This is a genomic window from Variovorax sp. DAIF25 (assembly GCF_050711835.1).
GTDB lineage: Bacteria > Pseudomonadota > Gammaproteobacteria > Burkholderiales > Burkholderiaceae_C > Variovorax.
Window position 1 is genome coordinate 1522040 of the sequence record NZ_CP136637.1, and the last position, 112068, is coordinate 1634107.

Sequence of the window (112068 nt, forward strand, 5' to 3'; positions counted from 1 at the left end):
GTTGGACCAAAGCGCCGGCAGGCTGCTGGTGTGAAGCAGTACATGCTGCTTCAGGTCACTGGGCTGCTGGATCGGTGAACGCAGCAACAACTCCGGCGCCGCGACGGCGATCCGTTGCTCATCGAGGAATCGCCCCGAACGAAAGCCATGATGGCTTTCCGGGCCTCCGGTCAGGAACACTTCGAAGTCGTTGACGCGCGGCGGCATGGCGTCGGCCGCAATCGACAGCCGGATCTCGACATCGGGATACCTTCTCTGGAAATCCGGCAACCTGGGTATGAGCCAACGCATGGTGAACGTCGGCAGAGACTGCACGCGGATGATGCGGGTCGTCTGCGGCCGTCGGATCTGGTCAGCCACGGAGGCCAGGCTGTTCAGCATGGCATTGACCTCGGTGTGAAAGCGCATGCCATCTGCCGTGAGCTGCAGCCCACGCGGTAGCCGCAGGAACAAAGCAGTGCCCAGCCATTGTTCGAGCACCTGAATCTGCCGGCTGATCGCGCCATGCGTTACGCACAGCTCATCCCCGGCCTTCGTGAAGCTGAGGTGACGCGCGGCCGCGTCGAAGGCCTTGATGGAATTCAGCGGAGGAAGGGCTCGCATGGCATGCATCGGAACTGAGGAAGACGATCAAAAAGCATACATCCGTTGATCTGCATAAAAACTCACCTGGCGTGTGAGCAATGGTCGATTGATCCTGAGGCCCACCGAAACCCACAATCGCGGCCTCCTTCACTGCGCCTCTCGCCGGCCCGACGCCCTGCGTCGTGTCACCTCGATGATCCACTTGCTCAACCTTCTCGCTGCGATCGCTCTGCTCGTGTGGGGCACGGGGATCGTGCGCACCGGCGTCATTCAACTCTTTGGCGCCAACCTACGCGATGTTCTCTCGCGCAGCCTGAAAAATCGCTTCCTGGCGATGTTCGCGGGCGTGACGGTGACAGGCATCGTCCAGTCGAGCACGGCCACCGCGGTACTCATTTCATCGTTCGTCGGCAGCGGCCTGGTCGGCCTGCCCGCCGGATTGGCCGTGATGCTCGGCGCGGAGGTGGGCACCAGCCTGATGGCGGTGGTCTTCTCCTTCGACCTGTCCTGGCTTTCACCGCTGCTCGTGCTCGCGGGGGTCGTGCTCGTCACCGGCTCAGACAAGCGACCGCGCGCCCGCGTGGGCCATGTGCTGATTGGCTTCGGGCTGATCACGCTCGGGCTGCAACTGATCGTCAGCGCGACCCAGCCCCTGCTCGCCTCTGCAACGTTCCGCAGCTTGGTGCTCGCGCTGCCCGACGATGTGCTTCTGGAGATCGTCGTCGGCGCCTTGTTGACGATGGCGACCTACTCAAGTCTCGCTTTTGTGCTCCTGACCGCAACATTGACGGCTTCGGGCGTTCTGCCGATGCCGATGGCAATGTGCCTCGTGTTGGGCGCAAACATCGGCAGCGGAATTCTGGCGCTACTCACCAGTTCGGGACCACGTGCGATCCGCATGCGGCTTCCGCTCGGCAGCCTGCTGTTCAAGCTGCTCGGATGCGCCCTGGCCGTGGTCATGCTCCCCCAGATCGAACATCTGCTGCAACAGAACTTCTCGAGCTTGCATACCCAGGTGATTGCCTTTCACCTGGGGTTCAACCTCACGCGGGCCGTGCTTCTGATCGGACTGACGGGACCGATGGCGAAGGTTGTCGAAACGCTGCTGCCCACCCCTGCCGCGCCGCTCGGCGAGATCCGCCCGCGACATCTCGATCCTGGCGCCCTGGCGACCCCTTCCCTCGCGATCAGCTGTGCGGCTCGCGAGGCCCTGCACCAAGCGGATCTGGTTGAAGCCATGCTCACCGGCATTCTCCCGGTGCTTCGCAACGCCGACCTCACGCTGGCCGAGCAGTTGCGCAAGATGGACGACCGCGTCGACGAAATCTGCTCGTCGATCAAGTTTTACCTCACGCAGATCCCTCGCGATGCGTTGCCGGAGAAAGAAGGACGCCGCTGGTCGAACATTGTCTCGTTCACCATCCACATGGAACAGGTTGGTGACCTCATCGAGCATGTGATCCAAGACCTCGAGGACAAGCAGATCCGCAAGGCCAGCCGCTTCTCGGATGCCGGGATGGGAGAAATCGCGGATCTGCACTCGCGATTGATTGCCAACCTGAGGCTGGCGATGAGCGTTTTCCTGGACGGCCAGGTGCACGATGCGAGAGCACTGCTTGAGGAGAAGGCCCGGTTCCGCGAGCTGGAACACGCGTATGCCACCAACCATCTTGCACGTCTCCAGATGCAGACGAGCCAAAGCATCGAGACAAGCTCACTGCACCTCGATCTCATCAGCGATCTCAAGCGCATCAACTCCCTCATCTGCTCCATCGCGTACCCGATCCTGGAGACAGCCGGCGCCTTGACAAAGACACGGCTGCGTCATTCGAGCGCACTGCCGGCCACCTCCGCACAGGAACCCGTCGCCTGACCGGCACGCCCAGCCCTCTTCAACATCGCACTCTATGACCGCCCCCAACTCATCGCCTGCCTGCGTCGCCGGGCAAAGCAGCAGCACTTTTCTCGACGGCCTGCTCGCGACCGCCCGTCAATGCGGCCGGCGGAAGATCGCCATGGTGTTTCCCTGCGACGCAGCCGCGCTCAGGACAGGCGATCGGCTGACCGATGAAGACATCGCTGATGTGAGCTTGTTCGGCCCGCGCGATCGTCTGCTCGAGCTCGGGGCGCGCGAAGGCATCGATCTGGAGCGATTTGAGTTGATCGACACCGGCGCCGACGCTGCGTCGGCTGCTCAGAAAGCGTGCAAGCATGCCGCCGCCGGAACCCTCGACATGTTGATGAAGGGCTCACTCCACACCGATGAACTGATGCGCGCGGTGATCGCGCGTATCGACGGGCTGCGCACGCAGCGGCGCATTTCTCATGCCTTCGTGCTGCAAGTGCCGGGCCGCTCATCACCGCTGATCATCTCCGACTGCGTCGTGAACGTGGCACCGACCTTGGGCGAGAAGGTGGAAATTCTTGAACATGCCATTCATTTGGCAAGAGCGCTCGGCGTTGTCCGGCCAAAAGCGGCTGTTGTCTCCTTCACCGAATCGGTCTTACCGGGTGCTCCGAGCACGCTCGATGCCGCAGCCATCGCGAAGATGGCGCAGCGTGGTCAGATCATCAATGCGGCTGTGGATGGTCCGCTTGCCTTCGACAACGCGGTGTCCATGGCATCTGCGAGCGCCAAGGGCATCGACTCATCCGTCGCCGGCAGAGCAGACATTCTTCTGATGCCAAACCTCGAAGCTGGCAACGCCCTCTACAAGTCGCTCGTTTACATGGCTGGTGCGTCTTGTGCCGGTGTCGTGCTGGGAACGAAAAAGCCTGTGGTCCTCACCAGCCGCACGGACAGTCTCGAGTCCAAGGTGTACTCGGCGGCGTTGGCAAGCGTGCTGCTGCGCGACGAATGCACGTCCTGATGGACTGGGCGCCCATGCTCGTGAAGCAACATCCCCTTTGACAGAAACGGTCAGGCCATGAAGCAAATCCTTGTGTACGGGGACAGCATGAGTTGGGGCATGGTCCCCGGCACCCGCGAACGTTACGCCTTCGATCAACGGTGGCCGGGTGTTCTGGAAGCCGCACTTCACAGCGCCGGTTTGCGGGAGATCCGAGTCGTCGAGAACTGCCTTCCCGGCCGGAAAACGATCTGGGACGATCCATTTCGCCCGGGGCGAAATGGCGCGGCAGGTCTCGGCGAGGTGATCGAGATGTGCTCCCCGCTGGAGTTGGTGATCATTCAGTTGGGAACCAACGACTTCCAGGCCCCCTTCGGCATCAAGGCCTGGGCAGCCGCCTCCGGCGTCGGAAAGCTGGTTGAAATCGTACGCCATGCCCCGTTGGAACCCGGCATGCCGCAGCCTCGCATCCTGGTCGTGGCACCGCCGGAGATCGTTCAGCCGAAGGGCACCAACGAGAAAAAGTTCGAAGGTGCGGTCGAGCGAAGCAACGGCTTCGCCGCGGCGCTGGCAGAGATGGCGGTGGCGAAATCTGTTCACTTCTTTGACCTGAACCCCATCACGGGCCGCAGCGACATCGACGGAATTCATCTTGACGCCGACCAACACGACGTTATCGGCAAGGCGGCCGCGTTGGTTGTGCGCGAGCTGATCGTTCGAGCAAAAAACATATCTGATTCCATGTTGCGCGCGAAATGAGAAGCGGCCCTTGCCAGCCAGCCCGTCCAGCGCAGCAACCTCCCCGAAAGCATGAGTCCGCAGTCGGGGGCGAATCGAACCACAGCAACGGCAAGGCTCATCTCGAACCTGTAAGCCGATCCTTCAAACGTACTCGCGCATCGCCCGCGTGACGCGGTCAAAAGAGGGTGCGTGCAAGTCCAGAGCCCCGGAACGCGAGCATTCAAGAGCTGGCGAGACGAAGACAGCGTAGTGCGTTCGATCTCGCGCCCCTTGACATTGCCCCGCAGCTTCGGCGTTCCCGTGCGAAGGTCGCGGGTCGCCTGCGACATGGGATGTCGCACGGCATCCATGGCTTCCCTCGCCGCATCACAGATCACGACCAACAAGTGCATGCGCAGCATGAAATTCATGTCGACGCGCGCCGTGCAAGATCGGCTGCTCATCTCGCATGTGGCGGTCTCGCCTTCGGCATCACTGCGCGAGTGGGTACCACAGACCAGACTGTCTCCGTCAGCTCAGAAGCAAGAAGATGCGCCGGGCCCTGGGGTGTTCAGCACGTGGGCCCCCTCTTGCAGTAGAGTCGAAGTTCCTCAACACGGAACCCGCAAGGGAGGCACACAATGACCACACCGGAAGAGGCAACAGAAAACGCGTCAGCGGCCAACGTTCTTGGAACGGAGATTGCGCTGACCGCCGCTTTACGCGCTTTGATCAAGGCGCATCCGCATCCAACCCTTCTCGCTGACGAGCTCGTGCAGCAGCGACAGTTTTCGCAAGCACACCTTGAAGCGAGCTCGCTCCCCGAGAAAGCACTACGAGGGTTCGAGTTGACTTGGGCGCTGATACTTCATCAGGACCCAGCGCAGGACGTACGTCTCGTCTCGGAACTGTAGAGCAGGCGGGCACCTGGGGACCCGTCCTCAGGCTTTCCGCTCAGAGGATGGACGACTGACGCCTCTCACGGAAGAATCGCGTGCGGCCGCAGCGGGGGCGAAATCGCTCGGCCGCACCAAGAGCCCTGGACGAAGCCAAGTCTCGTCCAGCCGCTGCAGCCATTCCTCAGGCGTGGGTTGGCTCAGACGCTCTTCAGCGGACAACCGCTGCACCCTATCGATTTTTGCTTTTGGCGTAGGCATGGAGACGCTTTTAGTCGCTACAGAACACCCAATCTGTAGTCAAAGTTCGTCTTTTTGCACGAGCAGGCTCGTAATCAGCTCCTGCCTCCTCCATACCGCGCTGCTACAGGTCGACCATGCAGCGATCGTTCGCAACCTCAAAGTTCCGCGTCTTGCAGTGAAGAATGGCCGGCTTGACCGTGACTTATCCTTGTCACCACCATGGGCGTCCTGCGATGATCCGCATCGACGCGCTGTGACTGTGCGCAAAGCCGGTGCAGGTACGCTCCGGCGCAGAGCAACTGCGTGCGCACGTAGTCCGCGCGCTGAGAGGCGGGAACGCCCACCACGGCCATTTCTCGCCGATACGCGGGCCATGCGCATCAACATTTCTATGCACGACGGCTTCAGCGTGTGGTGCGCAGCGAAGGTCTCTCGGCCATCGATTTGGAGAATATTCAGCCGGGTAACTTTGCCGCCAGCACGTCTACATTCTGAATGGACGGCGGCTCGGAGAACAGCTCACCTGCCTGTGCCATCAAAGCCGCCGCAACCTTGCCGGAAAGATGGGCTTGGCGGCCTGCTTCATCCGGAAAGGCGTCGAAAATTCCGAAGGTTGTTGGCCCAAGGCGAATGCCAAACCAAGCGGTAGTGGCGGGCTCTTGCATGACGAGAGGACGGCCACCCACGAGAAAATCTTCGACGTCTTTCTCCTTCCCGGGCTTCGCTTCCAGGCGAACGAATAACGCGACTGTGACCATAAGAGGCTTTCTTTCGTTAAACGCAACTGGTATTGGTCGCGTTGGGCATAGCAGTCTGCGCCATTTGATTGGCCATGTCGCGAACTATCTTTCATCCATGTCAGCTTCGCGGCATCGAGGGCCACGGCTGACCCCTAACGGGGCGGCATACAGTGATGACTCACGCGGACAGCCGATGCCTCGTCACCAGTCGAGCTGAGGGGGCACGTGCGCAGGTCGAGCGCCTTATCGTCGGGCTAATCGATGGCCGTGCGCCAAGCCTCCTGCGCGAGCCGCCTTACCCGCTAGACAGCTTCTGGTACTGGCCTCATCTTCTGGAAGGCCGCCCCTCCCGACAACCTCGGCGGGGCAGAACACGGGATTCGCCCCAGGTTGATGGAACGTGCCAGGCCAATGCGCTGAGCGGGCTTGCAAAGCCGCGGGGCGCCGTCCGACGTATCCAGCGCGCACCGACCCGTACCTTGCACCAAACTTCCGGAGCCGCCCCTATGCAGCGCCTGTCTCCGCGGCTGGTCAAGCCGACCGTCCTGCTTGCCGCAGCCCTGCTCACGACGCTATTCGTTGCCAGCTGCGCTGTGTCACCGAATGTCAAGATCCGGCCGGTGCCGCAGGTCGACCTGCAGCGCTTCGTTGGCGATTGGTATGTCATCGGGAACATCCCCACGCGCCCCGAGCGCAACGCATTCAACGCGGTCGAGTCGTATACGCTGCAGGCCGACGGCAGGATCGCCACTCGGTTCCGCTATCGCGAAGGCGCCTTCGACGGCAAGCTCAAGACGATGTACCCGATTGCCACTGTAGTGCCCGGGACCAACAATGCGGTCTGGGGCATGCAGTTCGTCTGGCCGATCAAGGCCGAATACGTGATCGTCGACATCGACAGCGACTACCAACTGGCCATCATAGGTCGCAGCGACCGCGACTACGCTTGGATCATGGCGCGCACGCCGCAAATCTCCGAGACGTCCTACCAGAATGCGGTGGCACGTCTGAAGGAACTGGGCTATTCCGTGGCCAGCCTCCGCCGTGTGCCGCAGCGCTGGCCGGAGACGCCCGCAGCGATTGCAAGGCCGTAGCGCCTCAGGAGTTCCCTGCCGAGCACAAACTACGCGCATGGCACTCAGCCAAAATTGCACTCGCCGACCGGACTTGCCAGTTCGACGAGCGAGCAGCTGCGTCCAGCGCCCGATGTTTAACCCGTGGATTCCAGAGCCATCTAATCGTCAAGCTAATCAGACCAGCCGCATCCAGTCAAAGCGCCCGAACAAGGATCGATAGATCGCGTCTTCCGATCCTACCAACACAACGTGGGGCATCGTTGGACGCAACTCACTGGTCTTGGCTTCGCGCTTCAATCTCGTAGCTGACCCATCCCCAATAGTCGTCTACGGTTTCTCTGCGCCGCACGGCGTCTTGCCAATGGGGCCGAGTGAATACAGGATGCTGATTGACCGGCAAAGCATACTTCTCACGCAAGGCTTCCGGACTGAGAGGCTCATCATCGGCCAGGATATCCGTGATGACTTGGAGATCGTCGACTCCGTCACGGACATGAGGCCAGCTCAACTCAAACATGACACAGTCGCGACCGGCCGACTTTGCTTTCCATAGCGAATCATCTGCTTTTTTCAACGAAACGGACTGATTCCGAGATTCAGTCAATGGCGCGACCCCAACCGAGACGGTGACACGCAAACGCTGCGCTCCGATCCTAAAATGGCTTTGAGAGAACGCGCGACGCAGGTCCTCGCAAACCGCGAGCACATCGGCGACCTCCATGCCGCGAAACACCATTCCGAACTCCTCGCCACCAAGTCTGGCGACACAGATGTCGTCACCTTGATGAACCTGGAGCATTTTTGCGGCTTCGACCAATACGACATCTCCTGCATCATGCCCATAGCGATCGTTGACGGCCTTGAAAAAGTCAAGGTCGAATATTGCGACAGCTGCATGCGCACCTTCGACGACTGCTTGCTGAGCACGTTCGAGCTGTACTCCAAATCGTCTTCTATTGGCCAAACCTGTCAGCGAATCCGTTTCCGACAGTTCGACCAACTGGCGATTTAGCACTGAAAGCTCAGAGTGCGCCTGCTGCAGCGCTCTCTTCCGAGAAATCACGTCGGTCACATCAGTCCAGATGCTGACCAGTTCATCTTCCCACCATTGTTCTTGGATACGATAGAAGCGACCTGACCGAGCCTGAAGTGTCACCGGGTGATGCAGCGGACCTTCAACTTCGCTCAGGCACAGTATTTCGAACTCAGCGTCGCGCTCGAATATCTCGTGAAACTTCTTCCAGTAACTCCCTTGGGTAACTCTCCGTTCAATTGCCGGAAGACCTCGAATAAGACTAAGAAAGTGTTCCGAGAAAAATCTCGTGTTCACATAGCGCAGGCCTCCATGGGCATCATGGACCGTGATGCCCACGTTGACTGCCGCAATGAGTCGATGCAACAGCTCGCTATCCGTGCCTGGCGCGATTTGAGTACTGATGTCTCTCCAGATCTTGAAGCGTCCACCCTCTGGCAGCGAGAACATGCGAAGCTCGAGCCATCGGCCGTCAGCTCGCTGATATTGGATGGGCCCATGGTCGTTCAAGTGCCTAAACATGCCATTTTTCGTCGCCTGGACCATCTGCTCAGGCGTCGACGCTGGATGCTGTAGCCGCAGAAATGCCTCCAACGTTTCCTCGAACGTCGTTCCCACCTGAATCCAGGAGGCGACTTCCGGAAAAAACTCTGTATAGAGAGCATTCCAACCAGTGATGCGATTCTGGGCGTCGTAACAGCACACGGCGCATCCGCCATGGAGCAACAACGCCTGCAGCAGTGCGTCAGAAGGGGCTTGAAGAGACGACATTGAGGGATTCCAAGCAGAGAGCCGCCAGGGGCGCAACGCCAAATCTTCCCAGATTCCCAGCGACACTCAACCTCGGTTGCAACGGCGTTCTAGGCAGTCGCTGCCTCGCGATACCGGAGCCGGCATCCATGCCAGCGCGACCCGCGCTCGGCGCACCGCCGCAAAGACACGGCTGTCTTGCCGTTGATGCCGCACGCAGCAGCGCTGGCGCTGAACCGCGCTTACCCCGAGACGTTGAGAGCAGTCGGCGTCACGGGAAACGGGCCCGCCCAGTCGATTGTTACAATTTTCGCCTCCGATCTTGGCCCTCTTATGATCCAAACGAGCCCAAGGGGCGTACAGGGGGCATGAGCGCCGTTCAAGAAGTCGTAGTGCCCGAACCCGGCCCGGGGGTGTCCAAGCTTCCCTGGCTGTCTAGCGTACCCAAAACGCAGCGACGAAGTGCAGTGCCAACCAGTGAACAACTCAATGAGTGGGTGGCGGCAGTTGCGGCTACCAACAATCGACAGGCTTTCGCGGCGCTCTTCAAACATTTTGCACCGAGGGTCAAGTCTTACATGATGCTTTGTGGCTCTTCGGAAACGTCGGCCGAGGAACTGGCGCAGGAAACGATGGTGAGCCTTTGGCGAAAGGCCAAGCTCTTCGACCCGAAGCGAGCGGCATTGTCCACATGGATCTTCGCGATCGCAAGAAACCTTCGGGTGGATTCTTTGCGCCGAGACAGCGTCCCCTTGGTGCCGGACGAAGAGGATCTGGCGGCGCAGTTGGTTGACCCGGGTCCTGCTTTGGAAGACGGTGTGTGGACTGGCCAGAATGCGGCACGCATCCGACTGGCCATGTCTCAGCTTTCTCCCGAGCAAAAGCACCTGCTGAGCCTGTCCTTTTTCAAAGATCATCCCCATCCAGAGATCGCGCAAGAGCTTGGGCTTCCTTTGGGCACTGTGAAGTCGCGCATTCGAAGGGCGCTTGCGCGTCTGCGCGAGTTGCTTGAAGGAATGCAACAATGATTCGCCATCACCCTGCTGACGACCTATTGCTATCACTCGCCGCAGGAACGCTCTCTATCGGCGCGACCCTCGTAGTTCGCACTCACATCGAAACCTGCACGCGATGCCAGGAGCGCCTTGGACTCTTTGAAGCGGTCGGCGGGATCACGCTTGAGGACCTGCCGCCTGCATCTCTTTCGCCGCAAGCGCTGGCACGGACACTCGCGACGATCGATCGGCCGGTACAGGCTCGCCCAACAGCAGCATCACGCACCTTCGATCGGGGCGAGCGTCCTTCCTTGCCCGCCGGCATGGCGTGGCCTCGCGCGCTCGAGGCCTGCACCTCAACCCCCTGGAGGTTTCTCGCTCCTGGCATGCGGTGGAGCCGACTTCGCCTTCCTTCGGACCCGGATGCGAAGCTTTTCTTGTTACGCATCGGCTCAGGACGCAGCCTGCCTTTTCATACCCACAACGGCACCGAGCTCACCCAGGTGCTTCATGGCGCTTTTGCCGATGGGCGTGAGGTATTCGGCGCAGGTGACTTTGATGCCGCGGATCACAGCATCCATCATTGCCCGACCGTCACCAACGGGGCCGACTGCATCTGCTTTGCCGCAGTCGAAGGCAAGATGCGCTTTGATAGCCCAATTGCACGCGCGATGGCGAGCTTGATCGGGATGTAAGCTCTGGCATCTTGGAGTCTGGCGAGAGGCGAAGGCAAAAAGACCTCGACTTTCTGCCCTCCCCTTTTTGCATTGATTTTTCAAAGTCAAATGACTTCCCATGCTGGAGAAGGCCTCAACCCCTTGAGGTACGCTCGAGCAGTGGACCGCCAGCAGATCTCCGATGGGTCCTGATCTGTGACTGGTGCACGTCTGTCTCGCACCCATGCATTTCCATCGTCTCGAGTGAGAGGAATCCTCGGTCGGCACCCACCCACGTCGCATCAGCCCCTGGCGACCATCGGATCAGCGAAGGTTCTCCCTGGAAGGGCACAACTCTTGCTCCGGGAACACGTACCTTGAGAACCGCGCACGGTTTATAACCAACATGTGCAAACTTTCCGGGCGCAAACGTTGATAGCAACTCAATAACTCGGCCGCAACCGACAGAATCGGCGATGTGCAAGGGTTGCACCAGAAGCCAGATTTCGGGCGGTCGCTTCCTCATCCAATCTCTCTACCGAGAAAGAAATATGCGACTTCACGCCACATGCAAAATGAGAGTGCGAGTGAGTAGCGACTGCCCTGTCGTGGCAATGCTTCGTCCGCGCAGTGGCGACGCACAGTGGATGGTCAGCGAACGCTACGAACTTCACCCGTGGGTCACAACCACGGAGTACGTCGACGTGTTCGGCAACCTGTGTCAGCGCTTGACTGTACCGAAAGGTGACATGTGCATAGAGGTCGAGATGATCATGGAAGCCGAAGCCGCGATTGCCGTTGCGCCTGATGCCGAGGCGGTGGCGGTGCGCGACCTGCCCTCGGACACACTCCAATATTTGCTTCAAAGCCGCTACTGCCCCTCTGACAAGATGGAGGACCGTGCGCTCCAGATCGCCGGGGACACCAAATCCGGCTACGCCCAGGTCGAAGCCATTCGACGCTGGATCCATGAGCACCTGGAGTACCGGTATGGAGTGAGCGACGGATCTACCGATGCACTCGACACCCTCTCAGATGGCGCCGGCGTCTGTCGCGATTTCTCGCATGTGGCCATCGGGCTGTGCCGTGCCTTGCGCATTCCTGCCCGCTTGGTGGTCGGCTACCTGCATCAACTTGAGCCGATGGACATGCACGCCTGGTTCGAGGCTTTCGTTGGCGGGCGGTGGTACACATTTGACGCGACGCAGGCGGAACCTCGAGGCGGTCGAATCGTATTGGCCTATGGACGCGATGCGGCTGATGTCGCGTTCCTCTCCAACTACGGCCCCCTCGAGGTAACCGAGATGGCGATCACAGTCAACGAGCTGGCAGCTGGCGCATCCACGATGGCGCTGTCGAGCTAGCGCAGCGCAGCGGATCCCCGACCCATGGGACACATCATGCTGAAGCACCGCGCGCTACGCAGCGGTGCCAGTCTGTGAGGGACTTGCCTGTGCGGCTTACTCGTCGCGACCGGGGAGCTTCAAGCCCCGCATGAGCTGCCTCATTGACTCGCTGATCTCTTCACTGCTGGGTTGGGGAGGACGGCCATTGGTCACCAGACGTTGAACGAGTGACAAGAGGGGGTCGATTTCGAAAGGCTTGACCAAGAAGGCGTCGTAGCCGCGAAAGATTTTTCGAACGACGTCTTCGTCAGTAGCGCTCATCATGATGAACGGAATCCGGCAAAGCACCGGATCCCGGCGCACCGCTTCGCCGAACTCGCCGCCGTTCATGATCGGCATCATGAAGTCCGAGATGATCAAGGCGGGTGCTTCGCCCGAAAGCAGTTCAAGCGCTGCCTTGCCGTTCGAAGCGGAGGCCACGCGATAACCCTCCGTCTCCAGCAAGAGACGAAGAATTTGCGCGTTGCCATACTCGTCCTCGACAACCAAAATGAGCTTCATCGGGACGGACCTTCACTCAGTTGCTCGTATGCGTGCTTGCATCGAGCAAGGGTAGATGTACATCAACAGTCGTCCGCGAGGCATGACCTCCACGAATCTTCGTGATGGAGAGAATGCGCTTGCTTGAGTTCCCGTCACCATCGCATGGTGATTGAAAAACGAAAGCGTTGTCGAACCAACCGACGACGCCCTCCGCCAAGGGCGTATTGGCGGCAACCGCCAGCGCGGCGGGATCGACGGTGAAAATCGAGGTGACTCCTCTGGCCTTGAGCTCTGCCAGCAGGCGACCTAGGAAGCGATAGCCACGCTCGGAAAACGCCAGCGTGTCCGCCAGCCCGGCCAAGCCGTCGACAGCCAAACGGCGGATCTTGAGCTCATCGACCATTCGCAAGAGCTTGTGCCCCATCTCGTCCATGGACTCATCCTCGTGACCAAGCGGTTCAACCGTCAATGCCCCGCAGTCCGCAGCCTGCACCACCGCCAATCCCAACTCTGCGCCCATGCGCCGCAAATCACCTGCCAACTCGGTGCACGGCAGCAGCAATCCAGGATTCTGAGCAGTGGAGGCGGCCGCGAACGCTAACGCCAGGGTGGTTTTACCGGAGCCACTTTGCCCAATGACGACAGAGGCGCTGCCGGAAAGAAGCCCGCCCGCCCGTAGGACTTCATCCAGCGCTGGCACACCCGACGGCAACGCAGCAGGCCCCAACATTCCCGTCGGCGAAGGCGCTGGCAAGCTTTCAAGCCGTGGGAAGAACTGCAGTCCATTCGAGGAGATGCAGAAGGTGTGTTTGCCGCGGATGACCTGACTGCCTCGGAATTTGCGCACCTGCATGCGGCGCTCAGCGCGCCAGTGGAACGCGTGGTCCTCAAATGAGAAGATCCCGTCGACCATCGTCTGCTCAGCGCTCAGGGCATTGCCATTGCCGCTTGTCAGCACAAGGCAAGTACAAGACATCGCGGAAACTAGGCTTTGCAGCTCATGGACGAACTGTCTCACCGAGTCATCCGACATGGAGACCGGACCGCCGACAACCAGTCCGTCGATGACCAGCAAGCCCGCGCGATGGCGCGCCAGTTCTCCTTGCAACAGGGCGACCACCGATTTCAACCCACCCTGCTCCAGCTCCCGATAACCGCTCACGTAGAAAACTTTGGAATTGACTTCCTGGTGGTCAAAAAACAGCTGTCCTCCCATGTGCTGAAGCATGCGCGAATGAGATTCCGCCAACATCGTGACGTAGAGCGTTCGAGTCTCTCGTCTGGCCAGCGTGTAGGCAATCTGATTGGCCAGCGTGGTCTTCCCGACGCCAGGCGGCCCTTCGAGGATATAAACGCCGCCCTCGAACAAGCCGCCGTTGAGGATCCTGTCGAAGCCTTCGACACTGGTAGACAGTCTTTTCATTCTTGAGAAAATCGGGAATGGAGGGGTAAAGTGTTAGGAAGCTGCCCTGCTCAGCACGCATTTTGCATCCGCTTGGCTGGCAGAAGCCGCCACGTCAACACGCCAAGGAAGACGACCGCATCCAACCGGCGGCCCAACCGCCGGCTTGCGGACTGCAAAGCCGACCGCGCAAATGAGCACTCACCAACGCTCAACTTGCAGCCCATCACTGACCGCATCAACTCCTCAAGCGAGCCCCTTCGCTGACCCGGATCCGAATCCGAACCAGAGCTCGGGCCCGGGCCCGAGGAATCGGTCTCATGCGCGGGGCCCGGCAGATGCGCTGCGGGGCGGTGATTGAGTGGGCGAAGTCCGCCGCCCCCGCGTGGAGCACGGTTTCGCGCCCGGTCAGCACACACCTGCACATCACCCTCCGCAGGGATTTCTTCCTCGGTGTCCTGGACCGTCGACTCGTTGTGACAATGAGTGCGGCATCTGCGTGCGAAAGCAGGGCCTGGCGGCGAATTTCTCCGGCCGCTGCTCGTTCAACCGGACCTCTGGCGACGACGCAATGCAGCTGCCGGAGTACGCCATCGACAGCCATGCGGCGACTGTGCACCGCGAGCTCGCTGATTGCGCCCGGGCGGACTGCCCCCACTCAAGTCTATGGTTCTGGTTTCGCCCGGGAAGTGACCACTTGCGACAACCGGTGGTACCTCGAGAGGTAGCGCCACCCGACGAGGGCCGCGGCCAGCCCCGACAGCGCCGCCACACCCATCGCCCAGCGCGCCCCGAACGTGTCGGCCACCCAGCCGACCAGGGGCGCACCCATCGGCGTGCAACCGAGCACGATCGCCAACAGGATCGCCAGCACGCGCCCTCGCATGGCGGGCTCGGTCGACAGCTGCACCCAACTGTTGACCGTGGTGGTGAAGGTTTGCGCGGCCACACCCACCACGATCAGCGCCATGCCGAAGAGCCAGTAGCCGGGCATCAGCGCGGCCAGCGCGCAGCCCACGCCGAAAACGGACGCACCCACCACGAGCACGCCCATGCGCGGCTTGTCGCGCCGCGCGGCAAGCAGCGCACCCGCGACGGAGCCGATCGCCATGATCGAAGACAGCAGGCCGTACTGGTGAGCGCCCGCATGAAAGACGGTGACCGACATCGTGGAGATGAAGATCGGGAAGTTCAGGCCGAAGGTGCCGATCAGAAAGAGCATGAACAGCACGGCCTTCAGGTCGGGGCGGCGCCAAACGTAGCGGAAGCCCTCAAGAAAACTGCCGCGGGTGCGCACTGCACGCTGGCGCAGGTAAAGCTCGTGCACGCGCAGCATCTTCATCGCGCCGATCACGGCCACGTAGGAGGCCGCGTTGATCACGAAGACCCAGCCCGTACCGACCGCGGCGATGAGCGTGCCCGCAACCGCCGGGCCGATCATGCGCGCGGCATTGAATGACGTGGAGTTGAGCGCCACTGCATTCTGCAGGTCGATCTCGGTGACCAGTTCCGACACGAAGGTCTGGCGTGCCGGCGCATCGAAGGCAGCCACGCACCCCAGGAGCAGCGCGAACACATACACGTGCCACAGCTGCACGAGGCCGGTGAGTGTCAACAGACCCAACCCAAGTGCCAACGCGCCCATGGTGGCCTGCGTGACCATGAGCAGCTTGCGCCGGTCGAGATGGTCGGCCGCCCAGCCCGTGAGCGGCAGCAGCAACAACTGCGGGCCGAACTGCAGCGCCATCACGATACCGACCGCCGTGGCGTTGTGGCGCGTGAGCTGCGTGAGCACGATCCAGTCCTGCGCGGTGCGCTGCATCCAGGTGCCCACGTTGGACACCGCCGCGCCGCTGGCCCACACGCGGTAGTTGTAGCCCCTGAGCGAACGGAATGTGCTGCTGCTCACCGAGCGAGCAGGTCGATGATTTCCTGCGTGGTGCCGGTCTCGCCCAGGCGCGGAAAGATACGGGTGATGCTGTTGGCATGAGCGTCGGCGTTCATGTCGGTCATGGCGTCGATGCCAAGCGTGACGTTGAAACCAAGTTCGTAGGCTTGGCGTGCAGTCGACTCCACACCGATGCTGGTGGCGATGCCGACGATCACGACCTGCGTGACGCCCAGCGCCTTCAGGTGCGATTCGAGTCCCGTGTTCGTGAAGGCACCCCACGTGTGCTTGGTGACCAGGTGGTCCTGGGGCTGGCGGTCGAGTTCGGCGGCCAACTCGGTCCAGTCGGGGGGCAGTTCGCCGCCGGGGCGCTGCTGCTGGGTGCGGCCCTTGGCACCGCCTGCCACGTTGACGAGCACCACCGGCAGCGCACGTTGGCGAAAGGCAGACGCCAGGGCGCTGGCGCGCTGCACAATCTCGCCGGTGGCATGCGCGACGGGCAGCGCGAGGATGCCCTTTTGCAGGTCGATGACGATGAGGGCGGTTCGAGGATCGAGGGTGGTGACGGGCATGGTGGGTTCGCTTTCAATCTTCGGCGAGGCGTTTGAAGAGTTCGATGGATGCCGCGAGTGCTTCCTGCTCACGCGGGGCGAGCCTGGCTTGGATGACCTGAAACAGCCAGTCCTCGCGCGCGGCGCGGGCGTCCTTGAGCCATTTGCGAAAGACCGGTGTGACCGACCAGATGGTCTGGCGCCCATCGGCCGGGTCGGGCGCGCCGCTGACAAGTCCCGCCCCCTGAAGCGCGGCCACCGTCGCGCCCATGGACTGCGGACGCACGCCCACCGTGCGCGCAAGGGTCGTCACTGTGGCCGAACCTTCGCGCTCGAGATGCAGCAGCACGGTCTTCTGGGAGCCCGTGAGATCGCCGGCATGCGACTGCTCACGCAGTCGCCGGTTGAGCTTGGCCACCAGCATGCGCAGTTCCGCGGCGAGGGTGTGCGCGTACAGATCAGGTCCGCTCGCTGGCTCATTCATGACGACATCCTAGCGGATACAAAGCCAAACTACAAAGTTTTCCTTCATAGTTTTCTTAGCCTTGGATGAGAGACATCGACGCGTGGGACTGCTGCGTACCTCAACAAGCGCGCCAAGCCAGAGCCAGAGCCCGAGGCCGCCGTCAAGGTCTTGAGGACCATGGTCAGCGCTTAACGAAGGCGTAGTTGGACTGACGCGTCAGTGCGGCTGCGTTGCGCCGCAGTTCCTCAAAACCGATGCGCCGATACGCCGATACGCCGATACGCCGATACGCCGATGCTGCACCTCACGTCCCCGGCTTCGACCTCAGTGATCGTGAGCGGCCGACTTCGATCGAGTCGAAGTCAAAAACCGAGCACGATCGCGAGAGAGTGAAGCTATCGATGGGCCTTGGATCTACCCCATCGTCCCCGTCGGACCATCCAGCACGTCCCTTACTCTTCGCGCCAAGTCAGCGAGGCGGTACGGCTTCTTGAGCAATTCAAACTCGGCATTGGCGGCCGGTTCGTAAGCGCTCAGATCCCGGTCAAAGCCTGTAGTCAGCAGCACACGTACGCCGGGAGATATCCGCTGCACCTCCCTGGCCAGCATGTACCCGTTCATTCCTCCGGGCATCATCACGTCGCTGAAAAGAAGCTCGATCGCGTCGGGACCGAGGTCACGAAGCTTGTCCAGCGCCATCTTGGCGTTGGGCGCGACATACACCGAATAGCCAAGACCTTCCAGCATGCCTTGTGCCACCACGGCCACTTCCTCGCGGTCCTCAACGATCAGGATGGCTTCGCTGCCACCCCGAATGCTGGGCCTCACGATGGACTCCGAGTCGTCAGTCAGCGCGCTGCTCACCGTCGGGAAGTACATGCAGATGGTCGTTCCTTTTCCGACCTCTGACTCGATCGTTGTGGCGCCGCCTGATTGCTTCACGAAACCATAAACCATCGACAGGCCGAGGCCTGTACCCTTCCCCTCGTCTTTCGTCGTAAAGAAAGGATCCATCACGCGAGGCAGGATCGCCGGATCTATTCCCAAGCCGGAATCGGAGATGCAGACAGCAGCATACGGACCGGGCGTCAGTCCCTCGAATGCCGTGGGACTGCCAGGCGCCACCTCCATGAGGTGTGTACGCAGTTTGATCGTCCCTCCGCCGGGCATTGCATCGCGTGAGTTGACGAGCACATTCAAGATAGCGACCTCGAGCTGCGTCACGTCGATCTCCACATTTCCCGCGTTGGGCGCCAGGTCGAATTCGATGTGGATTGAATCACCCAGCGTGCGCGCGGCCAACTCGGACATTCCTTGTGCCACCGCGTTAATGCCTACCACTCTACCGCGCAGTCGTTGACGTCTGGAAAAAGCCAGCAGTTGCTGTGTCAGGGTCGATGCTTTGGAGATTGCAGAACGCAGGTTCTCCACTCCTCGACGGATGGTGCCCTCATCGAGCATGCCCTTTTCCAACTTCACCCCGAGTATGTCCAGATGACCTGACATGACTTGAAGCAGGTTGTTGAAGTCGTGCGAGATTCCGCCTGTGAGTTGCCCCAGAGCCTCCATCTTCTGCGCTTGTGCAAGTGCCTCTTCGGCGTCGCGGCGACGGCTGACATCGAGCTGGGACGCAAAGAAGTAGATCAGGTTACCGAGCGGGTCATAGACTGGCGAGATGAACAGCGCGTTCCAAAAGGTCGTGCCATCCTTGCGGTAATTGAGGATCTCGATCTGAACCTGCCGGCGGGACCTGATGGCCTCGCGGATCGTCGAAACAGACTCTCTGTCGGTCGCAGGGCCTTGAAGAAACCTGCAGTTCCGCTTCAGTACCTCGTCACTCGAGTAGCCTGACATCGCCAGGAAGGCCCGGTTTGCGAACACGATGGGATTGTCGTGCTGGCGCGGATCGGTCACCAGCATTGGCATACGGGTGGTCTCGATCGCCGCGAAGAAGATGTCGTCCTTATGGTCGCGAAGTTCGTGCGGCCCGCCTTCTGCGCGTACGGTTGATAGGGGAAGTGAGGGCTTTTCGGGAATTTCCATTGGCCACTGCGAACGCTAGTTCAAAAAGCTGCTTCAATTCTCGCCGCCCCATAATGCGATCCGACTGTAATCGGCGTAACGAGTGCTGCAGCCATCCAACCAAGCGTAACTGCGATGTACCAGAATCACTGTGTGAAAAGACAACTTCGACCGGATTAGCACTAAATGTCGCTGTGCGGTAGGGTCCTCAACGAGCCCACAAGCGCCTTGCGTGAGGCACATGCCGACGCCCGAGGCGTTTGGGACGGCACTTCATATTCACGGCGCGCCCCATGTGCTCAACGCCCGTGGCCCACGCACCACGATCAGATCCCGGGGCGTCGTCGCTCGCTCTCTCCGCCAACCTGGTGAAAACGGCGTCGTGATCGCTGCAGCCATTCCGCTTGGCTGTCGCGCGTCGAGGGCAGGCGGCGGCGCGCTCGACAATCGACCGCGCCGTCTGGGGCCGCGGCATTCAAATCGAAGGGCGGCCTTCTTCCTTGTGCCTGATGCAGTATTCCAAAGCGGCCTCAAGCATGGGCCAGCTGGCGAAGACGTACACACGTTCCACCGTGTCCCAACGCCCCCCAAATTCCTTGAGCGTCAGCGCGAGCCCTGAGAGGCTGCCCAGAAGGGCGGGCTTGGGTTGTCCGTAGAGTTCACAGTGATCGGCCACGGTGCACCCGAGGCGCGCCGCGAGGCCCTGCACACGGTCCGTACCGTTCGGAGGAGGAAGAAGCATGGATCCATTCTCGCAAATGCTTTGTCTGCTGGCTTTTCTCGCAGCGTCTCCCCATTGAGGGCTTGCCGAGCAACGTGAACGGGTGCTGCGAACGTCAGTCGGAACCTGCAGAAAAAGGATGACAGCGAGCTCTCTTCGGTGTCACCTCGAAATAGCGTCTGCACATGGGTGCATCCACGCTGCTGCCGGCCCAAGGCTGAGCAGCGCTAGCGCGCTCGCCAAGCACTCAGACTCGTGCATCGAACTACGCCCCTGCGCGTCGAGAAAGGCTTGTACCTTTCGCATCAGACCGGCGGAAGAACGCCCTTTCGCGCTGGCTGGGCACTCAGAGTCCCGAAACATGGAACGACCAACCGCGATGATGTCGAGTGGGGAGTAGATGGGGGCACTAGCACTCACCGACCGAGCTACATCGGCTTGCCCGTGGACAGGGCGGCCCTTCCTTGCGGCGTGATGCGCAAAATGATGGCGCTGGCGTCGGCGGGCGGGGCATCGACGCCCGGCAGTTGGGCTTCGATCAACTCGGCCGCTTCGAGAACAATCGAATTTCGAATATCTGCTTCGTCATGAAGCTCGAGCGGAAACCTGGCGTCCTCGATGCGACGCAAAAAATCCATTGGCATGCCAGCCCCCTCCAACGGGCACGAAAATCTACTAAAGCCCTGTGCGCTCAGCAATGTCATTTTACATATGCCGTCTCTCTATCTCTCAATGACCGAAAAGCTGTCGGCTCATTGGAAGGCCCACGCCAATGCTTACCCGCAAAAATTTCTGATGACGCGCGCACAGCACGCGGAATACGTGCGCGTGCTGAAACTCTGCGGCTCGACCAAGAGCGACTTTTTTACCCACATGGGAGTGCCGATCGAGATCGCTGAGGACACCCCTGGGTTGATGGTGACGGCCGATGGCGTCGAGGTCTCGTTGCTGTGATGGCGCGTTCCTTTTGATGGAAGCCTTCGCGCTTGCCCACGGGGTCATCACCTGCACAGCGTGAATGACCGATGGTGGACGTCGGCGACTGCGATGCAGTCGCCGCGCGCCTTGTCGCCGTCGATGGCCAGGGGCGAATCGGGAGGCACATCGCTGCGATTGATGTTTCCGAGCAGAGCGCACCCTAGGGCCCGCATCGCCGGCAGGCTCGCAGTGACCTGCGGTCCATGAAGGCGCCGAGGCCATCTTTGCGACACGGACAGGATCGCCACACGACGTCTGCATCGAGATCCAAGGACCCGACATACACGGCGAAGCTACAGGCTCGACCGTCGAAACGGCACGCGCTGCCGTGAATGATCAAAGCAGCGCGTGCTCGAGCGGACCCATCTTTTCTTCTGCTACTGCATTCGTGCAGAGGTGGGTGAGTCGGAAGACGGTGGTCTGCGACGCCGCGTGACGATGCGTGACATTCGTTGGCGCCACAGCGGCGGCCGCGACGGCGACTGCGGGTAGTCGAACCTTGCGAGCTCTTCACGCCCCTTTTGCGTGACGGCGAGCACCTGAGCAGCCAAGCCATCGCCCGCCAGCGTGAGCGGATTGGTTGGCGCCGGAACCAGCGCCACAACCAGCCCCGCCGCTCTGAGGATGCGGACTTGGTCGATGTCTTCGGGTCGATAGAACGAGACCGGCAGGCGGGACGTCGCGATCTGCCGCAACAAGTTCATGGTCATGGAAACCTCCTTTTCAGTTGACCAAAACTTCGACGGTGATCAATCTAGGTCTCACTCGGCAAGATTTCAAGAGCCGTTCGACTTGTCACAGCGATCCCCAAAAAAGAGCCCGGCACTGGGCCGGGCTGAGATTTACAGCAAGGTGCCACGACGCAGCCGTGGCGTCAGAAATGTAGGGTTCCCGCGCTTTACGCCATGTCAGACAACTTTGATTCTTTGCACGTCGAAGGCGCGGTGGTGCGAGGACGCGGAGACGCGGGAACGCGAAGAGAAGCCGGGGGGGACCGAGCGCCTACTGCAAGCTTGCTGCAACCTGGCGCTCCCAGCCGGAGGGGAGAGGAACGCCTCGACTGATCTTGTTTCCCAACCGGTGGTCCGGCCAAAGATCACGCTGTCGGAGGCAAGCTTGCCGCTGATCTCAACACGGGCAGCTAGGCAGCCCGCGAGGCATGCGCAAACTCAAACTGATCGCGGGACTCGCTAATGGCCTCGAAAAGATCTGGTTCGTCCCAGAGTTCGCGCAGCAGCTCATCGGCCCGCACACGCAAAGGCGTGACCTCCGCATGGCCGAGCGGACCGAGCCGAATCATCGCCTCATAGACCGCTGCCTCAGCTGCAGCCCACGCCTCATAGCGTTTATCAAATGCAACGGTGGTCATTCCGAACTCCTGGGTCATCTTTTCTACCCTGGGGCCTGCAAGAGCGATGTAGGACTTTTGACTATCCGCAAGACAAGCCGTTCGCCAAAGGGGACGCGGTGTCGCTCGGCGCCATGAGCCATGGTCGATGAAGCTGATCATGGAAGCCGTGGCGTCTGGCCGGGCGCACTGCATTCAACGGCACGCCTGCCGACCCTGCTCAAGCTCGAGCGTCACGGATGCCGGATACCGGCTTCGAGATAGTCCATGAACAGCGCTCGTTCCTGCACTTCGTTGCCGCGTCGCCCGATCGACAGCGGCCCGAAGGGTGAGCGCATGGCGTAGCTGCGGTACGAGATGCCGTAGTACAACGAGTTCATCGTCAGGAGGAGGCGGAACTTCAGAACTTCGAGGGGAACCGCCGGGATCAGCGCGGCAAGCCTGTCCAGTGCGAGCGTCAGTATGTCGCGGTGCATGTCGGCCGAAATTTTCTGGCCTTCCTCGCCGAAATCCCAGCCGAGCCGGCCGATGAAGCACACGGCGTCGCGGCCCAGCCCGGCCTCGGACAGCATGTCGATCATCGGACCGAAGGCCGCGTCCAGCACGTCGCGCACGGTGTGCGGTCCCCGGTCCAACGCCTCGAGCCGCGCGCGGCAGCGCGGCTCGAGGATACGCTGGAGCATCCGCGCCACCTCGGTCACCACACTCTCGCGATTTCCGAAGTGGTAGTGCAGCGCCGACAGGTTGGCCGCGCCCGCGGCCGCGACGATCCTGCGCAGCGACACGGCATTCATGCCCTCGCGCGCAAACAACCGCATGGCTTCCAGCAGCAGGCGCTCGCGCGTGGCGGCGGCCGACGCCGCCAGCGCGGGTGGGCGTTTTTCCTTCGGGCTCGTTGCTGGACTGGGCATGGGACGCAGATTGTGACCGCTGGCTCGGCTAGGGTTAGCTCTAATTCGATTGAATTAATTCAATGGAATTATTCACCTGTTCCGTCGGGGCCGGCTCGGCCTCGCGCGGTGTATCCCATACGTCAAACGAGCGAAGGAGACATGGATGATCAGAGGCATGGCATCGCCCAAGGGGCGCCGCTGCGGCAAGCGGTGGGTGGCCGCTTGCGCCGCGACCGCGTTCTTGCTGGGCTGTGGCGGCGGAGGAGGGAGCAGCGCCAGTTTTGTGGGGTGGCCCACGGTGCCGGCACCCGGCGGCGGCCATGAGCCCGCACCGGACAACCAAGCCCGGCTCACCGGCGTGTTCGCAGGCGGACCGGTTGTTGGCCTCGACTACCGTGGCTCCGTTACGGGGGCGCGTAAGACAGACGCGCAGGGGCGCTACCACTATGCGGCGGGCGAAACGCTGAGCTTTTCGATCGGTGAATTGCCGCTAGGCGCCGCGCCCGCCGCGGACGCGCTGTCGCCGCTGAGCATCGGCGGCGCCATCTCTTCGGCCGACCCCCGCGCCACCAATCGCCTCGTGCTGCTGCAGACGCTCGATGCCGACGGCGACCTCAACAACGGCATCCAGGTCACCGGCGCGATCCGCGACATCGTCTCCCGGCATGCCGCGGCCATCGATTTCACCCAAGCGGCCACGGCCTTCCGCGCGAGTCTTGCGCCATTGCTCGCAGCGCTCGATGCGGCCGGCGCTTTCACGGATCTCGATCCGCGGCCGCGCAGCGCGCGCAGCGCCGTCGCCGCGCAGGAGCACTACACACGCGCCACCGCCGCGCGCAACCTCGTGATCACCACCGGCGGTAGGCTGCGCGGCTTCGAGTCCAGTGCCACGACCTGGCAATACCTCGGCATTCCCTACGCACAGCCGCCGGTCGGCGCGCTGCGCTGGCGCGCGCCGCAAGCGCCCCAGCCATGGAGCGGGGTGCGCGAGGCGGTAGCTTGGGCGGACCAGGCCGCACAGGTCCAAGCGCTCGAGCGCTTCGGCGAGGGCGGCATGAGCGAAGACTCGCTGTATCTCAACGTGACGGCACCCAAGTTGGCCTCCAAGCTGCCGGTGATGGTGTGGTTCCACGGTGGCGGGTTCACCTCGCTCACAAGCAACACCAAGCCTTTCAACAACCCGAATGCCCTCGTCAGCAAGGGCGTGGTGCAAGTCTCGGTGAACCATCGCCTCGGCGCCCTCGGCTACATCGCGCATCCCGCGCTTAGCGCCGAGAGCGGTCACGGCGGCTCGGGCAACTACGGGCAGATGGACCTGGTGATGGCACTGCAGTGGGTCAAGGCGAACATCGCGGCATTCGGCGGCGACCCCGACAACGTGACCGTCTTCGGCGAGTCGGGTGGCGGGCGCAAGGTGCTTTCACTGATGGCATCGCCGAGCGCGGCTGGCCTTTTCCATAAGGCGATCAGCCAGAGCGGCACGCTCATCCCCGACACCCGCACGCTGGCCTCGGCCGAGGCGGTCGGCCTCGCGCTCCAGAAGCGGCTGGGCGCGGCCTCGCTCGAGGAGATGCGCAGCCGCCCCTGGACCGAGGTGGTCGCAGCGGCCTCCGTGCTCGTGCCCTACACGAACATCGACAACGGCTATCTGCCGTACAGCGAGCGCGTGAGTTTCGAGTCGCGCCGGCACAACGACGTGCCCTTCATGATCGTGGTCAACACCAACGACACCCCCGACCCGATCGAGACGGTGAAGAACGTGTTTCCCTGGATGACGGCGCACAGCGCCAGCCGGCACTATGCGGCCCTCTTCAGCCAGGTGCCGGGCGGCTGGCGCGCCAGGGGCGTGAAAACGTACCACGCGGGCGAGCTCGCCTACGTCTTCAACGCGCCCGAGAGCGTCGTCACCCACTACCTGCTCGACCTGGTGATCGACCCGGCCACCGGCGGCAAGCTCGCCATCGGGGACCTCAACGGCAACGGCGTCAGCGGCTCCGCGGGCGACACGCAGGACATCCTTGCCTCGGCCGGCTTCGACAGCGCTGATGCGAAGGCCATCGAGAACAGCATGGCGATCTGGACCCAGTTCGCCAAAACCGGCAATCCAAGCGTCGCGGGCTTGGTTGACTGGCCTGCCTACACGCCCGCGAACGACCGCTTCGTCGAACTCGGCGCCGCGCCCGTGGTCCGCACCGGCCTGTCGAGCGTCTTTCCCTGAGCGCGCTGCCTGAGCGCCGCGTCGCCAGTTCGCGCGGCGGCGCGGCCACGCCTTTCGTTCCCGCACACCACACCACAAGGAGACCTCCATGCACTCACACACGGCCCGCGCCGAGCGGCGCCGCTCGCGCGTCCTTTGCCTCGCTGCCTGGGCAAGCACCGTCGCCCTGCTCGGCTGCGGAGGCGGCGGCAATGGCGCCAGCTTCGCGTTCGTCGCGCCGCCTGCGGGCGATACCGCGCCCGACAGTCAGCCCAAGCTCACGGGCACGTTCATGGGTGACCCTGTGTCGGGCCTCGATTACCGCGGCTCACTGAGCGGCGCGCGCACCACCGATGCCGAAGGCCGGTACCGCTATGCGGCGGGCGAGACCTTGAGCTTCTCGATCGGTACATTGCCGCTGGGCTCGACACCGGCATCGGCAGCCGTCTCGCCGCTCGCCTGGGTCGGGGCCGACAGCACGACCAGTGACGTGCGCGTGAGCAACCGCCTGGTGCTGCTGCAATCCCTCGATGCCGACGGTGACCTCAACAACGGCATACAGATCACCGAAGCGATCCGCCAGGCGGTCTCGCGTCATGCCGCCGCGATCGATTTCGCACAGCCCGCGGCCGCGTTCCGCGCCAGCCTTGCGCCCCTGCTCGCAGCGATCGAGACGGCAGGCGCCTTCTCCGACCTTGACCCGCGACCGCGCACGGCCAGGACCACCGCGGCGGCACAGGAACACTACGCGCGCGGCACGCGCACCCGCCACCTCGTGACCACCACGGGCGGTTCGCTGCGGGGCTTCGAGGCGAATGCCGGCACGTGGCAGTACCTCGGTATTCCGTACGCGCAACCGCCGGTCGGTCCGTTGCGCTGGCGCGCGCCGCAATCGCCCGCACCCTGGAGCGGCGTGCGCGAGGCCATCGCCTGGCCCGACCAGTCGGCGCAGAACCCGACGATGGAAGCCCTGGGCGAAGGCGGCATGAGCGAGGATTCGCTGTACCTGCACGTGACGGCGCCCAAAAGCGCGTCGAAGCTGCCGGTGATGGTGTGGTTCCACGGTGGCTCGTTCGCAATCCTCACAGCCAACTCCAAGCAGTACAACAATCCCGATGGCCTGACCACCAAGGGCGTGGTGCTGGTCACCGTCAACCACCGACTGGGGCCGTTCGGCTATCTCGCGCATCCGCTGCTCAGCGCGGAAAGCGGCCACGGCGGCTCGGGGAATTACGGCCAGATGGACCTGGTGAAGGCGCTCCAGTGGGTGAAGTCGAACATCGCTGCTTTCGGCGGCGATCCCGACAACGTGACCATCTTCGGCCAATCGGGTGGCGGCGGTAAGGTCTATGGCCTCATGAACGCGCCCGAGGCTGCCGGCTTGTTCCACAAAGCCATTGTGCAGAGCGGCGCCAATGCCATCGCGACAAGCGGAACACCCGCGAGCTCGCTGGCCGGCGGCGAAGCAATCGGCAAGGCCGTGTTCGAGCGCGTCGGCGCGACCACGCTGGCACAGGCGCGCGCCCTGCCGTGGACCGCCTACACCCAAGCCGACCTCGACGCGGGCATTCCGCGCGAGACCTACCGACCCAATGTGGATCATCGCCACATGGTGAAGACCTACGGCCAGAACATGGCGGAGGGCATGCCCAGCGACGTGCCGCTGATGGTGGGTGCGACCTCGGGCGACTATCCCTCGCTGCGCGCGTCGCTGCCGGTGTTCATGGCGCAGCGCGCGCCAACCTATCGCTCGCCCCAGTACGTGTACCGGTTCAGCCGCGTGCCGGACGGCTGGTCGGCGATGGGCCTGCTCAGCGGCCATAGCGGCGAGTTGCCCTACCTGTTCGGCTACCCGCAGGGCATGGTGACGAACTACGTGATGGGTCTCGTGCTCACGCCGGCCGGCGCGAAGGCGCCCATCGGTGACCTCAATGGCAATGGCATCACCGGCACCGCTGGGGACGCGGCCGATGTCCAAGCGTCGATGGGCTGGGGACCGAACGACGAAGCCATCACTGAAACCACCATGACGCTATGGACCCGTTTCGCGAAGGATGGCAATCCCAGCATGGGCGCGCCTGAGTGGAAAGCCTACACGCCTGCCAGCGACGCGTACTTGGAAATCGGGCCGGGCGGGGGTGCCACGCCGCGCACCGGCTTGGCCAGCGCCTTTCCCTGAACCCCACGCCACGCGGGCCTGCCCAAGGGTCGCGCCTCACGCGCGGCCGCCGGTGTGGGGGCGCTTGCCGAAGGCGATCACCGAGCCGCTGAAGGTGATGGCGCCGATGGCCGCGCCCAGGAACAGCTCCAGGCGGTTGCCCGCGGGGATCGGGTCGCCCTTGAGCGCGATGTTGAAGGCATGCGGCTCGGCCACGGCGGCCACCGCGATGAACACGGCCGCCAGGCCGATCATGCTGTGCATGAACGCCACGAGCTCGGGCATCTTGGTCATCTCGACCTTGTTAGCCATGTAGGCCCCGAGGCCACCGCCCACGACCAGCGCGACCAGCACGTAGGCCAGGCCCTCGAGGTTGCCGCTGGCGAGCTTGTAGATCAGCGCGTCGGTGGTCAGCACGGCGATCGCCATGCCGGTCATGCCGAAGACGTTGCCGCGGATCGAGGTGGTGGGGTCGCGCAGGCCCTCGATTCGCCGACCGTTCGCAAATGCGTGGCACACGGCGGCGCAATGCTTTGCGCGTTCATTACCAGTCGACCGAAAGCTCAGCCTGGATGACTGGGTCGATCCAGCGCGGAATCCCAGATGCCCATGGCTTCGACCACGGACTCCTCGATGACCGCAAGCCGAACACGGTCGCGGGCCAGGACGGAGAGACCCAGGAAGAAACTGTCGAACGCAGCGGCCATCGAAGCCGGATTCGTGGATTTGCGCAGTTCCCCGCTTTTGATGGCCCGCTCGACGCAGGCACGGAACCCGGCGCGGGTGCGACTGCGCACATCTCGAAGCATTGCAGTGATGGTTTCGCTGCCCGACGAGCAGGCACCCATCACGCCCAACGCGACCATGCAACCCTTCGGGTGCCCTGCCTCCCACTGCATCTTTGCCGAGCGTTGCAGTGCGAGGAACACCGCTTCTCGCGGCTCCAGCGAAGGATCGTGGAGGCTTCTGGTCAAGTGGCCATAGATCTCCATGTATCGATCCAGCGCCTCCTTGTACAAGGCTTCCTTGGACTCGAAGGCCGCGTAGAAGCTGGGTGCGGAGATTCCACTGCCCATCGCCGCCTTCAGCTGCGACAGCGAGGTCGATTCGAAGCCATGCTCCCAGAACAGGTGCATGGCAGAAGTGAGTGCCGCATCGCGATCAAACGCGCGTGGTCGACCTCGCTGAGCCATGGGAATCTCCGCCAGTCCAAAATTACATACTAGTCGATACACAATAGGGCAACAAGCAAAGACCTCTGGTCCCGGCCGGCAAATCGACGTGTCGAACCGTGTCGTTGACAGCCTTCGGGAGCCGCCATATATTTATACCGATCGATACTTAAATCAAAGCGATCGAAGAGTGCACTTGGACACCAGGCGCCCGCGCATGGAGCGGGCTCCACGCCCTTGGTAGCTCAAGTCGCGCTATTTTTTTACCCATTTTTGTACCACTTGGTACATTTTTTGGTGCGCTCGCAGAGCGTCCGCACCGCTCACTCACGGAAAACCCAACATGTCAAAAGAACTTGAAGCTCGCCTCGACGCCATCGAAAGCCGCTTCGCCATCGACGCCCTGATCGCCAACTACGCAGAAGCATTCGACACGATGAATGAAGCGCTGCTGGCAACCCTCTGGCATCCCGATTCGCGGCTGCTCCTCGGCGCCAATGGAAACGCGGAAGGACTCGATGCGATCCTGGCGCAAGCACGCGTCAACATGAAACGCATGCCGCACATGCATCACTGGATGGCGAATTCGATCATCACGCTCGACGGCGACAACGGTCATGGCCTGGTTGCGGCGGATTGCCTCTTCTACGACGTCGAAAAGGGCCCGCTGCAAGTGAGTGGCCAGTACAAGGACATCTACCAGCGAAGGGACGGGCGCTGGGCCTTCCAGCAGCGCATCTTCGAGATGCATTTCGCCACGCCCTTGCAGAACTGGGCTCCCATCATGGGCACGGAACGCTTCGGTCGTCCTATCTGAACAGAACCGCCGCAGCCGAAATCATGCAAGAAACAACTTCCGATTCGCGTCGGTGGCTCGCATTCGCGGTGTTGCTGGTGGGAGCGTTTCTGCCTCCGCTCGACTTCTTCATCGTCAATGTCGCGCTGCCGTCCATTCAGGGCAACCTCGGTACGAGCGCTGCTGAACTGCAACTGGTGATCTCCGGATACGCGGCGGCCTACGCAGTCTTCCTCATCACCGGTGGACGGCTCGGCGACCTCTTCGGCCGACGGCGAATGTTCCTGCTGGGCATCAGCGGCTTCGGACTCACGTCCTTGCTGTGCGGCCTCGCAACCTCGCCTTCCATGCTCATCGTCGGACGCATACTCCAGGGTCTCAGCGCAGCCGCCATGGCCCCCCAGGGGCTGGCCTCCGTTCATGCCCTGTTTCCCGTGCGGGAGCGCTCGCGCGCCCTGGGTCTCTACGGCGCCACCGTAGGGCTGGCAGCAGTGATCGCGCAAGCACTGGGCGGCGCCTTGATCTCCGCAGACATCCTTCACCTTCAGTGGCGAATCATCTTCCTGATCAATCTGCCCGTGGTGGCTGCGGTCCTGATCGGAGGATTGCCTTTGCTTCCGGACGTCCGCGGCGATAGCCCCGCGCCCATCGACTGGGGCGGTGTTCTGCTTTGCGCGCTCACGCTGAGCCTGCTGATCGTGCCCTTGGTAGAGGGGCGCGAAAGGGGATGGCCATGGTGGGCATGCGCCATGCTCATCGCAACACCCGTCGCTGCATTCAGCTTCTGGCGGTATGAAAAGGCATTCTCTCGACGAGGCGGCGTCCCACTCGTCAGCATCGACCTGGTCCGCATGCCTGGATTGATGAGCGGCCTCGCCGGGGTCCTCTTCTTCTACGTCGTCTCTGCCTTCTTCCTGGTGTTCTCCGTCTACCTCCAGTCGGCACTGGGTCTGGATCCCCTGGCAACGGGACTGGTGTTCCTGCCGTTCGGCGTCGGCTTCTTCATCGGTCCCTTGACGACACCGCTGGCCGTCCGTCTCTTTGGCAGTTGGGTTCCCGCCATCGGCATGCTGCTCGAGGTGGCCGGATGCCTGTACCTCGCGGCGCTGGTTGCCGGCGCCCCCGCGCAAATGCCGGCCCAGCCTCCGCTCATCGTTGCGGTGGGACTTCTGGGTTTCGGGCAGGGCTGGGCGTTGCCCACGCTCGTGCGCTCGGTCATCGATCGGGCACCGGTGAGCGGCTCCGGAATGATTGCCGGCATCACGAACTCGGCCTTGCAGATCAGCGCCGCCCTCGGCGTCGCAGTCATCGGCGGCGTCTTCTTCACTGTCGCAGGCACTTCTCCCAGCGCGAGCTCCATGGCCAAAGCACTGGTTGCCGCCATGCTTTGCATTGGGGCCAGTCTGACCCTTGCGGCCATCCTGTCCGTTGTGGCTTCGAGGTCAGGAGTCAGCGTCGCTGCGCGGCCGGCACCCAACTAAGGGCTGTTGGCACCAACCAATTCTGGACGAAATGGTTGAAACTGCTTGGCCTGGAGCGCACGGCAGAGCAGTTCCATTGGGTTGCCGCAGATGCCCGAACGGCCGCGGCGTTCAGTCGGCCGCCTGGACAGACCACCTATGGACCCGAACGGAGGCGGGTGCTTCAACGCTTGGGGCTCACGAGCCAGTCGTTGCAGCTGATCATGGACCGGGCCTGCGAGGACAACAAGACCCATCAGTCGACCCTTGGCCTGCGGTTCATTCCAGTGGTGCCACCGCCGAGAATGCGAATCGCCCCCCGCAGTACGACCGTGAGATGTGCAGACACCGCGACGAAGTCCAGGTTCGGGTCGCTCTTCGCGGTCTTCAATTCGAGATGGCGATGGTGGCCTTATAGACTTAGCCGACCCGCTCCTGCGGGATCGAGTCAAAGGTCCATGAAGAAATGAAAGCCTGCCTCCTCCATCTGTTGGCGAGGGCCGCCGTCGCCGTCACTGTCGTCAGCGCAGCTGACGCCGAACCGCGCGAGAAGCCGCTGGAGGCGCCCGGCCCGCTGGGTCCGCTGCGGGGCACCCTGCTGTCGCCGGCTGCTCCGGATACGCCGAGCGCTCCGGTGGTACTGATCGTGCCCGGCTCTGGCCCCACGGACCGCGACGGCAACAACCCGCTGGGAGTGAAGGCCTCGGCGTACCGGCTCCTGGCCGAAGGCCTTGCAGCGAAAGGGATCGCGACAGTGCGGATCGACAAGCGCGGCCTGTACGGCAGCGCCGGCGCGGTTGCCGACCCCGACGCGGTCACCATCGAGGACTACGCGGGGGACGTGCGGCGCTGGGTCGACACGATCCGTGAAGAGTCCGGCGCCGGATGCGTCTGGGTGCTGGGCCACAGCGAGGGCGGACTGGTCGCGCTGGCGGCGGCGACCGCGCGGCAGGATCCGGCCGTCTGCGGCGTGGTCCTGGTGGCGAGCACGGGCCGGCCAATGGGACAGGTACTGCGTGAGCAGTTGCGGGCCAATCCCGCCAACGCGCCGCTGCTCGACCAGGCCATGGCCGCCATCGATGCGCTCGAAGCCGGCCGCCGAGTGGAGATGGCCGATGTGCAACCGCCGCTGCGGCCTGTGTTCCACCCAAAAGTGCAGGGGTTCCTGATGAGCGCATTCGCCATCGACCCCGCGAAGTTGGCCGGCCGGTACACGAAGCCCCTGCTGATCGTGCAGGGCGGGCGCGACCTCCAAGTCGGCGTCGCGGACGCACAGCGGCTGCGTCAGGCGGCGGCGCAGTCGAAGCTGGTGCTGTTTCCTGAGGCGAACCATGTGCTGAAAGCCGTCGAGACCGACGATCGGGCCGCCAATCTCGCGACCTACGGCCGTGCCGACCTTCCACTGGCACCAGGGGTCATCGACGCCATCGCCGATTTCGTCCTAGCACCGCGATTGCAGCAACCGCCTCGGACTGATGCGACACGCTGAACGGTCACCACGGGGCCGCTTCGGTCCTGGAACTCGGGCTCCTTCACGATCTGCCGAATGAATCAGCGACCACCTCGTCGACCAAACGTCATGGTCTCGAACACGCCATCCCTTCGCACCCAGGCATGAAGAAGCGCGGCGGCGAAATGCAGCAAGAACAAGGCGAACAGGCAGAACGCCAGGAAGCGATGGGCGCTCCACAGGATGCTGTGCAACTCGGCACTGGCTGGAACGATGGAGGGGAGCCGCATCCCGGCCAACGTCACGGGATAGTCCGCCGCCGACAACATGGACCACCCGAGCAAAGGCATCGCGATCATCAGCGCATAGAACGCGACATGCGACAGCCTGGCCGCGAGCTTCATGGGCTCGCTCATGCTCGTCGGCAGCGACGGTGCCCCGCTGCGCCATCGCACGACGAGACGCAGCAATGCCAGGACAAGTATGGCAATGCCGAGCTGCTTGTGGATGCCCACCAGCACCAGGTAAGCGCTATCGATCGTGGACATCATGCCGACCCCGATGAATAGCATCGCAAGGATGCCGATCGCCATGACCCAATGGAGCACGCGCTGCAGCTTCGAGAATTTCATGCTTTGATGGCTCATGGCTTGGCTTCGGCTTGGACGCGCGGGTAGTGTTTCGACTCCGAGGTGCGGCGGTCATAGGACACCGCATAAGCCGCCGAGCGTGCCGCGGGGAACGGATCGTCGGAGGTCTGCATTCCCTGCGGCAGAACCGTGGGATCGAAGTTGATGTCGCGGCACGGTCCGTTGGCCTCGGCTTCGATCCGGGTCACCACCAGCGTGCCCGCTTCTATCCGCCGGCGGTCCTCTGGCCAGACCTTGCTGGGATCGGCGGTGGGATCGCCCGGGTTGGCGAGCGTCAGCACCAGCCTCCACTTTTGCGGGGCATCCGCGACTCGTTGGGTGAGTTCCTTGAAGAGGAAGTCGGGATCGCGCTTCTTCAGGTCCTCTGAAGGCACCGGAACCATCGCGGCGGTCGGAATGAATGACCAGCGCACGGTCTGGCTCTGACCCTGTGCATTGGTCAGTACGAAACTGTTGAGGCTGTTGAAGCGATCTTCTGCATAGGATTCGGCATACGGAGCGCTGCCCGCCCACGCACCGAATTCGCGAAGCGAAGGGTGGCTGGCTGCGAACTGTTTGACTGCGCCTGGGTCGTCCTTGTTCGCACTGGCGCGCTGGAGTTCATAGAACTCCTTGGGCGTAGCGATCGGAAAGAATGGCGCATTGATCATCGCAGTGCGCCACTCCTGCTGGTCTGGCGCCTCTATTCGAAGACTCAATCCACGTACACGGCCAGTGCCATCCGCCATGGTCGGAATGGGGCCCGCGAGGTTGAAGCGACCCATGACCGGATAGCTCCCGGCCCTGAAGACGGACGCTCGCGAAACCGCGACCGCCTCGCCGTTCGCCTCGAAATTTCCAGCGAAGCAGATGCCTTTCGCATGATTGCGCCGGAAGCCCTTGACCGGTCCGCTTGGCGGCGCGAGCGAATCCACGATCTTGTCGGGCGTCAGGCGCGCGGGTGTCAGCCACCCACCCGCATAGGCGAAGGCACAGGCCACGGCCCCGACCGAAAGAGCGATCGCGGCGAATCGGACGACAGTCGGTCGCCCGGTGGCAGTTTGATCCTGTGGGGTCTTCATCCGCCTACGCTCCCGTGCCAGTGTGGGAGGCTGTCAGCGCAAGGTCGCTGATGTGTAGGTACACCCCAAAGCGTGTTGTCGATCGCGACCCGTTGTGAGTCGACTGGCTGCGTGAACCACGGAAGGCACCCCGATCAGACGGCAGGTAGTGGGTGTGTTTAGAACTTTTCATCTCATGCCCTTTCAATGGCTTGGCAAGCAGCCAGACAACGCCGGCACGCTGCTTGCTCAGGGCTTAGTTCGACAAGAGATGACTGCTGGTTACACGCCCTTCGAAGATTTCCACGGAAACACGGCTCGCCGCGTAGACGTCGACAAGACGCAAACTTGGTGATGCCGCAACGCCAATGATTTGCGCCGCATCCGCTATTCCACCGCCTTGCCCATCTTCTCGACCACCTTTTTGGCGTCGTCCGTGTAGGCTGCTTTGCCACGGCGACCTTCACATGAGTCACCCCCCCGGCGCCAAGTTGAAACTGGCTCGGTGTCGCGCTGTATCGACTCAGGCCATGAGGTCGAAATTTCTGGGCCCGCCTGCATCAAGCGCGGCAACGAGGCTCCCTGCGATCGGGATGGTCGGTCCCCAGCGAGTGCTGACGACCACAAGGCATTGAGCGACGCCGAACACACTTGTCTGCGCCCTCGTCGCGACTTGGCACAGTTGCACCGGCGATCAAACGGAGCGCTGGCGGCCGCACTCGAGGCCGTGGATTCCAGCGCCGCTGCTCTCTACTTCCCCTGGAACTTCGCAGCTCTCTTCTGCGCCCAGGCCAATTGCCCCTCGCGCAAATCTTCCGAGAGGTAGGCCCTGCGAATGCTCGCGTTGAGCGCCTGCGCGTCGAGCGTCCCGCGCGCGATGCGGTTGAGGTGATGCTTCATGCCGGTCAGCGCGATCGGCGCCATCGACGCGCAGTCGCGCACCAGGGCACTGACCTCCTCCTCCAGCCGATCGGGCTCGGCGAGCTGCGTCAGGTAGCCGATGCGTTTCATCTCCACGGCATCGATCTTGCGCGCCGTCAGGAACAGCAGCTTGGCGTTGTCCAGGCCAAGGCGGCTCACGTAGCGCTCCAGGCCCGCGCGGTAGTAATGCAAGCCGAGGCGCGCGGCCGGCATGAACATGTCGATGCCTATGGCCCCGACACGGAAATCGCAGGCGAGCGCGAGATCGGTCGCGCCGCCGTACACGCCGCCATGCAGCACCGCCACCGTGACTGCACGCGCCATCTCCAGCGCATCGACCACGCCCTCGAAGTCGACCTTGCGCTCTGCGCCGATGCTGCCGATGTCGTAGCCGCTGCAAAAATACTTGCCGCTGCCGCGCAACAGCAGCACCAGCACTTCCGACCGCGCGTTGACCTCAGCGATCAGCGCAGCCAGCCGCTCGAGGTCGTCGGCGCTCAGGCGGTTGGCTTGTGCCGGCCGGCGCAGGCGAATGGTCGCGACCGCGCCCTCGATGCGAAGTTCGGGCAGGTCGGAGGAATCGGTGGGTTCGGTGATCGCGTTCATCGGCCTTGAAAAATGGGAGGACGTTTGGCGAGGAAGGCGCGGCGGCCCTCCCGATAGTCTTCGCTGTCGAAGCATTGCAGCACGAGCGACGCGATCTCGTCGGCCGCAGCGCTGTCCGAGTAGCGTTCGAACGCCTGGATGGCTTTCTTCGCGGCGTGCACCGTGAGCGGCGCATTCGCGGCGATCCTCTGCGCATAGGCGCTCACGGCTTCATCGAGCGCGACATCCTCGACCACCGTGTTGACCAGACCGAGCCGCAAGGCCTCGGGGGCTTCGAGGAAGCGTGCGCTGAAGAGGATGTCCTTCGCGGCCGATGGCCCGACCAGCCGCGCCAGCGCGGCCACGCCACGGTAGTCGTAGCCCAGGCCGAGCCTGGCGGCCGGAATGGCGAAGCGCGAGGACGACGCCGCGATCCGGATGTCAGCGGCCAGCGCGATGGCCAGGCCGCCGCCCACGCAGTAGCCCTGGATCATCGCGACCAGCGGCTTGCTCAACGCGCCCAGGCCGGCATGGCCGCGAGCGGCGACCTCGTCGTAGCTCTTCTTCTGCGCCGCGTCGGCGCGGTGCTGCTCGAACTCGGAGATGTCGGCGCCCGAGACGAAGGCCTTGCCGCCCGCGCCCTTCATCACGACCACCCGCACGCCCGGATCGCGCTCGAAGGCCTCCGCCACCGCGCCCAGTCCCTGCCACATGTCCAGCGACATCGCGTTGCGGCGCTCGGGATGGTTGAAAGTGATCCAGCCGATGCCCTCGCGCACTTCGCCAAGGATGCGGCCCGTGCCCAGCGACCGCAGGACTCGGTCTTGCGCCTTCATGCCACCACCCCTTCCTTGCGCAGCGACGCGACGGACTCGTCGCCGTAGCCGAGCTCGCGCAGCACTTCATCGGTGTGTTCGCCCGCATCAGGCGCCGCGCGATGGAAGGCCTCGGCGTGCGGGCACTCCGACAGGTTGATCGGCGAACGCAGCAGTTCCAGCGTACCCAGCGCCGCATGGGGCGCCGGACGCGTCATGCGCAGGTGCCGGGCCTGCGCATCCTCGAAGGCCTGGCCGATGTCGTAGACGGGGCCGCAGGGCACGCCCGCATCGTTCAGCCGCTCCACCAGTTCGCGCACGCCTAATCCGCGCGTGATGGCGCCGATGGCCTCTTCGAGCTCGCGCCGGTGCGCGAGACGCGAGGGCTGGTCTTTGTAGCGCTCGTCCTGCGCCAGATGCGGGGCGCCGAGCACCTCGCACAGCCGGGCCCACATCGCGGCGCCAGGCCCGCAGATGTTGACCTTTCCGTCGCGGGCATCGAACGTGCCCATCGGCACCAGCGTGGGATGCGAATTGCCCTCCTGCCGCGGCACCTCGCCCTCGACCGTGTAGCGCGCGCCCTGGAAGTCGAGCTTGTTGAGCATGGCCTCCAGCAGCGAGGTATGCACCCACTGGCCGCGACCCGTGCGTTGGCGGTGCAGCAGGGCCAGCAGGATGCCCTGGCCCAGGAACATGCCCGAGGTGGTGTCGGAGATCGCGATGCCGGTGCGGTAAGGACCGCGCCCGGGTTCGCCCGTGACCGAGCTCAGCCCGCTCATGCCCTGCACGATCTGGTCGAGGCCCGGGCGTCCCTCGTACGGACCGGTCTGGCCGAAGCCCGAGATGCTGGCTAGGATGATCCGCGGATTGACCGCGCGCAACGCCTCGTAGCTCAGGCCCAGGCGCTCCTTGACCGAGGCGCGGAAGTTCTCGACCACCACGTCGCTGCGCTCGACGAGCTGGCGCAGCACGCGCATGCCTTCGGGGGTCTTGAGGTTGACGCTCAGGCTGCGCTTGTTGCGGTGCAGGTTCTGTTCGTCGGAGCCGCGGCGCGGCCCGAGCGTGGGCTTGCGGTCGGGCGGGTCGATGCGCACCACGTCGGCGCCCCAGTCGGCCAGCAGGCGCACCGCGACCGGGCCCGCGCGCGCGATGGTGAGGTCGAGCACGCGGCAGCCCGTGAGCGGCAGGTCGGATTCGCTGGAATGGGGCATGGTGGACTCGTGCGGTGGATGCATCACTGGATGGCGGCCACGGCGCCGGGGTCGACGTAGATCGTCGAGCGCTGGCCGATCTCGAGCACCGTGGATGGCGCCGCGTGCACCTTGAGCGACGCCCCGCCTCCGCTGGGTCGCACCAGGTAGTTCCAGTACTCACCGAGGTAGGTGCGTCCGACGACCGAGACGTCGCCCAGCGCCACCGCGCCCGCGGGCGCGGCATCGAGGTACAGCGACTGGGGCCGGATCGAGGCCAGCAGGCGGGCGCCGCCGGCCGCGCCCCCGGGCAGCGCGAAGCCCGCCGCCAGCCCGTCGAGCCGCAGGCGGTCGCCGTCGAGCTCGCCCTCGACCAGGTTGGTCTTGCCGATGAAGCCCGCGACGAAGGGCGTTCGCGGGCGGTTGTAGAGGTTCCACGGGGTGTCGATCTGCTCGAGCCGGCCCTGATGCAGCACCGCGATGCGGTCGGAGATCGCCATCGCCTCGGCCTGGTCGTGTGTCACGTAGACCGTGGTGAAGTGGAACTGGTCGTGCAGCCGGCGGATCTCCGTGGCCATCTCCTCGCGCAGATTGGCGTCGAGATTGGACAGCGGCTCGTCGAGCAGCAGCACTTCGGGCCGCACGATCATCGCGCGCGCCAGCGCCACGCGCTGCTGCTGTCCGCCCGAGAGCTCGGCCGGATAGCGCTGCGCGAGGGCGCCGAGCTTGACCACGTCGAGCATCTCCGCCACCCGCCGCGCGATCTCCGCATCGGGTGTCTTGCGCACCCTCAGGCCGAAACCCACGTTCTGCGCCACCGTCATGTTCGGCCAGATCGCATAGCTCTGGAAGATCATCGACATGCCGCGGTGCTCGGGCGACACCGAGCGCGCGGGCGAGGAGATCTCGGCACCGTCGACCACGATCGTGCCATCCGACGGCTCGATGAAGCCCGCGATCATGCGCAGCGTGGTGGTCTTGCCGCAGCCCGAGGGGCCCAGCAGCGTGACCAGTTCGCCGCGCTGCAGCTGCAGCGAGACCGCATCGACCACCGGCGTCGCGCCGTAGCGCTTGCTGAGGTTCCTGAGTTCGAGTTTGGACATGCGTTGCTTCTCTCTTGTGTGCCTGCGGGTTCAGGAGCGGCGCAGCATGAAGTCGCGCCCCGCGAGCTTCATGCCGATCCCCACGACGATGGTCACGATCACCACCAGCACCACGCCCATCGCGGCGAGGGTCTCGTAGTTGCCCTGTTCGCTGAGGTCGAGCGTCAGCACCGACACCACGCGCGATTCGGGGCCGGTGAGGAAGACCGCGGTCGACAGCTCCTTCGTGCAGATGACGAACACCAGGATGAAGGCCCCCACCAGCGTCTTCTTGAGCAGCGGCGCCACCACCTGCGTGAGCACCGTGAGGCGTCCGCCGCCGAGGATGCGCACCGCCTCCTCGAGCTCCGGGTTGAGTGCGCGCACGCCGGCCGAACTCGCCGCCACCGAGATCGGCAGGAAGCGCGTGGTGAAGGCGATCACGATCAGCACGCCCATGCCGTAGAGGCTGAACGGCGGCCCGGCGTAAGCCGCATACAGGCCGATGGCCAGGATCAACCCCGGGACGGCCACCGGTGCCAGCGCCATGAACTGCACGAAGGTGGGAAAAGGCGTGATGCGCCGCTGCGTGGCGTAGGCGATGCAGATGCCCATGCCCACGCACACCAGCGCGGTGGCGCCGGAGTACAGCACGGTGTTAAGGATGGCCGCGCGCACGGTCAGCTGCTCGAAGAAGATGCTGTGGAAGTTCGCCAGCGTCAGGTTGTCCAGCGACAGCCCGCGGCCCCAGGCCTTGGACAGCGAGGCCAGGATCAGGATGGCCAGCGGCAGGATCACCGTGAGCAGCGCGACCAGCACCGAATAGCCCAGCAGCAGCCACTTCCACGGGCCGATGTCGAAGGGCCGGCGCTCGCCGCCCTTGCCCGACACCGACACGTAGCCGCGACGCGCGAGCAGCCTGCGCTGCAGCATCAGCAGCACGATGGTCAACAGCAGGATCGGCATCGAGAAGGCCGCCGCGCGTTCGACCTGCAGCGGGTACTGGAAGAACGAGACGATCTGCGTCGTCGCGAGGTTGATGCGCGCGGGAATCGCGATCAGCGCCGGCGTCCCGTAGAGCGCGATCGCCTCGAGAAAGATCAGGATCGCCGCGCCGACGATCGAGGGCAGCACCAGCGGCAGCGTCACCCGCGCCATGGTCTGGATCTTGCCCGCTCCATGGATCGATGCCGCATCCTCGAGTTCGGTCGACACCAGATCGAGCGCCGACTTCGTGAACACGTAGATCAGCGGGTAGGTGTACAGCGCGATGACGAAAGCCAGGCCCCAGAAGCTGAAGATGTTGAACGGCCCCTTGGCGGTGTCCAGGAGCTCGACCACCAGTCGGTTGAGCCAACCCGCGTTCGGGCCCGCGAGCAGGATCCAGGCGATGGCGCCCAGGAAATTGGGCATCACGAAGGCCGCGAGCACGCTCAGGTGCGTGAAGCCCCGGCCCGGCATGTTGGTGCGCGAGACCGCGAGCGCCAACGGCACGCCCAGCAGCAACGCCAGCGCGGTGACCGCCGCGCCGAGATAGAGCGAATTGAGCAGCGCCTGCAGGTTGCGGCTGCGGCCGAGTGCCTGGGCATAGCTCTGCAGCGACCATTGGCCCTCGGCGGTATGGAAGCTGTCCCACACCAGCCGCAGGATCGGGTTGGCCACCAGCAGCAACAGCACTGCGATCAGCACGGCGAAGAACCAGATCGCCGGGTCGCCCAGGCGATGCGGCGTGCGGCGCGCCACCGGCAGCGCGAGAACGGCGGCCTTAGACACCGAAGGCATCCCGCCAGAGCTCGATCACCTTGGGAATCTGCGCCACCATCTGCGGCGGCGTGGGCGCCAGCAGCGAGCTCGCGTCGCTCAGGCCAAGCACGCCGGGTGCGGGCTTGGCATTGGCGCGTAGCGGTACGCTGAACTCCTCGACCGAGATGCGCTCCGTGTCCTCGCTGCCGAGCAGCCATTCCATGAACAGCCGCGAGGCGTTCGGCCGCCGGGTATTGGCCATGATTGCCGAAGGCGAAAGGATCAGCACCGGGCCCTCTTTCGGCGCCAGCGTGGCCACGGGGTTGCCGCGCGAGGCCGAGCGCGCGGCCAGGCTCATCGGGCCGGCCGAGATCGACGCCTCGCCGGAGATCACGGTGGTCACCGCATCGATGGTGGAGCGGCTCACATGCGCCTTGGCGGCTGCGAGCCTGGCGAACCAGCCTTCGCCGAAGAGCTTGCGCATCTCGATGCACCAGGCACCTGCCGCGCCGCTGTAGGCCGGGTGCGCCACCAGCGCGGCACCGCTCCACTTCGCATCGAGCAGGTCGTTCCAGCTCTTCGGCGCGGCTGCGGCCTGCACCTTCTGCGTGTTGTAGATCAGGCCCATCATGAAACAGCTGGAAGCGTGGAAGTACGCATCCGGGTCCATGTTCTGCACCCGCTTGTCCTGCCGCGCGACCGCGGCCGGCAGGTACTTCAGCAGCAGGTTGCGGCCCTTGAGGTCGACGTAGTGCGCCAGATCGGTGGAGGTGAACACGTCGCAGTTGGGCGTGCCGGCCTTCAGGTCCTGGTTCAGGCGCTGGAACGCCACCTGGGCGGTGGTGCGCACGACGTTGACCTTCACGCCCGGATAGCGGGTGCTGAAAGTTCGACCCATCTTCTCGGCCACCTCGGAGGTCTGCGGCACCGTGTACCAAGTGAGCTCACCCTCCTTGCGCGCCGCCTCGTGCAGCGTGGCCAGGTTGATGGGCTGGGCTCGCACGACATAGGGGGCGGCCAGGGCACCGGCGGCCAGGAGGCCGAACTCTCGTCTGCGCAACTGCATGGATGTCTCCTTGAATCGGGACCGATCGGCGTCGGCCAACAAAGTATGCACAACATCAAACAATAAATACACTAGGTGTTTGTATGAATCCATTGATGGCGAGTGCAGCCGTCTAATCGCGGTCCATGACACAAAGCGTCGCCATCCACATCCATCGCCACGGCGATGCCGAGGTTCTGTCAGACACGACGGTCGAGGTGCCGCCGCCCGCCGCGGGCGAGCTGCAGATCCGCCAGAGCGCCATCGGGCTGAACTTCGCCGACATCTACCAGCGCCGCGGTTCGCACGGCCCGCACGCAGCTACCCCGTTCCCGATCACGCTGGGCGCGCAGGGCGCGGGCGTGGTCGAGGCGATCGGCGCGGGCGTGACGGGTTTCGCGCGCGGGCAGGCGGTGGCGTACGTCCATGCCGGCGCCTACCAGGTGACGCGCAACCTCCCGGCGCACCGCGTGGTGCCGCTGCCAGACACCGTGTCGCAGGAACTGGCCGGCGCCACCTTGCTGCGCGGTCTCACCGCCGAGTACCTGCTGCGACGGCTGCACGTGGTGCGACCCGGCCAGACCGTGCTCGTGCATGCGGCCGCCGGCGGTATGGGCGTGATCCTGTCGCAATGGGCGCGCGCGCTCGGCGCGACCGTGATCGGCACCGTGGGCTCGCCCGAGAAGGCGCGCGTCGCGCTTTCGCACGGCTGCCACCATGCGATCGACTACCGCCGCGAAGACTTCGCGGCACGCACTCTGGCGCTCACCGGTGGCGCGGGCGTGGACGTGGTCTACGACGCGGTCGGCAAGGACGTCTTCCTGTCCTCGCTGAAATGCACGCGTCCGCGCGGCATCGTGATCAGCTACGGCACCGCCTCGGGCGACGTCGAGGCCTTCGACCTGCAGTTGCTCCACGCGAAGTCGCTGAGCGTATGCCGTCCGACCCTGCGCAGCTTCATCGCCGATCCCCAGGAACTGCGCGATGCGGCGCGGGCCTTTTTCGGCGCCCTGATCGAGGGGCAGGTGCGGCTGGAGGTCGCTCACCGCTATGCGCTGGCCGACGTGCGGCGCGCCCACCGCGAACTCGAAGGCCGCGCCACCACCGGCGCGACCGTGCTCATTCCCTGAAGGAGAGGACGACCGCCATGCGACTTTTTCATGCCTGGCTGTCCAGCGCCTCGCGCCGCGTGCGCCTGTGCCTGGCCGAGAAGCAGATCGAAGCTTTTGGTGCCTAATTAACAGTTAATGCATAAAAAGTTGTGTGCTCACAACGCCTTAGCTCTCCTAACGCCTCGACGGCCGCAGAGGAGTGACGTTGCCGCCTTGCTTGGCAGAACGAAGCGTCTGGTTATCCACAGTCAACATTTCATTCAGAGTAGCTAGGCAGGCCAATTGCTGCTTCAGAGTGAGGACTTCGCGCCGAAGCTCTGCGTTCTTCTCGCGCTCCGCTTTCAGCTCAGATGCTTTTGCCTCGAGCCGGTCTGCGGTTGCAGCTCCCTGCTTTATGCGGATGAGCTCAGCGATCTGCGGGTAATGGTTGTGGACGAGCGCGGGCGACACTCCGGCTTCGCGCGCGACAGAAGAGATGCTGAGCTCCGTTGCCTTACTGTGCGCACGGCCCCGCTGGATGCGATAGATGGCTAAGCGCAGCTCTTTCTCTCGGATGTCCGCTGGTTTGCGCAGTGTCACAACGCGGTCTCCGGTGAATATCCGAGCTGCTGCAAGACCGTGGAACATCGCTGCAGGTCTCGCTCGACTCTACCCTGGCCTCCAGGACCGATGTCATCGACCGACTGCAGTTCGGCCAGGTGGTCGTACAGCCCTTGGTAAAGGGGTTGGTGACGGCGCTCGATGACGGCGTTGTCACACCCATCGCCACATCGCGTAGGCTCGAGGTCGTTGCCAACGCATTGGCTGTCTTGCGCCGTGCACCAGGCGTGGCCATTGCTGCGGATAGGTGTGCTGAGCGCGATGCTCCTGATCATCGCACTGCGCGACTTGAACATGGTGATGTTCTCGGTGCGTGTGCGCCAGTCCATGAGGTTGCGCCCGTAGCCTCCTGCGAGAGGCTCATCGTCATCGAGCCAAGACGATACCGTCTTCACCTTCAACTCATCGAGTTCATCACCAACTTCCAAAAAGAGGGCCATCTCTTGCGCTTCGTTCAGCGCATACCCGAGCGTCATGTCGAGCGACCAGTGCTTGAAGTGATCTCGCAAGTACCTCAGGTCGCCAAATTGGCTACGAGCAGCGTAGTTTGCGAACTTCCTTCGGAACTGATGCGATGCAAGCTGCCAATCAAGGCCACAGGCGATTGCGAAGCTATTCAGATCGGTGTTTGCGGCGCCGTTCGAGATCGTTCGGACCTGCTTGCCCTGCCTCGCGTCGACACCGACAAAGATCGCACCCAAGTGGGCGCTGGCTTGCGCGATGCGAACGTCTGCAGGGTTTGACTTCCGATAGCCCTCAATCTCCTGGGTCAACATTCCCTGAAGCGGAGCCGCCCATCGATCCATGACACGAAGCGCGGCGACGGCTGCTTCCGGTACTAGCCACTCTGTCGCCCCTTCATAGGTCTTGGTGGACCTAGATCGCATCCACCAGCGGCGATTGCCTTGGGCATCCTCTGTGCTGTAGTAGCTGTTGGTGCGTAAGTACGCCAATTCATGGTTGCGGCAACCACTCAGGCTCGCGATCACGATGTAGCACGCAGTGCGAATCTGCGTGACCGCGACCTTGTAAGAGCGATAGTCCGGAGCCAGGCCGACGCGACGGATCTCTTTGGACTTCAACGCCGCGACGTACTTTTTGTGGAGCCCCGGGTGGGCTGCTTCCACGCGCTCAAGCTCCTCGCGAAGATCTAGTAGGGCAGGAGCCGCTTGGACGATGGCCCAGGCACGCTGGAACAAGGTGGCAAATACCTCATCAGGCATCAAGGGAGTGCGTGCTGAAGCGCTGGAACTCTGGGTATACCCAGTCATGTAGGCTGCGGTGGTGTCAGGCCAAGGATGCTTCGGCATCGCATCGAAGGTGTACTGGCTCAAATCAAAGAGCTCTTCAACCGCAGATAAACGTCGGTACAGGCCCGAGGCCTTCAGGCTCTTCCGATTGCCTGGTCCCGTTCCATCGCGAAAACGTTCCGAAGTGCGCAACTCGTGCGCATAGGAGTTGCACGCAAGAGGGGTCACATCTTTCAATGCGCCAAGGCCAAGAGATGCAAAGTAGTTCAAAGCCTGCGCTATCGACCTGAAGGTTCCGACCACGGTGACGGGGGCCGGCCGACGAATGCTATTCGCGCCGCGCCGCAAATACCTGTACAGCATTGCCTTCGCGACGTCGCGGAAACATTCTGGAATCGCAGCGAAGTCCATCTTCGTCCGAGCAGGACTGTTGTTGGTAGTGACGCCAACGGCCCACCAGACGGAATCGCCGTAGCTGCTGACAACCTGCCAGGTCCCATCGACGCGGGTGAGAAAGACTATCAGCCGATCGCGCTCCTCAGTGGACAGATCGCGTACTTCGTCCGGCTGTGACAAGACTCGGGCTGCCGGTGACGCCTCCGCCGTAGACGCTGTCGCTGCCATCAAGCGGCTCCAATATCGAGTAGGTCAGAAAAAGAGAACTCCCTTCGCCAGAAGGGATGCGGATTCGTCCGCGCGCGCTCGCGCTCGCGTTCAACAGCGTCGCGCTTCAAGATCCCTCGGCTCAATCCCTTCTCAATGATGTCGCGGTCGATGAGACGAACGATGTGGCCAAGCTGGTGCTTCCAGCGGCGAGGATCCATTCGTGATCGCTCCGAAAAGATTCGCCAATAGAAACTAAACAGCCGGTAGAGATCGTCGGCGGTGACAACGTAGTTCTTGCAACGCACGCAGTTGAGAAAGCTCATGCAGACGCCACCACGATTCTTTGGGGCGTACTCACCTTGACTGGGGTCGGAGCATCGGCCCACCGGCGTTCGTTCCGAGTTGCCCAGCGTCCCCGTGAGCAGTTCCTCCGTCAGCGCCTTGCCGAGAAAGACCCAGTTACCCGCAGCCTCTTCGTTAGGCTGCAAATAGTTGATGTCGACGACTCTCGGCGTGTTGCCGGCGGCATTGGCCGTAGCAACGACATCGCCTTCAACAAGCTCATAGATGCGATTGACGAAGGTCTTGCGAAGGCGACTGACGTTCAATTGCAGTGGCTTGCCATCCGCGTCCCGCAGGTCATAGGCAGAAACCAATAATTTGATGGCGCGAAACAATGTGCTCTCGGTCAGCACCGAGATCTCGCCTCGGTTCATGCCGCGGCTCCCGTTTGTCCGGGCCCGAAAGAGCCACACGCGATTTTTTAGTTTCTCTGGAGCTGCGGATCGAAGCGGCTCAGTCAACTCGATGACCCGGCGCACAATGGTGGCGACCGAACTTCGAAGCGGCGGCACCGATTCGATCTCATTCGGTTCAATGGGAGCATCGCGAATGGGTACCTTGTGCTTGGAGTGACCACGACGCTTGAAGAGCACAAGAAACGAGGTGTCAGCCTTCGGGTGCGGCTTCAAAGAGTCCCGTCGCATCTCGAGCAGCGGCGTCGTGTTCCTGCCGGTATGCAGTGCGACGATGAGGAGTGCGTAGGCGAGTAGGTCGGCAGTCACCTCAACGTCAGCGGAAAACAGCGGCCGGATTGCGTCCTTGATCGCCCGAGCAACTTGCTTCCGTTCAGATTGTGAGAAGGGCTTGTGGCCTCGCTTTGTTGCATCAGTACCGGAAAAGGGGTTGGACGGGAACGTGGCGTTGTCACCGCCGATGATCTCGATGATGAGGCCCCGTGCGCACAACGCCTTGAGCACTGATTTGGTGTGCAAGTACCTAGACCGTTGGGTGTACAGCGAATAGTCCCCCACGCCCAGCGCCGCTATGTAGCTGTCGATCACGCTTCTGCTGATATCGGTCAAGTAGAGATCGCGGCCGACTGCTGCGCGCACCACCACCAGATATTCGAGAAAGTAGCGTAGGCCCTGTTGGCAATACGAAAGGATGGTTGCAGACGACAGTTCTGCGTCCTGCTTCGCGAGGAAGCGCTCCACCTGGCGTTGACACGCATAGGTGATCTGATCGATCCCTGCACCGTACCATTCAGCGAAGTCGAACCGCGCCCTGGCTAGCGATTCGTTCACAAAGAAAACGGCGCTCTCAACGGGAGGGATTAGACCGACAGGGATCTCGATGGCTTCGCCACGACGAACATGCTCGACCTTGGGAATGGTCAGGTCGGTCTTGATGAACAATTTTCGTTTTGCCAAGCGTTGCTACTCCTCATCCCAGCTACAGATTTCGGCGTCGTAGGCGAGCACTGCCTCATCGGCCACGTCGTTGACCATGTGCAGGTAAACCATGGTGGTGCTTAGCGAGGCGTGACCAAGCTGCTGCTGAAGAAATACCAAGGGCTCTGTCCTCCGGCCGCGGCCACCTCTGCGCTGAAGTGAAGAAAGGGTGTGCGTCGCGTATGTGTGCCTGAGCATGTGTGGGTGGATTGGCACCCCAATGCGTTGTCCGATCTTTCTAACGATCGCTTCAATTGCCTTGCCGTCCTGAGCGAAGGGTCGGCCATACTGGTTCAAGAAGAGCGATGCGTGCTGGTCTGCGCAAAGCGATGCACGTTCTCCTCGAAGATGATCTGCATAGCGCTTGAGTCCCTTCATCACATCGCGCGCCATGTAAATGACGCGCCGCTTTGAACCCTTCGTGCGCATACCGGTCCCGTCTTCAGGATCAAGCGTCACGGCCACGTTCGCGTCTTTGAGCTTCTTCTGGTCTGGATCGAACACGTAGGCGAGAGGAAATGTCGCCAGCTCCTCTCGTCGTAGCCCGGTCGACAGTGCGAGCCGCATCAACGCCTTGTGGTGTTCGTTGGTCGCGGCCTGAAGTAGCTGTCGCGCCTGCTGGATCGAGAGAAATTTGACGAGATCCTTGTGTTTGCGTGGCATCGCCGAGTTCGTCTCAACGGTGCCATCTGTGCCGCTGAGGTGCGCCAGGAAGCCGCTCGCGACTTGCGTCACATGCCTCTTCTCATAGGTCTGGGGCAATACATCGATCCAGTTGCGCCTCAACGCATATTTATAGAACTCACAGATGTAGGTGAGTCGCAGCCGGATGGTGTTGCGCCTTTGCTTGGCGACATCGAAGCTGTAATCTCTGTAGGCAGCGAGAAGATTCTTGTCCTCTCCTCGATCGACATCGGTCCAGGAGAGCTCATGAGCCTCGAGGAAGCCAAAATAGTCATAGATCGATTGAGCGATCGGGCCCCATGACTTACGCGATTCGATAGCAGCACGCTGCAGATAGAAGCGAAAGAACTCATTGGCTTCGTAGCAGCTTGACATGTCCGAGTTGAGCAGTATCGGAAAACCGGGTACCTCACGCCGAGCGAGCTTGTAGTCTCGCGTTGAGAAGACGAGCAGCACGTCAGATGCCTCGCTCTTCAAGCATGCGAATGGCATTGCGAAACTGCAAATTCCACAGATGAGACACCAAGTCCACGGCGCCAGCGCCGCCGGTCCTGGCCCTGGTGTCTAGGAACCGCGGCCCCGTGCAAACCAACTCGAAGTCGCTTCCACCCGCCGAAACATGCCAGCGAGTAGTACCAGGTGCCTTGATGGGGCGGAAGTTCGCGTCCTGCTTCGCGAAGTCAGCCAGGAGCGGCAGCAAGACGGCCGCGTGCAGCCCGCGCCAGCGCTCCAATCGAAAGTTATCCACAGCCTTCCGCGTCATGTGCCCCTCCCCGGACCCCTCCTGCTACTCATCTCTAACGAGACTGTCAGAGAACACATTCTGTTCTAACAGAGTGAACGCTCTCTAACGACTATGAAAGCGTTGCCGTCGACCTCGGCAAGCAGGAGCAGCACGCGCCCGCATTTCTCGCGATGAACCCGAACGGCGTGGTGCCCGCCCTGGAGATCGCGCCCGGTCGCTTTCTTCACGAGAGCTCGACCATCTGCGAGTTCCTCGACGACATCCAGCCCACGCCGCCCCTGCGTCCCGTCGACCCCTACGCGCTCGCCCAGTTGCGCAACTTCGTGCGCTGGACCGACGAGAAGGCGTTGCCGAACCTGCTGATCCTCAACTGGAGCCTGATGCTGCAGCCGATGGCCCGGCAGTGGAGCGATGAGGAACTGCAGCAGAAGATCGCCCGCATCCCCACGGCCGAGCGGCGCGAGGCCTGGGTCCGGATCGCGCGCCAGCCCTATTCCGACGAGGAGAAGGCCGAGGCACGGCGCAAGCTGCTGCTGCTCGTCGACAAGATGGAGGCCATGCTCGCCGGCTCGGCGTCGCCCGCACCTTCGACCTGGCTGATCGGCGAGCACTACTCGCTGGCCGACATCGCCGCCGTGCCCTTCATCGCCCGCATCGCCGAGATCGCACCCGAGGCGCTCGATGCGTCAGCCAGCCCGCGCGTGCACGCATGGTGGGAGGCCGTGCGGCAACGACCGGCCTTCGCGGCCGCGCGACTGCAGGCCTTCGGCGAGGTGCTCCAGCAACGCGAACACGCCAGCACGGCCGGCCACTGAAGCGAGACCGACGCACCAGGCCCGCGTACTATCATCCGGGCGACACAACATGGCCACCACTTCCCGCGTCAACCTCAGCGACAAGATTCGCGAAGCCCTCGAGGACGAAATCGTTTCCGGCAAGCTCTACGCAGGCTGCCGCCTCGACGAGCAGGAACTGATGGAGCGCTTCAACGTCTCGCGCACGCCCGCGCGCGAAGCGCTGCAGCAGCTGGCGACCGCTGGCCTGGTCGACATCGTGCCGCGCCACGGCGCCGTGGTCGCGACGCTCTCGCTCACGGAGTACGTCGCGATGCTCGAGATGCTCACCGAGCTGGAAGGCCTGGCCGCCCGCCTGTCGGCGCGCCGCATGCCCGCGGCGCTGCGCAAGGACCTCGAGGCCTCGATCCGGGCCTGCGAGGAGGCCGCGGCCCAGGACGATCCGGTCGCCTACGAGCGCGCCAACCGCTGGTTCCACGAGACCGTCTACGACGGCAGCCTCAACGAGGTGCTCGCGCGCCAGTTGCGGCTCATGCGCCTGCGCATGCGGCATCCACAGCGCTCGCTGTTCGACCGGCCCAACCGGGTGCGCAACTCGATGGTCGAACACCGAGCGATCGTGCAGGCGATCCTGAATGGGGACGAAGACGGCGCCGACCGCGCCATGTCGATGCACATCTCCAGCGGTGGAAATGTGTATGTCGATGCGGTCGCCAAGGGCGCATCGAAAAAGCACACCGTTCCCTCCGCTTAGAGCCTCCGCGTCGGACAGATCGCAGGCAAAGCGATAGCTCTTTTCAGGCTTGCCACGCCGCATCGAGGGCGACCACATCGGCGCGGTCGCGGGCTAGGTCGATTTCGTGCGCGCCGCATTGCAATCTGACGGTGGGGTCTCGATCATCGTGCTGCCTCCACCGGGAAGGACGGCCGCTCGAAGATCGCCAGCCGGCTCTATGGACCGGTGACGACGGCCCGCGGCGATGTCGACGTGATCGCCACCGAGCACAGCATGGCCCGGCTGCGAGGGCTGACGATCCGCGAGCGCGTGGAGGCCATGGTGTCGATCGCGGCGCCCGAGCACCGCGAGCCGTTGCGGTGCGAAGCCAGGCCGCTGCTTCGCACTGCTTAGAAATGCATCCTCAAGACCATGGCGAGTCAACGACGGAACCAAGGGGGCAACGAGCACACGGCCTGTCGTGCAGGGCCGCCCAACGGGCATCGCTCAACGATCTGTCGAATCCGACACCTGTTCATCAGCGATCGCATCCGCACCCCACGGGATGTTGGAAATCCAACGTTCAATGGACAGCGGGTCGGTACGCGACCGCAAACCTTTGCGTCATATCGTTCAGGCGCTTGTCTAGAGACCACAGTTCGGCGCCAGGCGTCATCAGCGTCGATGCCACAAGGGTCAGGTCCACGAGGCCACACCCCAATCCAAAGAGACGCTCTTTTTCGATGAAGAGGAGCACTTCGCGGAGGCTGGCTTGCTGCACATGTTGCAGGTGATGCAAATATCCGAGCGTCTGGGTACGCGCTGGCGGTGTACCGCATGCAAGCTCCCCTATCACCATCGGATGAATCAATACTTGGTCAAGCCCGAGCAGCTGCTCCAAGGTGGAGTTCCGCGCGCGAAAATGATCAACCCAAACCGAGGTATCAACCAACACCAGCGTCATGAGCCGGTGCCTTCGCGGCGACGAGGAATGTCGGGCATCTCAGGCATCCGCCCTCCAAGCGCCGCGAGCCGCTTCGCCGACTGGACCCGTACAAAAGTCTTGATCGCTTCCCTGAATAGATCCGCCTTGTCTATGCTTGGGTCCGCTACTTTTAGCGCCTCTTCATACAACGCGTCGTCAATCGTTACCGTTGTTCTCATAGCGCACCCCTTTTTCATCAAATTTGATGCATTTTAGCATCGAATTTGATGCAAACAACTGGGCGGAAGTGCTTGAGCTCACGGCAGCAGGGGTTGTATTCCCGCGGTTGGTCAGGGCCACCAAGCTTAGCCAGTGAGAGCCGCGCCAGCGACGCGTGGTCGCCGACCTGCACATGGGTGTCGCACCTTCAATGCGCCGATGTTTCCCCGACGTGTCGACCGTGCCCTGCAGACGAAGAATCGGAGAAAAAGGGTGCACATGGATGCCAAACAGCCCAGAGGGGCTTCCAAAAAGCCCCAAGCGGCGGAGCTGCGTCAGGCCCTCCCTGCGAAAAGGATTGAAACGCTGCCGATCACCCAAAATCTTCGCAGCTCTCGCTTGGCGACATAGACGCATATTTTCGCCACTATAATGGTCAAATCGATTTGACAAATTCGAGACTTTAACCATTATGATGGTTAATATGCAGGAATTCTCCTTTTCATCTGCTGCCCGCGGCACGACCATCGAAGTGCATGCGAACGGCCGATGGCAAGCCGCCGCTACGATCCAGGCGCTGGGAGCGGACCGCTGCCGTTTCGACTACCTGCCTGAGTACGTTTTCAGCGAGCAGAATCCGCAGCCGGTCGCGTTGGGTCTGCCTGTGGGCATCGAAGCGGACCGATTCGTCGAGGGCCCCACAGGCCGCGAGCCGGATCGCCGCCCGCCGGCCTTTGTCTATGACTTGGTGCCACAAGGCAGAGGCCGCAGGTATCTGCTGGACAGGCTGGGTCTGGCAGACGCCGAAAACATGTTGCTGCCGCTCGTCATGAACGGTGCTTTCAATCCGATCGGTTGTCTGCGATTCGAAAGCGCAATGGAATTCTTCCGCGAGGAGGCCGCACGCGGCGCTGATCCTGGCGCACAACGTGGCTTTTCCATGGAAGAGGTTCTGAACCACAGCGAGGAATTTCTCGAGCATCTGTCCCTGCATGCCATGCTTGCCGCAGGCACCACCGGCGTGCAGGGTGTCGCCCCGAAGTTCCTGCTAACGACCGACGAAGCCGGGCGCTGGTTCGCAGACATGGCACTGCCCGACGAACGCGCCACCACACACTGGTTGCTCAAGTTGCCCCGCGGAAGAAGCGAGGCAGACCGCACCGTCCTTCGCAATGAGGCCGGTTACCTTCGTCTCGCTGCTGCGTGTGGGTTGCGAATGTCGAGCACGCCGCAACTTCAAGGCGAGGTCCTGTTCGTACGCCGTTTCGATCGGGTCGTCGTCGACGGTCAAGTGCAACGACTGCACCAGGAAAGCCTCGCAAGCATCTGTGACTTGAGGGGTTTCGGTTTGCCCAAGAGCCAGCACTTCCTGCTCTCAGGCTTGCGCTCGGTCGTGTCAGACCCGTTCACGGAAACTGTGGAATTCATTCGACGCGACGTGCTGAATCTGGCCATGCGCAACACCGACAACCATGCACGCAACACAGCCGTGCAGCGCCTGGTCGACGGCACCGTTCGGCTAACACCCCTCTTCGACTTCGCCCCCATGTTCCTGGATCCGGAGGTCGTGGCGCGAGGCTGTCACTGGCGCGACGATGCTGGAAAACTTCAGCGCAACTGGAGCGAAGTCATAGAAACGCTTCAAGTGAGCGACCAGGAGAGAGAGCGCATCGCACATGCGCTCCATGCCTTCGCACCCACTGTCGCGGCGCTGGCTGATACGGCCAGGGAATGCGGCGTGGAGCAGCCGGTCATCGAGGCATGCCGCGGCAGTATCGATGCGCAGGCATTGCAGCTGGATGCGTTGCGGGATCTTCTGCCCAAGACCCCACGGAGCAAGCTTCGTGGATAAGCGACGCAAAGCGCCGGATCTCTCACACGAGCGCAAGCTACGTCAGGAAATCTACGACGCCATGGCGGCGGGGCGAATGTCTGTGGGACAGGCCGTGGCTGCCATGCGGCGGATCAGCCGCCTGACCCAACCAGAATTCGCCAAGCATCGAGGGCTCAGCGTACAGAGTCTTCGGCTCATCGAGAGCGACAAGACCAATCCAACCATCGACACGCTGGGAAAGATCGCGAGCATCTTTGGATTGCAGGTCGGCTTCGTGCCAAAGACCGGCTCCTGCGTTTCATGGCAGGAACTCGAACACGGCCTGGCAGAGTCGCCCGAAGCGGTACCGCAGCTCTCCTCGGTCGAGCGTCGCGAATGAGCTCAACGCTGCAGATTCCCGTGAAGAATCGTCTGCGCGCTTTCTGCACATGCGCCGCTTGACCTTGAGGGCAGCCGGCAATTGTCCTCAGAAACCTTCAACCTGTAGAACGCACCGTTTTACCCGTCTCGCCTTTTCGTTGCCTCGGATCAAGCGCTTGCCACGCAGCTTCACAGCCACTGCTCCTGCACGGCCCAGCACACCAGTCGCAACTCGCTAACCGGCAGCACTTCGTATGACCCATCAGCGAACTGCACCTGCGCTTTATCCCCAGCGTGAGGCTTGATGCGCAAGGATCCCCGGCGGCCCTCGTGCTCCACCACCAGCACCGTTCGGCCGCCGATGGGAACAGCGGATGACCGGGCCGGTGCCGCGCTCTTCTTGTGCACCGGAATGCTTGGCGAGCTGCCCTGCTGAGCCAACATCTGCTCGACGTCCGAGCGATTGGCGGGCATGTTGCGCCTAAGTGCTGTCGCCTCGGGCTCGCACCGCCAAGCCTACTTCTTGAGCCACAGGTTGCGCACTCTCCTGCCGGGTGCGCCACGGCCGCGCTATCCATTTGATCGACCGACGACATGAACATGCAGTTCGGTGCGCGATTCCTGAATCCAGGAACGCGGCGATTCGTATGCCTGAACTCCTTATGAGCAACCTGGATGTGAAGAAACTTTCGACCGAAATCTTGACGATTTTCATTTCACTCCGCGAGGGCTTGAGCCACTCGAAGTTGGCGAGTCTGCACACGACCCCTTTATGCTGGTGGTATTGCTTACCGCCCTGGCCGTGCAGAGGATCCGGATTTGAAGAACCATGCCCTTCCAAACATTGCCAATGAAATGGTCGCTCTTAAGCAAAAACAAATCTGTCATGGGAATCATGCAAATCTGTGCAGCGGTCGACTGCCGCCCTGCAGATTCACCATGGAGACAGCCCATGCCAAGTTCCGACAACGGTCCGGGGAGCATCCCTCCCACGCGGCCACCATTCCACGGGGAGCCGCCTGGCAAGCGATCGTTCGACGTCGTCAATGCCTGCATCGTTGCCATCATGCTGGCCGTTGCGGTAGGGGCTATGGCAGTCGAGTGTGGTTTCTACAAGGCCTTTGACGACAACTTGTTCGACCTCGGCCGATCAGCGTTGCCATCGCTGCTGGCGATGCTCGGCGCGAAAGATGCCCGATGAAGCGCCCCTGGAAACACCACGTCGAACGCCACCGTACGACGCGCATTGGCTGGCTGCGCCCGGCAGTCCTCGGCGCGAACGATGGCATTGTTTCCACAGCCAGCCTGATTGTGGGCGTGGCAGCGGCCAATGCGGACCACGGCAGCGTGCTGCTCAGCGGTCTGGCCGGACTGGTCGCGGGCGCGATGTCAATGGCGGCGGGCGAATATGTGTCAGTCCATTCGCAAGCCGACACGGAGCGCGCGGACCTGTCGCGCGAGCGCGCAGAACTCATAGAAGACCCCGCTTCAGAAGAACGGGAACTTAGCGCGATTTACGTGAGCCGCGGCCTGGAGCTCACCCTGGCGCGCGAAGTCGCGCGTCAGTTGATGGCGCATGACGCGCTCGGTGCGCACGCTCGTGATGAGCTGGGCATTTCGGAAACCACGTCCACGCGTCCGGTACAGGCCGCGATGGCCTCGGCGTCAAGCTTCGCCGTGGGCGCGGCGCTGCCCCTTGCAACCGCAGTGGCTGCGAGCGGCCCCTATTTGGCGCCCAGTGTTGCCTGCCTTTCCATCGCCTTCCTGGCGCTGCTCGGCGCGGTCGCCGCTCGGACTGGGGGCGCGAGCGTGAGAAACGGCGCCTGGCGCGTCGCACTGTGGGGTGCGCTGGCCATGGGCGTTACCGCCGCGGCCGGAGCGCTGTTCGGCGCAGCCGCCTGACGCGCGTCGCCCGCATAATGGCAGCGGCCTATCCTGACCTGCCCTCGAAGCTGGACTGACCGTCTCATGCGCCTTCTGATCGTCGAAGACGACAACCTTCTTGGCGACGCTTTGGCCGCGGGCCTGCGGCAGCTCGGCCACGCGGTCGACTGGTTTGGCGACGGTGCCAAGGCCGATGCAGCCCTGAAGACCGCGCCATTCGATGCGGTCGTGCTGGACCTCGGCCTGCCCGGCGGCGACGGCATGGTCTGGCTGCGACGCTGGCGCGAACGCGGCGTGAAATGCCCGCTGCTCGTACTGACCGCGCGCGACGGCATCGAACAGCGCATCGAGGGCCTCGACGCCGGTGCCGACGACTACCTGGTCAAGCCCATCACCATCGACGAGCTCGCTGCGCGCCTGCGCGCACTGGTTCGTCGCACGGCCGGACAGGCGCAGGCCGTCTGGCAACACGGCGCACTCGAATACGACCCGGCCCACAAGCTCGTGCGCTGGAAGGGAGAACAGGTCGACCTCACCGGTCGCGAACTCGCGGTGCTCGAAGCCCTCCTGAGCCAATCGCAGCGCGTTCTCTCCAAGGCGTACCTGCAGGAAAAGCTCTATGACTGGAGCGGCGCCGAGCCGGAGAGCAATTCGTTGGAGGTGCATATCCACCATTTGCGCCGCAAGATCGATCCGGGCATCGTGCGCACCGTGCGCGGCGTGGGCTATGCCATCGGCTCCGGCGAGACTGGCCCATGAGCCTGCAGCGGCGGCTTCTTCTCTATTTGCTGGTCTGTGCGCCCCTGGTGTGGGGGGTGGCGCTCTATTTCTCGATCAGCCGGGCACGCCACGAGGTGAACGAGATGTTCGACACCGAGTTGATCCGGCTGGCGCGCCAGGTGCAGTCCACCCTGAGTCCGGCCTATCCCGGCACGACCGCCGTGCTGCCGCCCGAGCCCCGCGAAGGCGACAGGGATGCAGGCGATGCCGACGTGCGCGATCTCGCGGTAGCTGTCTGGAACAAGGAAGGCCGGCTGATGCTCGCGGACCGCGAAGGCGTACAGCTCCGGCGCCTGCCGCAGGCGAGCGGATTCGTCGAGCAGGCAGTCGATGGCCGGATCTGGCGAATCTACTATCTGCAATCTACTGATGGAAACTGGCTGGTCGCCGCTGGCCAAGGGGCCTATGAGCGTGACGAGTTGGTGTATGGACTGACTATCACGCAGGTCGTGCCCTGGCTGCTGGTGTTGCCGATCTTGCTCGCAGTGATGACCTGGGCGGTGCGCCGCGCACTTTCTCCCATGCGCCGGCTCACCACCGAGTTGCGCACACGCGATGCCTCCGACCTCCAGCCCGTGCCCGACGAGCGTGCCCCGGCCGAGCTCAAGCCCCTGCTCGGCGCCATGAATGGCTTGTTCGCCCGCATCGAGGAACTGCTGGTGCGCGAGCGCCGTTTCACCGCTGACGCAGCACATGAACTGCGGACACCGCTTGCCGTGCTGCGCGCCCAGTGGGATGTGGTGCGCGGCGCCACTAGCAGCGCCGAGCGCGAGCAGGCCGAGCAAAAACTCAGCACCGGCCTGGACCGGATGGCGCGGCTCGTGACGCAGATGCTTTCGCTGACGCGCGCCGAGTCGGGCGTGACGCCCGCCATGAAGACAGAGATCAACTGGCCCGCGATCGTCGAGCACGCCATGAGCGACTGCCTCGCACTCGCGGAACGCAGGCACATCGAGCTGGCCTGCGAATGGCCGCCACGCGGCCAACATCCGATGCCGCTGTTCGGCGACGAGCATCTGCTCACGGTGCTCCTGCGCAATCTGCTGGACAACGCGGTGCGCTACGCCCCCGTCGGCACCGGCGTGACGCTGCGCATCGGGCGCGAGCACCTGGAGCTCGAAAACGAAGGCCCGCCACTTCCGCCCGAGCAACTCGCGCGCATGGGCGAGCGCTTCTACCGTCCCGACGGCCAGGCCGAGCTCGGCAGCGGGCTCGGCGTGTCGATCGTGCGCCGCATCGCCCAGCTGCACGGACTGGAAGTGGTGTTCGGCACAGGCGCCGGCGACAGGGGCGTGAAGGTGGTGCTGCAATTCGACGCGGCGCACCGCTGACGGGGCGCCACGCCGCGCTCGGCTACTTCGCCTTGGCTTTCTCGAGCAGCACGCGGGCTTCCTCGCGCCGGCCGGCGTCCGAGATCTGCCGCCCCGCGCGCGCGGGCGCCTGCATGGCGCGTTCGAAGTAGGCCACCGCCTGCTCCGGCTGCTTGGTCTCAAGCAGGTACTCGCCATAGAAGAAGTTGGGATCGATGCCCTTCGGATTGAGCACGAGCGCCTTCTGCAACAGTTCCTTGGCCTTGGCCTTGTCGCCGAAGCCCACGGGCCAGCCGGGCACCTTGTAGTAGAGAACGCCAAGGCTGTTGTAGGCCGAGCCGTCGAGCACATCGCCGTTGATCGCAATGGCCGACTCGTAGAGCGCCTTGGCCTGCTTGACCAGTCCGAGCGCCCCGAGCCCCCCCTTCTCGCCTGCCCACGAGCTGACGATGATCCCTTCCCAGACCAACGGCTCCGCGCGGCCCGGCTGGCTCTCGCTGATCTTGCGGGCCTTCGCCGCGAGCGCTTCGAAGCGCTTCTCGCGCTCGGCCGCGGGTGTCTGGTAGCGGATCACTTCCCAGTCGTGCTGCAGTTCGGCGACCGCGTCGTCCACAGCGGCGGCACGCACGATCTGCGGCGATGCCACGGCCATCGTTGCAACCACAAACATGCCGATCAGCCATCTGCGGCGCATGCCGACATGAAGGGGCAAGGCGTTCGGGAGGGCGAGGTTCATGGGTCTTCCTTCGTATTTCACAGGGTGTGGTTCATCAGGGAATGGGAGTCGGTGGCCGGCCCTTCGCGCTCGTCGCCGCAGTCCAGCGCGAGCTTCGCCGGCCTTGCGACCGGCGGCAGGCTGCGCCGGTGCTTGGCGAAGGCGCCGTCCAGCAGCGTCGGGGCCAGGCCATTGAGGCGCACGGCCAGCCTCTCGGGAAATCCGAGGAAGCATTCGGCCTTGCCGCTCTCGAGCATCCGCAGCAGCGCGCGCGCCGCCACGTCAGGCGCATCCATCGCAGTGCCTGTCGCCTTGTTGTAGCCCTCGACCGCCCCGCTGTTGAAGCCGGTGCGCGTGCTGCGCGGCCCGAGGTACTGCACGCGGACGTCGGAATCGCCGAGTTCTCGGCGCAGCGATTCGGCAAAACCCCGCAGGCCGAACTTGCTTGCGCTGTAGACGCTGAAGCCCGGCAAGCCGAGCCGGCCGAGCACGGAGCCCACGAAGATGATCTGCGCTTGCGGCAGGCCGCGAAGATGCGGCAGCAGGGCCTGCGTCAACAGCATGGGCACGAATAGGTTCAGGTGCAGCACCTGCGCCATTTCATTGGCGTCCAGGGATTCGATGCGCCCGAAGCCCGGCACGCCCGCGTTGTGCACCAGCACATTGCAGCCCCATCCCGTCGCGACTTCGGCAATGCCGCTGAGGCTGGGGATGCGGGCAAGGTCGGCGGCATACCACTCCACGCACTGGCGCTGGACCCCGCAGTCGCGCACAAGGGCACGGGCCTGGGCCGAGAGCCGTGCGGGCGAACGCCCGACGAGCATCACCGACGCGCCGGCCTTCACCAGCATCCGGACGGCGGCATCGCCGATGCCGCCACCCGCTCCCGTGAACAGCACGCGGCTGGCCTCGACTTTCATGCGGCAGCTCCTGCTGCAGCGGCCTGGACAGCCGCGTTCGGCAGCGGCAGGCTGCGGAACACGTCGCCGTAGAGGCGAAAGAAGGCGCGCGCGGCATGCAGGATGTCGTCCTGGTCCTGCGGGTTCTCGATCCGGTCCATCAGCAACTCGAAATGCGCCGTGTGCTCTTGGTCGAGCGTGCCGTGCGATCGCAGATAGCTGAAGGCCGCGTCGGGCAATTGCAGCGGCTTCTGGATCTGATCAGCCGCCAGCAGCGCAAGCGAGACGCTGGTGCCTTCCAGCACATGCACCATGCCGAAGAAGCCCAACGGGTTGCGCCGCGCGATGGTGTCGTAGGCATAGGCCACCATCACCTCGGTGGCGTGACCGGGCGGGCCATTGCGCACGGCATCGGCGTCCCCGCCGCAGGCACGGATGTCGTTCAGAATCCACTCGTCGTGGCCCTGCTCTTCCTCAATGTATTCGTCCAGTGGACCCTGCAGCCAGAGATTGCGCTCCTGCAGTGCGGACTTGCAGGCACGCAGCAGCGGCACCGTGTGGCGCACGTGGTGATAGGCCTCGCGCAGGAATGCCAGGTAGCTGGGCAGCGAAACCTCACCGCGCAGGCATCCCTGGATGATGGGCGTGCCCAGCAGCCCCATGCGGGCATCGGCGGTCTGCGAAAGAAGTCGTGCGTGAAAGCTCATGAAAACTCCGGATCGGTGGATGAAGCCGCCGTCATGCCCAGGGCATCGGCGTGAAGTTGCAGCACGGCCACGCGCTGCGGCCGCCCGTTGGCTGTAGCGGTGCCGGCTTCGATCGAGAAAGCCGCGCGTCCGCGCACCCAGCTCCGTACGCGGGCATAGTCGGGAAGCGCCGCATTGGCCGTATCGACCGCGGCTTGCAAGGCCGCGTCGCTCGCATCGGGCCGCAGTGGCCAAAGCACCGCGCTCAGCGCGGGCTGGGCGTCGCCGAAGACCACCGCCTGCGCAATCGCGTTCTCGCTGCGCAGCGCGGTCTCAACCCATTCGGGCGAGACGTTGCGTCCGAAGGCGGTGATCAGCAGATGCTTCTTGCGCCCGTCGATGTGAAGGAACCCCTCGTCGTCGATGCGTCCGAGGTCCCCCGAGGGCCACCATGCCGGCGCCGCGGCGTCGCTCCCGAGGTAGCCGCCGAAGAGGCTGCCGGCCACCTCGATCTCGCCGTCGTGAGCGATGCGGATTCGTGCATGTGGCAGGGCGCGGCCGGCCGCACCGGGGCGGTCGCTGCCCGGCAAATTCAGCGTCTGCACCGAAGCGCCTTCAGACAGCCCGTAACCCTCGTACGCCGGTATGCCGAGCGCGCGGGCGCCGTGGATCAGCTTCACGCCCACCGCCGCGCCGCCGACTGCGACCAGCCGCAGCGAATCGGGCGCGCGCTGGCCGCTTTGCATCAGGTGGCCGGCCCAGGCGCGTAACATCTGCGGCAGCAAGATGATGCTGTTGGGCTGTTGTGCCACCACCACCTCGTGGAAGCGCGCCGCATCGAAGCTCGACGAACCGCTCAGCCCCAGGCTTTGCAGCGGCAGCGTGACGCAGGTCGCGCCCTTCAGCAGCGGCGCCATGACACCGGCAATGTTCTCCAGCAGCACCGCAAAGGGCAAGGCGCACAGGTGGCGCCGGATGTCCAGCGGTTCCATCGCCTGCACCAGGCCCAAAGCCACCCGCTGCATCGCGGCCTCGCTCAGGCACACCCCCTTGGGCGATCCGGTGGTGCCCGAGGTGAAGGTGATCTTGGCGGTGCCCGCCGGCATCGGGACCGGGCGGGCGGGAAGACGCAGCATCGCCAGCGGCTGGCCCGCGACCGCGCATTCGATGGCGGGCACCTGCGGCCAGCGCGCAGCGAGCGCGGGCTGCGTGAGCACCGTGTCCACGCCGGCCGCGCCCAGTGCATGGCCGATCTGCTCGGGCGTGAAAAACACGGGCAGCGGTACGTGCACCAGCCCCGCCTGCAATGCCGCGCGATCGGCGACCACCCAGGCGGGCGAGTTGTCCATCAGCGTGGCGACGACGCGGCAATCCACGGCGCGCAGGCGTTGCGCCAACCGGGCTGCTTCATGGTCCAGTTCTGCGAACGTCCAGCGGCGCTTGCCATCGTCGAGCGCCGCGGCGGACGAACTGATGCGGCCACTCATCGGACGACTTCCTGCGTGCCGGGCCGGCGTGCCATGTAGCGGCGCAGCGCGCGCTTCAGGTGCGTGGCCAGTACCACGGGCTGGTGGTCGTAGTAGCTTCCCCAGGGCGCGGCCTCCTCGCCCAATAATGCGGGGTCGGCAGCGCCAAGCGTGAGCGGCGCCACACCGAGCCGGACCAGCATCGGACGCAATTCCTGCGTTACCGTGCCGACCACCCACTCGAACCCCTCTGCAGCCAGATGCGGAGCCAGCACCTGGATCAGGCGCCGGCCTTCGCCGCCGCGGTTCGCCGCGAGATGGCCGACCTCAACAATCTCCGCACGCGTGGGGCGCGCATCGGCGTTCGCCGCCAGCATTGCTTCGACCGGCGACGGCAGGTAACGCTCGAGAAAAAGCGGCTCCTCTGCCGCGCTTCTGTAACCCGCGGCCGCAAGCAATTTGCCGCCCTCGCGCAGGCCGACCAGCACGGGCGCGAAATGCGGCACCTTCGCTGAGTAGCGGCGCGCGTAAACCTCGCTGATGAAATTTTCGACGTCGGCCCTGCGTGGATCACCGATGCCGTGCAACGTGAGCTCGGGCGCAAGGGCCTCGGGAACGCCGCCCGGCGATGAGACCGCGCTGTCGCGTGATGGCGATGACATGAACATGCACTTTCCTCGGGATGCCCGCGCGGAAGGCGGGCCGGTTCAGGAAAGCGGATGGTCGGCAAAGCGGATTAACGCCAGATTAAGAAGCCGGCAGGCTTCCTGACCAACAAGTCAGGCTGTCGGGGGATTCCACCGGCACGTGGCGCGGGTGCTACCCCTTCTTGGCCCAGGCACTGCACCACCCCTTCGCACTGACCTGCTTGCCGGCAAACAGGACGCAGTTGCCCTGCGCATCCGTCGGCTTGGACTGCCACAGCGCGCAGCCATTGCACCGCTGCGTGTGGTCGTGCTTCGGAAACTTCTTCGCGTCGACCTTCGCCGTATCGCCGACGTAGCTCAACGCCACGGCCTGCGGGTCTTTTTCGTCGAGTGTGGCTTGGGCCAGCGAGCGCGTGGCCGACAGGGCCGAGCTTGTCGCGACGAGCGTGATCATGAAAGTGCGGCGGCTTGTGTTCATCGTGGGTCTTCCGTTATGTGTGAGATCAAGGCCAGGCTGTCCGGCGCGTTGCCGCGTTCGTTCAGCCCAGCGAGCACGAGAACGCCCGTGGCCAGGAGGGTGGCAATGCTGAAACTCAGGAACTGGAGCGTTCCCTTCAACGTGATGTTCATGGCGCGGCCTCGTGAGGGGTTGTGAATCCATCGTTCTGGAGTGTTGGGATGGACTGCGGTCAGTCTTGAGCGCGAGGCCGTATGCGACCTTGCGCAGGATCAAGCCACGCGAGCGTTGCGCGGCGACGGCGCCGCATCGACCGGCCCGACCTCGTACAGCAACTGCCCGTGGATCGCAGGCAACGACATCGCCTGCGTGAGCACGGCAACGAGGCTGGGCGCACACAGTTGCGGCAGGTCGTCCGGCTGCGCCCAGCGGAATCCATTCATCTCGGGGCACCGCCGCCTGTGGCGGTCTGTGTAGAAGCTGGTGCATACGCAGCGTTTCGTGTCGAATGGAGTCACCAGAACGGTGAAGAGCCGCAAGTCTTTGTCCCTGCGGTACTCGAAAATTCCGATCTCCCTCAATTGCCCCGGCAAGAGCTGCAGCCCGAATTCTTCGAAGGCCTCGCGCACGGCGGTCTGTGCGCTCTGCTCCTGCGCTGCACCCTCGCCTTTCGGGATGTCCCAGTAGTGGCTCTCATTTGCATGGCCGAGCAGCAGGTTTCCCGCGGGATCGAACACCAGAACGCCGCAACTCACCGACTTCATGGCGATGGCCTCACGGAGGGCGTCAATGCCGCGCGCTTCGACACTCGGGGAGGAATCGCGACGTAGCTCCGGTTCGCGCCGCGCATGACCAGCAGCGCCACGGTGTCGCTCTCCGGAATGGCTCGGATCGCCGCATCGAAATCCGCCAGGCCGGCCACGCGCACGTCGTTGACCGCGATCAGCGCGTCGCCATAGCGCAGCCCTGCCCGCTGGGCCGACCCCGACACGCCCTGCACATAGAGGCCGGGGTCCTGCAGGCTGATGCCGAGCACGCCCTTGCGTTCCGTAAGCTCGAGTCCGAAGCGGACTTCATGCGCGTCCGCACGCGCAACGAGCTTGGGCGGCATGTCCGGCGCGCTCTGAATCACGCCCACCTGCACCGTCAACGGCGCCCTGTGGCGCCAGATACGCAGGGCCAGCCGGCTGCCCTGGGTGGCGCTGGCCACACGCTCCTGGATCTCGGCATAGGGCATCGCCGCTGCGGCGGCGCCGACAGCCAGCACCACATCGCCACTGCGAAGGCCCGCGGTCTCGGCCGGACTGTCCGCATCGACGCGCACCACCAGCGCGCCCAGGCCGGCATCCAGGCCGAAAGCCGGCGCCAGGTCGGCCGTCAGCGGCTGGGTACGCGCGCCAATGTGGCCGCGCGTCACCCGCCCCGTTGCGCGAAGTTCGTCCGCCACCCGCATCGCGGTATCGATGGGCAGGCTGAACGACACGCCGAAGTACCCGCCGCTGGCGGAATAGATCATCGAGTTCATGCCCACCACGTTCCCCCGCTCGTCGAACAGCGGGCCGCCCGAGTTGCCGGGATTGAGCGCGACATCGGTCTGGATCAGCGGCACGCCGTTGCCGCCCGGCATGTAGCGCGGATTGGCGCTCACGACGCCGGCGGTCACGCTGCGTTCGAAGCCGAACGGCGCGCCCATTGCCGCAACCCATTCGCCTGGACAGAGTTCGCCGCTCTGTCCGACGGCCACCACCGGCAGATTGGATGCCGCAATCCGCAACAGCGCGACGTCGGTGCGGCGGTCGATGCCCACCACCTCCGCGTCGAAGCGACGCTGATCCGCCGTGACGACGGAGACCGCCTGCGCCCCCGTCACCGCATGCGCGCTGGTCAAGATGTACCCATCGGGATCGAAGACGAACCCAGATGCGAAACCACGCCCCACGCCTTGCCCCCAACGCGTCGGCGGTGGCATCTCGCCAGCGGCTGCCCATTCGTTGCCCGCGCCTGCGACTGTGATGCTCACAACCGCAGGAGACTGCCGTGCTGCTGCCGCCACGAAGTCAGTGCCCTGTGAGGCCGACGGCGCACGGTCTAGGCACGAGCGCGTCTGCGACCAGGCCCCCATACCGGCCGTCATCGCGAGTGCGCCCGCGACTGCGCCGATGGTCCTTCGCGCCAGGGTGCCGGCGTTCATTCAGCGCACCAGCAGCACCGGCACCGTGCACGCGGCCAGCACCTTGGTGGCGACCGACCCCAGTACCAAATTCGCCAGTGCGCCGTGGCCGCGCGATCCCATCACCAGGAGATCGAACTGTTCCTTCTGGGCGAACGATGCAATCTCTTCAGCAGGATGGCCGATGCGGTGCTCGAAGCGCGCCTCGATGCCGTGCTCGGTCAGCAAGGCTCGGACCGGTTCGAGCACCACGCGCGCATCGTCCTCGTAGTAACCATGCACAAGGTCCGGCCCGGCAAAGGCCGCGGCACGGTGCGGCACCGGCAGCACCGCATAGAAGACAGTGAATGCATGGCCAGCGCTCACCCATTCCTGGTGGGCGAGCAGGTAGGACAGCATGCGATTCGTGTAATTGCTGCCATCGACGGCGAGCAGGATTTTCATGGTGGCTCCTTTGCCGGGGACGCTCCCCGATGCACGAATAATCGTTGTGCGGCCCGGGGCCTGCCTTGCGCCACATCAAGAAAACCGGGGTTGCGCAGCGCGCCTGCGCAACGGCGTGCGTTCTTGATTCAGCGCAAGGTCACGCTGCCCTTGGCTGCCTACATTGGTTGCCCGTGAATGAAACCGAGAGACAGAGGCAGCCATGAACAACGTCCTGGTCATCGTCTATTCCTACACCGGCACGTCCCGCCGGGTCGCCGAACTTCTCTGCAGCCAGCAGGGCTGGCCCATGGCCCAGATCACCGATGCGCGGCCGCGCAGCGGTGCCCTGGGCAGTTGGCGATGCATGCTCGACTCGTTCTTCCGGCGGCAACCCGCCATCGGCTACGACGGCTCACCGCCCAGCGACTTCGATGCGGTGGTGTTGGTGTCGCCGATCTGGATGCTGCAACTGGCCGGCCCCATGCGCAGCTTCGTCGCGCGCCAACGCGACCGCCTGCCCGATGTCGCGGTCCTCTCGGTCATGGGCGGCCAAGGCGCCCCGAATGCGGTGGCCGAGATCGGCAAACTTCTTGGCCGCTCCCCGGTCCTGAGCTCCGCCGTCACCATGCGCGAAGTCGATGACGGCAGCTGTGCGGCCCGGCTGCAGGCCTTCGGCACCGCCATCGCCAACGCCAACGCCGAGGATTCACACGCCGTGGTACGGCCTGTCACGCTGTCGCCGCAGTCGATCTGAAGACCGGATTCGAAGCGACGTGACGGCCTTCTCTTCCACGTGCGCCATGAACCGCGCCATCCGCTTCGTCTGCACGCTTGTTGCCGGCGTTTCGCTGCTGGGCGCCTGTGCGGCGGCGGCGCCGACACCTGCAGACCAGGCCATGGCAGCGCCGGTTGCGGTCGAGCGCGCCGGGGCTGCCGCGCCCGGTTTCTCGTCGCTGGTCGCCAGCCGCAGCACCTCGGTGGTCGACATCAGCACGCTGCGCATCGGGCGCGACGAAAGCCTGGAGAGCATCGAACTCGAAATCGCCCCCGAACACGACTTCGCCGACCGGTTGGCCTGGCCGCTGCCGGCCAGCGCCCGGATCAGCCAGATCCGCGATCTCGCCTCGGGCGTGATCATCGACAGCAACGGGCTGATCCTCACGAACGCCCACGTGGTCACCCACATCGACGAGGCCCAGGTGCGACTGGACGACGGGCGCCGCTTCACGGCACGCGTGGTGGGTGTCGACAAGCGCACCGACGTTGGCCTCCTGAAAATCGATGCCACCGCGTTGCCTGTGGCTGTCATCGGCGACTCATCGACACTCGGCCCCGGCGACTGGGTGGCCGCGATCAGCTCGCCCTTCGGCTTTCATGGCAGCGTGACAGCCGGTGTTGTCAGCGCGGTCGGTCGCGTCTTGGCTGGCGCCGGCGACATTCCCTTCATACAGACCGATGTCGCGATCAACCCCGGCAGCTCGGGCAGCCCGCTCTTCAACAGCCGCGGTGAGGTGATGGGCATTAATTCCATGATCTACAGCGGCAGTGGCGGGTACATGGGGTTGTCCTTCGCGGTGCCGATCAACCTGGCGATGCAGATCGCCGGGCAACTGCGCGAGCACGGCGCCGTGCGCCGGGCCTACCTGGGCGCCGAGTTCCAGGAGGTGACCCCGGCCCTGGCCCAATCCTTCGAATTGCCGTCGGCAACCGGCGCGCTGGTCGTGCGCGTCGAGGCGGACAGCCCGGCACAGGCCGCGGGCCTGGCGCAGGGCGATGCGGTGCTGTCGCTGGACGGCAAGCCGCTTGCGCACTTTGCCGATCTTCCCCAGCAGATCGCGCAACGGCAGCCCGGCAGCCGCATGCAGCTGGAGGTCTGGCGACACGGCGCCCACCGCATGCTCCAGGTGTCGTTGAGGGCGCAGTCCGCGCCGCCCCAGAGCAGCTTCACGGCGGCCGCGCCCGAATGGAACGACGGACTGGGCTTGAGCCTGGGCGAGCTTTCGCCCGTGCAGCGCCTGCAACTGCGCGTCGACAGCGGCCTGCTGGTGCGCGAGGCCTCTGGCCCCGCGCGCAGCGAAGGCATCCGCGCGGGCGACGTCGTGGTGGCCCTGAACACGGTGAAGCTCTATCGCATGGACGATTTCAGGCAAAGCCTGGCGCAGGTGTCGCCTGGAAAGACGGTCGCCCTGCTTGTGATGCGCGATCACCGGTTCGCCTACGTGGCGGTGCGCCTGCCGGCCTCGCCCCGCAAACGCTCCTGAACGCAAGACCGTCACCCCCGAATACCCATTTCATCCATACATCGCAAAGGACATCGCCATGAGACATCTGGACACCACCGACCGCCGCGCACTGCGTCTTCAGCTGGACACGATGAGGCGCCAGGTGCTCGACGAACTCCGCGCCTCGGCGCCTTCGGCCGAAGCGGCGCTGGCCGAGAACGACCATGAAGTGAAGTCCCATGCCGATGAAGCCGAAGCGGAGCGCGCCGGCGACGTGCACATGGCCGAAGTGGAGATCGATCGCGCCAGGCTCGAGGAGATCGAGCAGGCGATCGCGCGCCTGGCGAGCGGACGCTACGGCATCTGCGAAGACTGCGCCAACGAGATCCCGCGCGCACGGCTCCTGGCCCGGCCCACCGCCATCCGTTGCACGGCCTGCCAGACGGCGGCGGAAGCGCGCCGCCGGCACTGAACCGGCAACGCTGCATCAATTGCCCTTGCCGCGGAGGTCGGCGTTCTCCTTCCTCTTCTTCGACTTTCCGTCCTTTTTTGCCTTGCGCGATGCCTTGCCTTCTTCATCCCCGACCTGCTGGTGGTCCACGGTATGCAGCAAGGCCTTCTTGACATTTCCGGTCGCGGCCTCGTCGCGCGCATAGCTCACGACCCGGTACACCGAGCGGGCGGCCGCGCCGCTGCCCATGTTGCAGATCACCGTGTCGTTGCCGCTCTCGCTCTCGAATTCGGGCGCCTGGTCTTCGAGCCAGTCGTGGTTCTCGATGGTCGTCTCGATGCGGCATTCGCGCGGCACCACGATGCCCAGCTTACGCAGGAATTCGCGCGGCCTTCCCAGGTAGGTCCTGAATTCGGCGGGTGTGCATTGCCAGAAATGCGCGTTGAAGGGTTCGGCCCGGATCACCTTGGACCGGGCGGAGAAATCGACGATGTGGGTCGGCATGTTGAACTCCAGTGGGTTGCAAAAGAGGCGGCTCCCACAGCGTATGCACATCGAGTGGCAGGACCTTGATGCCGCGCAAGGCCGACTGCGCGTGAGCCCGCAGACTCGGATGCGCGGCACCCGAAGACCAGATGCCGCGACTCTCCAGCAAGGACCCAAGTGAACGCAGAGCACAACGAACTCGATCGATCCCTCCACGCGGCCTGGGGCCGGCTCGTCGGTGGCATGTCGCCGGCGGCATGGATGCTTGCCTGGTCCGACTGGGTGCTCCATTTCGCCACGCAGCCCGGGCGCAATGTGCAGATCGCACTGCATCAGGCTCCGCCGCCCGCGCGGCTGCGGGCACACGATTCCCGGCTCGGCGCGGACGAATGGACGGCGTGGCCCTTCAGCATGTACCGCGAGGCCTTCGAAACCACCGGACACCGGCTGCTCGAGATGGTGCGCGGCGTTCCAGGCGTCGATCGGCATCACGAGCAATTGGTGGCGTTCATGGTGCGGCAATGGCTGGAAATGGTCTCGCCCGCCAACATCTTCGCGACCAATCCGCAGGTGCTGCAAAGAACCGCGGCCACCTGCGGCGTCAACCTGGCCACCGGCGCTGCCCTGGGGGTGGAAGACTTCGCTCGCGGGGCCCTAGGACTGCCGCCTGCCGGTACCGAGGCGTTCAGGCCCGGACATGAGGTCGCCACCACGCCGGGCAAGGTGATCCTGCGCAACGAACTCATCGAGCTCATCCAGTACGCACCGACCACGCCGACGGTGCACGCCGAGCCGGTGCTCATCGTGAGCGCGTGGATCATGAAGTACTACGTGCTCGATCTTTCGCCGCACAACTCGCTCATTCGCTACCTGGTCGATCAGGGCCACGCGGTGTTCGCGGTCTCCTGGAAGAATCCCGGCGCCGCCGACGCGCAGCTCGGCATGGACGACTACCTGCGGCTGGGCATTCGCGCCAGCCTCGATGCCATTGAAGCCGTGCTGCACGGGCGCCGCGTGCACGCCGTCGGGTATTGTCTTGGCGGGACCCTGATGGCGATTGCCGCGGCAGCCATGGCGCGCGACCACGACGACCGCCTGGCTTCGCTCACGCTGCTGGCCGCGCAGACCGACTTCACCGAACCCGGGGAGATCGGCCTGTTCATCGACGAAAGCCAATTGGCGTTCCTGGAGGACCTCATGGCGCACGAGGGATTCCTGGGGGCGCAGCAGATGGCAGCCGCCTTCCAGGCGCTGCGTCCTGGCGACCTGATCTGGGGGCCGATGGTTCGAACGTGGCTCCTCGGAGAGCGTGCGCCCATGACCGACCTGATGGCGTGGAATGCCGACGGCACGCGCATGCCCTATCGCATGCACGCGGACTACCTGCGCAGCCTCTTCCTCGACAACGCTTTGGCAGAAGGCCACTACCTGGTCGACGGAAAGCCGGTTTCGCTGAAAGACATCGACGTGCCGGTTTTCCTGCTCGGCACCAGCACCGACCACGTGGCGCCCTGGCGCTCGGTCTACAAGTTCAACCTGCTGAGCGATACCGAGGTGACCTTCGTGCTCGCCACGGGAGGCCACAACGCAGGCATCGTGAGCGAGCCCGGCCATGCGCACCGCAGCTACCGCGTGCTTCGGCGCGCAGGAAACGGCGCCTATGTGCCACCGGACAGTTTCCTCGGCGTGTCTCGCGACATCGAAGGTTCGTGGTGGCCGTGCCTGCAGCAATGGCTAGCCGCGCGGTCGGGCCCGAGACGCCGTCCACCGGCGATAGGCGCGCCGCATCGCGGCCTGCCTCCCTTGTGCAGTGCACCCGGCAGCTACGTACTGGCGCGCTGAACAGGCGCTGGCCTAAAGGGCCGGCCCCAGACCGATGGGAGCGGGCACGACGTTGACGATGCGCGTGAAGAGCGCGTTGTATTCGAAGTCCGCCACGTGCCCGGTCATCGGGTCGCGGTTCTGCGCGAAGGCTTCGTCCAGATCGCGCCAGTCGTCACCGGTCAGCACCCGTTCAGCCAGCGGCAGGATCTCGCGCTCCTCCAGCGCCATGTGGTTCAGGTAGAAGTCGACGTACTCGCCGACCGTCCGCTCGAAGGCTTCGCGCCGCGATTCGCCGAGCATCTCGAACGCAAGCAGCGCGTGCTCGACGTCGCGGATCCTGCGCTCGCCGCGGGCGTGATCGCTGTCGAGCTTGTCCAGCAGGTCGCGCGAGATCGGCGTCTTCGCGCGCAGCTTGGGAAACAGCAGCTCGGTCTCCTTGCGGTGATGGCGCTTCTCGGGAAACTCGTCGACATAGAAAAGCATGGCGCGCAGCGTCGCGAAATCGGGCAAGCTCCCCTTCTTTCGGTGCTGCTCGAGCAGCAGGACGATGGAGCGCAGCATGGCGGCGAGCGCGGCGTGCTCCTGGCGAATGATGCGGACGGTGGCGTGGGTCACGGGGTCTTCCTTTGGCATGCCTGAAGGGTCGCGCTTTCGCCTTGTGCGGGCTTGCGCCAGATCAAGCCGTACACCCACCGGGCGGGCACACCGCTTGATCGATGTCAAGCCGCACAGCGCCCCTGTCCGGATACTGGCTCCATCCCATTCACACACCGGAGTCATGCCATGTACCAGCGAATCCTTGTTCCCATCGACGGCAGTTCCACATCCAGCCGCGGCCTGGCCGAAGCCATCCAGCTGGCGAAGCTCACCGGCGGGCGCCTGCGCCTGGTGCACGTAATCGACGAGCTGTCGTTCGCGCTCGCCATGGACGCCTACTCGGGCTATGCCGGCAATTGGCTCGAAGAACTTCGCGCCAATGCCACGAAGCTGCTGGAGACCGCGCGGGCCAAGGCGGCCGGGGAAGGCATCGAGGCCGACACGGTATTGATCGACCGCTTCAAGGGCGCGGTGCACGACCAGGTCATCGCCGAAGCGCAAGCCTCGAATGCCGAGCTGATCGTGATCGGCACCCACGGCCGTCGTGGCATCGGCCGCTGGGTGATGGGCAGCAGTGCGGAGCACATCCTGCGCATGGCGCCCGTGCCGGTGTTACTGGTGCGAGCACCCGAGGAGGCGCGAACCGAGCACGAGCGGTTCACGCTGCCCAGCGGAGAGGTCGCCATCCAGTGATGGGTTCACGGGCCTGGGGCCGCGGCGCGCCAGCGCGCCGCGACCCGGGCGATGTTCACCGGCCCTTGCGTGGAGACCTCGATGGCCAGGCCGCGCTCGTCGGCCTCCAGCGGATCGTGGCTTGCCAGTTGGCGCTCGAGCACCGCCAGCCCTGCTTCCGAGGCATCCGTGCCCGCGGCATCCCGCGCGGCCACGCGGCGGCGCAGCGTTTCCGACTCGGCGCGGCAATCCAGGATCGTGAAGGGCATGCGCAACTCGGCGGCCAGCGCGCGGAAGCGCTGCCGCTCGGCAATGCGCAGGAACGCCGCATCCACGATCACCGGGTAGCCCGCAAGCAGCGCGTCGCGTGCGCAGGCCTGCAGCCGCTCGAATGTCCTGCGGGTCGCTTCCGCGTCATAGATGTCGAGCCCGAGGCCGGCGGAGCGCGCCAGCGGACCGAGGCCATGCAGCCGCTTGCGCTCTACATCCGAGCGCAGGCGAACAGCGCCCGCCGCGCACAGCAGTTGCGAGGCGACGCTGGATTTTCCGGCGCCGGAGAAACCGTGCGTGATCATCAGGCGCGCGTCGCCCCGGGATTGCTGCGCGAGCTGCGCCGCGCACGCCAGGTAGTCGGGCCGCACCGCCGCCTGCGGGCCTCGCGGTCCCAGGCCGGAGGCCATGACGCGCACAAGCGCCCGGTACACCTCGTAGAAGCGCCACACTCGCAGGCCCGCGCAGTCACCGCTGTTCTGCAGCCATGCGTCCAGGAAGCGGAACGCTAGGTCGGAGCGGCCATGGGCCTTCAGGTCCATAGTGAGAAAGGCGACGTCGTTCATCACGTCGATCCAGCGCAGCGCCGGGTCGAACTCGATGCAGTCGAAGGGCGTGAGCGCGCCGTCCACCAGGACCACGTTGGCCATGTGCAGGTCGCCATGGCATTCGCGCACGGCGCCGTCCTGCTGGCGGACGATCCAGGCCGCGCGCAGCACCTGCCCCTGCTCCCGCACCCATGCGTCTACCGCGTCGAGACGGATGTCACTGCCCTGCACCCGCAATGCGGCGAGCACGTCCGTCGCGGCGCGAACGACCCGCTCCGGGCTGCCGAAATCGGACAGCGGCGTCGCGCGCTCCGCGCTCCCGTGCAAGACCGCGAGCCGTTGCGCGAAGCCGTCGAGCTGCACGGGTTCGAGCCGGCCTGTCTCGAGCAGGTCGAGCAGCAGCGACGAGGCCGGAAACCGCCGCATCCGCACCACATGGTCGATCGGAGTGCCATCTCCGCCGATGCGCGGTGCCTCGCGCGTGCCGCAGACCGGTGCCACGTCGATGTAGAGCGAGGGAGCAAAGCGCCGGTTGAGGCGCAGCTCCTCCTCGCAAAAATGCTTGCGAGCCTCTACGCTGCCGAAATCCAGGAACGGCAGACGCACCGGCTTCTTGAGCTTGAAGGCGAGCGTCTGCGTGAGCAGGACCCAGGAGATGTGCGTCTCGACCAGCGCGACCGGCTGCCCGGTCTCCAGCCGGAGCGCTTCGCGCAATGCATCGACCAGGGTGGTGTCCATGTCTATGTGTCGCGCTCCCGGTTCACTGATTTCGTGAAGCCGCGAAAAGGCGCCACAGCGCCCAGCCCGCGGGCAGCACCACCCACAGCGCCCACGGCGATGGTGCGCTCGGCAGGCCGAAAAAGCGACCCACGCCCGGCACCGCCGTGAGCAGGCCCCAGACCACGCACACCCCGATCAGCAGCGCATAGAACACCGTGTTGGTGTGCGCAAGCCGTAAGCCCGCGCCGCGGAACCACAGAAGCAGCAGCAGGTTGCCCAGCACGATCGAGCCGAGGCTCGCCATGCGCAATTCCTCCTGCGTGGCATCCAGCGCGCGGCAAGCCCACTGCACCGCCACCACGCCGGCGAAGACCAGCGCGCCCATCGCGAACGCGCGCGCTGCCGAGGCCGGCGAGAACAGCGCCTCGTCGCGCGGCCGCGGCGGCACCGTCATGCTGTCGTCCGGCGCCCGCTCGGCCTCGAACACCAGCGAGCAGGCCGGATCGATCAGCAGCTCGAGCAGCACCACATGCAGCGGCAGCAGCAGCACCGGCCCGCCCATCACCACCGGGATCAGCGCCACGCCGACGATCGGCACATGCACCGCGAAGAGATACCCCAGCGCCTTGCGCAGGTTAGTGAAGATGCGCCGTCCCGCGCGCACCGCCTCCACGAGCGAGGCGAAGTTGTCGTCCAGCAGGACCAGCGAGGCGGCTTCGCGCGCGACGTCGGTGCCGCGCCGGCCCATCGCGACGCCGATGTCGGCCGCCTTGAGCGCGGGGGCGTCGTTCACGCCGTCGCCGGTCATCGCCACGATGTCGCCCTGCTGCTGGAGCGCCCGCACGATGCGCAGTTTCTGAGCGGGGTCGACCCGCGCGAACACCTGCACCTCGCGCACGCAGCGGCGCAGCGCCTCGTCGTCCATCGCGGCCAGCGCCTTGCCGCTCAGGACCTGGGCGTCGCCGCCGTCGACGAGTCCCGCCTGCCGCGCGATCGACCGGGCCGTCAGCGCCGCGTCGCCGGTGATCATCACCACGCGCACGCCCGCGCGCCGGCACTCCTCGATGACACGGGGCACCTCCTCGCGCAAGGGGTCCATGAAGCCGAGCAGGCCCAGGGGCGACAGGCGCAGCCCGTCGGGCAACGCGGCGTCGTCGCCCGTCTGCCCGGCGTGCCCCTCGGCCGCCGCGAGCACACGGAGGCCGGCCACGCTCCAGCGGTCGGCGGTCTCTCGCAACAGTTGCATGCGCGCAGGGTCGGCATCGCACAGGGCCAGCACGGCCTCCGCGGCGCCCTTGACCGCCACCGTCCGGCCGGACTCGCCGGCCACATGCCACCAGTGCACGACATAGGGCGAGCCGTCGCGGATGCCCCGGCGCGGGCCGGGTGTCCATCCCGCATCTCCGCCGTCCAGGCCGGCGACTTGCGCGGCGACCCGCACCGCATGGTCCATCGGCTCGACACCGCCCGTGCTGCTCGCGCGCAGCGCGCCCCGCAACAGGCCTTGAAAGCGCGACGTCAACGCCTGCGCGCCCGGCGTGCATTCCGTCTCGCCGTCATGCAGCATCGCCAGCGCCATGCGGTTGTGCGTGAGCGTTCCGGTCTTGTCCACGCACAGGACCGTGGTCGTGCCCAGCGCCTCGATGGCCTGCGGCTGGCGGGTCAGCACATTCGACTTCGCGAGCCGCCAGCTGCCCAGCGCGAGCATCACGCTCCAGACGACGGCGAACTCCTCGGGAATCAACGACATCGCCAGAGTCAGCCCGACCAGCAGGCCCTGCGTCCACGCGCCTTCGCGCAGCGCGAACACGGTCGCCGCGACGACGCAGGTGAAGGCGGCAAGCCATGCGACACGACCGACCAGCCGGCGCAGCTCGTCCTGAAGCCGGCTCGCGCGGGGCGCGAACTGCGCGATGGCGCGATGAATGGCGCCCAGCGCGGTGTGCGCGCCGGTGGCGGTCACCTCGGCCACGCCGTCGCCGCGCACCACCAGGCTGCCCGCGTAGAGCCGACGGCTGTCGGCCTCGTCGTCATCGCCGGCACCGCCTGCCTGCTTGCCCTGCGGCACCGACTCGCCGGTGCAAAGCGACTCGTCGACCTGCAGCCCGACCGCTTCGAGAAGCCGCGCATCGGCGGACAGCCGGTCGCCCTCGTTCACCAGCAGGCGGTCGCCGCGCACCAGTTCACGGCTCGCGATGCGCAGCACGCGGCCCCCGCGCACGACGGTGCAGCGGGGACTGGAGAGATCCTTCAGCGCTTCGAGCACGCGTTCGGTGCGTTGCTCCTGGTAGATCGACAGCCCGCCCACCATCAGCACCGAAGCCGCGAGCATGCCGGCATCGCCCAGGTCGCCAAGCAGCGCATACAGCGCGGCGGTCGCCAGCAGCAGCAGGAACATCGGCTGCGTCAGCGCGTTCCAGGCGATGCGCACCACTCCCTTGCGGGACACGGAAGGCAGCACGTTCGGACCGTCGCTGCGAAGGCGCTGTGCTGCTTCTTCGTCGGTCAGGCCTGCGGGCGGGTTGTCGGGCACGGTGGGCTCCTCATTGGCGTGGGCCGAGCGTGCCACCGCTGGCCGAGCCAGCCTTGACTTCCGTCAAAGCAGCGTCCAAAGGCCCCACAGCACGCTGCCCGCCAATGCCAGCGAGGCGATGCCCGCGGCAAAACCCAGCACCACCGCCAGCCCATCGCCCCGCAACCCGCCGAACGACAGCAGGCTCAGCGTCATGCCGATCGGGATGTTGACCAGCGGCAGCGGGAGCACCAGCAGCAACGCCAGCACGCAGCCCAGGCCGCCGGCCAGGCGCATGGCCAGCGGCCCGGCGAACGCATGCAGTCTCGGGCGGCTGACGCCGTGGCGCCATGCAGCCAGCCCCTCCAGCCGGGCCATAGCGGCTTCCAGATGCATGCGCGAGATCGACAAGCCTGCCAGCCATTGCGGCACCCAAGCGGGGCGACCCAGGAGTTGTTGCGCGGTAAACAGCAGCAGCGGCGCGCCAAGCACGCTCGACATGCCCGGCAGGGAGGGCAGCGCATTGGGCAGCGCGAAGAACAGGATTGCAGCGGCGAGGCCGCCCTCGCCTGCCGCGGCTACGATGTCGCCGACACGCACGCGCGCCTGGCCTTCGTCGCGCGCGAGACGGCTCAGGTTTTCCACCCAGGCGTCGGCGCGGGCCGCCACCTCAGTGCGCCATCAGGACCGGCACGGTCATCTGCGCGAGGACCTGCCGCGTCACACCGCCCAGCACGCGCTCGCGCAGACGCGAATGGCCGTAGCCCCCCATCACGAGCAGGTCGGCGCCAAGGTCCGAGATCCGCGACAGCAACGCATCGGCAAAGCCGATCTCGGTCACCTGCGTCTCGGCGCGCGCTTGCACGCCATGCCGTAGGAGGTACTGGCACATGTCCGGCACCAGGAGCTGCTGCGCGTTGTCCTCATCGCGCGGGTGGCGCATCGATACGAGCGTGACATGTCCGGAGCGATGCAGCGCCGGCAGTGCCGCCTGCATGGCCATGGCGGCTTCGCGCGAGCCGTCCCAGGCCACGACGATGTTTTTGGGCATCTTGTCGAAAGTGCCGGCCGAGGGCACAACCAGCACCGGCCGGCCCACTTCCATCAGCACGCGCTCGGCGAGTGCGCGGACGATGGTGTCCCGCTTGTTGGCGTCGTCGTCCTGCCCGAGTACCACGAGGTCGCTCGCATGGCCGTAGCGCACCACGGCGTCCACCGTGGCGCCGTCGACCAGTCGCATCTCGTAGGACATGGGCCCCAAAGCGGCGATGTCTTCCCTGAACTCCCGCGAGATGCACTCGGCGCGCCGGCGCAGGTAGTCGGCCGACTCCGCGATGTAATCGGTCATGCCGGTGGCGATGGCGTCTGCCGGAATCACGCCGTCGTACAGGCCCGTGGGAACCAGCCCGACCAGGTGGCTTTCGTGGGCGCGCGACCACCGAGCCGCCATCGCGGCGCGCACGGGGCTGCGGTCCGAATGGTCCAGGTGAACGAGGATGGTTTTGAAATTCATGGAAGGCCTCGCGAGGTGATGCGCCGCGTCCCGGCGCAGGAAAAACGATGTCGGGTGCATGGTCGGCCACCGGGCGCATGCGAGTGTTGACGGCGATCAAACCAGCACCAGGTCGGCGTCGGGCCACATCGGGTCAGCGCCCGAGCACGCACTTGTCGTACAGGTGCGGCGCGCGGCCTTCGGGGTCGTAGCGCTGCTTGAGCCCGGCGTAGACGTCCGCCCCGTAGGCGCGGTCGAACTCCTCGCGCGTGAAGAAGCTGTCCGAATAGAGCGACTTGATGCCGCCCAGGCGCAGCACCTCCTGCTCGACCAGCCGGTTGAAATGCCCGGCCTCGTGCGCCTCACGGCGCTCGACCACATCCCAGAAGCCGAAGTTCACGTACAGCGTGCCGGCCTCGAGCGGGTACAGCGCAAAGTGCGCGTGCGGGTCGGGCACCCGAAGCGGACAGATCCAGACCGGCAGGATGCCGATCTCGCGCAGCAGGAATTCGAGAAAGTCCGGTGCCGCGCGCAGCGGGATGTCCACGTCCTGGATCACCGACTCGGTGTGTAGCCCGCGGCATTCGGCCAGGCGCCTGGTCACGCCCCAGCGGGCGTTCAGACGCATGAGCCGCGTGTAGGTGCGGGAGTTCAGGTGCCCGCGGCCCAACAGCCGGCGCACCAGCCGGTTCTGCGCGCCGAAGTTGCGCGAGCACCAGAACCAGTCCGTGTCCCAGCGCCACAGGTAGTCGTGCGTACGCAGGTAGTCGACCGGCATCTCCAGCAGCGAGCGGTAGTAGATGCGCTCGAACTCGTAGTTGCTCAGCCAAGGGGCGGCATGCGCGAAGCGCCCGATGTTCAGCACCAGCGAGCCGAGCCCGAACACCACGCCATCGACGAAATCGGCATCGCCCTCGCAGGCCTCGGCCAGCGCCGCGAAGAAGTCCGCGGGCTTGTCGAATCCGATGTGTTCCACCCGCACGCAGGGCAGCACCGGTAGCGTGCGCAGCACCAGCCGCAGCGCGTAGCCGAGCGAGCCGTAGGAGTTGGGAAAGCCGAAGAACAGGTCGCGGTGTTCGTTGTCGGGCGTGCAATGCACGATGTGCCCGTCCGGCAGCAGGACATCGAGCTCGCGCATCGAATGGTGGACCAGGCCCTGGCGCATCGATGTCGCCTCGATGCCCACGCCCGCCACCGCGCCCCCCGCCGTGATGGTCTTGAGCTGCGGCACCACCGCCGGCATCATGCCGTGCTGCAGCGTGGCGGCCACCAGGGTCTCGTAGGTCGCCATGCCCTCGACCTCGACGGTGTTGTACGAGGCGTCGATGCCGATGACGTGGTCGAAATCCCCGAGGTCGAGGTGGCGCCTCGGGCCGCCCTTGCCATCGCGGTCGCGGAACAGGTTGGACGTCCGCTTGGCCAGCGCGATCGGCGCCGCCGGCGCCGCGCCGTCCCCCTGCAGCGCTGCCAGGAGGCGGCGCCTGCGCGCCGCATGGGCCTGCGCCTCAAGGCTCGGGTGCATACAGGTGCCCCCGGCCCATCGGGTAGCTGTCCGGCGTCACATTGCCCTTGCTGAAAACGATCTGGAACAGGTGCGTGTAGCCCGCCGGCGAGCGGAACATCTCGGCGCAGCCGATCAGGTAGGTGCGCCAGATGCGGCGGAAGCGCTCGTCGAAACGCTGCGGGTCGCGTGCCTGGATCGCGGGCCAATGCTTCTCGAAGCGCTCGGCCCAGGCGTCGAGCGTGGGCGCGTAATGGCGACGCAGGTTCTCGACGTCCACCACCTCCAGGCCGCTGCGCTCCATCTCCACGATCACATCGGCCAGGCTGGGAATCCAGCCGCCGGGAAACACGTGCTTGCGGATGAACAGCTCCGTCTCGAAGCGACCCACATGGCCGATGAAGTGCAGAACGCCGAGCCCGCCGGGCTTGAGGAACTGCGCGTGCGCGCGGATCACCTCGGGCAACTGGTCGCGGCCGGCATGCTCCAGCGTGCCGATGGAGACGACCTTGTCGTAGCACTGGTCGACGTCGCGGAAGTCGGCTTCGCGCACCTGCAGCGAGGCTTCCAGCCCGCGCCGCTCGATCTCCTCGCGCAGCCACTCGACCTGCTCGGTGGTGGTGTTGAGGCCTACGCCCGTCGCACCAATCTTCTCGTGCGCACGGAACATGAAACCGCCGAAGCCACAGCCGATGTCGATGAACCGGTCTTCGGGTTTCAGCAGAATCTTGCGGCACACGTGGTCGATCTTGTGGCGCTGCGCCTCTTCCAGGCTGCGGGTTCCCTCGGGCCAGTAGCCGCAGGTGTACATCATCAGCGGATCGTCCAGCCACGGCCGGTAGAAGCCGGTGCCCAGCGCGTAATGCGCGCGTGCGTTGGCCTTGGCGTGGGCTGGGTCGCGGTTGGAGTGGCGCAGCTCGTGCAGGCTGTTCTCGATGCCGTTGAGCGCGCCGGCCTGCTGGTCGAAGCCGGCGGCCATGCCGGCCGCCAGGGCGGCGCCGAAATCGCCCTGGACATCGACCTCCTGATTGAAGTAGGCCTCCATCAACCCGATGTGGCCGCGTGTCGCGGTGGAGAACAACGCTGCGTCGGTATGGAACACGATGGTGAAGACGGGCAAGCCTTCACCGACCGGAATACGGCTGCCGTCGGGCAGGACGACGGCAAAGCACGTCGCGGCGCGCTGGCCGATGCCGTCGAGCATGGTGCGAAGAGGAAGGGACAGCATCATGGCGCGCATCCGTTCTCGCTCACGCCTAGCCGTCCAGCGGCACGCCGCCGCCGAAACGGCAGATCCACTCGTCCATGAGCTCATGCTGCACCGCCCCGATGGCGCGCTGCCATGCGGCCATCGCTTCCCACTGCTGGCGCTGCGCCAACCACAGGTTCTTGCAGATGGCCGTCTGCCAGTCCAGTACGGGCTGAAGGTAGCCGTCGGCGGCGGTGGTTGCCGGAGGCGTCGAAGAGGTGTCGCTGCGCATGTGAGGTCTCTCCAGGAGGTAGGCATCGATCCTAGGAACGCGCTGGCCGAATCGCTTGACGCACATCAAGCCGCACGCTGTTCCCGCTCAGGTCGATGCATTGCGGATCGCGCTTCGCAGTCGCGCCGAGGCCCGGCCGACCTCGGCCTCCACGGCCTGCCATTGCGCGGCGCCGGCCGTGTCCATCTCGGTCACCTTGTCCTCCACCGCCTGCTGGCCCTGCTGCAGCGCGAGGATCTGCCGGTCGATCCGCGCCTTGGTTCCTGCGCTGCTTTGCGCGGACCTGCGCTCGAGTTGGGCGATGGCCTGCCGCGCACGGTCGACATCCTGCTGCGCACGCTCGACGACTGAACTCTGCGTACGGGTGATAGGCGCATGAACGAACGCAGGCTGCATGGCCAGCATCTGTCGGGTGGCATCGGGCAGCACGAGGCGGGCGCCGTGCACCTGCAACTGCGCGGCGGGAACGGCGACCAGGTGCCCGGCCCCTCGCAATGTGCCGCCAGTGTCGACGATCACGAAGCTCACGCGCTTGTCGTTGCCTACGATCAGGTCGAGCACCTTGCCCAGCCGCTCGCCCGATGCGTTGTACAGGGGCCGGCCCAGAATGCTCTGCTTCACGCTCCAGCCCATGACCGCCTGCTCGGTTTCGGTCGTCGCCGTGCCCAGCCGCGTGGCACCGGCCACCTGGGCGTCCGCCGGTCGGCCCCCCGCCAACGCGAGCGCAAGCGCTGCGGCGAGCATGGCGATCTGTGAAGTCGTCTTCACGGACAAGCCCTCACTCAACCGGCCTTCATGGGTGTCGCCATGCCGGCGTGCACCAAAAAATAGCGGCGCGCCATCGCGACCAGCTCATTGGTGCTCATGTGGCCCACCGTCTCCCAGCCGACGATGCGCAGCGCCACTTCGGCGCGATGCTTCTCCACGTAGTGGCGAAAGTCAGCCAGCGCCGCGTGCGAGCCGACGACCAGCACTTCGGCGATGCCCTTCGTCGCATCGCACACCTCGCCGAAGAACTCGTGCTCGCTGCGCACGTTGCTGCCGTGCTGGCGCGTGCAATGAACATGTTCCCTGACCTGTTGCGCAAGAACCTGTGCGGCATCGAACTGAAGGACTTGCGCGGTGTGGTGATCGACCCGGACGATGGCGTGAAAAAGAGGCATGGAGAAACCCGTTGAAAGAATGGGAAGGGAGAGAGAAGAAAAAGATCCAGTGACCGCGCGGCGCCTACGCCTCGATGATCACTTTGAGCGCATGCGTCTCGGCCGCGCGCCCGAAGGTGTCGTAGGCGTCCATCACCTGGTCGAGCGTGAACCGGTGCGTGATCAGCCGGGCCGGATCCACCTTGCGGGAAGCCACTGTCTTGAGCAGCATCGGCGTGGACACCGTGTCGACCAGCCGCGTGGTGATCGCGATGTTCTGCGACCACAGCCGCTCCAGTTGAAGCTCGGCCGGATGCCCGTGAACACCGATGTTCGCGATGGTGCCGCCGGGCGCCACGATGTCCTGGCACAGCACGAAGGTGGCCGGTATGCCCACGGCCTCGATCGACACATCGACGCCGCGGCCGCCCGTGAGCGCGAGCACTGCCTCGGCCGCCTTGCCGCCGGTGCTGTTGATCGTGTGCGTCGCGCCGAAGCGGCGTGCCACGTCCAGCCGCCCGTCGTCCAGGTCGATGAGGATGATCTGCGAGGGCGAATAGAACTGCGCCGTGAGCAGCGTGGCAAGACCGATAGGCCCTGCCCCCACGATGGCCACCGTGCTGCCGGGTGCGACCTTGCCGTTGAGCACACCGCATTCGAAACCGGTGGGCAGGATGTCGCTGAGCATCACCAGCGCCTCTTCGTCCGCGCCCACGGGAATCGGATAGAGGCTGGTGTCCGCATGCGGAATTCGCACGTACTCGGCCTGCGTGCCGTCGATGGTGTTGCCCAGGATCCAGCCGCCGGTGGCGCAGTGCGAATACATGCCGCGGCGGCAATGCTCGCACTTGCCGCACGACGAAATGCACGAGATCAGCACATGGTCGCCCGCATGGAACGCGGTCACGCCGGCGCCCACGGTCTCGATCACGCCCACACCCTCGTGCCCGAGGATGCGGCCCGGCGTGCAGGTCGGCACATCGCCCTTGAGGATGTGCAGGTCGGTGCCGCAGATGGTGGTCTTGAGGATCCGCACGATTGCATCGCCCGGCGCCTGCAACTCGGGCTTGGGATGCTCCTGGAGCGATTTGAGGCCGGGGCCTTGGTAGATGAGTGCTTTCATGCCGCCACGTTAGGGGTCCGCGTCCGCTCGCCCTTTGAGATAGCGCAAGGAATGCGCGCGTGGCCCTTCAGACGCCTTGACGCGGCGCCCCCCTTGGGGACACTGATGCCATGAACACCCCCACCTCCTCGGCAGCGATGTCAGGCCTGGCCGTGGCGCTGGGTGTCGGGCTCATCGTCGGCATCGAGCGCGAACGCCGCAAGGGCGACGGCGACCGGCGTGCGGCCGCGGGGCTGCGCACGTTCGCCATCACGGCGCTGGCAGGCGCGGTCGCGCAGCTCCTGCCCGTGCCGGCGCTCGTTCCCATCGGGGCCGCGCTCGTCGCCGCACTGGCGGCCGTGTCGCACTGGAAGAGCCGCTCGAGCGACCCGGGCATGACCACCGAGATCGCCCTCTTCGCGACCTACATGATCGGCGTGCTGTGCGTCATCGCGCCATCGCTGGGCGCGGCCTGCGGAACCGTCCTGGCGCTGCTGCTGGCTGCCCGCCGCAGGCTGCACCGGTTCGCGACGGAACTGCTCAGCGAGCATGAGCTTCACGATGGTGTTCTGCTGGCGGCGCTCGCCCTCGTCGTGTTGCCGCTCATTCCGTCCGGCCCGATCGAGATGCTCGGCGGCATCGCGCCGAGGCCGTTGGCGGCGATGGTGCTGCTGATCATGGCGATCCAGGCCGCGGGACAGGCGGCGGTGCGCTGGCTCGGCGTGCGCGGCGGCCTGCTGGGCGCGGGCTTCGCATCGGGATTCGTATCGAGCACGGCCACCGTAGCCTCCTTCGGCGACCGTGCGCGGGAGCAACCGCTGCACACCGGCCTGCTGGCCGGGGCCGCGGCGCTGTCGGCGGTGGCCACCTGGGTACTGGCCCTCGCGATGACCACTGCGCTCTCGCCAGGGGCCGGACTCGCGTTGCTGCCGGTAGCACTGGCCGGCGTGGCGGGCGCCGCGGCCGTGGGCCTGCTGCCGCTCCTGGCGCCCTCGCCCGCCGTCGCGCCGGAGGCGCCCGCGAGCACCCGCAGCGCGCTACGCCCGCGCGAGGCACTCGCGGTGGCTCTTGCATTGGCCCTGGTCGCGTTGCTGGTGGGCACGGCGCAGCGGCATTTCGGCGATGCGGGCCTTCAGGTCGGCATCGCGCTCGCGGCACTGGTCGACGCGCACGCGCCCGTGGCTTCGCTGGCCTCGCTGCATGCGGCCGGCACGCTGCCGACGGAGCGCTTCATCCTCGGCGTGCTTGTGGCGGTCGGGACCAACACGCTCACGCGCTGTGCCGTGGCCCTGGCCGCCGGCGGCAGGAACTACGCGCTGCGCGTGGCGGCCGCGCTGATGGCGAGCCTGGCCTGCGCATGCGCCGCCGCCATCTGGCTCTCGAGGCCGTGACCGGGCTGCAGGCTCCGGAGCGCATGCGATTTCAGCCCGATGCCACCGGTGTCGTGCATCCCACGCACGCCGGCCGCGGGACGGTCTCCTTCAACACAGCACCGAGCCGCGCGTTGGGCCGGTAGGTCGCCAGGCCCTTCAGTCCGAGTTGCCAGGCCCGCATGTAGAGGTCCTTGAAGTCCTCGTAAGCGCAGTCGGCGGGCACGTTGACCGTCTTTGAAATGGCCGCATCGATGCATGGCGCCACGGCCGCCACCATTTCCACATGCGCCCGTGCGCTCATCTGCAGCGCCGTGACGAAAGCGGGACCGAGCGGCGCCTGCGCGCCCTTGAGTTGCCGGTACAGCCTCCAGGCATGGTCCTCGACCGCGTACTCCTCGATCCCGCCCTCCGGCAGGCGCCTGTGCCGCGCGAAGGTCCAGGCATACGCCGGCTCGATGCCGTTGCTCGCGTTGTCCGCGAAGGCCAGGCTGATGGTGCCGGTGGGCGCGATCGACAGCAGGTGCGAATTGCGGATGCCGTGCGCGCGAATCCGCGCCTTCAGCAGCTCCCCGAGCCGGGAGGCGAAGGTGCCCCGGTCCAGGTAGGGCTCGGCCTCGAAGCACGGGAACGCGCCGCGCTCGCTGGCCAGTTCGCACGATGCCGCGTATGCCGCGTCCCGCAACTGCTGCGCGATGCGCCGCGCCGCGTCGCGGCCTTCGGGTGCGTCGTAGCGCAGGCCGAGCATCACCAGCGCGTCGCCCAACCCGGTGAAGCCCAGGCCGATGCGCCGCTTGCCGAGCGCCTCCTGGCGCTGGCGCTCCAGCGGCCAGGCGGTGATGTCCAGCACGTTGTCCAGCATGCGCACCGCCACGCCTGCCAGGCGCGAGAAGCCCTCCTCGTCGAAGTGCGCGGCCGGCGCGAACGGCGCCCTCACGAAGCGCGTGAGGTCGATCGACCCGAGGCAGCAGGCCCCATAGGGCGGCAAGGGCTGCTCGCCGCAGGGGTTGGTGGCCGCGAGCGTCTCGCACCAGGACAGGTTGTTGTCGGCGTTGATGCGGTCCAGGAACAGCGCGCCGGGCTCCGCGTGCGCGTAAGCCGATCGCATGATCCGGTCCCACAGCGCCCGCGCGGGCAGCACGGCGTACACCCACAACCCGTCGCCACGCCGATGATGCGCACCGGTGCGGATGCGGGGACCGGGTTCGGCCTTGTGCACCAGCTCGATGGTCCGGCCGTCGCTTACCGCCTGCATGAAGGCATCGGTCAGCCCCACCGACAGGTTGAAGTGGGTCAGTTCGCCATGGTCCTTGGCGCGGATGAAGTCCTCGATGTCGGGGTGGTCGCAGCGCAGCACGGCCATCTGGGCGCCGCGCCGCGCGCCAGCGGATTCCACCGTCTGGCAGGAGCAGTCGAAGACCCGCATGAACGGCACCGGGCCCGACGCGCTCGACTGCGTGCCCGCCACCCATGCGCCGCGCGGCCGGATGCGCGAGAAGTCGTAACCCACGCCGCCACCGCGGCGCATCGTCTCGGCCGCTTCGGCCAGCGCGACATAGATGCCCGGGTGTCCTTCGTCATCCCCGGTGATCGAATCGCCCACGGGCTGCACGAAGCAATTGATGAGGGTGGCCACCAGCGTGGTGCCGGCCGCCGACTGGATGCGCCCGGCGGGCACGAAGCCAGCACGCAGCGCCAGGAGAAAGCGCAAGGCCCAGGCGTCGCGATCCCCCGGTTTCTCGGCCTGCGCCAGCGCGCGCGCCACGCGGCGGTGAATGTCGTCGATGCCGGACTCTCCCTCCCGGGCGTATTTCTCCATCAGCACATCGCGGCTGATCGGCTGCGCGGGCAGCGCGAAAGGAGATGGATCGTCGAGGGCATCGCTTGTCATGAGGATCTCGGGACTGCGCACTGGAGGGTGCTCATGATGGGCGCGGGTCCCTGGGGCGCTTTGATCCAGCGCAAGGCCGCGGGTGCGCCCGGCTCCTAGAGTGCCACCATGCGGCGCCGCTCAGGAGAAGGCCCGTTCACCCAGGAGAAGAAAAACATGCCCCGCCGTTTCAGGACTGCAGACATCACCGTTCGGGTTCCCTTCGGGTCCACGGACCCCGTGCGCATCGCCCTGCTACACGCCGCCGGAGTTCCCCTGAACAGCAGCGGCGATGCCGCCTGGGGCTTCCTGCACGAGCGCAGGCCCTGCAAATTCGGGGACGACTCGATCTGGCGCTGGTTCGACACGGGCAGCGCGTCTCCCCTGCCGGCCATGCAGCAAGCCGATGGCGCGCCCGCCGCTGCGCAGCAGCAGGCCTGGCGATGAGCGCGTTGCGCGCCATCCTCGTTCCTGTCTGGATCGCGCGCTGAACCTGGCGCCCGGCGCCCGGCGAGCCTTCATCCGGCCTCTTTCCAGAGCTGGACGAAGGCTCGGGGCGCCCGGGCTTCCGGCACCTCGAAACTGAGCGAGGCGCTCGCCTTCGCGGTGTCGTCCACCACCACATCCACGCGGTAGAAACGCTGGTCGCCCCCGCGGGCGCAAGCGCCGTCTTCTTCGCCGCATTGCGCGGCGCCCTGCAATGCCTCCTCGATCCGGTGCCTCGCGGTGGCGTCGCACGCATCGAGGCAGAAGCTGCGGGGGCGCGCCAGGCCCGGTGTAAAGGCCACGCCGCCTTCTCGCGCGATGCGCACGATCTGGATATCGCCCAGGGGTGGAAGATGGATCATGGGAGGAACGGTCTTCTGGGACTCGTGCGCTAACCCCAGGAGGCGCTGGCGAATGCCTCGACGAAGCGCGGCAACTCGTTGCGCGCGACCCGGTCGATGCCCGCGGCCCGCGAGCGGCCCGCACCGCCAAAAGCACTGCACAGCGCATGGGCGCCGCCCGGCCGTGCCAGCGGCGCGCGCACGCTGACGACGTAGCCGTCGCCTTGCTCCTTCAGCACAGCATGCGCGTGGTCGGGCTCCCGGTTCGCCAGTTCGTTGGCAAGGCAGCCGATCACGCGCCGGCTCCACGGCGCATCGAGCAGCACATGCACGCTGCCCTGCGGCCCTTGCCAGAACGCGGCGGCGCCTGTGGCCTGCTGCAGGTCGCTGCGCCGCACCGCGTCGATCTGCTCGACGACGGACTCGTGCGCCAGCATGTCGCGCGGGTCCGCGTAGCGCCCCATCAGCGCGAGCAGCGAACGGGGTGCAATGCACAGGTCGCGCTCGTCTTCGCCGTAGGCGTTGTAGTTGACGAGCTCGCCCAGCCGGCGCAGTTGCGCACAGTCGCCGGGTTCGAAGCCGCCATCGATTGCGAGCCTGTCGGCCACCGCACCCAGGTTGTCGCCGTAGATGCCGACCAGCGCCCACGCGCGATGTGCGCCGCCCAGGTAGCGATCGACCAGAAGGCTGGTGCAGGTCTCGCTCGCCTCGTCGATGTGCGCATCGAGATTCGGGTGCACCGGCACCTCGCCGGCGGCGTGATGGTCGAAATAGCGCACGCGCGCGCCATCGCCTAGAAGGCGCAGCAGATCGGCGCGGTTGCGCTGCATCGAGACGTCGAACACGTTGACTTCGTCGCCGGCTCCCGCCTGCACGCGACGGAGCAGTGCGATGTCGCGCTTGGGCCCGGTCACCAGTTCGGCGGGGCCCGGCGCATGCAGGCGCCATTGCACGACGGCGCAAAGGCCGTCGGCGTCGCCGTTGCAGACATCGAAGCGCCGGACCATGTCTTGCACCTGCTGCGCGTTCGGCCCGTGCTTCAGCTCGGAATGCGCCAGCTGCCGTCGGCCTGCCGGCATGCGCTGCCGCCGATGCCGTCGGGCCGTGCGCCGACCGTCACCTCGATCTTGAAGTCGCGACACCGGGCGCCGCCTCGATCGAAGGTGCGCGTGGGCGTGAACACGAAGCTGTCGCCGGTCTCGCGATTGCGCCAGACCGAGGGTTCGCCGTCCCGCGAGGTTTCCAGCGCGGCCGCCGCGCGGCGTCGGTCGCTGTCGTCCATTGCCCTGGCCGCCACGCTGCCCGGCGCGCTGCCGGCAAGCGATCCGGTGAGCACGCTGCTGCCGGCCGGCGCGCGCGAACCGAATCCGCTGCAGGCGGCCAGCACCTGCACGGCGCCTACGGCGAAAAGAACCGGCACAAGCTTCATTCGCATCTCCTCGGCGGACCGTTCAGGCATAGGAACGCAGGCGGCGGGAAAAATCCGCCAGCGGTGCGATGCCGCTTGCCTCCGCGCGCTGGCACCAGTCCTGTAATTGCTTGGCAAGCTGCTCGCCGGTGGCGGCAGAGCGGCCCCACAGGGCGGTGAGTTCGCCGCGCATCGAATACATCGTAGCCAGCGCCTGCGATGCGTTCAACGCCTGCACCACCAGTTGGCCGCGCCACGGACCGAGCGCGCCCTGCTCCTTGCCGATCCAGGGCTTCACTGCCTTCAGCGCCCGCGCGGCCTCGGGCGACATGCGGCGCATGCGGTCGAACTCCACGGCACAGGCCTCCTTGAGCGAGCGCGTGTAGTTCGACAGCACGTCGTAGTGGCAGCGGATGATCGCCTGCACCGTGGCGAGATCGATGTTCGCCTTGGGCGAGACCAGGCGCGGCGTCGGTGCGACGTGCTTCACCGTCGCCAGGCCCATGGCCTGCAGCATGCGGATGTAGAGCCAGCCGATGTCGAACTCGAACCACTTGCTCGACAGCTTGGCCGAGGTGGGAAAGGCGTGGTGGTTGTTGTGCAGCTCTTCCCCGCCGATCAGGATGCCGATCGGCGAGATGTTCGTGCTGGCGTCGCGCGCCGGCCAGTTGCGGTAGCCCCAGCAGTGGCCGATGCCGTTGACCACGCCGGCCGCCCAGAACGGAATCCAGGCGATCTGCGTGACCAGCACGAGTCCGCCCGGCACCACCCCGAACAACACCATGTCCGCGATGCCCATCAGCACGATGCCCAGGATCTTGTGCTTCGAATAGAGGTGGTGCTCCAGCCAGTCGTCGGGCGTGCCGTGGCCGTAGCGCGCCAGGGTTTCGGCGTGCGCGGCCTCGCGCACATAGAGAAACACCCCGCCCCACAGCACGCGGTTGAGCCCGTACACCTGCGGGCTGTGCGGGTCTTCGGCGGTTTCGCACTTGGCGTGGTGCTTGCGGTGCACCGCGGCCCATTCCCTGGTCACCATGCCGGTGGTGAGCCACAGCCAGAAGCGAAAGAAATGGCTCGCCACCGGATGCAGCTCCAGCGCGCGATGCGCCTGGTGGCGGTGCAGGAAGATCGTGACCGAGGCAATGGTGACGTGCGTGAGCGCCAGCGCGGCCAGCAGCGTGCCCCACCAGGGAAGATCGAGAACGCCGGAATAGAACAGGGATTGCATTCGTGCCTCTTGAGCCATGCGGAGCATTCTGCGGACCGCGCCGCGCCCGCCCCTTGATGCAGGTCAACCCGGCGCCCGCGCGGCCTGCGCGTGCGCGATCACCCGCCGGGTCTTGCCGCTGCGGCCGCAATCGGCGCCCTCGCCTGCGCGGCAATGGATATGGATGTCCGGTGCGCCTTGCGCCGCGAGAAATGCCGCAAGAACAGTGCGCGCCTTTTGCAGCGTCCGCCCGGCCTGCGCGCCTTGCCCCTGCGTCTTCAGCAGCAGTTCGCGCGGCCCCTTTTGCACGAGCTGGAAGTCGAACAGGCCCGCCTCCTCTTCGAGCACGGTGCTCACCGCCAGCGGCACCACGCTCACGGCCGGCTCTCCGGCGGGGCCCGCAAGGCGCAGCGTGTCGTCGTCGCGCCCCTGCACCTCGATGACCGGAAGGTGCGAGCCGCATCGGCAAGGCGCCTCGCACAGCGTGACGCGATCGCCCAGGTCATAGCGGATCAGCGGCTGCAAATGGTTGGCCAGGTTGGTGAGCAAGGTCGTGGCGCCCGCATGGCCCGGCGGCACAGCGCGGCCATGCGCATCCACGGGCTCCAGGATCGCCCAGTCGCTGTTGAGGTGCAGCGCACCCAGCGGGCACTCGAACGCCAGCGACAGGAACTCCGAGGCGCCGTAGCTGTTGGCCACCGGGCAGGCGAACGCGTTGCGCAACAGCGCACGGCTCGCGGCCGACAGCGTCTCGCCGCCGGTCCAGATCTCGCGCGGCGCCGCCTTCAGCCGGCCGGCATGCCGCTCCTGCGCGAGCAGCACTGCCGCGCTGGGATAGGTCGCCACCACAGTGGGGGCGAACGCATCGAGTTCGGCGCACAGCCGCGGCAGCGGCTGCAGGAAGGAAATGCCCACCAGGCGTTCCGAGAGGGCCGGTTGCAGGCGCCGCAGGCGCTGGACCGACACGGTGCTCGCGAAATGCCCGTCGGTCGCACCGACGAAGGCGATGCGCTCGGTGAGGCTCCACGGATCGAGCAGCCGTTCGAGCGGACGCAAGAGCGGCCGGCGCAGCGCCTCCAGCGCGTCGTACACCGCCATCGCCTGCGTGTCCTGCACGAAGATCGCGGGCTCGCCGGTGCTGCCCGAGCTTTCCCACACGGTGTAGCGGCCCAGGCAGGCGGCCGCGATGTTCGCGGGATCGGCGACGAAGCGGCGCAGCATCGGCAGCGTGAGCGCCGGGTCGCACACCCAGCCTTCGAAATCGCGCATGAGCTCGGCCTTGCGCGATATGGGCAGTTCCTCCAGCCGCGCGTGGGCCGGATCGCATCCGGCCAGCAGCCGCCGATAGTGCGCGGAATGCGTGGCCGCGGCCGCAAGAAGGGCCGCGAGCCGTTGCGCCCGCTGCGCGGCGAGTTCCCCGGCAGAGGCCTGGGTGGCCATCGACACCTCGGCCGCGACCACGTACTCGCGCCACGGATCAAATGTGGGCGGCATCGCGCAAGGCTTCAGGTGCAGGGGCGAACATGGACACGGCGTACTCCATTGGAGGCCGAGCTTGCACCGCCTGCGCGGCTCCCGGGTTGACGTGCATCAAGCCGTGGCGCGGTGCGGCCCCGCACCATGAACGGTCACTTCGGAGCCCCCCGTGAGCATTCGCCATCTCAACTGCCTGCTGTCGCCGGCACGCGTTGCCGTGTTCGGCGCCTCCAACCGTCCCGCGAGCGTCGGCGCCACGGTCTGGCGCAACCTGCGTGCCGGGCGCTTCGCGGGTCCGGTGTACGGCGTGAACCCCAAGCACAGCATGCTGGATGGCGCCCCCATCTTCGCCAACGCCGCGCAACTGCCCGCCGCGCCCGACCTGGCCGTGATCTGCACGCCGCCGGCCACCGTCGCGCCGCTGGTCGCCGAGCTCGGTGCGCTGGGCACGCGCACGGCAGTGATCGTGACGGCGGGGTTGAGCGCGCAACAAAAGCAGGCCGCGCTCGATGCGGCGCGCCCCTGGGCGCTGCGGCTGCTCGGCCCCAACTGCCTGGGCCTTCTCAGCCCCCATATCGGCCTGAATGCCAGCTTCGCGCATGCCGATGCGCTGGCCGGCGACGTGGCCTTCGTCTCGCAGTCGGGCGCGCTCGTCACGGCGGTGCTCGACTGGACGCGCAGCCGCGGCATCGGCCTGTCGCACCTGGTCTCGCTGGGAGAGCACTGCGACGTCGACTTCGGCGACCTGCTCGACCACCTGGCCAGCGATGCGGGCACGCGGTCGATCCTGCTGTACGTGGAATCCATCGAGTCCCCGCGCAAGTTCATGTCGGCCGCGCGGGCGGCGGCGCGCAACAAGCCGGTGATCGTGGTGAAGGCCGGACGCGCCGGCCACGGCGTGCAGGCCGCGGCCTCGCACACCGGCGCGCTGGCAGGCTCCGACGCGGTCTACGACGCAGCCATCCGGCGCGCCGGGATGCTGCGCGTGGACACCTTGCAGGAGCTCTTCATCGCCGCCCAGACGCTCTCGCGATTTGGCGGCAACCGGGACGGCACGCTCACGGTCATGACCAACGGCGGCGGCGCGGGCGTGATGGCAGCCGACGCGGCCGCGCGCGAAGGCATCGCGCTCACCGTTCTCGGTTCGGACCTGAAGGCTCGCCTGGACACGGTGCTGCCCGCGCAATGGTCGCGGGCGAATCCGATCGACATCGTGGGCGATGCGCCGGTCGAGCGCTATGCCGAAACGCTGGACGCACTGCTGGCCGACCGGTCGGCCGGCGCGGTGCTCTTCATGCATGCGCCGACGGCCATCGTGCGCAGCGAGGACATCGCGCGCGCCTGCCTGCCGCTCGTGCGCGGCCAGGCCTCGCGCGTGATGAGCGCCTGGCTCGGAGACAGCGCCGTGGCCCAGGCGCGCAAGCGCTTCGAGGAAGCGGGCGTCGCCGACTACGCCACGCCGGAAGAAGCCGTGCACGCCTTCGCGATGCTGCAGACCTACCGGCGCAACCAGGAGGTGCTGATGGAGACACCCGCCGCCAGCACCAACACCACGCCCGACCACGCTTGCGTGAAGGCCACGCTGGACGCCTCGCTGGCCGAAGGACGCGACTGGCTGGGCGAGCACGAAGCGAAGGCGCTGCTGCTGGCCTACGGGATCCAGACCGTGCCCACGCTGGCCGTGGCGCCAACGGCCGCGGCGGCCATCGAGGCTGCGCGCGGGCTGGGCTATCCGGTGACGCTCAAGATCCGTTCGCGCGACATCACCCACAAGTCGGACGTGGGCGGCGTGCGGCTCGCACTGGCCGACGAATCCGCCTTGGCCCGCGCCGCGGGCGAGATGCTCGATGCCGTGCGAAGCGCCAGGCCGCTCGCGCGGATCGACGGCTTCACCGTGCAGCCCACGGTGCGCCGACCGCATGCGCAGGAGCTCATCGTCGGCGCAAGCATCGACCGCGTCTTCGGTCCGGTGATCCTTTGCGGCCAGGGCGGCACGGCGGTGGAGGTGGTTGGCGACACGGCGATCGCGTTGCCGCCCCTGAACCGCGCGCTCGCGCACGAACTGGTGTCGCGCACCCGTGTGGCTCGCCTTCTGGCGGGCTTTCGCGACCATCCGCCGGCCCGGCTCGATGCGCTGTACGACGTGCTCGTCGCGGTCTCGCAGATGCTCGCCGACCTGCCGCACCTGGCCGAGCTGGACATCAATCCGCTGTGGCTCGACGAGGACGGCGCGCTCGCGCTGGATGCGCGCGTGCGCCTGTCGCACACGCCGGTGGGCGGCGCCGAACGCTTCGCGATCCTTCCCTACCCCGCGCAATGGGTGCGCACGCGCACCTGGAACGGCCGTGCGATCGTGGTGCGGCCGATTCGCCCCGAAGACGATGCGCAGCACCGGCGCTTTGTCGAATCGCTGGACCCGGAAGACGCGCGGATGCGCTTCTTTTCCGTCCGCAAGGCGCTGCCGCGCAGCGAGCTCGCCCGCCTGACGCAGATCGACTACGACCGCGAGATGGCCTTCATCGCCGAAGCCGCCGATGCGCAGGGCTGCCCCCAGACGCTAGGCGTGGCCCGCACGGTGAGCGATCCCGACAACGTGGAGGCCGAGTTCGCGATCGTCGTGCGCTCCGACCTCAAGGGACAGGGGCTGGGCACCCTTCTCTTCGAACAATTGATCGAGCACGCCCGCGCGCGCGGCACCGAGCGGCTGGTGGGCATCGTGCTGCGCGAGAACACGCGCATGCTGAAGCTCTCGGCCGCCATGGGATTCAAGGCCGACCCGGCGGAACCACCCGCGTCGGGACTGCGGCGGATGGTGCTGGCGCTGAAGAGCTCAGAAAGCCGCTCGCCTGCGTGAAGCCGTAGAAGCGGTCGTTGAGATAGCGGGTGACCTCCACGATGTCTTCATCGCGCCAGCCGAGTGCGGCCGCCTGCTGCCAGCGCTGCACCTGCGCCTGCAGGCTGTTCCAGTCGTAGGCCTGCTTCGCGGCGCGCCAATGCATCTTCTCGTTGTGGCAGGCCACGCAGTTCGTGTCGTAGAGCAGTTCGCCGCGGGACTGCGCCCGGCCCGCACCTGCGTGCAGCGCCGCGAGCGTTGCCAGCACGAGCGCGGCCGGCCCGGCCAGGCGCGGGGCGCGGCGACCGCCGGATGAGGGGGACAGCAGACGCATGAAAACGCTCCTGTTCGATGGATGAGACAAGGCCCGCATCGTCTCTCCGTAACGAAACGCTCGCTTGATCCAGCGCAACGCAGCCGCCGATGCAGGTGCCTAAATTGAAGACCCCTCAACTCATTCATGGAGCATCGCGCATGAACACCGCACTGTCCCGCCTGGACCGTATCGAAAACCTCTTTCCCGACATGCTGCGCCGCTGGGCCCGGCCCCTGCAGTTGATCGACGACACCGAACTGCCGGCCGACATCCGTGTCGATGTCACCGAGAACGACAAGGAGTACCTCGTCACCGCCGAGATTCCCGGCGCGAAGAAGGAAGACGTGCGCGTGTCGGTCGACGGCAGCTACGTCTCGATCTCCGCCGAGATCAAGAAGGACGAGGAGAAGAAGCACGGCCGATCCATCGTTCGCGAGACCTACCACGGCAGCGTGTCGCGCGGCTTCTCGCTGGCCAGCGAGGTCGACGACAAGGCCGCCGTCGCCAAGCTCGAGGACGGCGTGCTGCGCCTGACGCTGCCCAAGCGTGCCAACGGCACCCACAACGTCCTGAAGATCCAGTAGCCACGGCCCGACCGGCGCCGCCGGCAGCGGGCTTCCCGCGCGGACCGCCCAGGTCTTCCGAGGAGCCCGCATGCTCAGCGCCTTCATCACGCATCCCGATTGCGCGCGCCACGACATGGGCGCGGGCCACCCGGAGTGTCCCGAGCGGCTGTCCGCCATTCACGACCGGCTGCTGATCGCGGGCCTGCTCGACTACATGGCCCCGCACGACGCGCCCCTGGCAACCCGCACCCAGTTGGCGCGAGCGCACACGATGTCCTACGTGCGCGAGCTCATCGCGGCCGTCCCCACGGAAGGCCATCGTTTCATCGCCCCCGACACGCTCATGAATCCACACACGCTGCGGGCCGCGCTGCGCGCCGCGGGTGCCGCGATGCTGTCCACCGACCTGGTGCTGGCGGGCAAGGCCCCGACGGCCTTCTGCAGCGTGCGCCCGCCCGGCCACCATGCCACGCGCGAGGCGGCCATGGGCTTTTGCTTCTTCAACAACGTGGCGGTGGGCATCCGGCATGCGCTGGATGTGCACGGCCTGCAGCGCGTGGCGCTGATCGATTTCGATGTGCACCATGGCAACGGCAGCGTCGATATCTTTCGCGGCGACGATCGCGTGCTCATGTGCTCCATCTTCGAGAAGGGGATCTATCCCTTCTCGGGCGAGGACGACAACGGGCCGCGCATGGTGAACGTCGGCTTGCCCCCGCGCTCGGGCGGCGATGCGTTCCGCGCGGCCGTGACCGGGCGCTGGCTGCCGGCGCTCGATGCCTTCGCGCCGCAGCTCGTCTGCGTCTCGGCCGGGTTCGACGGACACCGGGAAGACGACATGGGCAACCTCGGCTTGGTGGAGAACGACTACGCCTGGGTCACGCGGCAGATCATGGACGTGGCGCAGCGCCATTGCCGCGGGCGCGTCATCTCGTGCCTGGAAGGCGGCTATGCGCTCAGCGCCCTCGCCCGCAGCGCGGCGGCGCACGTCAGGGTGCTGATCGGCGCCGACTGAACCACGGGACGGGCCGGCCCGCGCAGCGATCGGCGTGCGGGCCCGTTCGCTTTTCTTTTTTCAGTGACCGCTCGCGCCATGCGCGCCGATGCCGGTTTCCGAGCGCACCTGCTGCGCGAGGAATCCGCCGCGGTCGACCTTCGCGCGCGCACTGCGGTCCAGCACCGAGAACAGCCAGATGGCCGCGAATGCGATGCTCATCGAGAACAGGCACGGCGAGGTGTACGGGAACGGCGCCGACCCGGCCGGATAGCCGAGGGTGGCTTCCCAGACCGAGGGCGACACCACCGTCAGCGCCACCGAAGACACCAGCCCGAGGAAGCCGCCGATCACCGCGCCGCGTGTGGTGCAGCCCTTCCAGAGCACCGACATGAAGAGCACCGGGAAGTTGGCCGACGCCGCGATGGCGAAGGCCAGCGAGACCATGAAGGCGATGTTCTGCTTCTCGAACACGATGCCCAGCAGCACCGCCAGCGCGCCCAGCGCCAGCGTGGTGATCTTGGACACGCGCAGCTCGGCGGAACTGCCCGCATCGCCCTTCTTGATGACTGTGGCGTACAGGTCGTGCGACACCGCCGAGGCGCCCGACAGCGTGAGCCCCGCCACCACCGCAAGGATGGTCGCGAAGGCCACCGCCGAAATGAAGCCCAGGAACACGTTGCCGCCCACCGCACTGGCCAGGTGAATCGCCGCCATGTTGCCGCCGCCCTTGAGCACGCCCTTGGCGTCGAGAAAATCGGGGTTCGTCAGCACGAAGGTGATGGCGCCGAAGCCGATGATGAAGGTCAGCAGGTAGAAGTAGCCGATCCAGCCCGTGGCCCACATGACCGACTTGCGCGCCTCCTTGGCGCTGGGCACGGTGAAAAAGCGCATCAGGATGTGCGGCAACCCCGCCGTGCCGAACATCAGCGCCATGCCGAAGGAGATGGCGGAGACCGGGTCTTTCACGAAGTTGCCGGGGCCCATGATCGATTGCCCGATGCTCGCGGCGACCTGGGCGGTCTTGCCGTCCTTGAGCGCCAGGTCGGTCTTGACCTTCACCGCGCCCGCGAACATCGCCTCGGGGCTGAACCCGAAGTGCCACAGCACCGAGAGGGCCATGAAGCTCGCGCCGCCCAGCAGCAGGCATGCCTTGATGATCTGCACCCAGGTGGTGGCGGTCATGCCGCCGAAGAGCACGTACACCATCATGAGCGAGCCCACGATGACCACCGCGATCCAGTACTCCAGGCCGAACAGCAGCTTGATGAGCTGCCCCGCGCCCACCATCTGCGCGATCAGGTAGAACGCCACCACCACCAGCGTGCCCGAGGCGGCGAAGATGCGCACCGGCGACTGCTTGAAGCGAAAGGCCGCCACGTCGGCGAAGGTGAACTTGCCCAGGTTGCGCAGCCGCTCGGCCATGAGGAAGGTGATGACCGGCCAGCCCACGAGAAAGCCGATGGAATAGATCAGCCCGTCGTAGCCGGTGGCCATCACCGCGGCCGAGATGCCGAGGAACGACGCTGCCGACATGTAGTCGCCGGCAATGGCCAGGCCGTTCTGGAAGCCCGTGATGCCGCCGCCGGCGGTATAGAAATCGGATGCCGAGCGCGTGCGCGCCGCAGCCCACTTGGTGATGAAAAGCGTTGCCACCACGAAGAGGCCGAACATGCCGATCGCGGTCCAGTTGGTGGCCTGGCGCTGCAGCTGGCCCAGGTCGCCGCCGGCCGCGAAAGCACCCGCCGAGACGGCGCAGAGCACGGAGAAAGCGGCGGCGCACCGCGCGCGAAGCAGACGGGCGCTCATGGCTTGGCCGCCTTCTGCACAGCCTTGACCACCGCGTCGGACAGCGCGTCGAACTCCGCGTTCGCACGGCGCACGTAGTAGCCGGTGATGGCCACGGTGAAGACGATCACGCCGAAGCCGATGGGCATGCCCAGCGTCATGACGCCGTCGCCGATGCGCCGCGCCAGGAGCTCCTTGTCGAAAGCCACCAGCAGCACGAAGCCGTAGTAGGCGAACAGCATCAGCACCGCGAGCGTCCAGCCGAAACGGTCTCGCCGGCGCTTGAGCTGCTTGTATTGGGGATGCGCGGCGATGCGCGCGACCAGATCGTCTTGCATGAGGTCTCCTGGTGGATGTCGAACGGTTTCGACCGCATTAGGAACGGCCCCTCCGTGCCGGCGCTTGCGCTGGCGCAAGGTTTTCTTCATCGCCGTCGGCAAGATCGCGTCAACCTCACGAAAGACACGAGACATGAACGCTCCCGACTCTCCCTCTCGTCTTCCGGTCTACGCTCCGCCGGAAGCCCTTGCCCGCACCGCCCACATCGCCGGGCGCGCCGCCTATGACGCGCTGGTGGCCGAAGCCGATGCCGACCACGAGGCCTACTGGGGCCGCCTGGCGCGCGAATTCGTCGGCTGGAAGACGCCCTTCACCAAGACGCTGGACAGCAGCGATGCGCCGCATTACCGCTGGTTCGAGGACGGCACCCTCAACGTGTCCTGGAACTGCCTGGACCGCCAGGTGGCGGCCGGCAAAGGCGACAAGGTGGCGATCGTCTTCGAGTCGGACGACGGCAAGGTCACCCGCACCACCTACGCGCAACTGCTCGCGCAGACCTGTCGCATGGCCAACGCGCTGAAGGCGCGCGGCGTGAAGAAAGGCGACCGCGTGGTCATCTACATGCCGATGTCGGTCGAAGGCGTGGTGGCCATGCAGGCCTGCGCGCGGCTGGGCGCGATTCACTCGGTGGTGTTCGGCGGTTTCTCGGCGCATGCATTGCGCGACCGCATCGCGGACACCGGCGCCGAGGTGGTCATCACCGCCGACCAGCAGGTGCGCGGCGGCAAGCAGTTGCCGCTCAAGGCGCTGGTCGACGAGGCGCTTGCGCTGGGCGGCTGCGAGGCGGTGAAGTCGGTCGTCGTCCATCGCCGCACCGGCGCGCCCATCGCGTGGACGCCGCGCGACCTGTGGATGCATGAAGCCACCGCGGCGCAGAGCGACTGTTGCGAGCCCGAATGGGTGGGTGCCGAGCATCCGCTCTTCCTGCTCTACACCTCGGGCTCCACCGGCAAGCCCAAGGGCGTGCAGCACAGCAGCGGCGGCTACCTGCTGCACGCGGCGCTCACCACCAAGTGGACCTTCGACATGCACGACGACGTGTTCTGGTGCACCGCCGACATCGGCTGGGTCACCGGTCACACCTACATCGCCTACGGGCCGCTCGCTATCGGCGCGACCGAAGTGGTGTTCGAGGGCGTGCCCACTTTCCCCGATGCGGGTCGCTTCTGGCAGATGATCGAGCGACATCGCGTCACGGTCTTCTACACGGCGCCCACGGCCATCCGCTCGCTCATCAAGGCCGCCGAAGGCAATCCGGCCGTCCACCCCGGGCGCTACGACCTGCGCAGCCTGCGCGTGCTGGGTTCGGTCGGCGAGCCGATCAATCCGGCGGCCTGGGAGTGGTATCGCCTGCATGTGGGCGGCGGACGCTGCCCGGTGCTCGACACCTGGTGGCAGACCGAGACCGGCGGCCACATGATCACGCCGCTGCCGGGCGCCACCGACCTTGTACCGGGCTCATGCACCCTGCCCTTTCCCGGTATCGCCGCGGCCATCGTCGACGAGACCGGCAATGACGTGCCCAACGGCGAGAGCGGCCTGCTGGTCATCAAGAAGCCGTGGCCGAGCATGATCCGCGCGGTCTGGGGCGACGACGCACGCTACCGCTCGAGCTACTACCCACCGGAGTTGCGCGGCTACTACCTGGCCGGCGACGGTGCCGCGCGCGATGCGGCCACGGGCTACTTCACCATCGGCGGGCGCATCGACGACGTGCTTAACGTGAGCGGCCACCGCATGGGCACCATGGAGATCGAGTCGGCGCTCGTGGCCTGCACCGCACTGGTGGCCGAGGCCGCGGTGGTGGGCCGGCCCGACGAGACCACAGGCGAGGCGATCTGCGCGTTCGTGGTGCTCAAGCAGCCGCGCCCCGCGGGCGCGGAAGCCGATCGCCTGGCGGCCGAACTGCGCACCTGGATCGGCAAGGAGATAGGCCCCATCGCCAAGCCGAAGGAAATCCGCTTTGCCGACAACCTGCCCAAGACGCGCAGCGGAAAGATCATGCGGCGCCTGCTGCGCTCGGCGGCGATGGGCGAGGCGATCACGCAGGACGTGTCGACGCTGGAGAACCCGGCGATCCTCGATCAGTTGACCGAGGCGCACTGAGTCTTCGCGAGGCGGCTACCCGGGTGCCGCTTTCCGGTCGACGGGCAGCGCGTTCAGCGGAATGCGCAGGTAAGCGATGCCGTTGTCGTCGGCAGGCGGAAAGCGGCCGGCCCGCACGTTCACCTGGATCGATGGAAGGATGAGCGTCGGTACATCCAGGTTCGCGTCGCGGGCCGTGCGCATCGCGACGAACTCGTCGACGCCGATACCGTCGCGCACATGGATGTTGTGCGCGCGCTGTTCCGCGACCGTGGTCTGCCAGCGGGCCTGCCGCGACGCCGGCGGGTAGTCGTGGCAGACATACATGGCTGTCTCGGGCGGCAGCGCCAGGAGTCTGCGCATCGACCCGTAGAGCTGCCGGGCATCGCCGCCGGGAAAGTCGGCACGCGCGCTGCCGAGATCGGGCATGAAGAGCGTGTCGCCGACGAAGACGGCGCCGTCCACCAGATAGGCCATGTCCGCGGGGGTGTGGCCCGGCACCAGCAAGGCGGTGACCTGGACCTCGCCGATCCTGAAGACATCGCCGTCCTTGAACAGATGGTCGAAGTGGCTGCCGTCCGGCAGGAAGTTGCGTTCGAGGTTGAAGAGCTTCTGGAAGGTCGACTGGACGACGCGGATGTTCTCGCCGATGGCGATTCTTCCGCCCACCTGCTCCTGGATGTGGCGGGCTCCGGACAGGTGATCTGCGTGCGCATGGGTTTCCAGGATCCAGTCGATGCTTAGGCTGTGGTCGCGGACATAGGCGAGCAGCTTGTCGGCCGATGCAGTGCTGGTATGCCCTGACTTGAAGTCGTAATCCAGCACCGGATCGATGACCGCAGCATGCCTTGTGGCCTCCTCCCACACAACGTAGGAAATCGTCCCTGTCTCAGGGTCGAAGAAGCCTTCAATCATGGTGCGGGTTGCCATGAGTGCTCCATTCAAGGATGTTCCGTTGCTCGTGCAAACAATATACATTTAAATATAATATTTCAATCGAAAGCGAAACCTCGAACCAATGAAGACTTCGTTCCTGGTCATTAACCCTGCGCTCCTGCGCTCAGCCGCCGGCAAGGCGGTCACGGCACTCAAGCTCCTGGCCAACGAAGACCGTCTCCTCCTCCTGTGCCAGCTGTCGCAAGGCGAAATGTGCGTCAGCGACCTGGAGCAGACACTGGGTATCCACCAGCCCACGCTGTCGCAGCAACTGGGCGTGCTGCGCAACGAGGGCGTCGTCAACACCCGCCGCGAAGGCAAGAACATCTTCTACAGCGTGGCCGACCCTGCAATGCTGGAAATCCTCGCGGTCCTGTATCGCCTCTACTGCCCGAAGGAAGAATGATGACCATCGACTGGCAGCACTTCACCCCGCTCGCAGCGCTGGCCGGTGGTGTGCTCATCGGCATCGCCGCGGCGATGTTCTTGCTGCTCAACGGGCGCATCGCAGGCATCAGCGGCGTGCTCGGGGGACTGCTCAGGCCGCTCAGGGGCGACGTGGCATGGCGCGGCGCCTTCACGCTGGGACTGGTCGGTGCACCTCTGGTCTATCTGCTCTTCGCGGCGCTGCCCAGGCCGCAGATCGACGCAGGATACGGCACGCTGATCCTCGCCGGCCTGCTCGTCGGCGTGGGCACGCGCTACGGGTCCGGCTGCACGAGCGGTCATGGGGTCTGCGGCATTTCCCGCCTGTCGCCGCGCTCGCTCGTGGCCACGTTGGCGTTCATGGGCACCGGCTTTGCCACTGTGTTCGTGACACGTCATCTGCTCGGGGCCTGAGGAGACGCCATGCTCGTTTTCGCTTCACTGCTCGCCGGCCTGGTCTTCGGGCTCGGCCTCATCGTTTCCGGCATGACCAATCCGGCCAAGGTGCTCGGCTTCCTCGACCTTTCCGGTGCCTGGGACCCGTCCCTTGCCTTCGTCATGGCTAGTGCCATCGCGGTCGCCATGGCGGCGTTCATGGTGGCGGGACGTCGCAGGGTATCGATCCTCGGTGCCGAGATGTGTCTGCCCTCGGCGCGCCGCCTCGACCGCCGCCTCATCGGAGGCAGCCTGCTCTTCGGCATCGGCTGGGGTCTCGCCGGATTCTGTCCCGGTCCGGGCCTGGTCGCTCTCGGAATGGGCGAAGGCAAGGCCCTCATCTTCGTGGCCGCGATGCTGACGGGCATGGGAATCTTCGAAATCCTCGAACGGCTCCATCGTTGAAGGAGCCAGTGCAGTCAGAGGCCCGCTTCACGCACGCGCTTCAGGAAGTCGGATTCATCCTCCTGCCGCCGCATAGGCGCGCGTCGCCGGAAAGGCGCCAGGCACAGTGCGAACAGTTTCTTCATGGGTGTTCCTTGCTTTGGGGTTGAGGCTGCCGTCGATCGAACTCAAGCAGTAAGAGCTGCCGACTCGTTCGCCGTCGCGTGCACGAGCATCACGGGCACCGACGAGCCACGCAAGATCCGCTCCGCACTGCTTCCCAGCAGCACCTCGCCCAGGTCGCGCCGGCCGTGTGTGCCGGCCACGACAAGATCGGCATGCCACCGCCTTGCTTCGTCGGCGACCAGGCTGGAGACGGTGCCGTCCCATTCGTCGTAGAGCACAGAGTCGACCTCGACATCCGCGTGGCGCACGCGATCGATGCTCCGGTCGAGCAGGCGCGTGGCCTCGGCGCGCAGGTCCGCAGGCCCATTGCGCGCATAGCCGGCTTGCGCAATGGACAACTCGTCGATCACATGAAGAAGCCGGATCTGGCTATTCATCGCTCTGGCAAGGCGAGTCGCTTCCTCGACTGCCCGGACCGCCGCCGGGCTGCCGTCGATTGGAACGAGTATTCGTCGATACACAAGAGACTCCTTCGCCGGGAACGGGCTTGCCGTGAGCACGAAGCGCAGACACGAAGCGGCCGTGCCGTGCCCTGCTCGATTTCTCGATCGATGCAGTGGCGGTCCTGGCAATCATGCTGTTCATGACGTCATCTTCTTTCCGGGTTGCATTGAATGTCGTCTCATTCTGTACATGGCCCGCGGCGATGGCTTGACATGCATCAATGGACGCGGAGCCGCATGAACATCCGGTGCAAGGAGGACGAAATCGATCCAGCCCTTCCGCCTGTGAGGACCGGGGCGGCCCGGCTCAGGCCTGGATCTGACCGTCCACGACCTGGATGATGCGGTCGCAACGCCGGGCGAGTTCCGGGTTGTGGTGACGAACAGGATCGCCATGCCACGCTCGCGATTGGCTTTTTGCAGGAGCTCGAACACCGCGTCGGCCGCCTTGGTGTCGAGGTTCCCCGTGGGTTCGTCCGCGAGCAGCAGCGGCGGGTCCATGGCGAGCGACCGGGCCACGGCCACGCGCTGTTGCTGGCCGCCGCTGAGCTGGGTGACCATGCTGTCGCGCCATCTCTCCAGGCCTACGTTGTCGAGCAGCTCAGCCGCGCGTCGCTCCATGTCCTCGTTGAAGAAGCCTGCATCGCCGAGCATCGGCATCATCACGTTCTCCACAGCGGTGAAGCCAGCGAGCAGGTTGTGATACTGGAAGATGAAACCGATGCGGGGCGGCTGTCCAGATAGACAAGGATTCTTGAGTGCATGGCAAGTATCCAGTCGTTCGGCATTGCGCGCCGATGACCGGAAGTCTCCACGCGCCGCGGCGCGCCGGCTTGACGCATCAAGCCGCCGGTGAGTTGTAACGATGTTGATATGGCGCAAGACCGGCATCACCGCGCAGCGGAAGAATTCGCCTGCCCGTCGCGCCGGGGCCGGCGGCGGGTGCCCATCGCAGGCGGTCCCGAGGAGAAAGCAATGTCCATCTACAAGCACCTGCTGGTTCCGCTGGACGGCAGTCCCACGGCCGATCGCGGCCTGCAGGAAGCGATCCGTCTCGCCGGCGACCTCGACAGCAAGCTGCGGCTGCTTCATGTGATCGACGACTTTCCGATGCTGGCGGAGATATCGACGATCTCCAGCTTCGAGGCAGGCCTCCAGAAGGTGCGCGAATACGGCGAGTCGGTGCTGTCCAGGGCGCTGGCCCAGGCCACCGCCGCCGACGTGGACGCCGAGACCGTGCTGCGCGAAGTCACGCAGGGCCGCATCGCCGACGTAGTGACCGACGAAGCCGCCAAGGCCTCCTGCGACCTGATCGTGATGGGCACCCACGGTCGCCGCGGGCTGAGCCGGCTCGCACTCGGCAGCGACGCCGACCGTGTGGCGCGCAGCAGCCCGGTGCCTGTGCTGCTCGTGCGCGGGGCGTCGGCAAGCTGAACCAGGCCACTGCGATCCGGCCTCCATTGCGAATTCCATCAACTTCACCCGACAGGAAGAACATGACGAACAACACTCTCCGTACCCTGCTGGCATCGGCGGCCCTTGCCGCAAGCGCCTGCGCATTTGCCGCCGACTACACAGCCCCCGGGCAGCTCAGCCCGCCGGAAAGCTCGATGCAGAAAGCGGGAGATGCTGCCGGCCGGGCCGCCCGCGACGCGGAGAAGGCAGCGCGCAAGGCGGCAGATGCAGCCAAGGCCGCAGCCGAAAAGAGCAAGCTGACCACCGGCAAGGTGTCCAGGGCCTTGGCGGAAAGCATCCGCCAGGCTGCACAGAAAGCCGCGCAGGCCGCGACGCGTCTGGAGGAAAAGGCCACCGCGTCGGCCGGCAACGCACTCGACGAAAGCAAGGACATTGCGCGGTCGGCCCAGGAAGAAAGCAGCAAGGCTGCACAGGCCTCCAGGGAGGCCCTTGCGCGCGCCGAGGAATCGGTCAGCCGTTCCACCCAGGCCAGCAAGGAAGAAGCCGAAAAGGCGGCGCAGGCCACGCGCGAGGCGCTCGACAAGGCCGATGAAGCCATGCGCTCGGCGGCAAAGACCGTCGCCGACGCATCCGCACGCACGCTCGAGGCCGCGAAGCGCGCTGCCCGTCCGGCGGGCGCCGAGAAGAAATGACATCCCTCCCCGATCGTCGGAAAGCACTGCCATGAATCCTGACATTCAACTCCGGCACGACGTCTTCGCGCAACTCAACTGGGACCCCGCCGTCAACGCCTGCGATGTCGACGTGTGCGTGAAGGACGGGGTGGTCACGCTTCGCGGCGAGGTGGCCGACGAGGCTCAGCGCACAGCGGCCGAGCGCGCGGCTCGCCGCACCGAGGGCCTGACGACGCTGCTGAACAGACTCATCGTCCGCCCGGTCGCCGTGAGGGCCGGAATCCATCCGGCCTGAGCGGGCCCCGTCTGCCACCCGACGTGGTAGACCTATTCGCCCTCCTGGCGAACACCTTGATATGCATCAAGACATGTCGCCGGGTGCGCCAAAAGAATCGGACCCGAAGCAACCAAGAACAACAGAAACCGACTTTGGACATGACCACGCCCGAACCGACGCCGCTGACGCGCGGTGCACCGCAATGGCTCGAAGGCATCGAAAGCTCTCGCGCGAAGAGCCCCGACGCGACTGCTTTGACCCCCTGGCCGAGCTTCCTGGCCGGTCAGGCAGAGAAGCCGGTCAGGGTGCTGCTGATGGACGAAGACAACCATGCGGCGCGCGATCACCCATGAACTGGTTGCCGACCCCCGCGTGTGCGTCGTCGGCGAAGCGGGCCGCCTGCCCGAAGCCAGGCGGCTGCTGGCGCAGCAGGAGTTCGACGTGCTCGTCCTCGACGTGCGGCTCGGCGGCGGCAAGGGATTCGACCTGATCAAGAGCGCCAGGCTCAACCGCAGTTCGACCGAAGTCATCGTGCACTCGACGCTGGACGACGAGCTTCAGGTCCGCCGGGCCTTCGCCGCTGGTGCCTCGGGCTTCCTGATCAAGAACTCGTGGTTCCTGAACTTCACGCAGGCGGTGCTGCAGGTCGTCAACAGCGGCGCGGCGGTCTCGCCGAACGTGATCCGGCACCTGTTCGTGCGCCAGGGACGGCCCGCCTTCGCTCGGGAAGGCGACAACGGTGCCGTCCGCAGGATGCTGTCGGCCCGGGAACGCGAAGTTTTCCAGCTCGTGGCCCAGAGTCACGTCACGCAGGACTTCGCCCGGCGGTTGTCGATCAGCACCCAGACGGTATGCGCGCACATGAAGAACATCTGCCAGAAGCTGCGCGCCCGCACGCGCCCGCACGCGCGCGCAGGCGGTCATCGTGGCCACAAACGAGGGACTGCTGTAGCCGCGCGTTTCAGTGCGTCATCAGCACGGGAACCCGCGACTGCGCGAGCACGTCGCGCGTCACGCCGCCCGGCAGCTGCTCGTGCATGCGGGCATGGCCGTAGCCGCCCATCACGAGCAACTCGCTGCCCAGCGCCTCGGTGCGATCCAGCAGGGTGTCGGCGATGCGCAGCGACGTCACGGTTCGCTCGACATCGGCCCTCACGCCGTGCCGCGTCAGCCAGCCGCTCATCCCCGCGGGGTTCGGCGCAATCTCGGAATCGGCTTCGCCTTCGCCTTCGCGCGAGAGCGAAATCAGCGTGACACGCGCAGCCTTGCGCGGCAGCGGCATGGCGCGGTGCAGCGACAACGACGCCTCGCGGCTCCCATCCCAGGCCACGAAGACGCGGTCCAGTCCCGCCGCGATATGGCCCGTGCGCGGAACGATGAGCACGGGCCGTCCCGCCTCGAGCATCACATCCTCCGGCAAGCGGCGCTCCGCATCACCCACGGCCGCCGCCTCGTCCGCCTGCCCGACAATCACGAGGACGCCGGCCGCGCCTTCACTGCCAGCGCGTGAAGGCTCCTGTGCACGATCTTCCGGCATGCCGGTCGGCACGATGTCCATGAGGTGGCTGCGATGCCTCCTGGCGAGACGGGCCGCCAGACGAGTGCGGACCTCGCACCGCTCGATGTGGTCGAGGTGCACGGAGATGGTCGGAAGCGTCATCGTTTGGCTCGCTTTGCAGGGCTCTTGTGGCCGATGCGCGGCGGGCGCGCCCGCGGTGCCGTGGCAAGCGCCACGTGCAGGGTATGCAGCGCGTCGGTCACGACGGTCCGCCGGGAGTATGGGGCCCCGACGCTCGCACGATCTGCAGCGATGGTCGGCGTCACTGTGGCGGCGGTTGCCGGCGCGCGAGGCGTGCCGTCCGCGCCAGAGCCCCGCAGCGCCCTCACCGGCGCCATGGCCAGCGCCGGCCAGTCCTCGGCCCGCATGACGGCGTCCGCCTCGGCGCGGGTCAGCGCGATGCCGTCCTGCAGGATGCGCGATCCGACCGTCTCGAGCATCTCCAGCGAGTGCAGCCAGATGCCGAACTGCGCCTTGCACAGCGCCAGTGGAAAAGTCAGGTCGTTGCTCATGGTGTGTCCTCTCGCCCGGTAGGCGCCTGGACAGATGCTGAGGCCGCGATGCCCCGCCCCCCTTGCGCGGGATCAAGGCAACGCAAACCACGCTCACTGTATCGGTTGTTACCGGTTTGATCGCGGTCAACCTGGCGCGCGCCGGCATGCCCATACTGGAATTTCCCTCCACCCAGAAAGAGAAAGCGACTCGACATGGCCTTCACTCCTTTGCCGGCTGCTCCGGACGATTTCATGCTGCTCGATGCCTGGTGGCGTGCCGCCAACTATCTTTCGGTGGGTCAGATTTACCTGATGGACAACCCGCTGCTGCAAGAGAAGCTCGAGCTCTCGCACATCAAGCCGCGCCTGCTGGGGCATTGGGGCACGACGCCGGGCCTGAACTTCATCTACGCGCACATGAACCGCGCCATCAACACGCGGGATCTCGATGCAATCTTCATCGCAGGCCCGGGGCACGGCGGACCGGGCGTGGTGGCCAACACCTGGCTCGAAGGCACCTACAGCGAGGTTTATCCGGCGATCGGGCAGGACGCTGATGGCATGCGACGCCTGTTCACGCAGTTCTCGTTCCCCGGCGGCATTCCGAGCCACGTCGCCCCCGAGACGCCCGGCTCCATCCACGAGGGCGGCGAACTGGGCTACTCGCTACTGCACGCCTACGGCGCGGTCTTCGACAACCCCTCGCTGCTGGCCTGCTGCGTGATCGGCGACGGCGAGGCCGAGACCGGTGCGCTGGCTGCGAGCTGGCATTCCAACAAGTTCCTGAACGCGCAACGCGACGGCGCGGTGCTACCCATACTGCACCTCAACGGCTACAAGATCGCGGGCCCCACGGTGCTCGCGCGTATCCGCGAGGAAGAACTGACGCAGCTGCTGCGAGGCTACGGCCATGAACCATACTTCGTCGTGGGCGATCAGCCCGCCGAAATGCACAGGCAGATGGCGTCGGTGCTCGACACCGTGCTGGAGAGCATTCGCGCTATCCAGACGAACGCGCGCACCGAGGGCTTTCGCACGCGGCCGCGCTGGCCGATGATCGTGCTGCGATCTCCCAAGGGCTGGACCGGCCCGTGCCGGGTCGACGGGCTGCAGGTCGAAGGCACCTTTCGCGCGCACCAGGTGCCGCTGGCCGACTTCGCCTCGAAGCCGGACCACGTCGAACTGCTCGAGCAATGGCTGCGCAGTTACCGGCCCGAGGAGCTGTTCGATGCAAACGGCGCCTTGCGCCCCGAGATTGCCGCGCTCGCGCCTAAGGGCCGGCGCCGCATGAGCGCCAACCCGCACGCCAACGGCGGGCTGCTGTTGAAGGACCTGACGATGCCGCCCTTTCGCCCGCATGCCGTTCCGGTGGCAGCCCCGGGCGCCATCGATGCCGAGGCCACGCGCGTCGCGGGCAATTTCCTTCGCGACGTCATGCGGGCAAATGAACAGGAGCGCAACTTCCGGGTGATGGGGCCGGACGAAACCGCATCGAACCGGCTCACCGCTCTGTTCGAGGTGACCGGACGAACTACGACCGCCGAGGTATGGCCCGACGACGACCACCTCTCACCCGACGGCCGCGTCATGGAGGTGCTCAGCGAACACCTCTGCCAGGGCTGGCTGGAAGGTTACCTCCTGACGGGGCGCCACGGCCTCTTCTCGTGCTATGAGGCCTTCATCCACATCGTCGACTCGATGTTCAACCAGCATGCCAAATGGCTCAAGGTGTCGCGCGGTATCGGATGGCGGCGGTCGATCGCGTCGCTGAACTACCTGCTCACGAGCCACGTCTGGCGCCAGGACCACAACGGATTCAGCCACCAGGACCCGGGTTTTCTCGATCACGTGGTCAACAAGAAGGCCGAGGTCGTGCGCGTGTACCTGCCGCCGGACGCCAACACCCTGCTCTCGGTCACCGACCATTGCCTGCGCAGCCGCGACTACGTGAACGTGATCGTGGCCGGCAAGCAGCCCGCGCCCCAATGGCTGGACATCGATGCCGCGATGCGCCACTGCACTGCCGGCCTCGGCATCTGGGACTGGGCGAGCAACGACGAAAGCGGTGCGCCCGACGTGGTGATGGCCTGTGCTGGCGACGTTCCCACGCTGGAGACAATCGCGGCCGTCGGCCTGCTGCGCGAGAAGGTGCCTCAGCTGAAGGTGCGGGTGGTAAACGTGGTCGACCTGATGGCGCTGCAGTCTCCCTCCGCGCACCCCCACGGCATCGCGGACGAGGACTTCGACGCCATCTTCACCACCGACCGGCCCGTGATCTTCGCGTTCCACGGCTATCCCGCGCTGATCCACAGGATGATCTACAAGCGGCGCAACCACCTAGGCTTCCATGTCCACGGCTACTGCGAGGAAGGCACGACCACTACGCCCTTCGACATGACGGTTCTGAACCGGCTCGACCGCTTCCACTTGGCGGCCGACGCCATCTCTCGCACGCCGAGGCTTTGCGACAGCACGGGTCACATACAACAGCACCTGCGAGACAGGCTCCTGGAGCACCGGGCCTACATCACCCGCCATGGCAGGGATATGCCGGAGATCGAGAACTGGCGCTGGGCACGATAGCTACCGGCCGGAGGGACCCAATGCGCTGCTGCCGGCGCTGCTTGCGTGCTACGCTTATCTTGAGAAAGAATGTTTAAGAAATTCGTGCTCAATCTCCTTGCCAGCACATGAAACCTGCCCCACACATCGCAGTCCTCGACGACGAGGCTGACATCACGCTGCTGCTGGCCAACTACCTGCAGAGCCACGGCTTCCGCGTCACCCAGATCCACAACGGCCGCAGCCTCATCACGCTGATGGATTCCGACCCCGCAGACCTCGTGCTGCTCGATCTCGGCCTGCCTGGTGAAGACGGCTTTTCCATTGCGCGCCGCCTGCGGGATAGCTGGCGTTGCGGCCTCGTCATCGTCACCGGCCGGGGCGATGCGGTGGACAAGGTGGTGGGCCTCGAGGTGGGCGCCGACGACTACGTGACCAAGCCCTTCGACCTGCGCGAACTGGTCGCGCGGGTGAAGGCCGTACTGCGGCGCTTGACCCCGGAAACACCCGCATTCGCCGCCGGCGTTTCGGCGTCTCCCGACAAGCTGCGCTTCGCCGGCTGGCAGCTCGATACCGCCGCGCGCAACCTCAGGAGTCCGCAGGGCGAGGAAGTGGCCCTGACCGGCGGCGAATTCGACCTGTTGCAGGCCTTTGCCCGCCATCCCGGCCGCGTGCTGTCGCGCGACTTCCTGCTTGAGCAGACGCGCGGACGGGAGGCTGCACCCTTCGACCGTACGATCGACGTGCAGGTCGGCCGGCTGCGCAAGAAGATCGAGGCGGATGCGGACGATCCGCAACTCATCAAGTCGGTGCGAGGCGCGGGCTACATCCTGGTGCCACCGGTTTCCCATGGCTGACGCTGCGGACAACCCGCCCTTTCTGCCCGACGCGGTCGTCCCCGGCTCGCTCTCGGACTTCGACGAAGGCAGCGTGTTCCGCTCGCTCTTCGTCGCCTATCCGGATTCGCTCCTGGTGGTGGACCAGTTCGGCTCCATCATGCTCGCCAACCCCTCGGCGGCAGCACTGCTTGGCTATGCCGAAGACGAGCTTGCAGGCCTGAACGTCGACGTGCTGGTGCCCGACAGCATCCGCCCGCGCCATGCCTCCTACCGCGAGGCCTATGGCCGCGCTCCCCGGCCCCGCCCGATGGGCACGCACATGGAGCTGGTGGCCAAGCGCAAGGATGGCAGCGAGGTCATGGTCGAGATTGCGCTCAGCCCGCTCCAGAACCACGGATTGCCGTTCGTCGTGGCGGCCATCAGGGACATCGGCGCCTACCCTCGGGTGAAGCAGGCGCTGCAACGCGCCCGCTACAGCGAACACCTGGCCCAGCTCGGGCGCCTGGCGGTGGATACGCGCGACCTGCAGGTGGTGCTCCAGCATGTGCCGGGAATCATCACCACGGCCTTGCAGGTCGAAGTCGCAGTGGTGTGGCTGCTCGATAGCAACCGCCTGGAGTTCCGCGTGGCCAGCGGCGTTGGCCTGATCGACGGCGAGGAGATAGGCGCACGCATCGCCAACCGCCCCGACACCCCGCCGGGCTTCGTGTTCGCCCAGGGCCGGCCGGTCGTGGTGCCGGACTACGGCAAGGAAGACCGTTTCTCCGTGCCCCAGGCCTACCTTGACGCCGGCCTCGTCAGCGCGCTTGCCGTGCCGCTGTCGGATCGGGGGCGCGTGATCGGCATGCTGTCGGTCCGCTCGGAGGAGTCCAAGCGCTTCGGAGACGAGGAGGTGCGCTTCCTCGAATCGCTCTCCAACCTGCTTGCCACCAGCCTGCAGCGCATGCAGACCGAGGAGGCGCTCAACCATGCGCAGCGGCTCGAAAGCGTCGGTCAGCTCACGGGCGGCATCGCGCACGACTTCAACAATCTGCTGACCGTCATCCAGGGCAACCTCCAGGTCCTGGAGGAGTCCCCCGCCCTGTCGCAGAACAGCCATGTTCAACAGCTGCTGAGCGCCGCCACCCGCGCTTCGCGGCGCGGCGCGGAGCTCACCAGCAAGTTGCTTGCGTTTTCCCGCCGACAGGTGCTGCAACCGATCGCCGTCGATACGCAAACGCTGCTGCACTCACTGGCGGACATGCTGCGTCGCACGCTGGACCAGCGCATTCGCATAGAAATCGACACCGTGCCCGGCTGTCCGCCCGTGATGGCGGACCCGGGCCAGTTGGAATCGGCACTGCTCAACATCGCGATCAATGCGCGCGACGCCATGCCCGATGGTGGCACGCTTCGCTTTCGCACCGAACTGTGCAGTGCGTTGCCGCCGGCCCTGCGCAGCCAGCGCAACGACCCGGGCAACGATGCTGCCGCGTGCTTCGTCGCGATCTCCATCGCCGACAGTGGCACCGGCATGTCCGAGGAAGTGAAAGAACGTGCCTTCGAGCCCTTCTTCACGACCAAGGAGGTCGGCCGTGGCACCGGCCTGGGCCTGAGCACGGTGTACGGTTTCGTCAACCAGTCCAAGGGCGCAGTCTCGATCGACAGCAAGGTCGGACAGGGCACTATCGTGACGCTTTACCTGCCGCAGCTGGAAGAAGCCGCGGCCACATCCACCGATGAGGATGAACGCGCCGACGAGACAATTCCGCCCGGCTTGCGGGTAATGCTGGTGGAGGATGACGCAGAGGTCCGCAAAGTCGTGCGCACCTTCCTGACCACGCTGGGCTGCGAGGTCTTCGCTGCTGCCACGGCCGAACAGGCGTTGTCGGCGCTGGATGCGGGCGTCGGGCCCTTGGATCTGCTGCTGAGCGACATCGCCTTGGGCGCCGGTATGCGTGGCACGCGGCTTGCCTCCGAGGTGCAACAACGCTTTCCGCACATGGCAGTGCTGTTGATGTCAGGCTTCTCGTCGGAACTTCTCGATGCCGACCGCGAAGTGCCACAGAGCTGGGAATTGCTGCGCAAGCCATATGCGCGCTCCGAACTCGCGCGGGCCATGGCGAAGGTGTTGGCCGGCCGCGCCTGAGCGCGCAGATGTGGTGCGCTCTTACTGAAGAATCGCGGGCGCGGGTGCCAGGCAGCGTTGGACAAAGGCCGACAGCGCGCCCACATCGGGAATCTGCACGTCGCGGCGTCCTTTCGTGGTGAAGCCAATGACGTTGTCGCGTGCCAGCCGCGAAAGCGCACGGCTCACGCTCTCGAGCGTCATTCCCAGGTAGTTGCCGATCTCCGCACGCGTCATGCGCAGGGTGATCTCGTCGGTGCGCATGCCTCGCTCGGCCAGCGTCTCGGCCCAGTAGCGCAGGAAGTCGGCCACGCGCGCATCGGCCGGCAGCGTGCAGACTGACATCAGCGAATCCCGATCGTGTGCGATCTCGCGGCTCATGGCAGCATGCAGCACCTGCAGCAAGGCGGGATTCGCCGCGCAGGCGACCAGCACTGCCTCGTATGACACGACCCAGATTTCTCCGGTGTCCATGGCCACGGCATCGCACGAATAGCGTCCGCTGGCAATGCCGTCGAAACCGAGCCAGTCGCCACGGAACTTAAGTCCCACCACCTGCTCGCGCCCGTCGGCCGAAAGATTCATGATCTTGAAGAAGCCCGAGTTCAGGATGTAGAGGTTGCCGAAGCGCTCGCCCGCCTGGTAGATCGTGTCGCCCGTGTGTACGACGCGACGCTGCGGCTTGAGCTGTTCACCGAGGAGCTTCAGCGTGTCGGCGGTGCTTTGCCCCATGCACTCCCGGTCGATGCCGAACGGAACTGGGGTGGGCGAAACTGCAGCGGGCATCGAGGGTGTGACGGTGTTGAGCATCTGGGACTCCTAGGTGGTCTGTCGCGTGTCGATAGATGGATGCTAGGAAGCCATCGGCAACGCAACGACAACGGCCAGAATCGGTGAGTAACGCTCGGTGAATGCAATGTGTCCGGCGTGTATCAGCGGCGCGCGGCGTGCAGCAGATCACATTTGCATGCCCCTGCTCCTTGACCTGCATCAAGTCCGGGGCCTCCGGCGCACTTAGCCTCGCAAGGTCACATATGACCATTGCCATGCCCTTCTCCCAGCAGACCTGCGCCCTCGAGGCCGTGCCGTCATCGCTCTCGCCCCTGGAGGTGACGAGCCTGCTGTGTCGCGCCCGGTTGCTCCAGCGCTCGGCGCTGGACGGGAGTATTCCCCGGCTGCTGCGTGGCAAGAACCTGGGGCTGCTGTGTGA

Annotated in this window: 112 protein-coding genes and 5 pseudogenes (2 of these 117 only partly in view); 49 read left to right on the forward strand and 68 right to left on the reverse strand. The window is 65.5% G+C overall.

What is annotated here, in order from left to right:
• A protein-coding gene (gene gcvA, locus R0232_RS41245) for a transcriptional regulator GcvA (protein ID WP_208507317.1) crosses the window boundary here: on the reverse strand, positions 1-603 show its 5' portion. It extends 297 nt beyond the left edge of the window; 603 of the gene's 900 nt are visible here — the first part of the coding sequence; it begins with the start codon at positions 601-603; the stop codon falls past the left edge of the window.
• Between the two features lie 175 nt (positions 604-778).
• Between gcvA and R0232_RS41250 the strand changes: the two genes are divergently transcribed.
• From R0232_RS41250 to R0232_RS41265, 4 genes are all read left to right on the forward strand, one after another.
• Positions 779-2458 (forward strand): Na/Pi cotransporter family protein, encoded by a 1680-nt coding sequence (locus R0232_RS41250; protein WP_431513177.1) that lies wholly within the window; start codon positions 779-781, stop codon positions 2456-2458.
• 34 nt (positions 2459-2492) lie between these two features.
• Positions 2493-3455, forward strand: a complete 963-nt coding sequence (locus tag R0232_RS41255) for a bifunctional enoyl-CoA hydratase/phosphate acetyltransferase (protein WP_431513178.1) — start codon at positions 2493-2495, stop codon at positions 3453-3455.
• A 57-nt stretch (positions 3456-3512) separates the two neighbouring features.
• Positions 3513-4193: an SGNH/GDSL hydrolase family protein gene (locus tag R0232_RS41260; protein ID WP_431513179.1), complete on the forward strand. Its 681-nt coding sequence runs from the start codon at positions 3513-3515 to the stop codon at positions 4191-4193.
• A 602-nt stretch (positions 4194-4795) separates the two neighbouring features.
• Positions 4796-5068: a hypothetical protein gene (locus R0232_RS41265; protein WP_431513180.1), complete on the forward strand. Its 273-nt coding sequence runs from the start codon at positions 4796-4798 to the stop codon at positions 5066-5068.
• 680 nt (positions 5069-5748) lie between these two features.
• Here the strand turns inward: R0232_RS41265 and R0232_RS41270 are convergent.
• Positions 5749-6051, reverse strand: a complete 303-nt coding sequence (locus R0232_RS41270; protein ID WP_208507312.1) for a putative quinol monooxygenase — start codon at positions 6049-6051, stop codon at positions 5749-5751.
• Positions 6052-6539: 488 nt separating this feature from the next.
• On the opposite strand from R0232_RS41270, the gene R0232_RS41275 reads away from it, so the two are divergent.
• Complete coding sequence (locus R0232_RS41275; RefSeq protein ID WP_431513181.1) at positions 6540-7127, forward strand: lipocalin family protein; 588 nt, start codon at positions 6540-6542, stop codon at positions 7125-7127.
• A gap of 253 nt (positions 7128-7380) precedes the next feature.
• On the opposite strand, the gene R0232_RS41280 is transcribed toward R0232_RS41275, so the two are convergent.
• Positions 7381-8913: a diguanylate cyclase gene (locus tag R0232_RS41280; RefSeq protein ID WP_431513182.1), complete on the reverse strand. Its 1533-nt coding sequence runs from the start codon at positions 8911-8913 to the stop codon at positions 7381-7383.
• A gap of 347 nt (positions 8914-9260) precedes the next feature.
• Between R0232_RS41280 and R0232_RS41285 the strand changes: the two genes are divergently transcribed.
• From R0232_RS41285 to R0232_RS41295, 3 genes are all read left to right on the forward strand, one after another.
• Complete coding sequence (locus R0232_RS41285) at positions 9261-9920, forward strand: sigma-70 family RNA polymerase sigma factor (RefSeq protein WP_431513183.1); 660 nt, start codon at positions 9261-9263, stop codon at positions 9918-9920.
• The gene (locus R0232_RS41290; protein ID WP_208507308.1) at positions 9917-10582 is read left to right on the forward strand and encodes a ChrR family anti-sigma-E factor; all 666 of its coding nucleotides are present in this window, start codon (positions 9917-9919) and stop codon (positions 10580-10582) included. The genes R0232_RS41285 and R0232_RS41290 overlap by 4 nt, the downstream gene beginning before the upstream one ends.
• Positions 10583-11190: 608 nt before the next feature.
• Complete coding sequence (locus tag R0232_RS41295) at positions 11191-11907, forward strand: transglutaminase-like domain-containing protein (RefSeq protein WP_431513184.1); 717 nt, start codon at positions 11191-11193, stop codon at positions 11905-11907.
• 96 nt (positions 11908-12003) lie between these two features.
• Here R0232_RS41295 and R0232_RS41300 read toward each other — a convergent pair whose 3' ends face one another.
• From R0232_RS41300 to R0232_RS41335, 8 genes are all read right to left on the reverse strand, one after another.
• Positions 12004-12450 (reverse strand): response regulator, encoded by a 447-nt coding sequence (locus R0232_RS41300; protein WP_431513185.1) that lies wholly within the window; start codon positions 12448-12450, stop codon positions 12004-12006.
• A 16-nt stretch (positions 12451-12466) separates the two neighbouring features.
• Positions 12467-13855, reverse strand: a complete 1389-nt coding sequence (locus R0232_RS41305; protein WP_431513186.1) for an RAD55 family ATPase — start codon at positions 13853-13855, stop codon at positions 12467-12469.
• A 643-nt stretch (positions 13856-14498) separates the two neighbouring features.
• Positions 14499-15743, reverse strand: a complete 1245-nt coding sequence (locus R0232_RS41310; protein WP_431513187.1) for an MFS transporter — start codon at positions 15741-15743, stop codon at positions 14499-14501.
• Complete coding sequence (locus R0232_RS41315) at positions 15740-16294, reverse strand: isochorismatase family protein (protein ID WP_431513188.1); 555 nt, start codon at positions 16292-16294, stop codon at positions 15740-15742. The genes R0232_RS41310 and R0232_RS41315 overlap by 4 nt, the downstream gene beginning before the upstream one ends.
• A 13-nt stretch (positions 16295-16307) precedes the next feature.
• Complete coding sequence (locus tag R0232_RS41320) at positions 16308-16757, reverse strand: MarR family winged helix-turn-helix transcriptional regulator (protein WP_208507302.1); 450 nt, start codon at positions 16755-16757, stop codon at positions 16308-16310.
• A gap of 396 nt (positions 16758-17153) precedes the next feature.
• Positions 17154-18782, reverse strand: coding sequence for a histidine kinase famiy protein (locus R0232_RS41325; RefSeq protein ID WP_208507301.1), 1629 nt, complete (start codon positions 18780-18782; stop codon positions 17154-17156).
• 454 nt (positions 18783-19236) lie between these two features.
• On the reverse strand, positions 19237-19503 hold the full coding sequence (locus tag R0232_RS41330; RefSeq protein ID WP_208507300.1) for a hypothetical protein: 267 nt from the start codon (positions 19501-19503) through the stop codon (positions 19237-19239).
• Between the two features lie 407 nt (positions 19504-19910).
• Positions 19911-20126 carry a hypothetical protein gene (locus tag R0232_RS41335; RefSeq protein WP_431513189.1) on the reverse strand — a complete coding sequence of 72 codons (216 nt, stop codon included), beginning with the start codon at positions 20124-20126 and terminating at the stop codon, positions 19911-19913.
• Between R0232_RS41335 and R0232_RS41340 the strand changes: the two genes are divergently transcribed.
• Positions 20125-20436, forward strand: coding sequence for a hypothetical protein (locus R0232_RS41340; RefSeq protein WP_281076900.1), 312 nt, complete (start codon positions 20125-20127; stop codon positions 20434-20436). The genes R0232_RS41335 and R0232_RS41340 overlap by 2 nt on opposite strands.
• A 401-nt stretch (positions 20437-20837) precedes the next feature.
• Here the strand turns inward: R0232_RS41340 and R0232_RS41345 are convergent, their stop codons facing one another.
• From R0232_RS41345 to R0232_RS41355, 3 genes are all read right to left on the reverse strand, one after another.
• Positions 20838-21170, reverse strand: coding sequence for a hypothetical protein (locus tag R0232_RS41345; protein WP_209542338.1), 333 nt, complete (start codon positions 21168-21170; stop codon positions 20838-20840).
• Between the two features lie 431 nt (positions 21171-21601).
• The gene (locus R0232_RS41350; RefSeq protein WP_431513190.1) at positions 21602-21970 is read right to left on the reverse strand and encodes a hypothetical protein; all 369 of its coding nucleotides are present in this window, start codon (positions 21968-21970) and stop codon (positions 21602-21604) included.
• A 71-nt stretch (positions 21971-22041) separates the two neighbouring features.
• Positions 22042-22719 (reverse strand): TetR/AcrR family transcriptional regulator, encoded by a 678-nt coding sequence (locus tag R0232_RS41355; RefSeq protein WP_203208333.1) that lies wholly within the window; start codon positions 22717-22719, stop codon positions 22042-22044.
• A gap of 157 nt (positions 22720-22876) precedes the next feature.
• On the opposite strand from R0232_RS41355, the gene R0232_RS41360 reads away from it, so the two are divergent.
• Positions 22877-24919 carry a carboxylesterase/lipase family protein gene (locus R0232_RS41360; protein WP_431513191.1) on the forward strand — a complete coding sequence of 681 codons (2043 nt, stop codon included), beginning with the start codon at positions 22877-22879 and terminating at the stop codon, positions 24917-24919.
• A gap of 88 nt (positions 24920-25007) precedes the next feature.
• Positions 25008-27077 (forward strand): carboxylesterase/lipase family protein, encoded by a 2070-nt coding sequence (locus tag R0232_RS41365; protein WP_431513192.1) that lies wholly within the window; start codon positions 25008-25010, stop codon positions 27075-27077.
• A gap of 63 nt (positions 27078-27140) precedes the next feature.
• Here the strand turns inward: R0232_RS41365 and R0232_RS41370 are convergent.
• Positions 27141-27575 (reverse strand): annotated as a pseudogene (locus R0232_RS41370) (NAD(P)(+) transhydrogenase (Re/Si-specific) subunit beta); the annotation flags it as partial.
• 44 nt (positions 27576-27619) lie between these two features.
• Positions 27620-28192 (reverse strand): TetR/AcrR family transcriptional regulator, encoded by a 573-nt coding sequence (locus R0232_RS41375; RefSeq protein ID WP_281076898.1) that lies wholly within the window; start codon positions 28190-28192, stop codon positions 27620-27622.
• 379 nt (positions 28193-28571) lie between these two features.
• Here R0232_RS41375 and R0232_RS41380 point away from each other — a divergent pair, with 379 nt between their 5' ends.
• From R0232_RS41380 to R0232_RS41390, 3 genes are all read left to right on the forward strand, one after another.
• Positions 28572-29045 carry a nuclear transport factor 2 family protein gene (locus tag R0232_RS41380; RefSeq protein ID WP_431513193.1) on the forward strand — a complete coding sequence of 158 codons (474 nt, stop codon included), beginning with the start codon at positions 28572-28574 and terminating at the stop codon, positions 29043-29045.
• A gap of 23 nt (positions 29046-29068) precedes the next feature.
• Entirely contained in the window at positions 29069-30505 is a 1437-nt protein-coding gene (locus tag R0232_RS41385) for an MFS transporter (RefSeq protein ID WP_431513194.1), read from the forward strand.
• A 445-nt stretch (positions 30506-30950) separates the two neighbouring features.
• Positions 30951-31973 (forward strand): alpha/beta hydrolase, encoded by a 1023-nt coding sequence (locus R0232_RS41390; RefSeq protein ID WP_431513195.1) that lies wholly within the window; start codon positions 30951-30953, stop codon positions 31971-31973.
• Positions 31974-32035: 62 nt separating this feature from the next.
• Here the strand turns inward: R0232_RS41390 and R0232_RS41395 are convergent, their stop codons facing one another.
• The 8 genes from R0232_RS41395 to R0232_RS41430 all read right to left on the reverse strand — a co-directional run bounded on the left by R0232_RS41395 (position 32036) and on the right by R0232_RS41430 (position 41026).
• Positions 32036-32581: a cytochrome b gene (locus R0232_RS41395; protein ID WP_431513196.1), complete on the reverse strand. Its 546-nt coding sequence runs from the start codon at positions 32579-32581 to the stop codon at positions 32036-32038.
• Positions 32578-33645, reverse strand: a complete 1068-nt coding sequence (locus R0232_RS41400; protein WP_431513197.1) for a catalase family peroxidase — start codon at positions 33643-33645, stop codon at positions 32578-32580. The genes R0232_RS41395 and R0232_RS41400 overlap by 4 nt, the downstream gene beginning before the upstream one ends.
• Before the next feature lie 729 nt (positions 33646-34374).
• On the reverse strand, positions 34375-35151 hold the full coding sequence (locus tag R0232_RS41405; protein WP_431513198.1) for an enoyl-CoA hydratase/isomerase family protein: 777 nt from the start codon (positions 35149-35151) through the stop codon (positions 34375-34377).
• Positions 35148-35966, reverse strand: coding sequence for an enoyl-CoA hydratase (locus R0232_RS41410; RefSeq protein WP_431513199.1), 819 nt, complete (start codon positions 35964-35966; stop codon positions 35148-35150). Before R0232_RS41410 ends, R0232_RS41405 begins: the two co-directional genes overlap by 4 nt.
• A complete protein-coding gene (locus R0232_RS41415) occupies positions 35963-37156 on the reverse strand; it encodes a CaiB/BaiF CoA transferase family protein (RefSeq protein ID WP_431513200.1) in 1194 nt (397 codons plus the stop codon). Before R0232_RS41415 ends, R0232_RS41410 begins: the two co-directional genes overlap by 4 nt.
• A gap of 23 nt (positions 37157-37179) precedes the next feature.
• Positions 37180-38238: an ABC transporter ATP-binding protein gene (locus R0232_RS41420; RefSeq protein WP_057590457.1), complete on the reverse strand. Its 1059-nt coding sequence runs from the start codon at positions 38236-38238 to the stop codon at positions 37180-37182.
• Between the two features lie 30 nt (positions 38239-38268).
• The gene (locus R0232_RS41425; protein ID WP_431513201.1) at positions 38269-39999 is read right to left on the reverse strand and encodes an ABC transporter permease; all 1731 of its coding nucleotides are present in this window, start codon (positions 39997-39999) and stop codon (positions 38269-38271) included.
• On the reverse strand, positions 39983-41026 hold the full coding sequence (locus R0232_RS41430) for an ABC transporter substrate-binding protein (RefSeq protein ID WP_431513202.1): 1044 nt from the start codon (positions 41024-41026) through the stop codon (positions 39983-39985). Before R0232_RS41430 ends, R0232_RS41425 begins: the two co-directional genes overlap by 17 nt.
• Positions 41027-41151: 125 nt before the next feature.
• On the opposite strand from R0232_RS41430, the gene R0232_RS41435 reads away from it, so the two are divergent.
• Positions 41152-42135, forward strand: a complete 984-nt coding sequence (locus R0232_RS41435) for a quinone oxidoreductase family protein (RefSeq protein ID WP_431513203.1) — start codon at positions 41152-41154, stop codon at positions 42133-42135.
• 17 nt (positions 42136-42152) lie between these two features.
• Positions 42153-42242 (forward strand): glutathione S-transferase N-terminal domain-containing protein, encoded by a 90-nt coding sequence (locus R0232_RS41440; RefSeq protein WP_431513204.1) that lies wholly within the window; start codon positions 42153-42155, stop codon positions 42240-42242.
• A gap of 49 nt (positions 42243-42291) precedes the next feature.
• Here the strand turns inward: R0232_RS41440 and R0232_RS41445 are convergent, their stop codons facing one another.
• Genes R0232_RS41445 through R0232_RS41460 form a run of 4 tightly spaced genes read right to left on the reverse strand, consistent with a single transcriptional unit; the run spans position 42292 to position 47446 of the window.
• Positions 42292-42696 (reverse strand): TetR family transcriptional regulator, encoded by a 405-nt coding sequence (locus R0232_RS41445; protein ID WP_431511009.1) that lies wholly within the window; start codon positions 42694-42696, stop codon positions 42292-42294.
• Positions 42693-44543, reverse strand: coding sequence for a hypothetical protein (locus R0232_RS41450; RefSeq protein WP_431511010.1), 1851 nt, complete (start codon positions 44541-44543; stop codon positions 42693-42695). Before R0232_RS41450 ends, R0232_RS41445 begins: the two co-directional genes overlap by 4 nt.
• Positions 44544-44590: 47 nt before the next feature.
• Positions 44591-46285: a hypothetical protein gene (locus R0232_RS41455; RefSeq protein WP_431511011.1), complete on the reverse strand. Its 1695-nt coding sequence runs from the start codon at positions 46283-46285 to the stop codon at positions 44591-44593.
• A 6-nt stretch (positions 46286-46291) separates the two neighbouring features.
• Positions 46292-47446, reverse strand: a complete 1155-nt coding sequence (locus R0232_RS41460; RefSeq protein WP_431511012.1) for a tyrosine-type recombinase/integrase — start codon at positions 47444-47446, stop codon at positions 46292-46294.
• Positions 47447-47902: 456 nt separating this feature from the next.
• Here R0232_RS41460 and R0232_RS41465 point away from each other — a divergent pair.
• From R0232_RS41465 to R0232_RS41480, 4 genes and pseudogenes are all read left to right on the forward strand, one after another.
• Positions 47903-47953 (forward strand): annotated as a pseudogene (locus tag R0232_RS41465) (hypothetical protein); the annotation flags it as partial.
• A 105-nt stretch (positions 47954-48058) separates the two neighbouring features.
• Positions 48059-48550 (forward strand): glutathione S-transferase family protein, encoded by a 492-nt coding sequence (locus R0232_RS41470; RefSeq protein ID WP_431514656.1) that lies wholly within the window; start codon positions 48059-48061, stop codon positions 48548-48550.
• Between the two features lie 49 nt (positions 48551-48599).
• The gene (locus R0232_RS41475; RefSeq protein ID WP_431513205.1) at positions 48600-49283 is read left to right on the forward strand and encodes a GntR family transcriptional regulator; all 684 of its coding nucleotides are present in this window, start codon (positions 48600-48602) and stop codon (positions 49281-49283) included.
• A 165-nt stretch (positions 49284-49448) separates the two neighbouring features.
• Positions 49449-49658: pseudogene (locus tag R0232_RS41480) on the forward strand (acetyl-CoA hydrolase/transferase C-terminal domain-containing protein); the annotation flags it as partial.
• A gap of 169 nt (positions 49659-49827) precedes the next feature.
• Here R0232_RS41480 and R0232_RS41485 read toward each other — a convergent pair.
• Positions 49828-50208: a type II toxin-antitoxin system VapC family toxin gene (locus tag R0232_RS41485; RefSeq protein WP_431513206.1), complete on the reverse strand. Its 381-nt coding sequence runs from the start codon at positions 50206-50208 to the stop codon at positions 49828-49830.
• The gene (locus R0232_RS41490) at positions 50205-50408 is read right to left on the reverse strand and encodes a type II toxin-antitoxin system VapB family antitoxin (RefSeq protein ID WP_431513207.1); all 204 of its coding nucleotides are present in this window, start codon (positions 50406-50408) and stop codon (positions 50205-50207) included. Before R0232_RS41490 ends, R0232_RS41485 begins: the two co-directional genes overlap by 4 nt.
• A 464-nt stretch (positions 50409-50872) precedes the next feature.
• Here R0232_RS41490 and R0232_RS41495 point away from each other — a divergent pair, with 464 nt between their 5' ends.
• Positions 50873-52240 carry a type II toxin-antitoxin system HipA family toxin gene (locus R0232_RS41495; protein ID WP_431513208.1) on the forward strand — a complete coding sequence of 456 codons (1368 nt, stop codon included), beginning with the start codon at positions 50873-50875 and terminating at the stop codon, positions 52238-52240.
• Entirely contained in the window at positions 52233-52601 is a 369-nt protein-coding gene (locus tag R0232_RS41500; protein ID WP_431513209.1) for a helix-turn-helix domain-containing protein, read from the forward strand. The genes R0232_RS41495 and R0232_RS41500 overlap by 8 nt, the downstream gene beginning before the upstream one ends.
• 170 nt (positions 52602-52771) lie before the next feature.
• On the opposite strand, the gene R0232_RS41505 is transcribed toward R0232_RS41500, so the two are convergent.
• On the reverse strand, positions 52772-53056 hold the full coding sequence (locus tag R0232_RS41505; RefSeq protein WP_057598485.1) for a hypothetical protein: 285 nt from the start codon (positions 53054-53056) through the stop codon (positions 52772-52774).
• 478 nt (positions 53057-53534) lie between these two features.
• On the opposite strand from R0232_RS41505, the gene R0232_RS41510 reads away from it, so the two are divergent.
• From R0232_RS41510 to R0232_RS41525, 4 genes are all read left to right on the forward strand, one after another.
• Entirely contained in the window at positions 53535-53783 is a 249-nt protein-coding gene (locus R0232_RS41510) for a hypothetical protein (RefSeq protein ID WP_431513210.1), read from the forward strand.
• Positions 53780-54484, forward strand: a complete 705-nt coding sequence (locus tag R0232_RS41515) for a VIT1/CCC1 transporter family protein (RefSeq protein WP_431513211.1) — start codon at positions 53780-53782, stop codon at positions 54482-54484. Before R0232_RS41510 ends, R0232_RS41515 begins: the two co-directional genes overlap by 4 nt.
• A gap of 66 nt (positions 54485-54550) precedes the next feature.
• The gene (locus R0232_RS41520; RefSeq protein ID WP_431513212.1) at positions 54551-55225 is read left to right on the forward strand and encodes a response regulator; all 675 of its coding nucleotides are present in this window, start codon (positions 54551-54553) and stop codon (positions 55223-55225) included.
• Complete coding sequence (locus R0232_RS41525; protein ID WP_431513213.1) at positions 55222-56577, forward strand: ATP-binding protein; 1356 nt, start codon at positions 55222-55224, stop codon at positions 56575-56577. Before R0232_RS41520 ends, R0232_RS41525 begins: the two co-directional genes overlap by 4 nt.
• Positions 56578-56599: 22 nt before the next feature.
• Here the strand turns inward: R0232_RS41525 and R0232_RS41530 are convergent, their stop codons facing one another.
• The 10 genes from R0232_RS41530 to R0232_RS41575 all read right to left on the reverse strand — a co-directional run bounded on the left by R0232_RS41530 (position 56600) and on the right by R0232_RS41575 (position 64040).
• Positions 56600-57226, reverse strand: a complete 627-nt coding sequence (locus R0232_RS41530; protein ID WP_431514657.1) for a hypothetical protein — start codon at positions 57224-57226, stop codon at positions 56600-56602.
• An 83-nt stretch (positions 57227-57309) separates the two neighbouring features.
• On the reverse strand, positions 57310-58191 hold the full coding sequence (locus R0232_RS41535; RefSeq protein ID WP_431513214.1) for an SDR family oxidoreductase: 882 nt from the start codon (positions 58189-58191) through the stop codon (positions 57310-57312).
• A complete protein-coding gene (locus R0232_RS41540; protein ID WP_431513215.1) occupies positions 58188-58877 on the reverse strand; it encodes a TenA family transcriptional regulator in 690 nt (229 codons plus the stop codon). Before R0232_RS41540 ends, R0232_RS41535 begins: the two co-directional genes overlap by 4 nt.
• Positions 58874-60343: an AMP-binding protein gene (locus tag R0232_RS41545; protein WP_431513216.1), complete on the reverse strand. Its 1470-nt coding sequence runs from the start codon at positions 60341-60343 to the stop codon at positions 58874-58876. The genes R0232_RS41540 and R0232_RS41545 overlap by 4 nt, the downstream gene beginning before the upstream one ends.
• Positions 60340-60990: a thermostable hemolysin gene (locus tag R0232_RS41550; protein ID WP_431513217.1), complete on the reverse strand. Its 651-nt coding sequence runs from the start codon at positions 60988-60990 to the stop codon at positions 60340-60342. Before R0232_RS41550 ends, R0232_RS41545 begins: the two co-directional genes overlap by 4 nt.
• 151 nt (positions 60991-61141) lie before the next feature.
• Positions 61142-61447, reverse strand: coding sequence for a high-potential iron-sulfur protein (locus R0232_RS41555; protein WP_431513218.1), 306 nt, complete (start codon positions 61445-61447; stop codon positions 61142-61144).
• Positions 61444-61599 carry a hypothetical protein gene (locus R0232_RS41560; protein WP_431513219.1) on the reverse strand — a complete coding sequence of 52 codons (156 nt, stop codon included), beginning with the start codon at positions 61597-61599 and terminating at the stop codon, positions 61444-61446. Before R0232_RS41560 ends, R0232_RS41555 begins: the two co-directional genes overlap by 4 nt.
• 99 nt (positions 61600-61698) lie before the next feature.
• Positions 61699-62190, reverse strand: coding sequence for an NUDIX domain-containing protein (locus R0232_RS41565; RefSeq protein WP_431513220.1), 492 nt, complete (start codon positions 62188-62190; stop codon positions 61699-61701).
• Complete coding sequence (locus tag R0232_RS41570) at positions 62187-63314, reverse strand: trypsin-like peptidase domain-containing protein (protein ID WP_431513221.1); 1128 nt, start codon at positions 63312-63314, stop codon at positions 62187-62189. Before R0232_RS41570 ends, R0232_RS41565 begins: the two co-directional genes overlap by 4 nt.
• 303 nt (positions 63315-63617) lie before the next feature.
• Positions 63618-64040 carry a universal stress protein gene (locus R0232_RS41575; protein WP_431513222.1) on the reverse strand — a complete coding sequence of 141 codons (423 nt, stop codon included), beginning with the start codon at positions 64038-64040 and terminating at the stop codon, positions 63618-63620.
• Between the two features lie 202 nt (positions 64041-64242).
• Between R0232_RS41575 and R0232_RS41580 the strand changes: the two genes are divergently transcribed.
• The 3 genes from R0232_RS41580 to R0232_RS41590 are packed head-to-tail and all read left to right on the forward strand — an operon-like array spanning position 64243 to position 66716.
• Positions 64243-64776: a flavodoxin family protein gene (locus R0232_RS41580; protein WP_057590476.1), complete on the forward strand. Its 534-nt coding sequence runs from the start codon at positions 64243-64245 to the stop codon at positions 64774-64776.
• Between the two features lie 46 nt (positions 64777-64822).
• Positions 64823-66283 carry a trypsin-like peptidase domain-containing protein gene (locus R0232_RS41585; RefSeq protein WP_431513223.1) on the forward strand — a complete coding sequence of 487 codons (1461 nt, stop codon included), beginning with the start codon at positions 64823-64825 and terminating at the stop codon, positions 66281-66283.
• A gap of 58 nt (positions 66284-66341) precedes the next feature.
• Positions 66342-66716: a TraR/DksA family transcriptional regulator gene (locus R0232_RS41590; protein ID WP_431513224.1), complete on the forward strand. Its 375-nt coding sequence runs from the start codon at positions 66342-66344 to the stop codon at positions 66714-66716.
• Positions 66717-66731: 15 nt separating this feature from the next.
• Here R0232_RS41590 and R0232_RS41595 read toward each other — a convergent pair whose 3' ends face one another.
• Positions 66732-67199, reverse strand: coding sequence for a hypothetical protein (locus tag R0232_RS41595; RefSeq protein WP_431513225.1), 468 nt, complete (start codon positions 67197-67199; stop codon positions 66732-66734).
• Between the two features lie 159 nt (positions 67200-67358).
• On the opposite strand from R0232_RS41595, the gene R0232_RS41600 reads away from it, so the two are divergent.
• A complete protein-coding gene (locus R0232_RS41600; protein WP_431513226.1) occupies positions 67359-69023 on the forward strand; it encodes a PHA/PHB synthase family protein in 1665 nt (554 codons plus the stop codon).
• Positions 69024-69035: 12 nt separating this feature from the next.
• On the opposite strand, the gene R0232_RS41605 is transcribed toward R0232_RS41600, so the two are convergent.
• Positions 69036-69620 carry a hemerythrin domain-containing protein gene (locus R0232_RS41605; protein WP_431513227.1) on the reverse strand — a complete coding sequence of 195 codons (585 nt, stop codon included), beginning with the start codon at positions 69618-69620 and terminating at the stop codon, positions 69036-69038.
• A 168-nt stretch (positions 69621-69788) separates the two neighbouring features.
• On the opposite strand from R0232_RS41605, the gene R0232_RS41610 reads away from it, so the two are divergent.
• Entirely contained in the window at positions 69789-70295 is a 507-nt protein-coding gene (locus R0232_RS41610; RefSeq protein ID WP_431513228.1) for a universal stress protein, read from the forward strand.
• Between the two features lie 5 nt (positions 70296-70300).
• On the opposite strand, the gene R0232_RS41615 is transcribed toward R0232_RS41610, so the two are convergent.
• The 10 genes from R0232_RS41615 to R0232_RS41660 form a co-directional block, all read right to left on the reverse strand.
• Positions 70301-71830, reverse strand: a complete 1530-nt coding sequence (locus tag R0232_RS41615) for an AAA family ATPase (protein WP_431513229.1) — start codon at positions 71828-71830, stop codon at positions 70301-70303.
• A gap of 22 nt (positions 71831-71852) precedes the next feature.
• Positions 71853-74345, reverse strand: coding sequence for a cation-translocating P-type ATPase (locus R0232_RS41620; RefSeq protein WP_431513230.1), 2493 nt, complete (start codon positions 74343-74345; stop codon positions 71853-71855).
• 63 nt (positions 74346-74408) lie between these two features.
• Positions 74409-74993 (reverse strand): exopolysaccharide biosynthesis protein, encoded by a 585-nt coding sequence (locus tag R0232_RS41625; protein ID WP_431513231.1) that lies wholly within the window; start codon positions 74991-74993, stop codon positions 74409-74411.
• 1 nt (position 74994) lies between these two features.
• Positions 74995-75837 (reverse strand): universal stress protein, encoded by an 843-nt coding sequence (locus tag R0232_RS41630; RefSeq protein ID WP_431513232.1) that lies wholly within the window; start codon positions 75835-75837, stop codon positions 74995-74997.
• Positions 75838-75970: 133 nt separating this feature from the next.
• Positions 75971-77338 carry an FAD-binding oxidoreductase gene (locus R0232_RS41635; protein WP_431513233.1) on the reverse strand — a complete coding sequence of 456 codons (1368 nt, stop codon included), beginning with the start codon at positions 77336-77338 and terminating at the stop codon, positions 75971-75973.
• Positions 77322-78521 carry a class I SAM-dependent methyltransferase gene (locus tag R0232_RS41640; protein ID WP_431513234.1) on the reverse strand — a complete coding sequence of 400 codons (1200 nt, stop codon included), beginning with the start codon at positions 78519-78521 and terminating at the stop codon, positions 77322-77324. Before R0232_RS41640 ends, R0232_RS41635 begins: the two co-directional genes overlap by 17 nt.
• A gap of 52 nt (positions 78522-78573) precedes the next feature.
• Positions 78574-78798, reverse strand: coding sequence for a hypothetical protein (locus R0232_RS41645; protein ID WP_431513235.1), 225 nt, complete (start codon positions 78796-78798; stop codon positions 78574-78576).
• Between the two features lie 87 nt (positions 78799-78885).
• A complete protein-coding gene (locus R0232_RS41650) occupies positions 78886-79566 on the reverse strand; it encodes a PRC-barrel domain-containing protein (protein WP_431513236.1) in 681 nt (226 codons plus the stop codon).
• Between the two features lie 14 nt (positions 79567-79580).
• Complete coding sequence (locus tag R0232_RS41655; RefSeq protein WP_431513237.1) at positions 79581-79961, reverse strand: hypothetical protein; 381 nt, start codon at positions 79959-79961, stop codon at positions 79581-79583.
• A 64-nt stretch (positions 79962-80025) separates the two neighbouring features.
• Positions 80026-81063, reverse strand: coding sequence for a zinc-dependent alcohol dehydrogenase family protein (locus tag R0232_RS41660; RefSeq protein WP_431513238.1), 1038 nt, complete (start codon positions 81061-81063; stop codon positions 80026-80028).
• Between the two features lie 110 nt (positions 81064-81173).
• On the opposite strand from R0232_RS41660, the gene R0232_RS41665 reads away from it, so the two are divergent.
• Positions 81174-82433, forward strand: a complete 1260-nt coding sequence (locus R0232_RS41665) for an MgtC/SapB family protein (RefSeq protein WP_431513239.1) — start codon at positions 81174-81176, stop codon at positions 82431-82433.
• Between the two features lie 76 nt (positions 82434-82509).
• Here R0232_RS41665 and R0232_RS41670 read toward each other — a convergent pair.
• Positions 82510-84303 (reverse strand): annotated as a pseudogene (locus R0232_RS41670) (adenosylcobalamin-dependent ribonucleoside-diphosphate reductase); the annotation flags it as partial.
• A gap of 156 nt (positions 84304-84459) precedes the next feature.
• On the opposite strand from R0232_RS41670, the gene R0232_RS41675 reads away from it, so the two are divergent.
• Positions 84460-84729: a hypothetical protein gene (locus R0232_RS41675; protein ID WP_176656555.1), complete on the forward strand. Its 270-nt coding sequence runs from the start codon at positions 84460-84462 to the stop codon at positions 84727-84729.
• Between the two features lie 71 nt (positions 84730-84800).
• Here R0232_RS41675 and R0232_RS41680 read toward each other — a convergent pair whose 3' ends face one another.
• The 5 genes from R0232_RS41680 to R0232_RS41700 form a co-directional block, all read right to left on the reverse strand.
• Positions 84801-85130 carry a protealysin inhibitor emfourin gene (locus R0232_RS41680; RefSeq protein WP_176656554.1) on the reverse strand — a complete coding sequence of 110 codons (330 nt, stop codon included), beginning with the start codon at positions 85128-85130 and terminating at the stop codon, positions 84801-84803.
• 29 nt (positions 85131-85159) lie between these two features.
• Entirely contained in the window at positions 85160-86116 is a 957-nt protein-coding gene (locus tag R0232_RS41685) for a hypothetical protein (protein WP_431513240.1), read from the reverse strand.
• Positions 86117-86148: 32 nt separating this feature from the next.
• Entirely contained in the window at positions 86149-86538 is a 390-nt protein-coding gene (locus tag R0232_RS41690) for an RT0821/Lpp0805 family surface protein (protein WP_431513241.1), read from the reverse strand.
• 22 nt (positions 86539-86560) lie between these two features.
• On the reverse strand, positions 86561-87745 hold the full coding sequence (locus R0232_RS41695) for a DesA family fatty acid desaturase (RefSeq protein WP_431513242.1): 1185 nt from the start codon (positions 87743-87745) through the stop codon (positions 86561-86563).
• A 63-nt stretch (positions 87746-87808) separates the two neighbouring features.
• The gene (locus tag R0232_RS41700) at positions 87809-89164 is read right to left on the reverse strand and encodes a phenylacetate--CoA ligase family protein (RefSeq protein ID WP_431513243.1); all 1356 of its coding nucleotides are present in this window, start codon (positions 89162-89164) and stop codon (positions 87809-87811) included.
• A gap of 205 nt (positions 89165-89369) precedes the next feature.
• Here R0232_RS41700 and R0232_RS41705 point away from each other — a divergent pair, with 205 nt between their 5' ends.
• Positions 89370-92054 (forward strand): GNAT family N-acetyltransferase, encoded by a 2685-nt coding sequence (locus tag R0232_RS41705; RefSeq protein WP_431513244.1) that lies wholly within the window; start codon positions 89370-89372, stop codon positions 92052-92054.
• Here R0232_RS41705 and R0232_RS41710 read toward each other — a convergent pair.
• The gene (locus R0232_RS41710; protein WP_431513245.1) at positions 91966-92367 is read right to left on the reverse strand and encodes a cytochrome C; all 402 of its coding nucleotides are present in this window, start codon (positions 92365-92367) and stop codon (positions 91966-91968) included. The genes R0232_RS41705 and R0232_RS41710 overlap by 89 nt on opposite strands.
• A 140-nt stretch (positions 92368-92507) precedes the next feature.
• Between R0232_RS41710 and R0232_RS41715 the strand changes: the two genes are divergently transcribed.
• Both R0232_RS41715 and R0232_RS41720 read left to right on the forward strand, forming a co-directional pair.
• Positions 92508-92933: an Hsp20/alpha crystallin family protein gene (locus tag R0232_RS41715; protein WP_431513246.1), complete on the forward strand. Its 426-nt coding sequence runs from the start codon at positions 92508-92510 to the stop codon at positions 92931-92933.
• Between the two features lie 70 nt (positions 92934-93003).
• Entirely contained in the window at positions 93004-93930 is a 927-nt protein-coding gene (locus R0232_RS41720) for a histone deacetylase family protein (RefSeq protein WP_431513247.1), read from the forward strand.
• A gap of 60 nt (positions 93931-93990) precedes the next feature.
• Here the strand turns inward: R0232_RS41720 and R0232_RS41725 are convergent, their stop codons facing one another.
• Positions 93991-95718, reverse strand: a complete 1728-nt coding sequence (locus R0232_RS41725) for a cation acetate symporter (RefSeq protein ID WP_431513248.1) — start codon at positions 95716-95718, stop codon at positions 93991-93993.
• Positions 95715-96035, reverse strand: a complete 321-nt coding sequence (locus tag R0232_RS41730; protein ID WP_431513249.1) for a DUF485 domain-containing protein — start codon at positions 96033-96035, stop codon at positions 95715-95717. Before R0232_RS41730 ends, R0232_RS41725 begins: the two co-directional genes overlap by 4 nt.
• 133 nt (positions 96036-96168) lie before the next feature.
• Between R0232_RS41730 and acs the strand changes: the two genes are divergently transcribed.
• Positions 96169-98142, forward strand: coding sequence for an acetate--CoA ligase (gene acs / locus R0232_RS41735; RefSeq protein WP_431513250.1), 1974 nt, complete (start codon positions 96169-96171; stop codon positions 98140-98142).
• A gap of 15 nt (positions 98143-98157) precedes the next feature.
• Here acs and R0232_RS41740 read toward each other — a convergent pair whose 3' ends face one another.
• On the reverse strand, positions 98158-99051 hold the full coding sequence (locus R0232_RS41740; RefSeq protein WP_431513251.1) for an MBL fold metallo-hydrolase: 894 nt from the start codon (positions 99049-99051) through the stop codon (positions 98158-98160).
• An 88-nt stretch (positions 99052-99139) separates the two neighbouring features.
• On the opposite strand from R0232_RS41740, the gene R0232_RS41745 reads away from it, so the two are divergent.
• The 3 genes from R0232_RS41745 to R0232_RS41755 are packed head-to-tail and all read left to right on the forward strand — an operon-like array spanning position 99140 to position 100323.
• Positions 99140-99463: a metalloregulator ArsR/SmtB family transcription factor gene (locus R0232_RS41745; protein WP_431513252.1), complete on the forward strand. Its 324-nt coding sequence runs from the start codon at positions 99140-99142 to the stop codon at positions 99461-99463.
• Complete coding sequence (locus R0232_RS41750) at positions 99463-99897, forward strand: YeeE/YedE family protein (RefSeq protein ID WP_261211834.1); 435 nt, start codon at positions 99463-99465, stop codon at positions 99895-99897. Before R0232_RS41745 ends, R0232_RS41750 begins: the two co-directional genes overlap by 1 nt.
• A 9-nt stretch (positions 99898-99906) precedes the next feature.
• Positions 99907-100323 carry a DUF6691 family protein gene (locus R0232_RS41755; protein ID WP_431513253.1) on the forward strand — a complete coding sequence of 139 codons (417 nt, stop codon included), beginning with the start codon at positions 99907-99909 and terminating at the stop codon, positions 100321-100323.
• Between the two features lie 167 nt (positions 100324-100490).
• Here R0232_RS41755 and R0232_RS41760 read toward each other — a convergent pair whose 3' ends face one another.
• Positions 100491-100988, reverse strand: a complete 498-nt coding sequence (locus R0232_RS41760) for a universal stress protein (protein WP_431513254.1) — start codon at positions 100986-100988, stop codon at positions 100491-100493.
• Between the two features lie 81 nt (positions 100989-101069).
• Positions 101070-101813 (reverse strand): ABC transporter ATP-binding protein, encoded by a 744-nt coding sequence (locus R0232_RS41765; protein ID WP_431513255.1) that lies wholly within the window; start codon positions 101811-101813, stop codon positions 101070-101072.
• Between the two features lie 93 nt (positions 101814-101906).
• Here R0232_RS41765 and R0232_RS41770 point away from each other — a divergent pair, with 93 nt between their 5' ends.
• The 5 genes and pseudogenes from R0232_RS41770 to R0232_RS41790 form a co-directional block, all read left to right on the forward strand.
• Positions 101907-102365: a universal stress protein gene (locus tag R0232_RS41770; RefSeq protein ID WP_431513256.1), complete on the forward strand. Its 459-nt coding sequence runs from the start codon at positions 101907-101909 to the stop codon at positions 102363-102365.
• Positions 102366-102427: 62 nt separating this feature from the next.
• On the forward strand, positions 102428-103039 hold the full coding sequence (locus tag R0232_RS41775) for a hypothetical protein (RefSeq protein WP_431513257.1): 612 nt from the start codon (positions 102428-102430) through the stop codon (positions 103037-103039).
• A gap of 31 nt (positions 103040-103070) precedes the next feature.
• Complete coding sequence (locus R0232_RS41780) at positions 103071-103316, forward strand: BON domain-containing protein (RefSeq protein WP_057590507.1); 246 nt, start codon at positions 103071-103073, stop codon at positions 103314-103316.
• Between the two features lie 140 nt (positions 103317-103456).
• Positions 103457-103651, forward strand: a complete 195-nt coding sequence (locus R0232_RS41785; protein WP_431513258.1) for a hypothetical protein — start codon at positions 103457-103459, stop codon at positions 103649-103651.
• Positions 103629-104147: pseudogene (locus tag R0232_RS41790) on the forward strand (response regulator); the annotation flags it as partial. The gene R0232_RS41785 and the pseudogene R0232_RS41790, both read left to right, overlap by 23 nt.
• Before the next feature lie 112 nt (positions 104148-104259).
• On the opposite strand, the gene R0232_RS41795 reads toward R0232_RS41790, so the two are convergent.
• Together R0232_RS41795 and R0232_RS41800 are read right to left on the reverse strand one after the other, a co-directional pair.
• Positions 104260-104958, reverse strand: coding sequence for a universal stress protein (locus tag R0232_RS41795; RefSeq protein ID WP_431513259.1), 699 nt, complete (start codon positions 104956-104958; stop codon positions 104260-104262).
• A complete protein-coding gene (locus R0232_RS41800; RefSeq protein WP_431513260.1) occupies positions 104955-105368 on the reverse strand; it encodes a hypothetical protein in 414 nt (137 codons plus the stop codon). The genes R0232_RS41795 and R0232_RS41800 overlap by 4 nt, the downstream gene beginning before the upstream one ends.
• Positions 105369-105563: 195 nt before the next feature.
• Here R0232_RS41800 and R0232_RS41805 point away from each other — a divergent pair, with 195 nt between their 5' ends.
• The 3 genes from R0232_RS41805 to R0232_RS41815 all read left to right on the forward strand — a co-directional run bounded on the left by R0232_RS41805 (position 105564) and on the right by R0232_RS41815 (position 110879).
• A complete protein-coding gene (locus R0232_RS41805) occupies positions 105564-107933 on the forward strand; it encodes a phosphoketolase family protein (RefSeq protein ID WP_431513261.1) in 2370 nt (789 codons plus the stop codon).
• Between the two features lie 107 nt (positions 107934-108040).
• Positions 108041-108769: a winged helix-turn-helix domain-containing protein gene (locus tag R0232_RS41810; protein ID WP_431513262.1), complete on the forward strand. Its 729-nt coding sequence runs from the start codon at positions 108041-108043 to the stop codon at positions 108767-108769.
• Positions 108762-110879: a PAS domain S-box protein gene (locus tag R0232_RS41815; protein ID WP_431513263.1), complete on the forward strand. Its 2118-nt coding sequence runs from the start codon at positions 108762-108764 to the stop codon at positions 110877-110879. Before R0232_RS41810 ends, R0232_RS41815 begins: the two co-directional genes overlap by 8 nt.
• 21 nt (positions 110880-110900) lie before the next feature.
• Here R0232_RS41815 and R0232_RS41820 read toward each other — a convergent pair whose 3' ends face one another.
• Positions 110901-111668 (reverse strand): Crp/Fnr family transcriptional regulator, encoded by a 768-nt coding sequence (locus tag R0232_RS41820; RefSeq protein WP_431513264.1) that lies wholly within the window; start codon positions 111666-111668, stop codon positions 110901-110903.
• 236 nt (positions 111669-111904) lie between these two features.
• Here R0232_RS41820 and R0232_RS41825 point away from each other — a divergent pair, with 236 nt between their 5' ends.
• A protein-coding gene (locus tag R0232_RS41825) for an ornithine carbamoyltransferase (protein ID WP_431513265.1) crosses the window boundary here: on the forward strand, positions 111905-112068 show its 5' portion. Its footprint extends 343 nt past the window's final position; the window shows 164 of its 507 coding nt (coding positions 1-164); the start codon lies at positions 111905-111907; the stop codon falls past the right edge of the window.

Coding starts and splice junctions, on each gene's coding strand:
- R0232_RS41365 (WP_431513192.1), top strand. CDS start 25,008: ATGCACTCACACACGGCCCGCGCCGAGCGGCGCCGCTCGCGCGTCCTT.
- R0232_RS41645 (WP_431513235.1), bottom strand. CDS start 78,798: ATGCGCAGCGACACCTCTTCGACGCCTCCGGCAACCACCGCCGCCGAC.
- R0232_RS41755 (WP_431513253.1), top strand. CDS start 99,907: ATGCTCGTTTTCGCTTCACTGCTCGCCGGCCTGGTCTTCGGGCTCGGC.
- R0232_RS41340 (WP_281076900.1), top strand. CDS start 20,125: ATGCCAGCCCCCTCCAACGGGCACGAAAATCTACTAAAGCCCTGTGCG.
- R0232_RS41255 (WP_431513178.1), top strand. CDS start 2,493: ATGACCGCCCCCAACTCATCGCCTGCCTGCGTCGCCGGGCAAAGCAGC.
- R0232_RS41610 (WP_431513228.1), top strand. CDS start 69,789: ATGTACCAGCGAATCCTTGTTCCCATCGACGGCAGTTCCACATCCAGC.
- R0232_RS41690 (WP_431513241.1), bottom strand. CDS start 86,538: ATGAAGCTTGTGCCGGTTCTTTTCGCCGTAGGCGCCGTGCAGGTGCTG.
- R0232_RS41675 (WP_176656555.1), top strand. CDS start 84,460: ATGCCCCGCCGTTTCAGGACTGCAGACATCACCGTTCGGGTTCCCTTC.
- R0232_RS41530 (WP_431514657.1), bottom strand. CDS start 57,226: ATGTTTGTGGTTGCAACGATGGCCGTGGCATCGCCGCAGATCGTGCGT.
- R0232_RS41805 (WP_431513261.1), top strand. CDS start 105,564: ATGGCCTTCACTCCTTTGCCGGCTGCTCCGGACGATTTCATGCTGCTC.
- R0232_RS41375 (WP_281076898.1), bottom strand. CDS start 28,192: ATGCACCTGTTCTGGGAGCATGGCTTCGAATCGACCTCGCTGTCGCAG.
- R0232_RS41425 (WP_431513201.1), bottom strand. CDS start 39,999: ATGCCTTCGGTGTCTAAGGCCGCCGTTCTCGCGCTGCCGGTGGCGCGC.
- acs (WP_431513250.1), top strand. CDS start 96,169: ATGAACGCTCCCGACTCTCCCTCTCGTCTTCCGGTCTACGCTCCGCCG.
- R0232_RS41280 (WP_431513182.1), bottom strand. CDS start 8,913: ATGTCGTCTCTTCAAGCCCCTTCTGACGCACTGCTGCAGGCGTTGTTG.
- R0232_RS41400 (WP_431513197.1), bottom strand. CDS start 33,645: ATGAAGACCCCACAGGATCAAACTGCCACCGGGCGACCGACTGTCGTC.
- R0232_RS41660 (WP_431513238.1), bottom strand. CDS start 81,063: ATGAAAGCACTCATCTACCAAGGCCCCGGCCTCAAATCGCTCCAGGAG.
- R0232_RS41320 (WP_208507302.1), bottom strand. CDS start 16,757: ATGAATGAGCCAGCGAGCGGACCTGATCTGTACGCGCACACCCTCGCC.
- R0232_RS41725 (WP_431513248.1), bottom strand. CDS start 95,718: ATGAGCGCCCGTCTGCTTCGCGCGCGGTGCGCCGCCGCTTTCTCCGTG.
- R0232_RS41575 (WP_431513222.1), bottom strand. CDS start 64,040: ATGAAAATCCTGCTCGCCGTCGATGGCAGCAATTACACGAATCGCATG.
- R0232_RS41395 (WP_431513196.1), bottom strand. CDS start 32,581: ATGAGCCATCAAAGCATGAAATTCTCGAAGCTGCAGCGCGTGCTCCAT.
- R0232_RS41715 (WP_431513246.1), top strand. CDS start 92,508: ATGAACACCGCACTGTCCCGCCTGGACCGTATCGAAAACCTCTTTCCC.
- R0232_RS41290 (WP_208507308.1), top strand. CDS start 9,917: ATGATTCGCCATCACCCTGCTGACGACCTATTGCTATCACTCGCCGCA.
- R0232_RS41560 (WP_431513219.1), bottom strand. CDS start 61,599: ATGAACATCACGTTGAAGGGAACGCTCCAGTTCCTGAGTTTCAGCATT.
- R0232_RS41355 (WP_203208333.1), bottom strand. CDS start 22,719: ATGCCCAGTCCAGCAACGAGCCCGAAGGAAAAACGCCCACCCGCGCTG.
- R0232_RS41770 (WP_431513256.1), top strand. CDS start 101,907: ATGTCCATCTACAAGCACCTGCTGGTTCCGCTGGACGGCAGTCCCACG.
- R0232_RS41695 (WP_431513242.1), bottom strand. CDS start 87,745: ATGCAATCCCTGTTCTATTCCGGCGTTCTCGATCTTCCCTGGTGGGGC.
- R0232_RS41300 (WP_431513185.1), bottom strand. CDS start 12,450: ATGAAGCTCATTTTGGTTGTCGAGGACGAGTATGGCAACGCGCAAATT.
- R0232_RS41615 (WP_431513229.1), bottom strand. CDS start 71,830: ATGGACACCACCCTGGTCGATGCATTGCGCGAAGCGCTCCGGCTGGAG.
- R0232_RS41785 (WP_431513258.1), top strand. CDS start 103,457: ATGACCACGCCCGAACCGACGCCGCTGACGCGCGGTGCACCGCAATGG.
- R0232_RS41260 (WP_431513179.1), top strand. CDS start 3,513: ATGAAGCAAATCCTTGTGTACGGGGACAGCATGAGTTGGGGCATGGTC.
- R0232_RS41680 (WP_176656554.1), bottom strand. CDS start 85,130: ATGATCCATCTTCCACCCCTGGGCGATATCCAGATCGTGCGCATCGCG.
- R0232_RS41345 (WP_209542338.1), bottom strand. CDS start 21,170: ATGACCATGAACTTGTTGCGGCAGATCGCGACGTCCCGCCTGCCGGTC.
- R0232_RS41730 (WP_431513249.1), bottom strand. CDS start 96,035: ATGCAAGACGATCTGGTCGCGCGCATCGCCGCGCATCCCCAATACAAG.
- R0232_RS41475 (WP_431513205.1), top strand. CDS start 48,600: ATGGCCACCACTTCCCGCGTCAACCTCAGCGACAAGATTCGCGAAGCC.
- R0232_RS41700 (WP_431513243.1), bottom strand. CDS start 89,164: ATGGCCACCCAGGCCTCTGCCGGGGAACTCGCCGCGCAGCGGGCGCAA.
- R0232_RS41490 (WP_431513207.1), bottom strand. CDS start 50,408: ATGAGAACAACGGTAACGATTGACGACGCGTTGTATGAAGAGGCGCTA.
- R0232_RS41810 (WP_431513262.1), top strand. CDS start 108,041: ATGAAACCTGCCCCACACATCGCAGTCCTCGACGACGAGGCTGACATC.
- R0232_RS41505 (WP_057598485.1), bottom strand. CDS start 53,056: ATGCCCGCCAATCGCTCGGACGTCGAGCAGATGTTGGCTCAGCAGGGC.
- R0232_RS41550 (WP_431513217.1), bottom strand. CDS start 60,990: ATGTTCATGTCATCGCCATCACGCGACAGCGCGGTCTCATCGCCGGGC.
- R0232_RS41515 (WP_431513211.1), top strand. CDS start 53,780: ATGAAGCGCCCCTGGAAACACCACGTCGAACGCCACCGTACGACGCGC.
- R0232_RS41410 (WP_431513199.1), bottom strand. CDS start 35,966: ATGAAGGCGCAAGACCGAGTCCTGCGGTCGCTGGGCACGGGCCGCATC.
- R0232_RS41350 (WP_431513190.1), bottom strand. CDS start 21,970: ATGATCAGCTTCATCGACCATGGCTCATGGCGCCGAGCGACACCGCGT.
- R0232_RS41595 (WP_431513225.1), bottom strand. CDS start 67,199: ATGCCGACCCACATCGTCGATTTCTCCGCCCGGTCCAAGGTGATCCGG.
- R0232_RS41535 (WP_431513214.1), bottom strand. CDS start 58,191: ATGAAAGTCGAGGCCAGCCGCGTGCTGTTCACGGGAGCGGGTGGCGGC.
- R0232_RS41740 (WP_431513251.1), bottom strand. CDS start 99,051: ATGGCAACCCGCACCATGATTGAAGGCTTCTTCGACCCTGAGACAGGG.
- R0232_RS41545 (WP_431513216.1), bottom strand. CDS start 60,343: ATGAGTGGCCGCATCAGTTCGTCCGCCGCGGCGCTCGACGATGGCAAG.
- R0232_RS41275 (WP_431513181.1), top strand. CDS start 6,540: ATGCAGCGCCTGTCTCCGCGGCTGGTCAAGCCGACCGTCCTGCTTGCC.
- R0232_RS41655 (WP_431513237.1), bottom strand. CDS start 79,961: ATGCCTCTTTTTCACGCCATCGTCCGGGTCGATCACCACACCGCGCAA.
- R0232_RS41305 (WP_431513186.1), bottom strand. CDS start 13,855: ATGAAAAGACTGTCTACCAGTGTCGAAGGCTTCGACAGGATCCTCAAC.
- R0232_RS41270 (WP_208507312.1), bottom strand. CDS start 6,051: ATGGTCACAGTCGCGTTATTCGTTCGCCTGGAAGCGAAGCCCGGGAAG.
- R0232_RS41440 (WP_431513204.1), top strand. CDS start 42,153: ATGCGACTTTTTCATGCCTGGCTGTCCAGCGCCTCGCGCCGCGTGCGC.
- R0232_RS41435 (WP_431513203.1), top strand. CDS start 41,152: ATGACACAAAGCGTCGCCATCCACATCCATCGCCACGGCGATGCCGAG.
- R0232_RS41485 (WP_431513206.1), bottom strand. CDS start 50,208: ATGACGCTGGTGTTGGTTGATACCTCGGTTTGGGTTGATCATTTTCGC.
- R0232_RS41585 (WP_431513223.1), top strand. CDS start 64,823: ATGAACCGCGCCATCCGCTTCGTCTGCACGCTTGTTGCCGGCGTTTCG.
- R0232_RS41635 (WP_431513233.1), bottom strand. CDS start 77,338: ATGCACCCGAGCCTTGAGGCGCAGGCCCATGCGGCGCGCAGGCGCCGC.
- R0232_RS41315 (WP_431513188.1), bottom strand. CDS start 16,294: ATGCCCGTCACCACCCTCGATCCTCGAACCGCCCTCATCGTCATCGAC.
- R0232_RS41795 (WP_431513259.1), bottom strand. CDS start 104,958: ATGACGCTTCCGACCATCTCCGTGCACCTCGACCACATCGAGCGGTGC.
- R0232_RS41775 (WP_431513257.1), top strand. CDS start 102,428: ATGACGAACAACACTCTCCGTACCCTGCTGGCATCGGCGGCCCTTGCC.
- R0232_RS41815 (WP_431513263.1), top strand. CDS start 108,762: ATGGCTGACGCTGCGGACAACCCGCCCTTTCTGCCCGACGCGGTCGTC.
- R0232_RS41525 (WP_431513213.1), top strand. CDS start 55,222: ATGAGCCTGCAGCGGCGGCTTCTTCTCTATTTGCTGGTCTGTGCGCCC.
- R0232_RS41335 (WP_431513189.1), bottom strand. CDS start 20,126: ATGCCAATGGATTTTTTGCGTCGCATCGAGGACGCCAGGTTTCCGCTC.
- R0232_RS41520 (WP_431513212.1), top strand. CDS start 54,551: ATGCGCCTTCTGATCGTCGAAGACGACAACCTTCTTGGCGACGCTTTG.
- R0232_RS41405 (WP_431513198.1), bottom strand. CDS start 35,151: ATGAACGCGATCACCGAACCCACCGATTCCTCCGACCTGCCCGAACTT.
- R0232_RS41750 (WP_261211834.1), top strand. CDS start 99,463: ATGACCATCGACTGGCAGCACTTCACCCCGCTCGCAGCGCTGGCCGGT.
- R0232_RS41420 (WP_057590457.1), bottom strand. CDS start 38,238: ATGTCCAAACTCGAACTCAGGAACCTCAGCAAGCGCTACGGCGCGACG.
- R0232_RS41390 (WP_431513195.1), top strand. CDS start 30,951: ATGAAAGCCTGCCTCCTCCATCTGTTGGCGAGGGCCGCCGTCGCCGTC.
- R0232_RS41325 (WP_208507301.1), bottom strand. CDS start 18,782: ATGGAAATTCCCGAAAAGCCCTCACTTCCCCTATCAACCGTACGCGCA.
- R0232_RS41640 (WP_431513234.1), bottom strand. CDS start 78,521: ATGCTCGACGGCATCGGCCAGCGCGCCGCGACGTGCTTTGCCGTCGTC.
- R0232_RS41710 (WP_431513245.1), bottom strand. CDS start 92,367: ATGCGTCTGCTGTCCCCCTCATCCGGCGGTCGCCGCGCCCCGCGCCTG.
- R0232_RS41565 (WP_431513220.1), bottom strand. CDS start 62,190: ATGAAGTCGGTGAGTTGCGGCGTTCTGGTGTTCGATCCCGCGGGAAAC.
- R0232_RS41285 (WP_431513183.1), top strand. CDS start 9,261: ATGAGCGCCGTTCAAGAAGTCGTAGTGCCCGAACCCGGCCCGGGGGTG.
- R0232_RS41360 (WP_431513191.1), top strand. CDS start 22,877: ATGGCATCGCCCAAGGGGCGCCGCTGCGGCAAGCGGTGGGTGGCCGCT.
- R0232_RS41430 (WP_431513202.1), bottom strand. CDS start 41,026: ATGCAGTTGCGCAGACGAGAGTTCGGCCTCCTGGCCGCCGGTGCCCTG.
- R0232_RS41745 (WP_431513252.1), top strand. CDS start 99,140: ATGAAGACTTCGTTCCTGGTCATTAACCCTGCGCTCCTGCGCTCAGCC.
- R0232_RS41685 (WP_431513240.1), bottom strand. CDS start 86,116: ATGGTCCGGCGCTTCGATGTCTGCAACGGCGACGCCGACGGCCTTTGC.
- R0232_RS41665 (WP_431513239.1), top strand. CDS start 81,174: ATGAACACCCCCACCTCCTCGGCAGCGATGTCAGGCCTGGCCGTGGCG.
- R0232_RS41800 (WP_431513260.1), bottom strand. CDS start 105,368: ATGAGCAACGACCTGACTTTTCCACTGGCGCTGTGCAAGGCGCAGTTC.
- R0232_RS41820 (WP_431513264.1), bottom strand. CDS start 111,668: ATGCTCAACACCGTCACACCCTCGATGCCCGCTGCAGTTTCGCCCACC.
- R0232_RS41780 (WP_057590507.1), top strand. CDS start 103,071: ATGAATCCTGACATTCAACTCCGGCACGACGTCTTCGCGCAACTCAAC.
- R0232_RS41540 (WP_431513215.1), bottom strand. CDS start 58,877: ATGAGCTTTCACGCACGACTTCTTTCGCAGACCGCCGATGCCCGCATG.
- R0232_RS41385 (WP_431513194.1), top strand. CDS start 29,069: ATGCAAGAAACAACTTCCGATTCGCGTCGGTGGCTCGCATTCGCGGTG.
- R0232_RS41415 (WP_431513200.1), bottom strand. CDS start 37,156: ATGCCCCATTCCAGCGAATCCGACCTGCCGCTCACGGGCTGCCGCGTG.
- R0232_RS41380 (WP_431513193.1), top strand. CDS start 28,572: ATGTCAAAAGAACTTGAAGCTCGCCTCGACGCCATCGAAAGCCGCTTC.
- R0232_RS41250 (WP_431513177.1), top strand. CDS start 779: ATGATCCACTTGCTCAACCTTCTCGCTGCGATCGCTCTGCTCGTGTGG.
- R0232_RS41555 (WP_431513218.1), bottom strand. CDS start 61,447: ATGAACACAAGCCGCCGCACTTTCATGATCACGCTCGTCGCGACAAGC.
- R0232_RS41265 (WP_431513180.1), top strand. CDS start 4,796: ATGACCACACCGGAAGAGGCAACAGAAAACGCGTCAGCGGCCAACGTT.
- R0232_RS41590 (WP_431513224.1), top strand. CDS start 66,342: ATGAGACATCTGGACACCACCGACCGCCGCGCACTGCGTCTTCAGCTG.
- R0232_RS41330 (WP_208507300.1), bottom strand. CDS start 19,503: ATGCTTCTTCCTCCTCCGAACGGTACGGACCGTGTGCAGGGCCTCGCG.
- R0232_RS41720 (WP_431513247.1), top strand. CDS start 93,004: ATGCTCAGCGCCTTCATCACGCATCCCGATTGCGCGCGCCACGACATG.
- R0232_RS41295 (WP_431513184.1), top strand. CDS start 11,191: ATGGTCAGCGAACGCTACGAACTTCACCCGTGGGTCACAACCACGGAG.
- R0232_RS41510 (WP_431513210.1), top strand. CDS start 53,535: ATGCCAAGTTCCGACAACGGTCCGGGGAGCATCCCTCCCACGCGGCCA.
- R0232_RS41630 (WP_431513232.1), bottom strand. CDS start 75,837: ATGAATTTCAAAACCATCCTCGTTCACCTGGACCATTCGGACCGCAGC.
- R0232_RS41495 (WP_431513208.1), top strand. CDS start 50,873: ATGCAGGAATTCTCCTTTTCATCTGCTGCCCGCGGCACGACCATCGAA.
- R0232_RS41580 (WP_057590476.1), top strand. CDS start 64,243: ATGAACAACGTCCTGGTCATCGTCTATTCCTACACCGGCACGTCCCGC.